Below are 114,806 nucleotides of genomic sequence, written 5' to 3' on the forward strand. Positions count from 1 at the left end.
GAAACTCTGGAATGTGATTTGGCTGCCGAGAATGATGCGCGTGCCCTGTACGTTGAGGCCCGTGAATATTGTCGAGAGGCGGGTGACTACGTGACTATGTCTCTGTTCGAGAACCTGATCAGTGACGAAGAAGGCCATATCGACTTCCTCGAAACACAGCTTGATTTGTACGAAAGGATTGGCGAAGCCAATTATGCGCAACTTAACGCATCGAAAATGGACGAAGGCGAGTAAGCTCTCGCTTGTAGCGGTGGCTGCGATTGCAGCCACCCCGATCCTGTCCGCTGAACTGCAGGATCTGCATCTCAACTTCCAACCCAGAACCGAAGATGAAAAGGCCCGGATCGCGGATGTGATCGCCGCGCCCACGGATTTCGACGCCGCGCAACGGTTCGAGGACCTGCCCGCCGGTGCTGCAACCGTAAGGGCACGTCAGGACGCAGATGCATTTTCGCAACCTTCGGGCAATCTGAAATTCGAACAGGAACTGGATTTCAAGGTCGGCAACGGGCTGTTCAAGAAAATCTGGGTGTCTTCGCCTTCCTCGACCCTGGCCTCGGACGGTTTGGGGCCATTGTACAACGCGCGCTCTTGCCAACGATGTCACATTAAGGACGGGCGCGGCCACACACCAAATGGGCCCGATGACGGGGCCGTTTCGATGTTCCTTCGGGTCTCAATCCCCGGTGGCGGCGCAATCGATGAAATCGCGGACTACATCGCCACTCAGCCCGAACCCAATTACGGCGGGCAGATGCAGGATCTGGCCCTCGCGGGCCACCCCGCCGAGTACCGGCTGGACATCACCTATGAAGACCTTCCTGTCGCGCTATCAGACGGCGAAACGGTCATTCTCCGCAGCCCGACCTATACCGCGGCGGATCTTGGATATGGCCCGCTGCACCCCGAGGCGATGCTGAGCCCGCGCGTGGCTCCGCAGATGATCGGCCTGGGATTGCTTGAGGCAATTCCCGTGCAGGACCTGCTGGCCCAGGCCGACGCGGATGACGCGGATGGCGATGGTATTTCCGGCCGCCCCAACATCGTTTGGTCAACCGAATATGGTGAACCGATGATGGGCCGGTTCGGACACAAAGCCGGGATGCCCACGATAATGGAGCAGTCTGCTGCAGCTTTTGCAGGGGATATCGGCATCTCAAGCCCGCTTTACCCTGCTGGCTATGGGGAGTGTACGGAATTGCAGGTGGATTGCGTTGGCGCCCCCCATGGGGACAACGATGACCGTGTGTTTGAAATCGACCAACTGGGCATGGACCTCGTTGCGTTTTACAGCCGCAATCTGGGCGTACCCGCGCGGCGCGATATCGGTGACCCGCAGGTCCTGCACGGCAAGCAGGTATTCTTCGATACCGGCTGCGCCTCGTGCCACACGCCATCCTATGTCACCCACCGGATGGACGACCGGCCCGAGCACAGTTTTCAGCTGATCTGGCCCTATACGGATCTTCTGCTGCATGACATGGGCGATGGTCTGGCCGACAACCGACCCGAAGCACGCGCAACAGGCCGGGAATGGCGCACACCCCCGCTTTGGGGGATCGGCCTGACCGGGCAGGTCTCTGGCCACACACAATTTCTGCATGACGGGCGGGCGCAGTCGCTGTTGGAAGCTATTTTGTGGCACGGCGGAGAGGCACAATCGGCGCGCGACACCGTTGTGTCTATGCCAAAACCTGACCGCGACGCTTTGATCCGCTTTCTGGAGAGCCTCTGATGCGTGCCCTCGGCCTGGCCATTGCCCTTATTCTGCCCCTGTCAGCCTTGGCGCAAAATCCCAGCCAGATCCTGACAGATGTTGTTGAAGGGCACATTCTTCCCGGATACGCACAGCTATCTGACGCAACAGCTGCGCTGGATGCGGCCGCGCAGGCGGATTGCACAGCCGCTTCACTGAACCTTCGTGCAGCCTATCACCTGGCATTCGACCGCTGGGTCACGGTAAGCCACTTGCGCTTTGGCCCCTCCGAGGTCGATGACCGCGCATTTGCGATGGCATTCTGGCCAGACACAAAAGGGTTTACACCCAAAACCCTATCCGGCCTGATTGCCACCCAAGACGCGGTGGTTGAAACCCCCGAGGCTTATGCCGAGGCTTCGATCGCGGGACGCGGGTTTCTTGCACTTGAAATGATGCTATTCGACCCAGCCCTCGCGGATCAGGGCGACAGGGCCTATCGATGCGCTTTGATCCGGGCGATTGCTGCAGATATAAACCGCAATGCCAAGGCGATGGATCACGACTGGCGACCTTTCTCTGCCAACCTGACCATGCCTGGCGGAGACAGTCCTTACCGGTCTGCTGATGAGGCCATGCAGGAACTTTACAAAGCTCTGATCACCGGATTGGAATTCACTGCCGAAACACGCCTTGGACGCCCCATGGGCACCCTAGAGCGCCCCCGTCCCAATCGGGCCGAAACGCGCAGGTCTGAACGGTCACTACGCCAGGTCGAACTGTCATTGATCACGCTGCGCGATCTGGCCACCGGGCTGTCCGCAGATCATCCGCAGATTGCCGCTGATTTGGATAATGCGTTCGACAAGGCTATCATCCGCACGCGTGAGTTAGACGACCCTACACTGGCCGGTGTCTCGACACCTTCGGGTCGGATACGGGTCGAAGCCTTGCAGCAGATGATTAACGACATCCGCACGATTGCAGCAACCGAGCTGGGCCCGACCTTGGGTATCAGTGCCGGATTCAATTCGCTGGACGGGGACTAAGCCATGACAAGCCGTCGACAATTCCTTGCGGGCCTGGCTGCAGCCAGCCTTGCCCCGACACAAGGTTGGTCGACTGTCGGCGCGCCGGATTTCCTGGCGGCGGCGCTGTTTCCGGACGGCACCTATCGGCTGGCGGGCCTGAGTTCTGAAGGCGGTATCTTATTCTCTCTCCCCCTGCCGGCGCGCGGCCATGCCGCTGTGGCGCATCCCTTGCGCGCGCAAGCCGTGGCTTTCGCCCGCCGCCCTGGCACCTTTGGCGTGGTGATCGATTGCAAGAGCGGAACCCAAACCGCACGGATGGATGCTCCCAAAGGCCGCCATTTCTATGGCCATGGCGTGTTTTCCCGGGATGGAACCCATCTGTTCACCACCGAAAACGACTATGAGGCCGGTGAGGGTGTGATTGGCGTCTGGGACTCGGAGGACTACACGCGGTTGGGCGAGTTTTCTTCGGGCGGAGTCGGGCCGCATGATATGCGGATCATGCCGGATGGGGAAACTCTGATCATCGCAAATGGCGGCATTGAAACACATCCTGAAATGGGCCGAACCAAGCTGAATCTGCCCATCATGCAACCGCGCCTAAGTTATCTGAGTCTGTCAGGCTCGGTCCTGGAACAGATAGAGCTGCCCCGGACACTGCATAAAAATTCGATCCGGCACCTTGCCGTTCGATCCGACGGTCTGGTTGGGTTTGCAATGCAATGGCAGGGCAACAGGTTAACCCAACCGCCTTTGCTGGGACTGCACAAAAGAGGCGAGGCTCCGCGCCTGCTTGCAGCCCCGGAATCGGTGCAAAGTGCCTTGCAGGGTTACGCTGGCAGCATTGCTTTTGCCGGGGACGGCAAAACCATCGCCATCACCTGCCCTCGCGGCAACAATTTGCTCCGGTTCGACAGCTTGACCGGTCGACTTAACGACACGACCCCGCTTGAGGATGTCTGCGGCCTGGGTGCCGGGCCTTCCGGTTTTGTCTTCACCACAGGCACCGGGCTGGTCGGAGCGCTTACTGCCAAGGCCCGCATTTCCGCCCGGCCGGATTGTCAGTGGGATAACCATCTGGTTCCCGTTGGTCTGCCTGTATAAATTCGGAAATACCCGTCACATAGATTACACTTGGACGAATCGAATTGCTGCCGTATTGGCGGGCGCGAAGCAGGCACTCTAGGTTAAGGACAGACTTGATTGAAACAGACGCCCGACGCACCGCATTCCATCTACGGGGTTGAGAAATGGGGCAAAGACCTCATCGAGGTGACGGAAGACGGCGAAATCGGTCTGCGCAATCCCCTTGCACCAGAGACTGCTGCTATCAGCCTGCCCGGTATTCTGCGTGATCTGGACGATCGCGGCATCAAGGCTCCGATGATCCTGCGCGTCAGCTCCTATCTGGAGCACGAGATTGTCCATATTAACGAAAGCTTTGCAGAGGCGATTGCCCGGGTTGGGTACAAAAGCAGCTATCGCGGTGTCTTTCCGATCAAGGTCAACCAACAGGCTCAGGTGGTCGACCGGATCGTCGAGTTTGGGAAGAAGTACAATTATGGCCTTGAGGCTGGCTCGAAACCGGAACTTGTGGTCGCGCTTGCCCATCGTCTGGCCAATGAGGCGCTGATCGTCTGCAACGGCGTCAAGGATGCCGAGTTTATCCAGCTGGCCATCCTCAGCCGCAAAATCGGGTTCAATACGGTGATCGTGCTGGAAAGCCCGAAAGAGGCCGACACGGTGATCGAAGTCTATAACCAACTGGGCATCGAACCGCTGATCGGCGTGCGGGTTAAACTGACCAACCAGATCAGCGGAAAATGGGAAGAAAGCTCGGGCGACCGTTCCGCCTTTGGCATGAACACCGATCAACTGGTCGCCACGGTGGACAAGCTGAAGGCCGCCGGATTGCTGCACTGCCTGAAGCTGCAGCACTCGCATCTTGGATCGCAGGTGCAGGACGTCAATGACGTGCGCCGCGCCGTGGGTGAGGCCTGCCGATACTATACCGAACTGACCCGCGAAGGCGTACCGCTGACCCATCTGGACCTGGGTGGCGGCATGGGCGTAGATTACACGGGCGAAAAGAAAGCCGCCGAAAACTCGATCAACTACACGGTAGAAGAATACTGCGCCAACGTGGTCGAAACCGTGGCCTATGCCATGGATGAAGCCGAGGTCAAGCACCCCACATTGGTCACCGAAAGCGGGCGCGCTATCGTTGCGACCTCATCCATGCTGGTGTTCAACGTGCTGGAAAGCACGCTTTATGACGCGCCAGACGGCCCTGAGGTCGAGGCGGATGATCATCACTTAGTCTCGGACCTTGCCGCCGTGCACGGATACCTCTCCAGCGACCGCCTTCAGGAATGCTGGAACGACGCCACTTTTTATCGCAACGAGCTGCGCGCCCTGTTCCGCCGCGGATATATCGACCTGCGCCAGATGGCGCGTGCCGAACGCATTTATCTGTCATTGATGGCCCGCCTCAAGGCGTTGGCTGCCAGTGATGAGCTCGACACGGATGTCGACGAACAGTTGGAAAAAGTGGCTGATATCTATCACTGCAACTTCTCACTGTTCCAATCGCTGCCCGACGTCTGGGCCATTGACCAGCTACACCCGATCGTGCCGCTGCAGGGTCTGAACGAAACGCCCGACCGCCGCGCGGTGCTGTCCGATATCACTTGCGACAGCGACGGCAAGATCGACCGGTTTATTCTGGCCGACGGTGTCTCGCCCAGCCTGCCAGTGCATTCCCTGCCCGAGAATGACGAATACTTCATGGGCGTCTTCTTTGTTGGTGCTTATCAGGAAACGCTGGGCGATCTGCACAACCTGTTCGGCGACACCAACGTGGTTACCATCGACCTGCGCTCCGATGGCGGTTTCGATCTGCTGCACGAGCAAGAGGGCGACACCATTGGTCAGGTCCTGTCCTATGTCGAGTTTGATCCGGCCGACTGTGTCGCCGCCTTCCGCAAAATGGTGGACGAGGCGATCTCGACCGGTACTCTGCTGGCCAAAGACCGCAAAACCCTGATGAGCGCATATCGCGACTCGATCAATGGCTACACCTATTACGAATAACCCCCGAGAGGAGATGACCCCATGGGAACTTTGAGTGGCAAAACGCTGGTTGTCGGCGCGGGCGGCGTCTCTCACGCTGCGGTGCACAAGATGGCGATGAATTCGGACATCTTCACTGAAATCACGCTGGCCAGCCGCACCAAGTCGAAATGCGACGCCATTGCCAAGGCCGTGAAAGAGCGTGTGGGCGTTGATATCGCTACTGCGGAGCTGGACGCTTATAAGGTCGCGGACACGGTCAAACTGATCAAGGACACCGGTGCCGAGGTCCTCGTGAACCTGGCCCTGCCCTATCAGGACCTCGTGCTGATGGACGCGTGCCTTGCGGCGGGCATCCACTACATCGACACCGCGAATTACGAGCCCGAGGACGAAGCCAAGTTCGAGTATCACTGGCAATGGGCCTATCAGGATCGGTTCAAACAGGCAGGACTGACCGCCATCCTCGGTTCGGGCTTTGATCCGGGCGTGACGTCTGTCTTTGCGACGTGGTTAAAGAAACACAAGTTGGATACGATCCGCCAGATCGACGTGCTGGACGCCAATGGTGGCAGCAACGATCAGGAATTCGCCACCAACTTCAACCCCGAGATCAACCTGCGCGAAGTGTTGGCCGAAGTGCGCCATTGGGAAGCTGGCGAATGGAAACACTCCCCCGCCATGACCCATAAGGTCGAGTTCGATTTCCCCGCCATCGGCCCCAAAAACATGTACCTGATGTATCACGAGGAACTGGAATCCCTTTCCACCCACTTCCCCGAAATTGAGCGCGCCCGCTTCTGGATGACCTTCGGCGACGCCTATATCACCCATGCCAAAGTGCTGGAAAATGTTGGCATGACCCGCATCGACCCGGTAATGCATGACGGCAAGGAAATCATCCCGATCCAGTTCCTGAAAACCCTGCTGCCTGATCCCGGCGATCTGGGTGCGGAAACCAAGGGCAAGGCCTGCATCGGCGACATCGCTACAGGTCAGGCCAAGGATGGTTCGGGTGAGAAAACATATTACATCTACAACATCTGTGACCACGAGGAATGCTACGCCGAGGTCGGCAGCCAGGCCGTCAGCTACACCACCGGTGTCCCCGCCATGATCGGTGCCGCGCAGGTGCTCAAAGGCAACTGGACGCAGCCAGGTGTGTGGAACATGGAACAGCTCGACCCGGATGATTTCATGGACATGCTAAACGCCCATGGCTTGCCATGGCAGATCCACGAACTGGATGGCCCGGTCGAGTTCTGATCCGCCAAGCTTCATCTGGCCCTAAATACCTCGGGGGGTCCGGGGGGGCAGCGCCCCCCGCCCTCTCCAAATTCGGAGACGCCTGATATGTCCGACATGATGACCACCCAAGCAGGCGATGCCGGTGCCTTCCGCAATTTCGACCTAAACCGCGTGCCAACGCCTTGCTTTGTGGTTGACCAAAAGGCGGTTGAGCGCAATCTGGTGATCTTGTCCGACGTCGGTAGCAGGTCCGGCGCCCATGTCCTCGGTGCCCTCAAAGCGTTCTCAATGTTCTCGCTTGCTCCGCTGGTCCGCCAACATCTTGACGGTACCTGCGCCAGCGGTATCTATGAGGCGCGTTTAGGCCGCGAAGAATATGGCGGCGAAGTCGCCACTTACTGCGCCGGGTACAAAGACGCTGACATCGATGAAATCCTGTCGCTGTCCAACCATGTGATCTTCAACTCGCCCGCGCAAAAGAACCGGTTCCTAGCCAAGGCACATGCAGCCAAAGTACAGGTCGGCCTGCGCATCAATCCGGAACATTCCGAAGGCGAGATACCCAAATATGACCCCTGCGCGCCCTGTTCGCGTCTGGGCACACCGGTCAGCCAACTAAGCCATGAAATCATGGTTGGTGTTGACGGCCTTCATATGCATACACTTTGCGAACAAGGGTTCGAGCCCTTGATGCGCACATGGGAAGCCGTTGCACCAAAACTCGCCCCGTTCCTGGGTCATCTCAAATGGCTGAACTTCGGCGGTGGCCACCATATCACCCGTGACGACTATGATCGTGATGGGTTGATCGCGTTCATCAAGGAGATCCGCGAAACCCATGACGTCGACGTCTATCTTGAACCCGGCGAGGCTGTGGCACTGGATGCGGGGATTCTGGTCGGTGAAATCCTTGACCTGCCGACCAATGGCATGGCCCTTGCGATCACCGACATCTCGGCCACATGCCACATGCCCGATGTGATCGAAGCCCCCTATCGCCCTGCCCTGATGGACGAGGCCGAGGCAGGGCATACCTACCGTCTGGGCGGCCCCTCCTGTCTGGCCGGGGATGTGATCGGCGACTATGCGTGGGACAAACCGCTGCAGATCGGCCAGCGTTTTGCCTTCCTCGATCAGGCGCATTATTCGATGGTCAAGACCAACACCTTCAACGGTGTCCCCCTGCCCACAATCGCCCTGTGGAACAGCGAAACCGGCGCGTTGAAAATTATCAAACAGTTCGGCTATGACGACTTTAAAGAGAGGCTCTCATGAGCGTTTTCCTCGACAGTGAACTGACCACATTGGAACGGACCGAAAACGCCCGGTTTCGTGTAATCCCAGTACCGCTGGAGCGCACGGTATCCTACGGCTCGGGTACAGCCGGTGGCCCGGCGGCGATCATAGAGGCCAGCAACGAGCTGGAGCGCATCACCGGCCTTGCCGAGCCCTGCACAGCGGGTATTTTCACCGAGGAACCTTTGAGCTGTGACGGCCCTATGCCTGCAGTGATGGAACGCCTTGCCCTGCGCACCGAAGCCGCCATTCGCGCTGGTAAAGTGCCGGTCACTCTGGGCGGTGAGCATTCGCTGAGCTACGGTGCGGTGATGGGTGTGGCCCGCGCGTTGAACCAACCGATCGGGATCGTCCAGATTGATGCGCATGCGGACCTGCGCGACACGTATCAGGGTGAAAAGCACAGCCATGCCTCGGTCATGCATCTACTGGCCGAAGAAGGCGTCCGACTGGCCCAATTCGGCGTCCGGGCCTTTTCGACCGAAGAGGCGCAGAGCCGGGTGAAGAACAACGTGTTCCACATTGATGCCGAGGAGCTGGTCACCGGCAACATCCACGCGGTCGATCTGCCCAAGGATTTCCCCGAACTGGTCTATGTCAGCTTTGATGTCGACGGGCTGGACCCTTCGCAAATGCCGGCCACAGGAACACCCGTGCCCGGCGGCTTGGGCTATTATCAGGCGCTACAACTGGTCGAGCATGCCCTTCGGGGGCGCAAATGCGTGGGGTTCGACGTGGTCGAACTCGCCCCGGACGGCAATGCCGCCTGGGACTTTACCGCCGCACAGATCGTTTACCGTCTGATGGCCGCCTGCTAACCTTCGGCGGTTTCGTTCAACTCCATATGCCCCTCGCCGCGGCTTAGGACACGGCGCAGCATCGGCTCGAAGAACTCCAACGGTTTGGTCGGGTAATCCGGATCGAACGCCTTTTGGTCGTATTCATGGCAGAAATAGCGGCAGGCCTCCCAATAAGGACTGTCGCGGTACTTGTCGCGGGCGTTGCGGTCTCCGCCCAGGTGGTGATTGTAGTAATAGCCCTGGAACACGCAGTGATGTTTGAGGATCCAATGGGTTTTCTCGCTGACATAGGGCTTCATCATCGCCGCTGACAGCTCTCCATGGTTATAGGGAGACAGGATATCGCCGGTGTCGTGGATCAGCGCTGCGACGACCAGCTCTTCTTCCGCCCCATCCTCATAGGCGCGCGTCGCGGCCTGCAGGCTGTGCTGATAGCGGTTCACGGGATAGGGCGTCCAATCCTCGTCCAGCGAACGGATCGCATCCAGTATCCTGTCCGGCAACGCGGCGTTATAGGCCTCTTCGTATTCCATGACGGCGTCCCAATCGGCCTTGGTCGCCTCTTCAAAGCTGGTCCAGGTGGGTTTGTGGGTTTTGTCCAGCATGGTCCGGTCCTTTTGACTGATCATCCAACCGCAGCCTAACGCAGAAAACCTGAGCGAAAAAACGAATTAGCTTGGCCGAAGAACATTGCGCCGAAATGCGCCGTAACTTCAGGCTTGGGACAATGCCCGCGAGTGTTTTCTTGCGCGCACGCGCAGAAGCGGACGACCTGCAATCAAAAGAAACAGGCACGAGATCAATATGCCCATGACAGCAGGCAAATAGAGCAATAGCCACAATTTCGGGTCTTCGATCACCAACGGGGACACAAAGCCGCGCATACCTTCCAAAAGGACCAGAATTATGAATGCTCCAAAAATCTGTGGCCACAGGCCAAATCTGGAAAAGCTGCCCAACATAAGGGTTGCATAGCCCGCCATCGCGACCGCGATACAAATGGTGATCCACGAAAATCGCTGATGCAGCTCGTCGATCAACGCGCCCTCAGTGAACCCTTCTGCTGCCGCAATCGCAGCCCGGTCGCGCAACAGCTCTGCGGTGGGAATGGCCTCGAGGCTTCGCTCGGCCGCGTTGTCAGTACTCGTCAATTCTGAGATGTCATAGGACGCGTCCTGAAACAGTGTAGACGACAGGGTACGTCCCTGCCGGTCCTGACGCAGGGCAACTCCGTCAACCATCACCAGATGAATGCCCGAGCCGTTATTGACCAGATAAGCTGTTTGGCTGGAATAGCTGACCGGGCTGGTTTTATCCCGCCGGTCCGAAACAAAAACTTCGCGCAAAGTCCCGTCCAGATCAATTCCCCCAATATAGACGGTCACGTCACTTGCAGGATGCAGGAATTCGCCTTCATTCAATAACTGCGCTGTGACGTCACCCGCCACTTCGGCCTGCCGTTTTTCCAGTAGATCGACCGAGGCCGGGCGCAGGAAAACACTGATCGAGGCCATCATCAGACCAGCAACAAGACCGAACAGAACCACAGCGCGAGCCAGCCGCCACGGGCTGGAGCCTGTGGCCAGCATCACCGTTAGCTCGCTTTCACGGCTCAGGCGGTTGGTGGCATAGACGGCCGCTGCGAACACGGCCATGGGCATCACCGTACGGATCAGCGTCGGCAAAGTAAGAGCGGTAAATTCAAGAAACACCATGGCCGATTGACCACCGCTGATGACACGGTCAAACAGGCTGACCGAGCGGGTGATCCAGAAAACCCCCACCAGAATCAGAGTGAAAAAGCCGAACAGAATCAGCAGTTGCCGCAGGAAATATCCATCGAAGCGCGACATGTATCCTCATCCGGCTACCTGAAATTCGTTTGGACAATATGCCAATCCCCTGACCGAGGAAACCGCATAGCCCAAGAATTATAGAATTTGAGCCGTGCGCACTAAAACGGCTTATGCCACATCGGAATTGGCACCCCGATCCAGAATGCTTACCTGCCCGGATCAGTCCAGCGTTTCAGACAACGATCTGAGCAGGTGATTGAGTTGATCGCGCTGTTGCAGGGACAAACCCTGAACCAGGCGCTGCTGAGTCTCTACATGATCCGAAACGGCGGCCTCAATCGCTTTGAATCCGTTTTGGGTAAGACGGATCAGGAAGCCCCGGCCATCCTCAGGGTTTTGCACTCTTTCGACCATCCCCGCCTTAACCAGTTGATCGACGCGATTCGTCATTGTGCCGGACGTCACCATTGTAAGCTCCAAAAGCTCGCCAGGTGAAAGACCCTCTGGCTTGCCAGACCTTCGCAACGTGGCAAGGACATCAAAGCTGGCAGCGTTCATGTCATGAAGAGCCCAAGTATGCTCCATCGCCCTTCGCAACTGAACCGCCAACCGCGTCAGTCGACCAACGGTTTCCATTGGCCCCACATCCAGGTCGGGCCGGGCACTGTTCCACTGCGCGATAATTTGCTCCACATGATCCATGAATTCTGGCTAGCCCAACTTTATCTTGACGTCAAGATTTTACAATATATCTTGACGTCAAGATAAAGGGATTCGCCATGAGACACCAAACCGACATCGCCCTAACTGCTGTTGCCCCTTTGATCTGGGGTAGCACTTATTATGTTACGACCGAATTTTTGCCCGTCGGATATCCGATCACGATGGCCGCGCTGCGTGCGCTGCCTGCCGGGCTGCTGCTTCTAGTTTTGTCCCGTCAACTTCCAAGGGGTCATTGGTGGGGCCGCATATTCATTCTAGGCGCGCTCAATTTCACCGTGTTCTGGACCCTGCTTTTCGTCGCGGCTTACAGGCTCCCCGGTGGGGTCGCAGCCACTGTCGGCGCGGTACAACCTCTTATTGTAGTCTTCCTGTCGGCATTTCTGCTGAACACCCCGGTTGGGCTGAGATCGGTCGGCGCAGCGCTGTTGGGGGTGATCGGCGTCGGGTGCCTTGTCCTCGGTACAGCTATCAATCTTGATACGGTTGGCCTGATCGCTGGACTGGGTGGCGCCCTTTCGATGGGAGCAGGAACTGTCCTGACGCGCAAATGGCAACCGCCAGTGCCGCTGCTGACATTTACCGCTTGGCAACTAACCGCCGGCGGGCTGATGCTGGTGCCGCCTGCACTGATGTTTGAGCCCGCCTTACCAGCGCTTGAAAAAAACAACCTTCTCGGAATTGGTTATCTGAGCGTCATCGGGGCTGCCCTGACCTATATCCTGTGGTTCCGAGGCCTCGCCCGGATCGAACCCTCTGCGGTCTCGGCACTTGGCTTTCTCAGCCCGCTATCCGCCGTAATGATTGGTTGGGTCATGCTTGGGCAAAACCTGACCTTTGTGCAGATCGCCGGTGTCTGTATTGTACTTCTGGCGGTCTGGCTGGGGCAAATGGGCAAACGTACCGGCCGTTCGATTGTCACCATCAGAAAGCCCGCCTGAAACTCCAGGCATCGATGTACGAGTTTTGTGCTAAACTGTGTGCTGTGCAACGCCTGGGCTAGAAAGGTATCACGTGTCAAAAAGCCGAGTAAAACCGCGCTATTTTGCCATCGCCCTGCTGCCGGTATGTGTTTTCGCAATCCATAAACTGATCCAGAACCAAATGATCGCCAATGAACTGGACGTTCCAGTAAACTTTGTGTTGAGCGGTAGCTCTTGGCAGGAAGCCGTTGGTCGATTTCGGTTTCTTGCCGCGTCCTGGTTCTTTTTATCGCTGGCCTTGTTGCCCGTGGCAGTCTTGTTCCGGACCCTGTCACGCCCGATCGAAAAAAACACCCGGATCGCGGCAATCGCGATTGTAGTCGCCATCGTGTTTCTGGCTCTCGTGCCGACCATTCAAAAGCATATGACCGACCAAAGCCCGCAGATTTACCACCAGATCGGCAAAGCCGTTTTTGAAACAGCATTGTCGCAAGGCACCTTGCCGGCATGTTCCGGTTCGGAAGATAGCTGGATGTTTGGGAAATGCGGGCAGGCCCCTGTTCTTTCGCTGTTCAACCGTATTCTGGACCTGGTGAATGCAATGGCCGGCCTTGCGATCGGGTCGTTGATTGTCGGAATGATATTGTGTCTTGGTCGGCATGAATCTCAGGACATCGAAGCAACCGCAGCTGAGCTGGCGCAAAACTTGCGGCAGATGCGGCAGCAGCTCTACCTGTCCAGTCTGGTGCTGACCTTCGGCATGTTCTTTGCCGCAAGCTGGATGTACTGGCCTTTGCCCATGATCGCTGAATCAGAAAGGGCCGCCTATAGCGCATTGCTCAACGCATCGGCCTTGTTCACCGGCACATATTTTTGCTTGCTAATGCTCAGCTACTTTCTTCCCGTGGCAGTCCTTCTGGACGGAAGAATTTCTAACCTCGCTTTGGCTGCCCGAAATCAGGGCGGCACAGACCAGACATTCGACATTGATGACTGGAGATCGTCGCATAAGCTGACAGAAGGAACAGGTGACATCATCCGCGCCGGCTTCGCCCTGACGGCCCCAATCTTGGCCGCTTTTGCCGGTGGCATATCACCGATTTTGGGTTAGACCGTGATTTGTTGAGCAACCAGAACGCGGTTTATCGCATCGGTCGAATGCTCTGCTGGTCCAAGTTGTAACAGCTAGGCTGCGCAAAGGGTCACGCGTGTCCCATTCCGCCCAAGCTGGCACAAACTTCTGGCAATGGAGAGAATGGCAGGGGCAGCAGGGTTCGAACCCGCGACCTACGGTTTTGGAGACCGTCGCTCTACCAACTGAGCTATACCCCTAAGGTGCGCCTCAAATATGCTAGCCGCGCGGCGGACTCAAGAGGCTTTTTCAGATTCCTCCTCAGTTATGCGCACGACAAACAAGTTGCGTATGGCGTTGAGTTCTATAAGACACGGTTTGATCAATATGAGGGTCACCATTAGTGAGTATCCGCAAGAAAATCGCCGATAGCGAGGCCGTCCTGAATTGGACCGCCCGCCGCATCGCGAGCTATATTCGGATGGTTAACCGCAACACCCAATGGCAACGCATCGGCTATGAAGAGCTGGACCAACTGGCCGATCAGGGCGAGCCGGTCATCGTTGTCCTTTGGCATCAGCGACTGGCACAATCGCCCTATTTCTTTCCGTTGGATAAGGGGCGTATCTGCTCGATCACATCCTCGGCACGCGCTGGCAGCATGGTTGGTCGGGTGCAGAAACTGTTCGGCATGGACACCATCGCCATGACCAGCAAAAACGCCAACAACATCGCGGTGTCACGCGAAGTGATCGGCAAGATCAAGCGCGGCATTTCCATCGGGATCGCTGCTGACGGCCCGCGCGGCCCGGAACGGGTGCTGTCGACCGTGCCTCTGGTCTGGGCCCGCACCTCGGGCAAGCGGGTCTTCGGGATCACCTTTTCCGCTCGCCACGGCAGCGAGGCCGGAACCTGGGACCGCCTGCTGATGCCACGCCCTTGGCGCAATCAGGGCGTCTTTTTGTGCCGGGAATGGACCGAAAACGTTCCCCGCAAGGCCAGTGAAGAAGAACTCGAGGCCCTTCGCCTCAGCCTTGAGGCGCATATGAACGACATCACCGCCGAAGCAGACAGGATGGTCGGGCGCGAACCTTGGTCTCCCCAAGGCTAACCGCCGCGCAGCCTTTGCATCAGATAGACTTCGCTGCCCTCGGGGATCGGTTCAGTCAGCCCGCTGGCGATCACGCGCCCGTTGATTGAGATAGATACACCGGCATCAATCGGTGCCTGAAGCTGCGGATGAACCCGCGCAAGTTCCCGCAGCAGCTCGCCGGTGGTTTTGGCCTCGACCTCGACCACCTGTTGACCCCCGGTCAGAGACCGGAGGCCGGACCAAAGGTGGACCTCAACCATTGTCCTTGAGCGCCGCCAAAATGCGCGGCGGTGACATTGGCAGTTGCTTCATCCGCACTCCTGCAGCGTTCGAAACCGCGTTGGCGATGGCTGCCAGCGGCGGCACAATGCCGGTTTCACCCACACCACGCACCCCAAACGGGTGGCCGGGGTTGGGAACTTCGACGATCACCGTATCGATCATCGGCAAGTCGCTGGCGACCGGGATACGATAATCGAGGAAGATCGAGTTCTGCAGACGACCATCCTCGCCATAGACATATTCCTCGTTCAGCGCCCAACCGATGCCCTGCGCCGCGCCACCCTGATACTGGCCTTCCACATAGGTCGGGTGGATCGCCTTTCCGGCGTCTTGAATGACCGTATAGCGGGTGATGCTGGTCTTGCCGGTTTCCGGGTCGACCTCGGCATCGACGATATGTGTGCCGAATGACACGCCTGCGCCTTCCGGGGTCGCTTCGAAATGGCCCGAGATCGGACCACCGGTCGCACCCATATCGGCGGTGATATCGGCCAGCGGCATCGGATCGAAATCGCCCGCATTGGGGCCCGAGGGCACCGCGCAGCCATTTTCCCATTTCACCGCATCTACCGAGATGCCCCACTTGGCCGCCGCGCGTTCGCTCAGCTTTTCAACCGCATGCCGGGCCGCCTTGATCGTGGCCAGCCCTGAGGCATAAGTCACGCGCGAGCCGTGCGAAACGTCGTTATAGCCGAGTGTTGCCGTGTCCGCGATGGTTACGCGAATATTCTCGTAGGGAATGCCCAACACCTCGGCTGCCATCAGCGCCATCGACGCGCGCGAACCGCCGATATCGGGCGTGCCGACCATCAGCTGGGCCGAACCATCCTCGGACAGGGCCAGCGACACGGATGTCTCGCCCCCGTGATTGAACCAGAATCCACAGGATATCCCACGCCCCTGCCCTGGTTTCAGTGGCGCAGAATAGTGCGGATGCGCCTTGGCGGCCTCAAGCGTTTCGACCAGACCGATGCGTTCGTAGCGCGGGCCATAGCTGGCCTTGGTACCTTCGTAGGCGGCGTTTTTCAGGCGCACATCCACGGGGTCCAGCCCCAGCTTCTTGCACAGCTCGTCAATCACCGATTCAACCGCAAACGCCCCCATCGGCGCGCCGGGCGCGCGATAGGCGGCCTGTTTCGGGCGGTTGGCCATGACATCATAGCCCACCTGCTTGACGTTAGTCAGGTTATAAGGAGCAAAGGCACACATGGCCGTCATATCACCCGGCGCGCCGGGGAAGGCCCCACCCTGCAGGCGGAACACGCCTTGCGCTGCGGTGATCGTGCCGTCATTCTTCATCCCGATCTTGATATCCATCGACGCGGAGGCCGTCGGACCGGTGGCCCGGAATACCTCGGATCGGGTCATCACCAGCTTGACCGGGCGGTTGGCCTTGCGGCTCAGCGCCAGCGCGACCGGCTCGATGAATACGGTTGTCTTGCCACCAAAGCCGCCGCCAATCTCGGACGCCGTCACCCGCAGTTGCGATGTTTCGATCCCCAGCAAAGCCGCACAGGTTTTCTGCGCGATCCAGTGCCCTTGGGTGGTGCACCACAGCTCACCCTTGCCGTCATTTCCCAGCGTCGCCAAACAGGCATGAGGTTCGATATAGCCCTGATGGGTTGCCTCGGTGACGAAGCTGTCTTCAACAACCAGATCCGCTTCGGCAAAACCGACCTCGACATCGCCATGCCCGCTTTCGTGATAGCGCACGACGTTCGGGCGCATCCCTTCGGGCACGGAATAATCCGCCGCCCCCTCGCGTATAACCGGAGCGTCCGGGGCCATCGCTTTGTCGACATCGGTCACATGGGGCAGCACCTCATATTCGACCTCAATCAGTTTGAGTGCGTCACGAGCCGACAGCGCCGAAGTTGCCGCAATAGCTGCCACCGCGTGGCCGTCATACAGGGCCTTCTCGCCTGCCATAACGTTTTCCAGCACGTTCCAGAACTCACCTTCAAGACCGGGCTTAAACGGCACCTCAGCGAAATCGTCACGGGTCACAACGGCTTTGACGTCTTTATGCGCTTGGGCCTTGGAGGTGTCGATCTTTACGATCCGCGCATGGGCATGGGGCGAGCGCAGAATAGCCCCGTGCAACATGCCCGGTGCGGTGGCGTCAGCACCAAATTTCGCGCGCCCCGTGACCTTGTCCAGCCCGTCAGGGCGGTTCGGTCGGGTGCCAACGAAAGTGAATTCAGATTTGCGATCGTCGAGTGCCATTACGAAGCCTCCCGCAGTTCAGCCGCTGTATCCATCACGGCGCGAATGATCTTGTCATACCCGGTGCAGCGGCAGAGATTACCAGCCAACCAATACCGTGTCTCTTCCTCGGTCGGGTTCGGGTTCTTTTCCAGCAACGATTTGGCCGCGACCAGAATACCGGGGGTGCAGATACCGCATTGAAGAGCAGCATATTCAATCATCTTCTTCTGCAGCGGATGCAGAACGTCCCCGTCTGCAATACCTTCGACCGTCTCGATCTGTTTACCCTCTGCTTCGATCCCAAGCATCAGGCAGGAACAAACCAAACGGCCATCGACAGTTACCGAGCAGGCACCGCAATCGCCGGTGCCGCAGCCTTCTTTCGCACCGGTAAGGTTCAGCTTGTCGCGCAGACAGTCCAGCAGGGTCTCGCGTGGGTCACATAGGTATTCGACCGTGTCACCATTGACGGTGGTGGATACGTGGAACTTGCTCATGCTTGCTCTCCCTTGGCGCGGGCATAGGCGATTTTCGCGGCGCGTTTGGCCAGAACCCCGGCCACTTCTGTACGGAATGCGATCGTGCCGCGCTTGTCGTCGATCGGGTTACAGGCAGTAGATGCGGCAGCGGCAAGCGCGTCCAATGCAGCATCGTCAAGGGTGCTGCCCATGATCGCCTTGGCGCAGTCTTCGACAAGTAGAACAGTCGGAGCCACAGCGCCCAGCGACACGCGGACCTCGGTGATGGTATCCCCGTCCAGACGGAGATTTACACCTACGCCAACCACCGCAATATCCATCTCGGTCCTTGGGATGAACCGCAGATAGGCATCACCTCCGTTTTCGCCGCGTGCAGGAATATTGACCGCCGAGATCAGTTCACCCTTGGCCAAGGACGTTCTGCCCGGGCCGGTCGGAATATCTTCGACGGCAACCTCACGTGTGCCACTTGGTCCGGTGACTGTCACGGTCACGCCCGCTGCCACCATGGCTGGCACCGAATCCGCCGCAGGCGAGCCATTGCACAGGTTGCCAGTCAGCGTCGCCCGCCCCTGCACCTGAGTCGATCCGATCAAATCCATCGCTTCGACCACGCCGGGCCAGTCGAGGCCCAACCCAGGATGTTCGCTCATTTCCGCACCTGTCGCCGCCACGCCCAGCGTCCAGCTGCCGTCAGCATTGCGGGTGATATCGCTTACGCCATTGATTTTCTTGATGTCTATCAATGTATCAGGCGTCACCAATTCCGAGCGCAACTGCACCAGTACATCGGTGCCACCGGCAAGAAACCGTGTAACGCCTTTTGCATTTTCTGCCAGAGCCGACGCCTCGGCAAAGCTGGCAGGGCTGTGATAATCCATGATTTTACCTCGCGCCTGTTGGTCAGGATCCACTGGGGTTCGCAGGGACGTTAGTGCAGCAACACACTGGCGTCCATGGCAAGAACGACCTATTTTTCGATCCCGAAATGTCGTTTCCAGACCTCGGATCAGAGGTCGATCTCGACCACCCCGTCCGGGTCCGCAGCACGGCTTTGGCACAGGATGATTGCGCCTTCGCGCTGCTTGTTCGACAGCACGAAATCCCTGTGCTCGATTTCACCCGAAATCACACCGCATTTACAGACGCCGCAAATTCCGTCCGAACATTTCACGTCGACCTGAATTCCGGCTTCGTTCAGCACCTGCGCCGCGTGTTTGTCGGCGGGAACCTGCAGCTCTCGCCCCGATTTGGCCAGTTTCAGCGTGAAAGAATGGTTCTCATATTCGGGCTGCTCGGGAACGGAGAAATACTCCAGATGCCGCGCCTCGTCTGGGAACCCCTGACGTTCCGCTGCCTGTATCACGCCTTCCATGTACCGATCCGGGCCGCAGGTATAGACGTGCCAACCTGCCTGATATCCCGACAGGATTGACTGTAAATCAGCGCGCGTACCTTCGTCCGAGAAATGATAGTGCACGTGATCGACCCAGGGCATTGCGGCCAGATCGTCCAGATACCCCGCCCCGGCGCGGGTACTGGCCGAGTAATGCAGGTCAAAGGGTTTGCCCAGACTGTGCAGGCGGTGGGCAAAGGCGATCATCGGCGTGATGCCGATCCCGCCGCCCATCAGGAATGTCCTGGTGGCGGTCTCATCCAGTTCGAAATGGTTGATGGGTTTCGAGATGAAAACCTTGCGCCCTTCGGTAAAAATCCGGTGCAACAGGGCCGAGCCGCCCCGCCCCTCATCCTCGCGCAAGACACCGATCTGATAGGTCGCTGGGTTCGCCGGATTGCCGGACATTGAATATTGCCGCAGGAACTCTGGCGCGACCAGCACGTCCAGATGGGCGCCTGCGGTCCACTGAGGCAGCGGCGCGCCATCCAGCGTCGCGAACTCATATTTGGTCACATCATCCGTCATCCGGTCGACCATGCTCAGCTCGACCCGCATGACAGGGGCATCACCTGCGATGGAATAGTTGTGAACAACAGACATGTCCCCGGCGGCCTTGCGTGCCTTGTACTCCTCTGCCGTGACCATCGCTTCATAAGCTGCAATCCCGGCTTCGCGGTCCATGGCAAAAGGATAGGGCCAGGGATGCGGGGCCAGATAGGCGGGATAGACCGCCAGCGTCTGATCCTCATATTTCAGGGCAAGGTCCGTCTGCAGGTTGCGCCGGTTCAGCGGATGCTGGGTCGGGCGATACGCGCCGTCGGGCTGCAATTCGATATCCCACCACCATTTCTTGGTGTCGTTCAAGCCACCATTGCCCACTGCATCGTCCAGTTTCGCCAGCGCTGGCGCGGCTTGGGGGAAGTTCATCGCGGCCCAGCGGAAGGGACGTTCCTTGAAGATGCCTTCCAGATTCCATGGGCAGGTTTTCATGCACCGCCCGCACATCGCACCACCCGATGTTGTCACCCGATAAGTGGCGCATTTCTGGCTGTCGGATTTCCAGATTTCATAGCCATTGAACATCAGTTTTGGCCCAGCGGTGATCGCCCCCGAGGGGCATTCTCGCGCGCATTTGTTGCAGCTTTCACAAAAACTCTGCAGTCCAAAATCTATCGGCTTGTCATGAGCCAGAGGCATGTCCGTTGTCACCGCGCCGGATTTCAGACGCGGACCCAGATAGGGGTTCAGGATGACCTCGCCAATCCGGCTGACCTCTCCCAGTCCCGACAAGAGCAAAAGCGGAGGCTGCAGCACCTCGCCATCCATCACCGTATGGGCCTTTGCCTTGTACCCAAGGTTGCGGATCTGCTGTGCAACGACCCCACCCATAAGCGAGAACCGCAGATAGGCGCGCATGGATTGGGCCACTGCAATCCAGTCGTCACCACTGGACCCTTCCATGGTCTCGTAACCCTGATCAATGATCATGCTGATGGCTTGATCATGCGGCGGCGTGATCTCTTCTCCGGCAGCATCATGTGAATACCACGCCCATACGGGGCAGCAGCTGAGGCCCACCGCATCCGCACCAAGGAAATAGCTCGCCGCTTTGATATTAGCGGCATTCCGGGCGGCATCTGTCGGCGGCGCTGTCTCGGCGCTGTCGCCATCCTGCAGCAGAACAAACGCGCCCAGCGCGCGCCGCTGCGCGAAACTGGGGGCCGCCTTGCGCACGTAATGCCCGCCCTTGGCCGCGTCCTGCATGGGTTTTCCCATGTCGCCGAATTGCGCCCGTGCAAACATGTCGGCCCGTTTGGGGACGCGGGCGACGTTTTCTTCATCAATGTAGGTGGTCGGCGTTTCGACGCGCTTGAGCTTTTCGAACGGATGCGCCCCATCCACATAACGGCGCTTAGCATAGGGGTCGCGGTTCAGCGCATTCTTGGCAAAACCCGACCCCAACCACCATGCCGGACCTTGCGTACGAAACCACGGTTGTTGAGCCATCGGACACAGCGGCTTGTCATGCGTGATCTGCAGCTCGGTCGTTACCACGGCCAACCCGAACCGGGTCCCAAGCCACGGGGCAACAAGTTGTCCACCTTCGGCCGAGGCCAATCCCGCGGCGACCGCCAGTTTGCCCAGATCAACATCCGACGACATCGCCGTATGCGCCCGTGCATCAAAGCCAAGCAATCGGATGTAGTTGGCAATCACCACCGCATTCTCGGTTGCCAACAAACAAGCGCGATGATCCTGCGCATCCACGATCCAATCGGTTCCGGGCTCGGACAGGTCCGGGTCTCGGTTGTGTTCGTACAGAAACACGATTGCATGGCGGTGGCTGTCGATTGGCTTTGGCGCAGCCTCGATACTGTCCTTCAAATCCGCCATGATGACATCAATGCCCGAGGCCAGCGTCTTGGTTTGCCGTGTCCTCAGGGCATCAGCCAGCCGGTCTATATCAGGGTTGCGGCGCGGCTCGGGCAACAGTGCTTCGGGCGGCAGTGGTCCGCACCCAATCATCGACGCATCGTTGAAATAACCAAAGGCTTTCAGATGGTTGGCGCGCGCATTCGGATCTGACGGGATATCGCCCATTGCCGGGTTCACCAACCCGTCGCGGATCGCATCCATCATCGTCTGAAACTCACCCATCGCATTGACGATGCTGTGGGGCTGATCGGGGCGGCGAAAACTAAGATCGCCCATAGGCGGCACCTGTGACAGGTCCGGCATTGTGTCTTGCCGCGCCAACCGCTCTAGCGGGTAGCCGCCCATATGAACTGGCCTGTTCCGGTCTGAAAAGAAACGGATTCCCATAGCGTGCCTCCCCTAGCCCGTCTGACCCTTAATGCCCGGTAGACAGCAAAACCATTCATACTTAATCATAAATAATATGAATAAAAATGATTTTACTGATTTGGACGGCAAAGTCCTGCGGGTCTTTCTGACAATACTCGAGGAAAGCTCGGTCTCGAAAGCAGCGGATCGGCTGGGGGTCACGCAATCGGCAATCAGCCACACGCTGTCCAAACTGCGGCAGGTGCTGGGCGATCCGTTGTTTGTACGTTCAGGTCAGGGCCTGACCCCGACCGAACGTGCCTTGTCCCTGAAGGACCCTATTCAAACGGTGCTGGACGGGATGCGTGCCTTGACTGACGGTCGCCCCTTTGACCCGTTATCCGAACAGATCGACATTCGCATCGCCACAAATGACATGCCACGCGAAGTGATATTCCCAAGGCTGTTGCGCGACACACGCGCCGAGGGTGCACGGCTACGGTTGGAGTTCATCCCATCGGGCGTTCCCGATCCGGACCTGTTGCGCAGCGACCGGTGTCAGTTGATGGTCACCCCTCTGCCACCGGATGGGCCGGACATTTACCAGAAACGGCTGCTCGAAAGCCCGCTGATGATGTTTTATGATGCCGGCCATTGCACCCCGCCAAACAGTTGGCAGACCTACTGCGAGAGCGACCATATCGAGGTTCGCTTTTCCGATGGCCGCAACACCCGTGCCGTCATGCGGGGCGTTGATCAAAGCCAGATCAGGGCACCGGTTGTGACTCTGCCCCATTTCAACGCGATACCGGCCTTTGTGCGGGGCAGCTCGTTGATCTCGACCGATACCGCCTTGATGAGACAAGGTCCTCTGGCCGGGTTGGACTGTGCGCATTTGCCCTTCGAATGCACCCCGGTTCCGCTTTACATGGTCTGGCACCAAAGGTCGGCCAATGACCCGGCGCATCGTTGGCTGCGCAGAAGGATCGAAGCCATAGCAGCTGACATCAGCGCGCCTTGATCAAATGGGTCAGTGCAGCACCGGTTTCAAAGTAGGCGTGACGCAGGCGGGTCCAGCGTTCAGTATGTTCCGCCACAGCGGGAACTGGCAGCAACGCCGGATCCCCTGCCAAAAGGCTCTCAGCCGCCATACGGCCAAACACCGTGCCCGGCCCGATACCCCGGCCTGAATAGCCATGGATCGAAACCGCATCCGGTCCGATCCGGGTGATCTTGGGAATGTGGTCCGAGGTCATCGCAATGCGGCCATGCCATCCCTGCTGCAAGGGTTGATCCGCAAGCTGAGGATAAAGCTCTGACAGTTTGCGCTTGATCCATCCGGTGTGCGCGGCGCTGCCCGCATGTTCTAGATTGCCCATTGCGCCGAGGATAAAGCGCCCGTCGTGATCCATTCGGAAAGAGGTCATGATCAGGCCGGTATCCCAACATCCTTCGGCTCCGGGAAGAATACTCGCGCGCAGATTGTCGGACAACGGCGCAGTAGTGAATTGAAAATACGAGACAGGAACATAGGCCGGTGCCGTATCGGGCAGGTTCCGATGATACGCGTTGGTGGCCTGGATCACTGATTTGGCGCGCACCGTGGCCTGCGGGGTTTCCAACAGCCACTGGCCATCGACATGGCGCATCGTCATCACTGGGCTGTGCGTGTGAACGCGTGCCCCGGTTGCGGCAGCCGCGCGGGCCAGACCACGCACATATGCCATCGGCTGGATCGTTCCGGCGCGCGGGTCGAACAGAGCTCCACGAAAGGTGGCGCTGCCCGTGCGCTGGTACGTCTTGTCCGACGACAGCAACTCGACCGGAGCGCCTGCCTGACGCAACTGTGCATGGCGTATTTTCAAATCAGCAAGACCAGAGCCAGAATGCGCACAATGCAACGTGCCCTTGCGCATCGGCTCGCACTCGATCCCATGTGTCTGGATCACGCTGAATACTTCACTTGGGGCCGCCGCAAGGATTTCGATCAGACGCGTTCCGTCCGCATCCCCCAGATGGGCGCAAATGTCAGCAGGGCGCACCCAGAGTCCGGCATTGACCAGCCCCACATTGCGCCCGGATCCCCCATGCCCGATCTCCTGTGCCTCCAAGACACAGACCGAGGCTCCGGCCCGTGCGGCCGTCAAAGCCGCGGAACAGCCAGTATAACCGCCGCCGATCACCGCAAGGTCCACAGACAAATCGCTGGTCAGCGGGGCGCTCTCCACATGCTCGCGGCAGGTGTTTAGCCAAAGGGATTGATCGTAGTCGCTCAATGCGGGCTCCTTGCGGTGTCAAAAACCATTAGGACGCGGGATCAGGTCGTCGCAAGAGCCCTTTGATCCTCACGCCCCATCGCGATCAGGAAAGGCCGCGCCTTTTGCTGCGACTGAAACGCTGCCCGATCGCACATCCCCTGCCACCCGGCCAGAACCAGCGATTGCGCAACGGCACCGCCCAAAGTCGCTCCGGGGCCTGTCACGATGAACAGGTCAGGCGCGAATTCGCGCGCGGCGGTCTGGATTGCGCGGGTGAAGTCATAGGCAGCGGTCACCTGATGTCCCAGGGTGTAATCCCACAGTGCCTGCGTGTCCGTCGCACCCGGCCACCAGATTTTGCCACGCCCGTCGATCAGAGGCCGGTCAGGCTGTTTGAACAGCTCCGCACCAAGTTGCGTGCGCCCTTCCGCAGCCACCGGAGCTTGAAGGTGGGTGTGAAATGCGGCGTGATTTGCCAACCTCATGGGGAACCTGTCTTGCACACTCGGCCACGATGCCTCGAACGCTCGCAAGCCCTCTTCGTTGCCCGCCAGAACCAGCATTCCACCCAGATCAATCGACAATGCCAGAACCTGACCGTCCTGCGCGTTGATCCGCGCCACATCGGCCAGCAATTCAGCCTTACGCTGTGGGTCATCCGCCCAGCTATTGTCTGTGAATGGGTATACGAGCTGCCCACCAATTAGGTGGTCCTGCATCAACGTCCCCATTGTATTCACCACACGAAAGCCATCCTCAGGCGACACCGCGCCTCCGGCGGCGAGGGCGATGTACCAGCCCATCGAGTTGCCGGTGACAGCCACCACTTCAATGTCATCGGCCAGCACCTGAGCATCAGCCAAAGAGGCCGCATAAATCAGGGGTGAGGCCACATCACCGCGCGAGTACTTACTGACCGTGAACCGATCAGCACCGTCCAGCGCCGTGACTGCCGCTTGCCCCGCATTGGCGCGGATGGCGTCAAACCCGCCAATCATCTGCATCCGGTTTGCGTGATGACGGTGCAAATACCCCAGCTCGGCCTTGTTATAGGTGCCCCGACCCGGGCAGATCACAACGGCGGTACGGGTCATGAGCGGTTTCCAGTCAGATTGAGCGCAGCGGCGACAATATTATCCTTTGACGGCAATGGCGCAGCATATGCAGGCCCGGTCGCGATAAAGCTGTCTTCTGCCACTACCCGGGCGATTGGGGTGTCGGGGCTTTCTTCGACGAAGAAAGTTGTCAGCGCCTCTGACTGGCTTCCGGTCCGGCGGCATTCGTCAACGACCAGAATATGCGCACAGGTTTTGCTGGCCTCGCGCAACGCTTCTGCAGGTAATGGAGCCAACCATCGCATGTCGATAATCCGGGTTCGGATCTCTGCGGCCTCAAGTTCGGGCAAGGCTTGCCGCGACAGGTAGTGGCCGTTGCCATAGGTCACAATCGCCAGATCGGTGCCGTCCCCCTGTACCCCGACCTCGCCCAGGCGGATGCTGCGATCCGGCGAAGGATAGGTCGTCATCCATCCGGCATCCTGCGCCTGATGAAGGTCGCGCATCGGATAAAGCGCAATGGGTTCCAAGAATGCCACGACGCGTTGTTCTTCGCGCGCCAGCCTTACGCATTCGCGCAGCATCTGCACCGCGTCCGAACCGGTCGAGGGGCAGGCAATGATCACACCGGGAATATCGCGCAGAACGGCCAGAGAGTTGTCGTTGTGGAAATGCCCTCCAAACCCCTTCTGATATCCCAGCCCCGCGATCCGCAGGACCATCGGGTTGGTGAATTGCCCGTTCGAGAAAAACGGCAAGGTCGCGGCCTCGCCCCTGATCTGGTCCTCGGCATTGTGCAAATAGGCAAGAAACTGAATTTCAGGGATCGGGACAAAGCCGTTATGCCCCATACCGATGGCCAGCCCCAGAATGGACTGTTCGTCCAACAGCGTGTCGATCACCCGATCCGGGCCGAACCGCTGTTGCAGCTTTTGGGTCACGCCATAGACGCCACCCTTGCGTCCCACATCTTCGCCCATACACACGATCTCGGCGTGTTCCAGCATCAGATCGGTCAGTGCCCAGTTGATCAGACGACTCATCGGCTGGGGATCGTCCATCGCGCGCATGTCGCCGCCAAAAGCGGCTGCACGGGCCTCGGCCCCCGGACCATTGGTGGGTTTGCAGGTGCGTTTTGGTGGGATCAAGCTGGCCATGACTTCGGACGCGGTGGTCAGATGCGGGCGGGTCACGGCCTCTGCCGCGATCCTGTCGGTGCGGGCGCAGGTATCCTGATATATCTTCAGCGCCTGATCCGACGATAGCGCCCCGGCCTGTTCCAACAGCCGCACCGAATGCAGCAGCGGATCATTTGCCTCATCAGCTTCGACTTCGGATTTCGCCATATAGGTCGTCGGGACGTCCGCCCCCGCATGGCCATAAAGCCGAACGGTTCTTAGATGCAGGAAAACCGGTTTGCGCCGAGTGCGCACGTATTCCGCTGCCTCTTTCGCAACCGCATAGGTTTCGAAAATATCCAAACCGTTGGCCTGAAAATATTTGATCCCCGGCCGGTGCTGCATCGACGCTTGAACCCATCCCTTTGGCGTTCTGACCGAGATACCGATCCCATTATCCTCACAGACGAACAACAGGGGCAAAGGGGTCGACTGTACGCTGGTCCACCCCGCCGTATTGATCGCCCCCTGCGCAGTCGAGTGGTTGGCCGATGCGTCCCCGAAGGAACACATGGCGATCCCGTCGGCAGGCAGTTCGCGATGGTCGGGCGGGTGCCGCCGTGCCGCGCCAAGCGAATAGGCCGCACCCACAGCTTTGGGCAGATGACTGGCGATGGTCGAGGTCTGCGGCGGGATCATCAGCGCCTTTGAGCCCAGTACCTTGTGCCGACCACCCGAGATCGGGTCCTCTTTCGAGCAGGCGAAACTCAGCAACATATCCCAGGCGATTTGCTGGCCCGGCACTTGTTCGGAACGTGCGATCTGAAAGGCGGCATCCCGGTAGTGCAGAAACGCGATATCCGTGGGCCGCAGCGCGTGGGCGACAGCCGCCATGCCTTCGTGGCCGGACGAGCCGATCGTGTAGAACCCCTGCCCCGCCTTCTGCATCGCGCGGCTGGTCCGGTCCAACGCCCGGCTGAGAACCTGCGACCGGTACAGCGACACCGCCTCGGTATTGCTAAGTCCGGGGCGCGGGGCTGCGCCGTCAGGCAGGTGGCCTTGCGCCACACGTGTCAGGAAATTCTCATGAACGATCTGAGCGCGATCCATGGCGGCCCCTCTACTTCAATCTGGCGGTCGCAACAGAAATGCGCCGCAACCCTTCTTGCAGGCTTTCGGTGGCGTAAGCAAAAGAAAGCCGCAGATGGCCCGGCAAACCAAAGGCACGCCCCGGCACCAGTGCCACCCCGACTTCGTCCAGCAGATACCGGCAGAATTCGTGATCGACCGGCATTTCAGCCGGTGTTTTGGGAAAGACATAGAACGCGCCATCCGGAACGGCACACTCCAGACCCGCGGCATTCAACCTAGCAACCACAAGATCACGGCGTGCTCGCATCGCCTGCAGGCGTTCGCCCAAAAGCGTTTGCGGCCCGGTAATCGCAGCCAATGCTGCCGCCTGCGCGATGGAACATGCGCCTGATGTAATCTGCCCCTGAACAGCGGTCATCGCCTTGATCAAGGGTGATGGCCCGATTCCCCAACCGATCCGCCACCCGGTCATCGAATAGGCCTTGGAAACTCCATTTACGGTCAGCACTCTATCCGCCAGATGCGGCACGGCCTGAACAAATGGCGTGAAGGGAACATAGGTCAGGTGTTGGTAGATCTCATCCGAGATCACCCAAACATTGGGATGCCTGTCCAAAACGCGACCCAGGGCCTGCATTTCCGATTCAGTATAGACCGCGCCGGTCGGGTTTGAGGGCGTGTTCAGCAAAAGCCAGCGAGTGCGCGGCGTAATTGCGACCTCAAGCTGTGCTGGGGTCAGCTTGAACCCCTGAGAAACCGGACAGTCCAGGACAACCGGAATACCGCCGGACAACCTGACCATATCCGCATAGCTGGTCCAGAACGGCGCCGCGGTAATAACTTCATCCCCGGGATCGAGCGTGGCCATCAGCGCCCCGGACAAAACCTGTTTAGCACCGGTCGAGACGATTACGTTTTCCGGCTGGACACTGGCCCCGACGGCGATAGCCGTCCGAAGGTCCGGCGCCCCTGCCGTCGCCGGGTACCGTGTTTGCCCGGCCAGCGCCGCTTTATGGGCCGCTTCGACCACATGTTCAGGGGTCGGAAAATCAGGTTCGCCAGTACTGAGCGCGACCACATCGACACCCTGCGCCTTAAGGCGCGCAGCCTGCTCAGAGATCTGAACAATCTCTGACAACTCAATCCCGCGCAGCCTGTCTGCACGCCTAAAACTATCTGCTGCGATATCCCTGGACACTGCCAACGTCTCTCTTGACCAAAATATTCATTTGGTATCGGGCTGGCGGGCCCTAAAAGCCAGTGATATTCCATCCGAAAGGTATGAGGAATTATCATATGATCGCCCCCCGTCGTTTTCTGCCGTCTATCCCCTCTCTGCTGGCACTCGAGGCCGTTGACCGCCTTGGCAGTGCTTCGGCGGCAGCGGAAGAGCTTTCGCTGACCCAAAGCGCCATCAGCCGACAGCTCAAGTCGATGGAGGAACAGCTGGGCATCGAACTGATCCAGCGAACCCAGATGCGGCTGCAGCTTACCCCGGCGGCAAAAGAATACGTTCAGGTCGCGCGCAAAAGCTTGCACCAACTGGCGCAGGCCTCCCTAAAACTCAGAGCCAATCCGACCGGAGGATCGCTGAACCTGTCGATCCTGCCAGCGTTTGGGATGCATTGGCTGGCGCCGCGTCTTCAGGACTTTGCCCGCCGACATCCCGAGGTGACCGTCAATCTGAACACCCGGCTTCGCCCCTTCGATTTCGAAACGGAACATTTCGACGCCGCGATTCATTTCGGGCGTCGAGATTGGCACGGCGTCAACTACCTGCCGATCATGCGTGAAAACGTTGTACCGGTTTGCGCTCCGGAAATTCTGCCAAAAAAACCCGAACAGATTGACTGGCTAATGAATGCCCCGCTGCTGCACCTGGAAACGCGCCCTGACGCCTGGGAGCAATGGTTTGCCGCACAAGGGCTTGTGGCATCCGGGCTTGGCGGCATGTTGTTCGACCAATTCTCGACTATGGGACAAGCCACAATTCATGGGCTTGGGGTGGCGCTACTGCCCAGCTATCTGGTCGAAGACGACCTGAAAACCGGGCGCCTCGTTCCCGCCTGGAAAGGCCCGGGCGTCAGTCTGGGCGATTTCTTTCTGGTCTGGCCGCAATCCCGGGTGGCATCCGAGCCGCTGAAGTCGTTCTGTTCTTGGCTGCAAGGCCAGGTCGACCAAATCTCGTGACCGAGTCATTCCGACCACCCTAGAAAACTGCGCGGCCTTCGACCTTGCGTCCTGTGGGCGACAGGGATCGGGGCGGGAGCGTTCCAAACAGGATTACGTGTCCAACGACCGAGCGATGAGTTCCTTCATGATCTCATTTGTCCCGCCATAGATCATCTGAACCCGCGCATCCGCATAAAGCCGAGCAATCGGATATTCCATCATGAACCCATAGCCACCAAACAGCTGCAGACATTCATGCATGATCTCATTCTGCACCTCAGACCCCCAGTATTTGGCCATCGACGCGGTCGATGCATCCAAAGTTCCAGCCTCAAGCCGAGCAATACAGTCGTTGACAAAACTGCGCAGCACTTCGGCCTTGGTTTTACACTCGGCAAGCTTGAAGCGGGTATTTTGGAAATCCATCACGCGCTGACCGAAGGCTTTGCGCTCCTGCGTGTATTTCACTGTTTCGGCAATCGCGAAATCAATCGCACCCAGGGCACCGATTGCAATCGTCAGGCGTTCCCAGGGAAGTTGCCGCATCATCTGGTAAAAACCCTGCCCCTCTTCCGCACCAATCAGGTTTGTCATCGGGACCTTGACGTCCTCAAAGAACAGCTCGGCCGTGTCATTGGACTTCATGCCCAGTTTCTTGAGGTTCCGCCCCTTGCGGAACCCATCTGCGCCCTGCGTTTCGACCGCGACCAACGATACCCCTTTCGACCCTTGGGTCTTGTCGGTCTTTGCGGCCACAAGGATCAAGTCCGCAGATTGCCCATTGGTGATAAAGATCTTGGATCCGTTCAGACAGTAGGAGTTACCGTTCTTTTCTGCAGTTGTGCGGATCGACTGCACATCCGAACCGGTTCCGGGCTCTGTCATGGCCAGCGCGCCGACCATCTCGCCCGAGGCGAGTTTCGGCAGCCATTTCAATTTTTGATCTTCGCTGCCATAAGCGGTGATATAGTGGATGACAATCGACTGGATCGCATAGCCCCAACCGGAATCTCCGTGCGAGGTCTGGGCGTACATGGTCAGAGCATCAAATCCCATGCCACCACCGACACCGCCGTGTTCTTCGGTGATCGCGCCAGCCATCAGTCCCATGTCACCGGCCTTGCGCCAGAACGCACGATCAACAACCCCGTTTTCGGTCCAGCGCTCGATATTGGGCACCAGTTCGTCCTGCATGAAACGGTCCGCCATTTCGGCAAACATCTGGTGCTCTTCTGACACCCAGCTGGATGTAGGGGTAATAAGAGACATTGCGCATCCTCCAAGATCAACTTGCTGCCAGCGTAATTTGGACCGCCAAGTAATCCAATGCGTTGGATGAAACGCTACGCAACGTCTTTTGGAAGATTTCGCCGGGTCACGGGATCGGTGCGGCCAACGCGTTTTCCAGCAAGACCCGCGCTGCAGCTTTGGCATCTTGCGCGGGATCACAGCTTTTCAACAGAACCGCCGTCACGATTGCCCCTTCTTTCAGCAGAAGAATCTGACATCCCAGGCTTTCAGGGTCGAAGGCACCGGCTTTGCGGGCCAGATCCGTGAAATATTCCAACAACAACCGCTTGTGCTCCGCCGCCTGCACGTGGATCGGGTGCTCTTTCTCCTGGAACTCGGCGCCAGCCTTGATGAACATGCAGCCGCGAAACCCGTCTTCGGCGAACCACTCGCCCAGTGCATCAAAGCTTGAAATCAACTGGTCTGCAGGGGTGTCGGCCAATTCCTCGACACGACGCATGAACCAGTTGCGGAAATTCTCGTCCCGCAAGCGCAAAGCCGCCAGTATCAGATCTTCCTTGGTGCGGAAATGTTTGTACATCGAAGTCTTCGACACACCCGTCTCAGCCACCAGCTTGTCCATGCCGGTCGCATGAAAACCGTCACGATAAAAGACCTTTAGGGCCTTGCGGACCAGCTCATCCCTTTTGTTTGGGCGCATGATTCGCCTCCTATACGTACCGATCTGTACATAATTGTACCCTCCATAATCCGCAAGGGCCACCAATGTTCAGGAAATTCTCTTTATTTTCCACCTGGATAGAGAAAAATTTTAGATATTTTACAGGCGCCCCTTGCAAATAGGTACCGATCAGTACACCTTAACAACATGATGTACCGATCAGTTAACCATGGAGCCGTCATGAAACGCCGTACCAGCCCCTTCAACCGCCAGTACATCCCAATTCTGTTGACCCTTGCGCTGCTCGCTGCATCGCTGACCTGAAGGATCATGACATGAGCCGCCCCCCTCTGCCGCCATTCACTGCTGAGACCGCTACACAAAAGGTCCGCATGGCTGAAAATGCTTGGAACAGCCGCGATCCGGATATCGTGACGCCCGCCTATACCGAGGACAGCCAATGGCGGAATCGGGCCGAGTTTGTCGCGGGCCATGCTGAAATTCACGCGCTTTTGACCCGCAAGTGGAGAAATGAGCAGGAGTACCGGCTGATCAAAGAACTCTGGGCCTATTCGGAAAACCGTATTGCCGTGCGCTATGCCTATGAATGGCGAAACGACAGCGGCCAGTGGTTCCGCTCATATGGTAACGAGAACTGGGAATTCGATAGGGATGGTCGGATGGCCAAACGTCATGCCTCGCTGAACGACCTTCCGATCAGGCAACAGGATCGGGTTTTCCTTTGGCCTCTTGGTCCGCGCCCTGACGACCATCCCGGCCTGTCTGATCTGGGCCTGTAGAAAGGACCTATTATGCCACGTGCTTTTTCCAAACTAACCTTCACGCCTGCCGTTCTCACCCATCAAGAAAGGATGGGATCGGCAAAAACCTATGCGAAATTCCTGGAAAGCGGCTCTGTGCAGGGTCACGAAATCAGAGCCGCCGAAAAAGAGTTCATCGAGGCCCGCGACGGGTTCTACCAATCAACCGTGTCCGAGACCGGCTGGCCATATGTGCAGTATCGTGGCGGACCCGCGGGGTTTTTACGAGTACTTGATGCGCAGACCATTGGGTATGCTGATCTTTCGGGCAACAAACAGTATATCTCGCGCGGGAATTTGGATGGCAATGACCGGGTTGCGCTGATCCTGATGGATTATGCCAACCAGCGACGCCTGAAAATACTTGGGCGTGTCGAAATTGCCGAAGGCGCTGCGGCGGCTGCCAGCCTCTCCCCCGAAGGCACCCAGACCCCGGCCGAACGCGCCGTCATTATCAAGGTCGAAGGTCTGGACTGGAATTGCCCAAGTCACATTACCCCACGATTTACCGAGGCCGAGCTGCGCCCCCACCTGAACGAATTGGGCCAGCAGCTGGCCCAACTTCAGGCGGAAAATGACCGGCTGAAACGGGAACTGGAAAATAAGAAATAAGCCCCAGTGCCAAGCATTCCCCAACTTGTGATTCAAGGACTGACACCATGATAACGTTAACGCTTCACCGAGCCTTCATAGTCCTGTTTGGTTTCGCTCTGTCGATTGCCTTTCTTATGCTGGGGTTTTTCGCATCTCCCGAAGCTGTTCGGACATCCCCGCCCGCGCTTTATAATTCGCTGCTGCTGGAAAAACTGGCCCAAGACTAAGAACCGTACGGCCCTCGAAACAAGAGATTGTGCCTGAATCATGATCTCTGCCCTTGACCTTCCTGTGACTGGAACCCCCATCTAGGGTTGGAAACAGGACAGGATGAGTCGATTGGCCAACTCACATACTATCAGACTGAAGGTCACCGGAATGAGCTGCGCATCCTGCGTAGGCCGCGTGGAATCTGCGTTGCGCAATGTTCCCGGGGTTACCGAGGCTTCGGTCAACTTCCCAACCGAGACTGCACAGGTCACTTATGACGGGCCGATCAGCGACCTGACCGGCGCGCTGGACAAAGCTGGTTATCCGGTGTCAGTGGCAGAAGCCGTTCTGCAGATTGACGGTATGAGTTGTGCTTCTTGCGTCGCAAGGATTGAACGAGCACTCTGCGCAGACCCGGCCGTCATAAGTGCTCGGGTCAACCTGGCCACTGAAACCGCGACCATTCGTTTTGCCGACGGGGCAACTGATCCTGTGAAGCTGGCGCAGCTAAGCACCAAAGCGGGCTATCCGGCGCACCCTTCCAGGATGGCCGAAAGCAACGATGAGAAACCGGGCGAAGCCTCTGCGCTGATCCGCACCACCCTGATCGCTGCGGCGCTGGCTTTGCCCGTGTTTATACTCGAGATGGGCGGGCACATGATCCCAGCCTTTCATCACTGGGTTCAGGCAACAATCGGGATTCAGACCAGCCATATCATCCAGTTTGTCCTGACGTCGGTTCTGCTGATCGGCCCCGGAAGGGTGTTCTATGCCAAGGGTATCCCGGCCTTGCTGCGCGGGACACCTGATATGAATGCGCTGGTCGCGATGGGAACCGGTGCCGCCTATCTGTATTCCGTCCTGGCCACCTTTGCGCCTCAGGTTCTGCCACAAGGCAGTGCAAATGTGTATTACGAGGCCGCCTCGGTCATCGTGGTCCTTATCCTGCTGGGTCGCGCGATGGAGGCGCGGGCAAAAGGCCGGACCGGGGCCGCTATTCGCAAACTGGTCGGGCTTCAACCGAAAACAGCCCGGCTAGAACAGGACGGGGGCACGGTCGATCGACCCATATCCGAAATACTGGTTGGCGATGTGCTGCAGATCCGACCCGGAGAGCGCGTCCCAGTCGATGCTCAGGTGTTGGACGGCACCTCATACGTGGATGAAAGCATGATTACCGGCGAACCCGTTCCTATAGGGAAATCGGCCGAAGATCAGGTGATAGGGGGCACGGTCAACGGCACGGGCGCGCTGCGCGTGCGCGCCACGCGTGTTGGGTCCGAAACGGTGCTGGCGCAGGTCATCCAGATGGTTCAGCAAGCTCAGGGTGCCAAGTTGCCGATACAGGGGCTAGTCGACCGGATCACGGCGTGGTTTGTTCCCGTTGTGATTGGCGTTGCCCTACTGACCATTGCGATCTGGCTGATCTTTGGCCCTGCGCCTGCCTTGCCGATGGCGCTGGTCGCAGGGGTTTCGGTTTTGATCATTGCCTGCCCCTGCGCCATGGGGCTGGCGACTCCGACGTCGATCATGGTGGGCACGGGGCGCGCGGCTGAACTGGGCGTGCTGTTCCGCAAAGGCGATGCTTTGCAGCAGTTGCAACAGGCCAAGATCATCGCTTTGGACAAGACCGGGACTCTGACACTGGGGCGCCCTGAACTGGCGAATGTCACGACCATAAATGGGTTTGACCGCGATACCGTTTTACGGCTGGCCGCTGCGGTCGAGGCGCGATCCGAGCATCCGATTGCCACGGCCATCACGCGGGCCGGACCGGCGGACCTGCCCCCTATCGCCGGCTTTGAATCGTTGACTGGGCTGGGCGCCCGCGCGTCTGTCGATGGGCACGATCTGCTGATCGGCTCACCCAGATTAATGGCGCAGAACGGCATTGATCTATCCGCGCTGAGCCAACAGGCCGACCAGCATGCCGCCGAAGGGGCAACCCCCGTATTCGTCGCGATCAACGCTCAGGCTGCGGCACTTCTTACGGTCTCGGATCCGGTCAAACCGGGCACGATCGAAGCTTTGCACAGGCTGCACACTATGGGCCTAACGCTGGCGATGGTCACCGGGGACAACGCCCTGACTGCGCAGGCTTTGGCAGACAAGCTGGGCATCGATCATGTCACAGCTGAGGTCCTGCCGGACGGAAAGCTCGCTACAATCAACGCCCTGCGCGACCAGTTCGGAGAGCTGGCCTTTGTCGGTGACGGGATTAACGACGCCCCGGCATTGGCTGCGGCGGATGTCGGCATCGCTATCGGCACGGGTACAGATGTGGCGATTGAAACGGCGGATGTGGTGCTGATGTCGGGCGATCTGCGCGCGGTTGCCAATGCAGTCGAAATCAGTCGCCGGACCATGAGCAATATCCAACAGAATCTGGGCTGGGCGTTTGGATATAATGTTTTGCTGATCCCTGTCGCCGCCGGGATTCTGTATCCTTTTGGCGGCCCGCTTCTTTCCCCGGTTCTGGCGGCTGGAGCCATGGCTTTGTCCAGCGTCTTTGTCGTCACCAACGCGTTGCGACTTCGCAGGGTTCGCGCCAGCCTGCCCGAGGGATCACATCCGGCGGCTCCACAAATGGTGACGTCATGAATATCGGCGACGTTTCCAACCAAACCGGTCTCCCGGCCAAGACCATCCGCTATTACGAAGATATCGGACTGATCAAACCGCTGCGCGATGATAATGGCTATCGCCGGTTCCGCAGTCAGGATGTGCACAAACTGAACTTTTTGGGCCGGGCCCGCGCATTGGGATTTACGATCGAAGATTGCCGGACCCTGATGGCCTTGTATGAGGATGAAACCCGCGCAAGTGCAGATGTGAAGAAGGTTGCCCGCGCGCATATGGTCCAGATCGAAGCGAAGATTGCCGACCTTAATGCGATGCGCGATACGTTGGGTCATTTAATTGACGCCTGCGCCGGCGACGACAGGCCTGATTGTCCGATCCTGAAGGATTTGGGCGGACAACCCTGACACGGGGTTGCCCTTTGTCTTCAGCTTTGCTTTGTCTCTGCCAAACAATCCGGCTTGCGGCATCTGACCGGGCCCGGACAGCAGAGAGGTTCACCAAATGGCAAAAGTTGCGTTCCTTGGTTTGGGTGTCATGGGATATCCAATGGCCGGGCACCTGCAGGCTGCAGGTCATGAGGTCACGGTTTTCAACCGAACCACCGCTAAGGCCGAGGCTTGGGTCGCCCAATATGGCGGCTCAATGGCCGCTACCCCGCGCGAGGCGGCTGAGCGAGCCGAGTTTGTCATGGCTTGTGTGGGCAATGACGATGATCTGCGCATGGTCTGCACCGGCGACGATGGTGCCTTCGGCGCAATGTCAAGCGGCGCGGTTTTCGTCGACCATACGACCGTCTCGGCAAAGGTAACCCGAGAGCTTTATGGCGCGGGCAAAGCCGCAGGGATTGCCTTTGTGGACGCGCCGATTTCGGGCGGTCAGGCCGGGGCTGAAAACGGCGTTCTGTCGATCATGTGCGGGGGGGATCAGGCTGCCTATGACGCGGCCGAGCCCATTATGCAGGTCTATTCCAAAATCTGTCGCCGCATTGGGGACAGTGGCGCCGGTCAGATGACCAAGATGTGCAACCAGATCGCCATTGCCGGACTGGTTCAGGGCCTCAGCGAGGCGCTGCATTTTGCCGAAAAAGCCGGGCTGGATGGCCGGGCGGTTGTGGAAGTGATCAGTCAGGGGGCCGCAGGCAGTTGGCAGATGGCGAACCGCTATGAAACCATGTTGGACGATCATTTCGAGCACGGTTTCGCGGTGGACTGGATGCGCAAGGATCTGGGAATTTGCTTGGATACCGCAGATGAAACAGGGGCATCCCTGCCGGTGACGGCTTTGGTTGATCAGTTCTATAAGGATGTGCAGAAAATGGGCGGGAATCGGTGGGATACTTCCTCGCTTATTAAACGGTTGCGCGCATTGGGGTAACGGGAAAAGGGGGCTGTCTGCCCCCTCTTGGCCCGCAGGGCCAATTCACTCCCGAAGATATTTTTAGCCAGATGAAAAGGACCCCGGTTTACTGGGACAGGGTTTCAAATGAACGACATCATCGCATTTTGGGCTAATGCTTTGCGGCAAAACTGGGGGCTGGACGCGCGGCTGAACCGATTGGACGGCGAATACGATCTTAATTTTCTGGTCCAGGCAACCAACGGACAGGATTATGTTCTGAAAGTCATGCGCCCCGGATGCGAAGCAGAGCTTGTGGACCTCCAGGTCAAAGCCTTGGAACATATCGCCTCAGAAGCACCGGGGCTGCCATTTCCTACAGTGTTTCCCGATTTGCAGGGGGATTATCTGCCCCGGATCGAAGATCACGAGGGGGTACCGCGCCTTGTTTGGTTGCTGGAATGCCTGCCTGGGCAATGCTATGCGAAATCGGCACCCAAATCCGAAGAGTTGATCCTAAAGCTGGGTCGCGTTCTGGGTGCTACAGACCGTGCATTAGAGCGGTTCACTCATGAGGGTTTGGCCCGGGGCGATTTCAAATGGAATCTGACGCAGGCAGGGTGGATCGAACAGCATCTGGACACCGTTAGTAGCCCCGCACGGCAGGCAGTGCTGGCCGAGATATGTTCCGAATTCAATGCGATATCAGACAAGTTGGCAGGCTTGCCCAGTCAGGCGATTCATAATGACGCCAATGATTATAACGTTCTGGTCGAAGCAGAGCCTGGCCAGCGCCCGGGGGTGTCGGGCTTGATTGACCTTGGCGATATGTGTGCCGCGCCACGCGTTTGCGATCTGGCGATTGCCGGGGCCTATATCGTATTGGATCATCCGCAACCCGATCGCGCATTGGCGGCACTGGTGCGCGGCTATCAGGCGGCAAACCCCCTGCGCGCGGACGAAGTCGAACTGATCTGGCCTCTCTTGCGGATGCGACTGGCTGTGTCGGTTGTGAACTCGACCCTGATGGCCCTTGAAAACCCGGATGATCCTTATGTCACTATCAGTCAGGCGCCGGCCTGGCGGTTTCTTGAGGACCAAAGCGTCAACGGCGGATTGATGCCAGCGCGCCTGCGCGTCGCCTGTAGTCTGCCGGTCACCGATGGGGCCGAACGCATCCATGCCTATCTGTCCGCGCATCGTGGTCAATTCGCCGAGATGTTTGGACAGGGTCTAAAAGATGTGCCCATGGGCTCGCTATCGGTCGAAGACTCTGTGTGGCCGCAAAACCCATTCCACATGCCCCTGGCTGAGGCGGCACGTGTTGGCGAGGAAAATGGCACAGACTTCTGGTTGGGGTATTACAATGAACCCCGCCTGATTTACGCAGAGCCGGGGTTCCGCAAAGGGCCATGGAAAGCTTCGGACCGACGCACCGTGCATCTGGCGGTGGATGTGTTCGCGCCTGCCGGCACTGTCCTGAATGCCCCGATCAGTGGCCGGGTCGAGGCGGTCGAGAATCGCGACAGTCACCTTGACTATGGCGGGGTGGTGATCCTGCATCACGAAACACCCCAAGGCGATCCGTTCTATACACTCTACGGACATTTGGACCCCGAGGTCTGCGACAGGCTGAACCCGGGCGATCCAGTCGCACAGGGAGCGGCGTTTGCACGGCTTGGGGATGTCACACAGAACGGGGGCTGGGCCCCACATGTACATTTCCAGCTGGCCCTGACTACGAACGGGATGCGGGCCAACTGGCCGGGTGTTGGCGACCCTGACGAGCTTGAACTGTGGCACGCCGTCTGCCCGAATCCGGCGGCTCTGCTGAACCTTCCCGATGACAAGGTGTTCTATCGGCCGACCGATAAACGGGCGATCCTGCAGGGACGGCAGGACCACTTCGGAGGCAACCTGTCCCTGACCTATGACGATCCAGTCATGCTGGTACGCGGTTGGAAGCATCACCTGTTTGACGAATGGGGTCGCCCTTATCTGGATGCGTATAACAATGTACCCCATGTGGGCCACGCCCACCCGCGCATTCAGGCTGTCGCAGCAGATCAGCTCAAGCGGATGAATTCCAACACCCGGTATCTGCATCCGGCCCAGACGGCTTTTGCCGATAAGGTTCTGTCCAAGCTGCCCGATCACCTCGAGGTCTGCTTCTTTGTGAATTCCGGCACCGAAGCCAATGAGCTCGCCCTGCGGCTGGCCCGCGCCCATACCGGCGCCAAAGGGATCGTGACGCCCGATCACGGGTATCACGGCAATACCACCGCCGCCGTGGCAATTTCGGCCTATAAGTTCAACAAACCGGGCGGAGTTGGTCAGGCGGATTGGGTGGAACTGGTTGAGGTCGCGGATGACTACCGAGGGTCTTTCCGGCGCGACGACCCCGATCGCGCCGAGAAGTTTGCAGATCTAGTGGACCCAGCGATTGCAGCCCTACAGGACAAAGGTCAGGGCGTTGCCGGTTTCATTGCCGAGACCTTCCCTTCAGTTGGCGGGCAGATCATACCACCCAAAGGCTATCTGCCCGCGGTTTATGAGAAAATCCGCGCCGCTGGTGGTGTCTGCATCGCCGACGAGGTGCAGACAGGTCTGGGGCGTCTGGGCGAATATTATTTCGGCTTTGAGCATCAAGGCGCGCTGCCGGATATCGTGGTCATGGGCAAACCCATTGGCAACGGTCATCCATTGGGCGTTCTGGTTACTACCAAAGAGATCGCCCGCAGCTTTGATAACGGGATCGAGTTCTTTTCGACCTTTGGCGGATCGACCCTGTCCTGCCGCATCGGCAAAGAAGTTCTGGATATCGTCGATGATGAAGGCTTGCAGGACAATGCCCGCCTGATGGGCGACAGGTTGATGACAGGCCTGCGTCAGATCGAGACCGATTTCGGATCTGTCGGTGATGTGCGCGGCATGGGCCTGTTCGTTGGAGTCGAACTGATCAACCCCGATGGCTCTGAAGGCCGTGAGATCTGCCAATATGTCAAAAACCGGATGCGCGACCACCGGATTCTTATTGGCAGCGAAGGCCCAAAGGACAGCATCCTGAAAATTCGCCCGCCGCTGACGATCGAGGCGGAAGATGTGGACATGATCCTGTGGGCATTACGGGATGTGCTGGCAGAAGTTGGTGATTACAGCCCGCCACCCTCATGCGATCATGACCATCACCACGCAGGGTGCGGCTGCTGCTGAGGGCACGGAACCCCGGCGCGCATTCGCCGGGGTTCTGCACCTGCCCTGCTGCTTAGTGCAGCGTGGCAGTGGGGTTCTGATGTCTTGGGGTTGGCATCGGGATCGAGACCGTCATGCGTCGCAAAGCCAGCCCTAATTCCTCAGACAAAGCGGCCAATGCGGGGGCAAAATCGGGACGGACGATCAGGGACGCCATCATCATAGCGTCTTCGCGCGCGCCTTCTGATGCCGCCGCAATCATCTGGGCGAAACAGTTTTCATCCGCGCCAAGGCAGACACAGCCCAACCCATGCCGGATCAGCGGGCGCCGCCCGTGATGGGCACAAAGCGAGCACAGCCGGTCCAGCGTCAACATCGCTGCCCGGCCCTGATCCGTACCCAGGGCGATCTGAAAGTCCTGCGCCGCATCCATACGCGTTTGCATTCCGTCCCCCCAGAGGCGCAGATACATGACCGCACCGGCCTCGACAGGGCTTAGGTCGGACAGACGGCCAACGGTCGCGCCACCCCGGGCTGCAGGCGCGCTCATTTCGTCAAGATCAGTTTGCCCGCGCGCGTGATGCGCAGGGTGTACAGCTGATCGCCCAGCTCGATATGGGCCAGATTGCCCCCTTTGGTCAGATCTTCAGCCTTATGTGCAGGCAGCATTGATACGGCAAAAGACTGGCTGGGATTCGGGTTCTGAACATTCATCAGGATCACTCCGGAAGGTTTCGGGCAATGCGCCTTATCGGTTTACTTTTCAGGTATCTGGCTGGCCCGATTCTGGGGTTGCTGACGGCTTGAAATATAATCTGATTATTTTAGTCAGGTATGTCAAGCCTCAATATCTCACTCTCGCAACCGGGTTGAATTGCACTGCCTGAACACACCAGTTAGGACTTGCGGTGCAGCTTCAGAGGCAAGGATTTCAATGAGCGCTACAATTATGTTCGATTTGGACGGAACACTGGTCGACAGCCTTCCGGACATCACCGCCGCTGCGAATGCAATGCTGCGGGACACTGGTGTCTCGCCCCTGCCCCAGGACACGATCAAACAATTCGTCGGCAATGGCCTCCCGAAATTGGTAGAACGCATGATGTTTCATTGCGACCTGCCTATGGATCGCCATGCCGAGCTATCGGAACTGACGCTGACCCACTACAACGCAGCCTCCAGCGACAAAACCGTCGTCTACCCCGGCGTGGCCGAAGCGCTTGAACAGCTGCGCCAGATGGGATGTGTTCTGGGTGTTTGTACAAACAAACCCAAAGCACCGGCTGACCATGTTCTGAAGTCGATGGGCCTGACCCATCATTTCGATGCCACCCTGGGTGGTGACAGCCTGGCCACGCGCAAACCAGACCCAGCCCATCTTGAGGCAAGTTTTAACGCAGTGGCCGCTATAGGTCCGCGCCTGTTCGTGGGTGACAGTGAGGTCGATGCAGAAACCGCTGAACGGGCCCAGGTTCCCTTTTTGCTATTCACGGAAGGTTATCGGAAAAGCCCGGTTTCTGAACTGTATCATACCCGTAACTTCGCCGACTGGTACGAAGTGCCTGCGCTTGTAAGTGAGCTTTTGGGGGAATTGGGTTGATGTCCCCCAACTAGTGAGGGGCCGGCCGAGGGGGTAAGTAGCCAGCCCCTCAAGGGGGAAAAGTGGTAGGTCCTTGGAAACTCCTTGGATGATTTGAAGTTAACGAATCGCTCCAATCAAAGATATAGGGGATTTCCCGTAGCCCTAGATAGGGTATTGAAATTACATAATAAATTATCCGTAAATTCTAGAAATTCGTTGAATATTGTCATTTTCCGTTGGTGACCCGGCCCCAGGACACCGCCAATCGAAAATTGAACAACGAAAAAGGGCGGGGATGAACACCCCGCCCGACGGTTCAGAAAAATTGCTGAATCCGCATGTTCAGATTGCCAGATATTCCTCGCGCAGCTGTGGATTCTCTAACACCTCGCTGGCGGCTCCATCAAACACGATGCTGCCCGTATCCAGAATGATCGCACGGTCCGCCAATTCCAGGGCGCGCACCGCGTTCTGCTCGACAATGATCGTGGTCATACCCTGCTGTTTGACGTGAAGCAGAGTCTTTTCGATCTCATCCACAATCACCGGGGCAAGCCCCTCATAGGGTTCATCCAGAAGCAACACCTTGATGTCCCGTGCCAAAGCCCGCGCAATCGACAGCATCTGCTGCTCTCCGCCAGACAGGGTAATTCCTTCTTGCTTGCGGCGCTCACCCAGCCTTGGGAACAGCTCATAAAGCCGTTCCAGCGACCAGCCGACAGGTGGAGCGATCTGGGCGAGTTGCAGGTTCTCTTCGACCGTCAGACCGGGGATGATACGGCGATCCTCGGGCACAAGGCCAAGGCCTGCGGCGGCGGCCTCATAGCTGGTCATTTTGTGCAGCGGCTTGTGATCCAGCCAGATTTCACCATGACGCACCTCGGGGTCACTGACCCGCGCGATGGATCTGAGCGTCGAAGTTTTGCCAGCACCATTCCGGCCCAGCAGGGCCAGAATTTCACCTTCGTGCACGTTAAAGCTGACGCCCTGCACGATATAGCTTTCGCCATAGTATGAATGCATGTCCCATACGGACAAAAACGCAGGGGCGGTGCTGGCCATATTGGCGTTTTTCGAAAAGTCAGGTTTCTCGTTCATTGCTTTTCCTTACGCGGCCTCACCCAGATAAGCTTCGCGAACCTTGGGATGCCCGCGGATGTTTTCTGGCGTATCTTCGACCAGAGGTGTTCCCTGCGCCAGAACGGTGATGCGCTCGGCCAGGCTGAACACCACATGCATGTCATGTTCAATGATGGCGATGGTAATGTCACGCTCGTCCTTGATCTGTTTGAGCAGGTCGATCGTGTTGTTGGTATCTGCCCGGGCCATCCCGGCGGTGGGTTCGTCCAGCAAAAGCAGGCGCGGGTTCTGGCTGAGGCACATGCCGATCTCAAGTCGTCGCTTGTCCCCACGTGACAGCGATGCCGCGTGCATCTCGCGTTTGTCAGCCATGTTCATCTCTAACAGCATCGCCTCGGCCTGCTCGACAATCGCCTTTTCACTGGAGATGGTTTCATAGGCGTGCATCCGAAACGCGCCGTCCCGCATCGCAAAGATCGGGATCAACATGTTCTCCATCACAGTCAAATCGCCGAAAATCTCGGGCGTCTGGAACACACGGCTGATACCCATCTGGTTGATCTGATAGGGTTCCAACCCCAGAACAGAATTGTTGTCGAACAAAACAGAACCGGTATCCGGCATCAGCTTTCCCACCAAACAGTTCAGCAAGGTTGACTTGCCCGCACCGTTCGGGCCGATGATCGCGTGGACCGAGTTTTCTTCGACGTTGAGGTTCACATCCGACAGCGCCTTGAGGCCACCGAAGCGTTTGCTGACGTCTTTGACTCGTAGAATTGCCATGGTGCCCCCTTATTCCGCTGGCTCGGTTTTGCCCTTCGGGGCATCATCGGCGCCCGGTTTCTTACGCTTGAACCAGCCCATCAGCCGCTGACCACCTTCAACCAGCCCACCCGGCAGATAGATCACCACCAGCATGAACAGGATACCCAGCGTCAGATGCCAACCCTTGCCGATGAACGGATGGATCAGGAACACAACCGCGTCCTCAAGCCCATCGGGCAGGAAAGCGAACCAGCTGTGCAGAACATTGTCGTTGATCTTCGAGAAGATGTTTTCGAAATACTTGATAAAGCCTGCTCCCAGTACCGGCCCGATCAGGGTCCCTGTACCGCCCAGAATTGTCATCAGCACCACCTCGCCCGAGGCAGTCCACTGCATCCGTTCGGCCCCGGCCAGCGGGTCCATGGCGGCCATCAGCCCCCCCGCCAGACCGGCATACATGCCCGAAATCACAAAGGCTGCCAGTGTGTAGGGTTTCGAATTTAGACCGGTATAATTCATCCGCTGCTGGTTGGATTTCACCGCCCGCAGCATCATGCCAAAGGGCGAGCGGAATATGCGGATAGAGAGATAGAACACCGCCATCATGATCACCGCACACAGGTAATAGCCCGCGTTAAAGTCAAAGCTCCAGGCACCCACATCCAACGTATAGGTCGCGCGCATGGGAATGCCGAACAGATGCGGTAGGTTCGGCGCGCTGGCCGATTGCAGGATCTGCGGATCGTCCGCATAGACCTGCAAGCCGGTCTCACCATTTGTCAGGTTGAATTTTGGGTTCGAAAGCACCGAATAGGCCAGAGCAAAGCTCATCTGTGCAAAAGCCAGCGTCAGGATCGAGAAATAGATGCCCGACCGACGCAGGCTGACAAATCCGATCAGCAGCGAAAACACCCCGGCGACAAGAACGCTGAGCGCGATGGCCGGAACGACGTTATAGCTGAGCAGTTTGAACATCCACACTGCGGAATACGACCCCACCCCAAGAAAGGCCGCATGGCCAAAGGACAGGTATCCGGTCAATCCAAACAGAATGTTGAAGCCGATCGCAAAAATCCCAAAGATCACGAACCGCTGCATCAAATCGGGATAGCCCGCGTTGAACTGCGCCATGGCGCTGCCTTCGGGGAACGGGTTCAGGATAAAGGGCGCCAACAGGGTCAGTATGGCGACGATGATCAGCAGGCTGGTATCTCTCTTGTTCAGTCCCAACATGGCTTATTCCTCCATCACGCCTTTGCGCCCCATCAACCCGCGTGGACGGGTCAAAAGCACGATGATGGCGACAAGGTAGATGATGATCTGGTTGATGCCAGGGATCGTGGTCGTGGCCCAGGTGGTCGACGCAAAGCTTTCGAGCACGCCCAGCAGGAACCCGGCCAGAACCGCGCCCGGCAATGAGCCCATCCCCCCCACAACCACAACCACAAAGCTGAGAACCAGAAAGTCCATGCCCATGTGATAATTTGGGGGGTTGAGCGGCCCGTACATCACCCCGGCAAGACCCGCGACCGCGGCCGCAATCCCGAACATGATGGTAAACCGCCTGTCGATATTTATCCCCAGCAGGCCCACCGTTTCACGATCTGCCATGCCAGCCCGCACGACCATGCCAAAGGTTGTGAATTGCAGGAACGAGAACACCGCTCCGATAATGCCAACGGCAAACCCAAAATAGACCAGCCGCCAGATCGGATAGATGATGGCGTTGGGATCGAATCCAACCATGATGCCAAGATCAACAGACCCACTCAGCATATCGGGGGGCGGGGTCTGGATCGGATTGGCACCGAAGAAATATTTGATGATCTCCTGCAGCACGATCGCCAGGCCAAAAGTCACAAGGATCTGATCCGCATGAGGGCGCTTGTAAAAATGTTTGATCAGCCCGCGCTCCATCACGTAGCCGACAAACAACATGATCGGGATCGCGAACAGGACAGCCAGAGGAACGGACCAATCTATGATTGACGCGCCAATCTCGGGGCCGAACCAGGCCTCTATATACGGGGTTTCAACCTTCAGCGGGTTGCCCAGAAAATCTTTCTGACTTTCATCAAGGGTCACGTAGCTCAAGTTAAAGAGTTTTTGCAAAGACACGGCGCAGAACGCACCAATCATGAACAGCGCCCCATGGGCAAAGTTCACAACTCCAAGCGTTCCGAAGATCAGCGTCAGGCCAAGCGCGATCAGCGCATAAGCCGACCCCTTGTCCAACCCGTTCAGAATTTGCAGAAGAATGGCGTCCATAGTCCCCACCTTTGGCCTGTCCAGTGGACTCCCCCATAGGCGGGAGAGCCCGTTTTCTAGGTCAGAGAATTTTCGTCGAAAATTCTCGCGCTTGTGTTACGCGCCCGGATTGCATTTACCCAGTTCGCCACCGGCAAACATCGGGTGCTCGGGATCGTATTCGACCTGCGCGCGTGGGGTGATCTCGACGATCTCCAGCGTGTCATAGGCGTTGGTCGGGTTCTCGTTGCCCCGCACCACCAGCACATCCTTAAAGCACTGATGATCTGCACCACGATACCAGGTCGGCCCGTTGCCCAGACCGTCGAACTCGAAATCTTCCAGCGCTTCGGCGACACCACAGGGGTTGAAGGTACCCGCTCGTTCGCACGCATCTGCATAGAGCAGAACCTGTGCATAGCAGGTCTGAGCCGAATTGGACGGCGGCTTGCCGTATTTCTCACCAAAGGATTTCACAAATGCCTTGGTGCCTTCGTCTTGCAGCTGCCAGTTCCAGTTCATCGAACCCAGCACGCCCTTGATGTTCTCGCCAGCACCGGCAGCCATCAGTTCGGAATACAGCGGCACGACAATCTTAAAGTCCTTGCCGTTGGCCACCTTGTCGAGCAGGCCGAACTGAATCGCATTAGTCAGCGAGTTCACCATGTTACCGCCATAGTGGTTCAGAACCAGCACATCCGCGCCCGAGTTCAGAACCGGCGCGATATAGGACGAGAAGTCCGTCGACGCGAGCGGTGTTTTGACCGTGTTGACCGTTTCCCATCCCAGGGCTTCGGTCGAGGCCACAATCGACTCTTCCTGAGTCCAGCCCCAGTTGTAGTCAGCGGTCAGATGATAGGCCCGGCGTTCACTGCCCATTTCGGCAGCTAGAACCGGCGCCAGAGCAGCGCCCGACATGTAAGCATTGAAGAAATGGCGGAAACCGTTCGCCTTCTTGTCCTTACCGGTCGTGTCGTTGGCATGGGTCAGGCCAGCCATGAAGATCACGCCCGCTTCCTGACACAGACCCTGAACTGCGACAGCCACGCCCGAGGACGAGCCGCCGTTGATCATGATCGCACCGTCTTTTTCGATCATCGACTTGGCCGATGCGCGTGCGGCGTCCGATTTGGTTTGGGTGTCGCCGGTTACGAACCCGACCTTTTTACCAAGAATCCCGTTCCCTTTCAGGGCCTTGGACGTAAAGGTGTTCAGGCAACCGCCATCTCCCTCACCGTTCAGATGCTCGACTGCAAGCTGCTGTGCCAGCAGTTCATCATTACCCTCTTCTGCATAAGGCCCGGTCTGCGGAACATTGAAACCCAATGTGACAGACGACCCAGAAGGTTCGTTAGTATATGCAGCAGCCGACGATGCAGTAAAAATCGTAGGTAGGGCCAGACCGGTACCGGCAACAGCACCAGACTTCAGCACGCCGCGGCGTGTGACAGATTTATTAGTCATTCATTCCTCCCAGTTCCCTGTTTTACGTCTGTTGGCTCCTCTTCCAGCAAACGATTGCGCAGGTTTACGCACCGCGAGTATGGCGGGGGTTCTGAAAATTTCTCAATAACCTATTCAAAAAGCAGCTATGTTATGTAAACAAATGAACACCTGGGTACGGATTTTTGTAAAATTTCAAGCATCCCTTCCTTCTTAATGATTGTAATTAAAATGTATTGTCTGAAAAGATACTGGTGATCGCCATGCAGGCAGTGCCGCTCTGCTCGGCAAGCAAGAAGTCGTTGCTAAATCTAAAGGAGAGCCCAGGCCGTATGATACAGCTCAGATGGTCACCGGGACGAGCCGACATCCCTTGCAAATCAAGCCGTTTGAACCTGGGTCTCAAACCCGAAGCGTCGTGCAAATCAAGAATTGTGACAAATTGAAAAACGGTTAATCCCTCCACGGCTGCATCGGTGAATACAGGCAACCGCCCGACCAGCCGACGACCAAACAAGCGCAATAACCTTACAAAAAAGGCATAAACCACTACGCTTCGTCCCGTATTCCGCGAATAGGTCAAAGAAATAGTCCGCGGATTTTGTGCAGTTTGTTTACTGAAACGCGACGAATTGATCGTACATAATTAGGTTAATGATTTTTTAGATGAGTTTTAGACGATTATATAGAACTATAGGAATGTAAAGAATCGGTAGGAGGTTGCGCACTCTTATATTGCAAATGCGCGTTTATGTTTGTTCGAGTACAGGTTGTTATCTATGGTCCGGGGGAATGCTCAGAGCGCTGCGTGGTTACCAAACGCGCTTCATGCCAGAGCCATCATTAATTTCATTCATTGGAGCCAGGCAGGCGTCGTTCTTGATGCCGCGCTTGAAGGTATCGTCAAAGCATTTGGCGCCGATTGTGCTGTCATCAGCCGTGTGTGGCTGAACAAAGGGGCCCATCGTGTTGCCGCACGGGCTGACACACGGGATCCAAAATTCCAAAGACCATTGTTTCATTCTTTCGCCAACGACGCCCTCGGCCCGTTTCGGAACAAACCAAAACGCGCCTCGGTGTTTAGTCTGCGAGATGACGGGGCAGACCCCAGTGATATCTCCGCAGTTTTGTTAGATTGGATGTCGCACCGCAAGCTGGATGACATTCTGTTCATATGCCTGGACCATAACGGCGGCGAAATCGACTTTCTGGAACTTCATTTCGGGCAGAGTTCCGAACCCGGTTACCGCGAAGCTATTGAACAGGTGGCTCCGCAACTATCCGAGACCTATCAGGCCCGCCGAGCCGGACTGATCACTGAATCATTGTCTCGGCAATCAGTCACCGCACTCAGAAAATCATACAGTGAAGCACCTATTCTCAGCACCGAGAACCCAACGGGCCTGACCCGTGCCGAATGGCGTGTTTGCGTTCTTGTTTCACGCGGGTTGTCGCCTCAGTCCATTGGTGCCGAACTTGAGATCGGACCAGCGACAGTTCGCACGCATCTCAAGCATATCTATTCAAAAACGGCGCTGGACACCTTCCACATGCTGGCCCGGCGCTTGGTATCGGTAGAAGAGCGCGAGGCCCTTTTTGGGAAACCTGGCCAGGCACGTGCCTGATGCCTGAACTGGACTGGCAGTCCTGGCTGACATTGTGGGTATTCACACCGCTGTTCGTAATGATCGCCTGGACGGATTTCACCCAAATGCGCATCCCTAACCTGTACTGCCTGCTGGGCGGTGCAGTCGTGCTTGTGACCGCGCCGTTTCCGGATTGGAACCAACTGCTGCTGCGCCTTCTTGTGGCCGCAGCGTGTTTTGCGATTTGTTTCGGCCTGTTTGCAGCGGGTTGGCTGGGCGGTGGCGACGCCAAGATATTGCCAATCGTATTTGCCGCAATTCCGGTCCCGGTCGTATCGACCTATCTGCTAATACTGGCAGGCTGCATGGCAGCGGGGCTGATCGGAATGTCGCTGTTTCGGCGTCTCGCCCGACAAACTTCCCCGCATATCAAGTCGACCGCCCAGTCGCGCGAATTTCCTCTTGGAATTGCTATCGGATCATCCGGGGTGATCCTTGCAATCTGGTCGGCTACTGCGCTTTGGTTCTGACCATGTCAGCGTCTTAGGGGCCAAACGCATCCATATAACGGATCACGATCGGGGCCAGGATCAGCCCAGCGATTGCAGGCAGCATAAAACTGGCCATAACCGCCGACATTTGGACAGGCAACTTGTTGGCCTTTTCCTGTGCCCGCACCTCGCGCAGTTCACGCATTTCTTCGGCATAGGTGTTCAAAGCCGCAGCCAGGGGAACGCCAAACCGGGTCGATTGCAGCACAACGCTTACGAATGAGCTCATTTCCTCGATACCTGTTCGACGCGCCATACGCATCAGCGCGGTATCTCGGTCACGCCCTGCCTGAATCTCGGAAAGCGCAATCAGCATCTCTTCGGACATTTCTGGCGCGACAAGTTGCATTTCGACCGCCACTTTCAGCAAGGCCTGATCAAAACCGAGGCCAGCCTCGATACCGATCTGAAGCAGATCCAGCATGTTCGGAAACGCATTTTCCATCAGACGCTTGCGCTCTTTGATCCGGGCGCCCATCCATAACTGCGGTATGAGATACCCGATCCCGCACAATACGCCGACGTTCCGGATAATCTCGAACGCGTTCAGGCTGGACGTATATTCCGCGATCCGCGCACCCAAGTTGTTTGCCGGTTGCCAGGACATCAGGAAGAGGAAGGCCAGCGGCAGGAACGTCGCCAGCCCCAAACGGATAAGATAGAAATTCACGATTGCGTTTTTGCTGCGAAATCCGGAACGCGCCAACACCTGCCCAACTTCGAAACGTACACTGGCATCGCTGGGTATCAGGGCCGCACTCAACCCTGTCGGCGCTTCGCCCTCGACTTTTTCAGGAACTGCCCGTGACAAAGCCTGACGTGGTCGGCTTGACACCATGCGCTCTGCGGCTGTGGACCGTTCGCTAAGCGAGGACGAGATACCAAGAAACGCTACGACCGCACCTATCAGCACACAACCCAGAACCAGGATCTGCGTTGATAATTCGCTATCAAAAATCGAACTCAAATACTCCATCGAATACGCCTCTTCAAATCCGGAAATTCACAAGCTTGAACATCACAATCGCGTTCAGGACGATGGTCACTGCGATAACGCTCATGACTGGCACAAAGGCCGGAGAGTCCGCGACATCGCCATAATATGTCGGCGTCATGATGGTCATGAACACGGCAATGCCAACGGGAATGGATGACAGGATATAAGCCGTCATGCGGCCTTCGGCCGAGATGGCCTTGACCTTGCGACGCAATGACATTCGCGCTCGGATCACGCGGGCCAGCGTGCGCAAGATGCCGGCCAGGTCACCACCTGTGCCGTGCTGCATCATCAGCGCAACAGCTAGATACTGGATATCTTCTTCATCGATGCGGTCAGCCATGCTTTTGATCGCAGTCGTCAGTTCTTCGCCATAAGAGACCTGATCAACGACCAGCCCAAACTCAGTTCCAATTGGGTCAGGCATTTCTTCGGCGACACTTTGTAAGGTTGTGTTCAGTGGGTGCCCCACCTTCAATCCACGGGACATCAGGTCCAGCGCATCGGGCAACTGCTTGATCAACGCCGCCTTGCGCTTGCGCAACGTCACCCCCAACGCAACCAGTGGCGCGATCAGGAAAACAAGGGCGCAGGTGGGGACCACTTTCAACGGATCAGCCACCATAGACCCACCAATGGCCGAGATCAGAAAGGCTGCGCCACAACCGGCCAGAAACATTTCGGGAACCATGTTCAGGCCCGAAACCTTCAACGCCAGAGGCAAATCCCCCACCAGCGGGAAACTCCGCAACAGTGGCTTGGCTTCCTGCGGTTTCAACAGGCTGAGGACATCCTCACCCGACTTCCCCTCGGACAGCATCTGAATTCGGCGGTTGATCGCCTCTTCGCGGTTTTCGCCACGCCGCATAAACTGACGCAGCCCTTCAAAAGCAATCAGCGCACCCAGGAAAACCGCAAGCGCCAGAACAAACCTGACATCGAACCCGGCAACTTCCATTTCCGGGCCGATCAGGTTGTTGATGTTCAGGTTGGCCAGATATGACCTGATTTTCTCGAACATCCCGGACCTCCTTAGTTGAACTTGACCGTGGACAGGTCGACCCCGGCAGCCGCCAGTGCATCACTGGATTTTGGCCGAATTCCCGTGGGCATGAACCGGCCCAGAACCTTGCCGTCTTCATCCTTGCCTTCGCGCTTGAAGACAAAGATGTCCTGCATGGTGATGATGTCGCCTTCCATTCCAGTCACTTCCGAGATCGAAGTAACCCGGCGCGTCCCGTCTGACAGTCGGTTCAACTGAAGCACAAAGTGGATGGCCGAAGCGATGGTGGCCCGGATCGCCGAATGCGGCAGCTCCATCCCGCCCATCTGTACCATCTGCTCGACCCGAGACAGCGCATCGCGGGGACTGTTGGCATGAACGGTCGTCATCGAACCGTCATGGCCGGTATTCATCGCCTGCAGCATGTCGAAGGCCTCTGATCCGCGCACCTCGCCGACCACAATACGGTCAGGGCGCATCCGCAGCGCGTTGCGGACAAGATCACGCTGCGCCACAGCACCGGTCCCGTCCAAACCGGCTGGGCGGGTCTCCATGCGGAGAACATGTTCCTGCTGCAGTTGCAGTTCAGCTGCGTCTTCGATGGTCACGACCCGTTCGTTGCCACCGATATAGGAAGACAAGGCATTCAGCATCGTCGTTTTACCTGATCCGGTTCCTCCAGAAATCAGGACATTCATCTTTGCCTCGACCAGACCGCGCAACAACGCCGCGGCACTGTCATTCAATGCATCGTTCTTAACCAACCGCTCCATCGTCAGCGGTACGCGCGCGAATTTACGGATCGACAAGGCCGGCCCGTCCAGCGCGCAGGGCCGAATGATCGCGTTTACACGGCTGCCATCCTCAAGCCGCGCATCCACCCAGGGTTGGCGTTCATCAATACGACGGCCGACACGACTGACAATCTTGTCGATGATCCGAAGCAAATGACGTTCATCCCGAAAACGCGCCGAGGTTTTTTCCAGAATACCTGAACGTTCGACGAAAATCTGCTTGTGACCGTTCACCAGAATATCGTTGATCGAAGGGTCGGCCAGCAAAGGCTCCAGTGGCCCAAGCCCAAGCACCTCGTGCATCAGTTCTTCGACCAAAAGCTTGATTTCCTCAGACCGCATGGCCCGGCCCTCGGACCGCAACAGATCAGTTGCGTGTTTGCCGATTTCGCCCCGCAATGTGTCTTCTTCGACCTTGTCGATCACAGCCAGATTCAGCTTATCAAGCAGCGAGTTGTGCATCCGGGCCTTGAGGTCGATACGGTCCATCTCGCGCTCGCGCTCCATGGCACGGCGTTCGGCGTTCTTGACCTCGATATCAGCAACATTTCCGTTCGGCTGTTTCGTGTCCAACGGCACAACTTTTGGGGATTGGGATGTTGTGCGACCCGTTCTGTCAAATTCACGAAACATTCTGCTTTACCTTTTACTTAACTGATCTTCACATCTTCGGACTTCGATTTACTGTTTGCCCACGCGTGGCGGCAGAGAAACTGTGGTTTCCTGCGCGATGCGGCGGATGGCCCGTGTCAGAGGCGCCCGGTTTGAGACCTCTTGCAGAGGTACGCCCCGATCCACGCATTCACGAACGGTTCGCTCATCCTTGGGGATCCAGTGGGCGAAATCCTGTTCCAACAGCTTTGCCGCTGCGCGGTGGTGCGCGGCCGGGATCAGGGGTTTCTTTTCCAGGCTCGCAACCAGCTGGATTTCCAAGGCCGGGTTTTCGGCGTGATAGAAATCCATCAATTTCCGCGCTGACCGGATCGAAGGCACTGCGACATCCGTTACCAAAAGCAGCCGGTCGGCTTGCGACAACACCGGCGTAATCCACTCGACCAGAGCTCGCGGCAGATCAATAATCACATAATCATGGCTGCGCTTAAGGCTGTCCAAAATGGCCGAGATCTGTTCTTCATTAATGGCACTGAGAGGACCAAAGCGCGACGGTGCAGCCAGAACATCAACCCCACAGGGGGATTTGGTCATGGCCTGTTCCAGAAAGGCGCCATCGGGAATGCTCTCATCCATCGCCATCCGCCACATGGCGTCACTTTCCTCAACATCCATCAGGGCGGCAATAGATCCGAACTGAAAATCCAAATCGACAACCGCGACTTCGTTGGCGGCTTTCTTCTTGAAGAACCCTTCCTTGGCCTGTAGCTCGTTGGCCAGATTGGCAGCGACGATAGACGATCCAACCCCACCACGGGATTTGGCCACGGCGATCACTTTGCCCAGGGTTGCTTGACCGCCCCACACGGCCGGCAACTGCGCTTGACGGCGGGCCCGGATTGCGTCCACCTGCGGCACAATTTCCTCGTCGATCCACTTTCTCGGAAGAACGTCGTCGACACCAAGCTTTTTCAACTGGCGCGCCTTTTCCAAGGGCAGATCCTCGTGGGCCAACGCAATGATGATCGCATTTGGCATACGGGCATCACAGATTTTCCGTGCGGTTTGCAGTAGGTCCCCGGAATTCTCATCCACATCGAACAGAACAACATCATGCTCTGCAGTCAGCGAGATCGCAGAGCCGTTTACCCCCGCAACGGTGTCCTGACGACCGGTGAACCGGCAGTTCGCCTGCCCCCGTAACGAGCCTTCTATGGCCGAGTAAATCTGCTCGTCCGGTGAAATCAACAATACTGAAATCTGCTTGGCACTCATTATGTTTCTCCTTACTCACTCGCCCCGGCCGCCAGATCTTCGGCGGGAACCGATGTGCTCATCGCGGGAAGAGAAATACTGTTGGGGGTATTTGACGCAGGTGTTGTGCCGTTCGACGCAAGAGCGGCCAGACCGGCGATTGGCATCATGAAGTTAAAGTCTACGTTAACAAGTTCGGCGGTAACGACCGGCGTATATGGCCCCCCTAAAAATCCAAGGCGCGCGTCATGCGAATATCCGATCTGCACGTTGGCGGCAGTCGTTCCCGGTGGCAGCAACATGCGGATATCATTCCAGACACGTGCGCCGTAATCCGTCGCGGTATTCAACGGGCAAGGCGCAGGCAGGGCAGGCACGGCACAGACATTGCCACTGCGGCAGAGCACCCCAAATTTCGTACTTGTAGGAGCGCCGCTTGCCAGCGTGTGCTCGGTCGGCAACGCACCGCAAAGCGGAGGCCCAAGAGTTGCCAGCCGGGATGCTTTTTGCATCGCCTTCTGCGCCATGGTTGTCGACCAGAACAACCGGCCATAATCCACTATGCCGAACATCAGCAACAGGAACAGTGGAATGACCATCCCCAATTCGACCAGGGCGGCGCCACGCTCCTGACGCCGGAAGGTCCGCAGGATATGCGACACCCGGGTCATACGCCGAACACCCGGCTCTGATCCGAAATCACCGTGTCAAGCGTGCTAACAGCCCCGCCGAACAGGCCCAGAACATTGCCCAGGATAAAATCAATCTGGATTTTCGCGGTCACTTCGACCACTGAGGTCGGGTCAATACGATAGCTGCCAGACCGCGATATGCAGGTCGGGGTTACATCTACCAGCGTTGTTCCGACCGGCAAATGCGCCCCACCGCCCAGTCGGTTGGCGACAATATCTGTGGCCATTGCATCATAGCTTGCGACGCCGCCCGCGCTGCATAGATCCAGCGGTGCGATGCGAGCGATCATGCGTGACGCATCCCGTACGCCGGCAGATGTCGCCTGATGTATCCAGGTGATCCGGCTGCCCTCGATGATCACAACAAAGAACAGCAAGATAACCGGCAGAACCATGGCGAACTCGACCATCGGCGCGCCAGACTCGCAGCGCTGAAAGCGTGAGAGGAAGCGACCCAGCGGCTTCATCGGTACAGCCTCACGACATCGCGGAAAATGCCATCAACGGCACTGCCACCAACTCCGCCGCCAACCTGTTTGACCACCTCGACGAAGATGTCGAAATCCGAACCTGTGGATTCTTCAAGCGGCTGAAACAGAAAGACTTTTACGAATTCCTTCACCGGCACATCGGTGGCCCGCCCGGAAACCGGATTCGCGGTGCAGTCAATCGCTGCGGCGATAAATGTCCGGCGGTCGGGGTCGGTGCTGGGCTGGCTTGAACATTGGGCGCGGCCGGTCTCGTCCCGTCCGGTGACGATATCGCCTGACCCGGCCCGGCTGACCTCATCCAGATATACCTGATACCGGGTGTTTCCTGTCGGTGCACCCTGCGCGTGCGGTGTCAGCGTACCGTCCGGTCCAACGCCATAATTCATAAGGTTGTAAGCTGCTTGCCCTGACGTCCAGTTGCCATCGCCAAAACGGCTGCCATTGCAAAGACCACTCACAGGGTCAAAGCAATCATCCGGCGGCATTGGAATAGTATTGGTCGACAGCGTCGGATTGTTGTTCAAACATCCCCCACCAGTATGGTCCCAGCCTGAAATCACATTTGGACCCGGCGCATAATCTGGATCGTTCTTCAGTTGGTTCATGGTCGCCTGGAACATATCGAACCGCGAATTGTAGATCGCGCTGCCAATCCCGTTCCGCTGACCGGGTTCGGTGTCGACACCGCGCTGGGACACACATTTGGTCAGGTTCCCATTCGCAGCAATGAGGCAGATATACAGCTTTGAGCCAGTCAGACCGGCGCATGGCCCGTTTGGATTGATCCCGATATCCGTTGGATCCAGAAATCCGAAATTCCCCGGCCCCCAGGCCGAGTTGTTGCCGCCAGTACGCAATTTGATGGAAGCGCCGATATTGGCGCTGGAGGTCCAGCCCGACGGGATGCAGAACATCAACGGCGTTACGTCACAGGCATATGCTGAATACCCAGCGATCGAGACTGAATTCACCTCTCCGGACGGATTGGCGACGCCCAACAAGCTGGCCAGCGATCGGCCAAAAGGCAGGAAAACAGTCCGTGGTGTCGCGGTCACCTCGACCAAGACGGCACGCGCCGGGTCTGTCGTCACAAAGGGCGTAACCGAGTCGTTATCGTCTGGGTCTGCCGCCGAAGCAGGCAATCCAGTCAGAAAGCGAAGCGAAAAATCCGCAGAAGTTCCAAGGCTTTGGCTGCCATCCGCGAAAAACTGTTCGTCGTCGATCATGCCGGATGCCGCAGCTGTTGCACGGGTGATGGCGTCAGCATTGCCATCCAGCTCTCCTGCGGCGGCAAGCGCCACGTGGTCGGTATAGGCTTGCAGGTCAGTTTGGGTAGAGGCGATACGCCCCAGATCAAAAGTCAGTGCAGCCATTCCGATCATGACGACCATGAACATGCCGACAAATACCAGAATTGTGCCGTCTTCTTTGTTCCTGATTTTGCGTAGCGAAGTCATATCAACCTCCCTCGAAAGACCAACCTGACCTCAGTTCACCGGCTCAGTTGTTGCACTGGTGTTACCAAAGACCTGAATTTCCTGAACGTCGGTTGCCCCACGGCGAACTTTCACAATCGGCCTGGGCGTGCCCTCTTCTAGCGGTGATTTTTCAAGGAGGATGTCGCTGAGGCGAACCGCTTCCAGCGGCTTATCCTCTTCTGTTTGCAGAGACCGCAGAGACAGGCTGAGCTGCCCGGCCTTCTGCGCCAGAGCCAACTTCTGACCTTCATCCGGGGTGACCTCAATCGTAACCGTGCGGGCAATGCCGGGTTGGTCAAGTTCTTCATCCGCGGTTTGGTCCACGCCGATGACCCGGATATTCTGCAGGATCGTCACTGCTCGCAGTGTATCATTGGTACCGCGGGTCAGAACAATGTCGACAAAGTCGCCAGGCGTTACAAATCCGCCTACCCCTGTCTGCGCGTCGACATTGATCGCCATCGCGCGGTTATTCTCGCCAATCGTCTGAACGATTGTCACTTTTTCACCAAAATCGGAAACTTTTGAGGTCAAAAGAATTTCACCCTGCGCCAAAGCGCGCTTGGCCCGGCGAGGTTCTATGCCGGCGGCAGGCAGGACATCATCAAAGCTTGTAAAAACACCTGCAGGCACAGATGCAGTAGGCCAATCAATGGTCGTCAGCTTGTGCCCTTCGATCGGCGTTCCGAACGCGATATCTTCGGCCACGGCCACAACACGAACTATGGTTGGTTCACCCGCTGACTGATTCCGTCGGATTTGATCCTGTGCCAGAATGACTGCGCCACCCGCCAAACCTATTCCCAGGAAAGTCATCAAAAATGATTTAATACGCATGGTATCCTCCAATTCCCGGGAAAACTCAGGATAATTACTTAATTGGGCCTGAATGGCCAAACAGACCGCTTATGCAAATCAAAGGTGGTCTGGTAGGAAACTGACGCCCCACTCTTGCGAATGGGAAGTCAGGTTTTTTCACTTAGGAAATTGGCGCGCAGCTTAAGGCGTTGTCCGCTGGGCTGCCGAGTTTGCATCACTAAAGTTGCTGCTGGTCGTGCCAGCCAAATTAGTCAGAATTGTCCCGCCGACGACAATCGCAACAAACAGCGCGATGCCATATTCAACCAGGGTGGCGCCACGCTCGTCTTTGCGCAGCTTCAGAAATACTTTGCGAATTCCATTCAACATTACTTGAACTCCAGACTGTTTTACCAAAGTGCGAAATCCCGCACTGACACGAGGAACACACCCCCGTTAACTAAATCGTTACCTATGAGGAGGTGCCGAAACCTCCCCACAAACGAAAAGAAATTCCCGCTTAGGGCGAATTTTCGATCATTTTGGGCGGAAATGCGTCAAATCGCGGACCGATTTACGGTGCGCGGCGGCAGATTTACCTGATCTCCCGTCAGAAAGAATCGACTGGTGAGAAGCTGCTCGGGGTCAATAAACCGGGCCCCGCGTCAAACGAGCAATCATTTGCAACCGATTGCAGCCGCCAGACTAACTGGCTTAGTATCACGACATGAAAATGTCTGTCATCCCAACTTTCTTCTGCAGGTACGAAACATGAGCGTCACCCTAAAAGACGTCGCAGCTCTGGCCGGGGTGTCGCGCTCTGCCGTGTCGCGCACCTTTACCGAGGGCGCCTCGGTTTCGGCAAAAACCCGAAGCAAGGTGGAAAAGGCCGCGGCGGAACTGGGTTACAGCCCAAACGCCCTGGCCTCGTCCCTGACCACGGGGCGGACAAAACTGATTGGGTTGATCTCGAACAACTTTCACAACCCGATTTTCCTTGAAGTGTTCGATCAGTTCACACGTGCCTTGCAAGAACGTGGATTACGCCCGTTGATCGTGAATCTGACGGATGAGACCGAGCCTGCCAATTCCGTTCGGATGCTGCGCCAGTATTCTGTTGACGCTGCCATCGTGGCCTCTTCGACCCTGCCGCCTAGTTTCGCCAAGGCGTTTCACGATGCCGGTGTTCCGGTTGTGCATACGTTCGGGCGCTCGGCGACCTCACCAGAGGTACATGTCGTCGGGATCGACAATGTCGAATGTGGTCGCATGGCAGCCCGCGAGCTAAAGGCGCGGGGTTATCGGCGCGTTGGATATTTAGGCGGGCCAAAAGATGCGACCTCGGCCATGGATCGCTATCAGGGCTTTATGGAAGAGGTCGAAAAGCACCCCGATCTTGAGGTGACATACTCTTTCGCCGGGGCCTATTCATTTGAGGCGGGGCGCGCTGAAATGCTGGATCTGCTAAAGGGTCAACCAGCCGAAAGCTATTTCTGCGGCGATGACATTCTGTCCGTCGGTGCGCTGTCCGCTCTGTCGGATCACGGGCTGAAACCGGGCAAGGATATCGGGATCATCGGCCTGAATGACATGGAGATGTCGCGTTGGGAAAGCGTGAATCTGACGACCATCCACCAACCGATCAAGCAAATCATCACCTCGTCTGTGGATCTGGTGGAAGAGATGCTGAAAGACCCCGAGCGTTATCCCGAGGCCCGCATTTTCCCCTGCCGCGTAGTCGAAAGGGGCACGCTGCGCCCCCGCACCTAGTCAGCGGAACATAGGGGGGCGCGCATCCTTCCAGGCTCCGTCTTCATTGCCCGACGCAACGGCAGCATGGACCGCTGCGATAGACCGCACCCCATCCGCTGCGCCTGGCAACCCGTCGCGGGTTTCGCCACGAATGGCATCGGCCAGATCGCAATAGATGTTGGCCACAGCCAAGGGAAACCCTTCAGGATGTGCGATGGCCACCCGCGACAGGCGCTGGGCGTCCTCGTACAAGCCACCTTCGCCCTTTTCAATGATCTGTGTGCGGCCGCCGACCGGTGTATAGAGCAACTGGTTGGGCTGTTCCGAGGTCCAGCGCAGACCGCCGGTTTCACCGAAGACCTGAATGTCGAACCCATGTTGGCGCCCGATCGCAACGGACGAAGTCCACAAGCGCCCGACGGTGCCACGCTCTGTCCGGAAGTTGACCATGGCATCATCCTCCAGCACGCGGCTTGATATGGTCGAGGCCATGTCGGCGGACAGCGACGTGACCTCATCATCGCAAATGAAGCTGGCCATATGCAGCGCGTGTATACCGCAATCCGCGAACTGCCCCGAGACACCGGCCATCGCCGGATCATACCGCCAGCGCACGCGCGGATTGTCGGCGTCAGTGGCATCCCCGTGGTGGCCGTGGCTGAAATTCGTCACGACCAGACGCACCTTGCCGATATCCCCGACCCTCACCATTGCACGTGCCTGGCGCACCATCGGATAAGCCGAATAGCAATAATTCACGGCGCATAGCTTGCCCGATGCTTCGGCGATGCGCACGATCTCTTCGCCTTCTTCCACGGTCATCGTCATCGGCTTTTCGCACAGAACGTTAAAACCCGCCTCGAGATAGGCCTTGGCAATTTCAAAATGGGTCGAGTTCGGTGTCGCGATTGTAACCAGATCGATGCGGTCGCTACGGTCTTTTTCACCGGCTAGCATCTCTTGCCAGTCGCCATAGGCGCGATCAGTTGCAACGCCCAGACGCTGTGCATATTCACGTCCCACGTCGGGGCGGTGGTCCAACGCTCCGGCAGCGAACTCAAACAGCCCATCGGCCTGTGCGCCAAGGCGGTGCGCAGGGCCAATCTGGCTGCCTTCACCGCCACCGATCATGCCCCATCTCAGCTTTGTCATGGTCTTAGTCTCTCTTTGGAAATTGGGTGGTGTGCTTTCAGAAATCGCTGATATCTGTCCATTGCCGCCCGTCTGACGATGCCAATGCAGCCGCCAGAACGCGGTTCACCTCGTGCCCATCGTGGAAGGTGGGCCAGATATTCTGCCCGGAATGGATGGCCTGCAGGAAATCCTTGGCCTCGATAATGATCTGATCCTGATATCCTGTCCCGTGGCCAGGGCCCTGGCAAAAGGGCTCGTAATCCGGATGCGCGGGGCCGGTCAGGATCTTGGTGAACCCGCGCGTGGCCTCGGGGCCTTCGCGGCGATACAGCCACAGGGCGTTCTGATCCTCTTGATCGAACCGGATCGCACCTTTGGTACCCGAGATCTCATAGGCGTAACCCATCTTGCGACCCGTTGCGACGCGGCTGAAATAAAGGTTTCCCATGACCCCGTTTTCAAAACGGCACATCATCTGCGCGTGATCATCATTGGTAACTTCGCCGCCGGGGCGATGCCGGTGCACCGTCTCCACATCGGCCATAACCTGAGTGATCGGCCCGATCAGCGCCAACGCACCATTCACCATATGCGGAGCAAGATCGCCGATGGTTCCATTGGCCATTCCCGTTGTGCGCCAGGTTGCCGGGGCCTCGGGGTCGGCATAGAAATCCTCAGTATGTTCGCCACGGAACCATGTGACCTGACCGATTTCCCCTTCAACAATAAGCTGACGCGCATATTGGCTGGCGGGCGTACGGATATAGTTGAACCCGACCATGTTGATTGCACCTGTGGCCTCGGCTGCCGCCACCATCGCGCGGCTGTCGTCCAAGGACGCCCCCAAGGGTTTTTCGCACAGCACCGGTTTACCAAGGGCAAACGCCGCCTCAGCGATTTGACGGTGTGTCGACTGAGGTGAGGCGATCACAATGGCCTCGACCTTTGGATCCTCGACCAACATGCGCCAGTCATCGGTGGCGCGCTGGAACCCGTAGGCGGCACGATAGACTTCCGCGCTTGCAGATGTCGAGGCACAGATCACCTCAAGTCGCGGGCGCAGCACGGTGTCGAACACCGCACCTACCGCTGACATCGCGACCGAGTGGGCCTTGCCCATATAGCCGCCGCCAACAATTCCAATTCCAATTTCAGGCATCTGCCGCGGCCTCGCACATATCATTTGCAACCGGTTGCAAAATCAGTATCGTGTGAATCGATTCAACGCAAGGATCAACACACCTTGCCGACCCTTTTCGCCGGAGGAAATGACTTGACCGCTTTGATGGACGGTATCAAAGGAAACCGCTTTGGCGTCTTGGGTCGTGCGGGCATGGACCTGTTTGCCGATCCCATCGGCGAGAAAAGTGAGGATGCCGACGCGTTCCGGGCCGATCTGGGCGGTTCATCGGCAAATATATGTGTGGGTCTGGTCAAGCTGGGCAGTCAAGCGTCGCTGATCACCTCGGTATCTGACGACGCGGTCGCGCGGTTCTGCCTGAACCGGCTGGCGCATTACGGCGTCGATACGTCCAACATACGGGTTGTAAGGGGCGAATACCGCATGTCGCTGGCAATCTACGAAAGCCGGACAGAAGATTTCCAGAATGTCATCTACCGCAATGGCGCAGTCGATTTCCAAGTCACCGAAGAGGATATGGACCAGGTCGATTTCAGCTCCTTCTCGGCTGTGATCTCGGCCGGAACCGTCTTTGCGGCCGAGCCTTCGCGCAGCGCCACATTCCGGGCCATCGACACGGCCCGTAAGGCCGGTGTGCCCGTAATATTTGACATAGACTATCGCCCTTACAGTTGGCCCTCACCCGAAGTCGCGTCCGAGGTCCTGTCCCGCGCCGGTGACGCCAGTGATCTGATCGTAGGCAATGACGAAGAATTCGGTTTCATGGCGGGCGGGATAAACAAAGGGTTTGCCAAGGCGCAGGAACTGGCGGCCAAACCAGGCCGCGTGGTGATCTATAAAATGGGTGAAAAAGGCGCCATCACGCTGATGGGCGGGCAGGAATTTCAGACAGGCATCTATCCGGTGACTGCCGTCAAGCCGAATGGCGCAGGTGACAGTTTCATGGCCGGGTTACTGGCCTCGGTTGCAGCGGGGTACTCGCTGAAGGACGCGGTGATGCGCGGTTCGGCCTGCGCCTCGATCGTCGTGTCTCAACCCGGCTGCGCGCCCGCGATGCCGACCACCGAACAGCTGGACGCGTTTCTGGCCACCCATCCCGGCCCCACGGCATAGGAGATCCCAATGCATATCGCCCCCTATGACAACCAGAACAAACCCATCGTGGATGTCGATGACCCAATGGTGCCCCTGAACTATTTCAACATCGTCAAACTGAAACAGGGCGAGGCGTTCGAATATCAAGTGCCGGGGTATGAGACCTGCATCGTCCCGGCCACAGGTACGGTCGATGTGGATGTCGAAGGCGTGCAATTTGCCATGCTGGGCAACCGAGGAGAGGATGTCTGGGATGGAGAGCCAGAGGGCGTTTATGCACCTGTTGGCGCGAAGGTGCAGATCGTCTGCATCTCGGATCATTCCGAAGTCTTCATCGCAGGCGCCAGATACGACAAGGTTTTGGACCCGTTCGATGTCCGCCAGCACGATCTGGTGCAATACGGCAGCGACGACACCAAAACCCACCGCAAGATCAAGCACATCCTGGGCCAGAAACAGCATGACAAGGTGGGCCGTCTGCTGGTGAGTGAGCTGTTCACCGTGGGTCAGGGCGGCTGGTCGGGATTTCCCAGCCACAAACACGATACCAACCGCCTGCCGGATGAGACCCGCCATGACGAGACCTATAATTTCCGTTTCAAACCCAACTGGGGCTCTGGCCTGCAGATGCTGCAGCGCGAGGATAACGAACCGGGCGACGCCTATCATATCATGGACGGATCGACCGTCTGTATCGACAAGGGTTATCACCCCTGCTGCGTCCTGCCGGGGTATGAGATGTATTATTTCACGATCCTCGGCGGCCTGACCCAACGCTCGCTAGTCCAGTATTTCCAACCCACCCATGCCTATCAGATCGAAACCATACCGGGCATCAAAGACATGATTGCAAAATTCAAATGACCCTCGCCACACTGAAAGACGTTCTGCAACCGGCTTATGAACAAGGCTATGCCGTGGGCGGCCTGGTCACGTTAGGATGGGAGGATATGCGCGCCTATGTGGCCGGAGCCGAGGCCGAAAACGCGCCTCTGATCCTGCAGGCCGGACCCAGTTGCCGCGAGCACACACCCCTGCCCATTCTGGGCAAGATGTTCCGCTATCTGGCCGAAAACGCCTCTATCCCCGTCGTCGCCCACCTGGACCATGGGTACACGTTCGAGGACTGCAAAATCGCGTTGGACAGCGGCTTTACCTCGCTGATGTTCGACGGGTCGCGTAAGCCATTGCAGCAAAACATCGATGAGACGGCGGCCATTGCCGAAATGGCCCATGCGGCAGGGATTTCATGCGAGGGAGAGATCGGCTTTGTGGGGTATTCCGGTGGCGAAGGCTCAAATGGTACCGACCCCGAGGAAGCCGCGAAGTTTGCACGCGAAAGCGGCGTCGACGCGATGGCGATTTCGGTTGGCAATGTTCACTTGCAGCAAAACAAAGAAGGTGGCCTGGATGAGGCGCGTATCGCCGAAATCGATGCCGTGACCGAAGTGCCTTTGGTCATTCATGGCGGGTCCGGTGTGCCGGTAGAGCAGCGTATGAAGCTGGCGCGCGAGACCTCGATCTGCAAGTTCAATATCGGGACCGAGCTGCGTATGGCATTCGGAAATGCCATGCGTGAAGCCGTCAATCGTGATCCTGAACGGTTTGACCGCGTCACGATCCTGAAGGAAACGCACGACCCAGTTGAGGCTGCTGCCCGCACCGTGATCCGTGCCTTTGGCGCCCCGCCGCAGCATTAGGGCGTCAAGTTACCAGTCGGTCGGGAGCGCACCGTCAAGCGGCATCACCTCAGATCGAGCCGCCTTCGACCATGAAATTCCCCGCGCTGCACATGGCCGCGTCGTCCGAGGCCAGAAACAGGACCATGCGCGCCACATAGATCGGCTCAATCGGGTCCGGGAGACATTGACGATCCACCTGCTTGGCCAGCGCCTCGGGTGTCACCCATAACTCTTTTTGCCTCTCCGTCATGATCCAGCCCGGAACTACCGTGTTCACCCTGATGCGATGGTCGCCCAGCTCGCGCGCCATGGTGCGGGTCAGGCCGTGAACGGCAGATTTGGCGGTGGCATAGGCCGGGAACCCCGCCCCGCATTCCCACCAGGAATTCGAGCCTAGGTTGACGATGGCCCCCTTGCCCTTAGCGATCATGCCCGGGGCCACCGACTGGATGGCAAAGAACATATGGCGGATATTGGTTGCCATTCGGTCATCCCAATACTCCGGCGTTACCTCGCGCCAGTCGTGGCGTTCGTCATGGGCAGCGTTGTTGACCAGAACATCCGCCTCGCCCAGCGCGGCGACCAGCCGCTCGAAGGCGGCCTGCAATGCCTCAATGTCGCGCAAATCGCATTGGGCAAAGGCATGCTGCCCATCCAGTTCTGCCAGCAGCGCTTGGCCCGCATCTGCGTTCAGATCAACAAACCCGACCCTGGCCCCCTGGGCGGCAAAGGCGCGAACCGTTTCGGCGCCGATCCCCCCGGCCCCGCCGGTGATAAAAACTGTTTTTCCCGCAAGACCGGGGTAATTCGCAAAATTCGCGCTCATGCGTCACGCTCCATGATCCATTCAACTTCGGGGGCGGCAACAAAGCGCCATTTCCGCAATGGGCCGGCCATGACGTTCAGATAGTACATCTCAAACCCATAGGGCGCACCGCAGGGATGATGCCCGCGCGGGACGATCACGACATCGCCATCAGATACAGCCATAGCCTCGTCCAGATCGCCATCATCGGTATAGACCCGCTGAATGCCGAACCCGTTCGAGGGGTTCAAACGGTGGTAATAGGTCTCTTCCAGATAGGTTATGCGAGGAAAGTCATCCTCATCATGGCGATGGCTGGGGTAGGAGGACCAGTGGCCATTGGGCGTGAAGACCTCAGTCACCAGCAGGCTGTCAGCGACGTCTTCGGCCTCCATCGCGATATTGTTGATATAGCGGGTATTCACACCCTTCCCGCGTTCGGTCAGTGTGATGCCACCCGGCCCGATCCGTCGCGCCGGGTGGCCACCTGTGCCGGGAGCCGAACACACGGCCACAACACAATCGGTTTCCGCCACGGCCTGCCAATCGGTTCCGTTGGGCAGGTACAGACAATGCGGCGGCGTCTTTTCAAAGACATCCATGCGGTCACCCAGCACACCCCAATCCTGCCCGGCCCCGGTGATATGCGCCTTGCCCTCGACCATGACCAGTATGACCTCATTGTCACCGGTTTCTTCGGTCGCCCTGTCGCCTGCGCGTAGGTGGTAAAGACCGAACCCGACATAGCGCCATCCCGCAGAGGCAGGGGTGATGTCATGCACCTTGCCATAGGGGCCGCGTGGTTTCCTGAGCAGGTTGGCCATGGGGCCTCCTTTCTGGGCGCGCTGGCCCGGTTCGTAACGTCAGGCGGATTGTCGGGTTTTCAACGCCGAAAGTGCCGAGGTCAGTTGCTCTGACGTCCATTCTTCGGCGACCGCACGCCGCAAGATATCCGCCTGGCTTTCCGGAGCATTACCGCCAATCGGGGGATCTGTGTCCAGATTTGTCGGAAACGGATAGCCTTCGGCAGTCGCCGCGATGGCCGCGTCCAGCTCGGACCCAGTCAGCTCGCCGCTTCGCTTCAAGGCCACCAGTGACGGCAGTACGGCCTGCGCCATGGACCGGCGGTCGATGGCCTCCATCGCACGACCAAAAGCGGATGAGATCTGCAACAAGTTCGCCATACGGTCGATATCCGTGCTGCGGTTCTCGCCGGCCGAGTGGAACAGTGCGGGGTTGAAGAACACCGCGTCGCCTTTGTTCAACGGCACCTGAACATAGCTCTTCTCAAAGTGGTCCCTGTGCGCGGGGTCGTGAAAGCCAATATATCCGGCTGGATATAGCTGTGAAAACGGCAACAGTTTGGTGGGCCCGCTTTCCACCGGCATGTCACAATGTGCCACTGCCCCCTGCAAGGTCAGCGCCGCCGTCAGCAGATGTGCATGCACCGGGTACCGGGCAGCGCTTTCAGCGGTCTGAAAGCCCAGATGGTAGTCCCTATGCGCCTGCTGTGCCTTACCGCCGGGGCGGACCTGATTGACCTGAGCCGTGACCTGATAGTTCGGCCCCAGCCATGCCTCGCCGGCGGTGGCAACAGCAGCGTTGCCGAAGTATTTTGAGAAACCTTCCGGATCGCGCAGGCAGTGCTTTTGCAGCGCATTCCAGATCCGGTCATTCGCACCCGAGGCGGCAAAATGATCACCCTCGCCTTCGCCGCTTTGGCGTTCCTCGTCGATGATCTGCCGAAAAACCTCGGTCGCCCGGTCGATCACCGACAGATCCTGATAGGCCCCTTTCAGCGCGATCACCCCGGCGGATTGGTTCAGCACATGGCCCCATTCCGCCATCAAAGCGCGCCGTTGCCCTGTATCTTCCAGCGCGAGACGCAGGGCATTCATGTCATAGACGGGGACGTTCTTTTCGATCATCGCGGCCTGCGGAACCATGTCCGAGGTCAGTTTCCGAGAGGTCAACACCTTGAATTCGTCCAGATCACAGGATTCCCGGTCAAAATACCCGACATATCCAATTCTTTGACTTACCATGATTTTCTCCTTCTTCATGGCCTTGGTGTTGCCCCTTGGGGCGGTTTGTTAGTTGGTGATCTCCAATCTTGCCTGAGCGCAGACATCGACAATGTGGTCGTAACCCATCTCGGAATACTCTTGGGGTGGGGCCTTGGCGGGGTCCTGTTCGGCCTCGACCACGATCCAGCCGCTATAACCCATAGATTTCAACGCATTCGCCACGGCTTGAAAATCAATGCAACCATCACCAGGCACGGTGAACGCGCCCGCGACGACAGCATCCAGGAAACTGCGGTTATTCTCGCGCACATCCTGGACAACGGCCGGGCGGATGTCCTTGAAATGCACATGGCGCACCCGGTCGCCCCACCGATTGAGCGTCGCCATTACATTGCCCCCACCAAACAGCAAGTGGCCGGTATCAAAGCACAAGCCAACCTCGGGGCCCGACCCTTCCATCAACCAGTTCACATCCTCTTCGCTTTCGATAATCGTGCCCATGTGGTGGTGATAGGCCATCGGCATGCCCTGATCAGCCATCCATTTGGCCAGCTCGGTGATTTTGGCGGCATAGGCCAACACCTCATCCCGGGATAGTTTCACCCGGTCATTAACCGCGACCCCGATCTGCCCCTGCACGGTGTTCGAACATTCGGCATAGACGATGCACGGGCTGTCGAGCGCTACGAATTGTTCGACCTGCGCGCGCACGGCCTCGCGCTCGGTGGCAAAATCGTTAACCAGAGAAGCCCCAGAACACCAACCGCCACACAGGACGATATCATTGGTGTCGAGATAGGCGCGCAGACCTTCGGTATCGCCGGGCATCCGCTGACCGCGTTCGACGCCGGTATAGCCGATCTCGCGCGCCTCTTTCAGGGCCTGTTCCATCGTGTAAGCCGCGGTCAGGTCCGGCAGATCATCGTTCTGCCAGGCAATCGGAGAGATGCCGATCTTCACGCTCATTTCGTGTTTCTTTCCTTGATGGCAACCTCATAGGCTGCGCGCTTTTCATTCACTTCCGGGCGGATGCTGACCTCGGGCACGGCCACTTCCCACCAGGTGCCGCCATATTCGGTCGACGGGTACGGATCGGTGTCTATGACGACCACATAGGGGCCGGTGACCTCGCCACGTTTGGCCAATGCCTGCTCCAGCTCAACGATCGAGCCCACCTTGACCGAGGTCGCCCCCATCGCCGCCGCATGCGCAGCGAAGTCTATGGCCGAGGGCGTTTCGTGCACCGCATGATCCAGCAGATTGTTAAACTCGGCTCCGCCAGTGCCCATTTGCAGACGGTTGATGCAGCCAAAGCCCCGATTGTCGGTGATCACCACGGTGAAAGAGACCCCCATCATCGCCGCCGTCGCCATTTCCGAGTTTGCCATCATATAGGTGCCGTCACCGGTAAAGCAGATCACGTCGCGATCGGGCTGGGCCATCTTGATCCCCATTGCACCGGCGATCTCGTAGCCCATGCAACTGAACCCGTATTCCATGTGATAGGCACCGGGGCGGGGCGCTTTCCACAGTTTGTGCAGCTCACCCGGCATGGTGCCCGCGGCGCACATGACCACAGTGTTATTGTCCGAGGCGCGTTGTACCGCACCCACCACCTGCATATCCGTAGGCAACGCGTTTCCATCACCGGGCGCGTCGGTCAGTGCATCCACCTTGCCAAACCAATCTGCCTTCAGCGTGTCCGCCACCGGGTCGGCCCGGTAGCCGTGCAAGGCTTCGCCAAGTTCCTCTAACCCGACACGCGCATCGCTTTGCAGCGGCATTGCGCCGTGTTTTTCGGCGTCATAGGCGGCTGTGTTCAGGCAGATCATCTCGCGGTTCGGATTGGAAAACAGCCCCCAGGACCCGGTGGTAAAGTCCTGCAACCGCGTCCCAACAGCAAGCACCAGATCGGCCTCGGCGCAGGTGGCGTTGGCCGGTTCACCACCGGTTACACCAACCGGGCCAAGGTTCAACGGATGATCCCAGGCCAGCGCCGATTTCCCGGCCTGCGTCTCGGTGATCGGGATATTGTGGGATTCCACAAAGCTCTGCAGCACATCCGTCGCTCCGGAGTAATGCACGCCACCTCCGGAAACGATAACGGGACGTTTGGCTGATCTGATCGCAGCCACCGCACGGGCCAACTCCGCCTCATCCGGGCGAATGCGGCGCTGATACCAGACCCTCGGCTCGAAGAAACTCTCGGGATAGTCATAGGCTTCGGCCTGAACATCCTGGCAAAAGGCCAACGTCACAGGCCCGCAATCGGCCGGATCGGTCATGGTGCGAAAGGCACGAGGCAAGGCCGTCAACAGATGTTCAGGCCGCGAGATGCGATCATAGTACCGGCTGACCGGGCGAAAACAGTCATTGGCACTAACCGTACCATCACCAAAGCTTTCGATCTGTTGCAACACAGGGTCAGGCCCGCGGGTGGCAAACACATCGCCGGGGATAATCAGAACCGGCAACCTATTCACATGCGCCAACGCCGCCGCGGTGACCATATTGGTCGCCCCCGGTCCAATGGATGAGGTCACCGCCATCGCCCGCATCCGCCGCGTCTGCTTGGCATAGGCAATCGCGCAATGTGCCATTGTCTGTTCATTTTGCCCGCGATAGGTTGGCAGGCTGTCTTTCGCGCCGTGCAGCGCTTCGCCCAGCCCGGCCACATTGCCATGGCCAAAAATGGCCCAGACACCGGCGATAAAGGGCTCGCCCGCTTCGTTCATCTGCGCGCCCAGATAGCGCACCAAAGCTTGCGCTGCGGTCAGTCGGACTGTGTTGCCCATAGTGATACCTTTCAACACAAGGCCATCTCGGCCATTCCTGCAATTTCGAAATTAGCGGGCCTGTGGCCCAGACGGGGGAACGGTTAAACCGTTCCGCCCAAAGAGCCTTCCAGCTGGGCCATTTCCTGACCTCCGGCCATCAGGTCCTGCAATTCCTCGGGTGTGATCTCTCCACGTGTGGCCGTGCCCAGCGTCTTGCCACGATTGAGCACGGTAAAGCGATCACCCACTGCCAGCGCATGGCGCACGTTATGGCTGATAAACACCACACCCACGCCCTGATTACGCACCTTGTCGATGGTTGCCAAAACATTCGATGTCTGACGTACCCCAAGTGCCGAGGTCGGCTCATCAAGGATCAAAACCTTGGCCCCGAAGTAAACCGCCCGGGCAATGGCAACCGTCTGACGCTCGCCCCCTGACAGGGTTCCAACGGCCTGATCCGGCCCGCGCAGATTGATACCCATCTTGCGCATCTCGGCCATACAGACCTCATTGGCCTGGTCGATATCGAACCGTTTCAGCAATCCCTTGCCCTTGGTCGGTTCGCGACCCATGAAGAAATTCCGCGTCACACTCATCAGCGGGATCATCGCCAGATCCTGAAACACGGTCGCAATGCCCGCCTCCATCGCATCGCGTGGCGTGTCAAACTGCAGCGGTTTGCCTTCGAAAAAGATCTCGCCCTTGGTGGGTTTGTGAACTCCGGACATGGTCTTGATGAAGGTCGACTTTCCGGCACCGTTGTCGCCCAGCAGGCAGTGGCATTCGCCAGGCCTGACGTCAAAGCTGACGCCTGCCAGGGCAATAATGTTACCAAAGTGCTTTTCGATATTCTTCATTTGCACGATCGGCGCGACATCCTTTACCGCATCCCCGTGATGGAACTTGCTGTCTTCAGTCATATCAGCGCTCCCCGGTTACGCGTTTGCGGATGGCGTTGTTGAACAATACCGCGATCAGAAGCATTGCGCCCAAGAACACCTGGAACCAGTCCTGATCGAAATCCGTGTAAGTCAGCCCGATGACCACCATGCCAAAGATGATCGCGCCAAAGAACGCCCCGATGGCCGATCCATAGCCGCCGGTCAGCAGACAGCCCCCGATCACCGCCGCAATGATGGCCTCAAACTCTTTCTGGAAGCCACGGCGCGCATCGGTCGATCCCGCGTCGATCACGGTGATGATTGCAACCAGCGCCGCGCAACAGGCGGTTAGCATGAACAAAGAAACTTTGATACGGCTCACCGGCACACCAGAATTCGACGCCGCATTACTGTCGCCACCGGCGGCAAAAATCCAGTTTCCAGCTGGGGTCCGCAGCAAAACATAGGTCGCCGCTAGGGCCAGAACGATAAACCACAAAATCTCGACCGGAATGCCCGGTACTTTCGGCGCCCCGTTTTTGAATGTGTCGATCAATCCGTTTGCAGCCAGCCAGGCAAACAAACCGGCAAAAGCTTCGCCCGAGAAGAACGGGGCCAGCCAGTCGTTTTCGACTACGTCGCGCACGCCACGCAGCTGGGTTGACCCCCCAGTGGCTGCTTTGAGACCCACCAGTGAGAGACCGCGCAGAATGAAAAGGAAAGCCAGAGTTACAATAAAAGAAGGCAAACCCGACCGTATGACGATATTGCCGTTCACCGCCCCAACAAAGGCCGCAAAAACAAATGTCATTGGGATCGCAATGATCAGAGGTAACTGCCAAGTCACCACGCAGACACCAAAGAACAGGCCTGCAAAGGCAACCATCGAACCGATCGACAGGTCAAACTCACCCCCGATCATCAGCAGCGCCGCTCCGATAGCCAGGATACCCAGCTGTGCCGCGGGCGTCATGAAGTTCATAACTCCAGCCAGCGTGAACATGGAATCGTCTGCCGTGAGCGCGAAGAAAATGACCACCAGTACCACACCGGCCATGGCACCAAGCTCTGGACGTTTCATCAGCTTGGCCAGAAACGGTTCTTTCTTTACGCGTTCGTCCGTAGTGACGGGCGCTGACTCACTCATGTTTCCCTCCCAATTCGGTTGAAACGGCGCACCTGGCGCCGTTTCTGTTTTTCACTGTCCCAAACGGATCAGCGGATACCCTGTGCCGACAGGTCGATAACCTGGGCTGCCTTGTCCTGTGTGATCAGGTTCGGACCCGATGGCACGTTGCCACCTGGCATCAGACCGTATTTGGCATGCAGGCCCATGAAGTTCACAGACAGATAGCCCTGCAGATACTGCTGCTGGTCGATGGCAAATGCCGCATCTCCATCGGCGATGGACTGCAGGAAGTTCGCAGACAGGTCGAACGAGGCCACGTTCACATCACGGCCCGATGCTTTCACAGCCGCTACCGTGGGTTCACCAGCCGAACTTGCACCCAGCGCCATGACTGTGTCGACAGCGTCATTCGCGGCCAGAGCGGCCGAGACCTTCGCTTCGATTTCTGAAGGATCGTTCGAGGTCGGCAGAACTTCGACGCTGCCACCAAAGCCTTCGGCAAAACCGGCGCAACGCAGGTCAAGCGCCACATTTCCGACTTCGTGGTTCACACAGATCGCATTTGCGCCACCCATCGAAGCCAGCTTTTCGCCTGCGGCCTTGCCCGCATCAAACTCGTCCTGACCGACATGCAGCAATGCGCCCAGCTGTTTGGACACGTCCGAACCCGAGTTGATCGAGATCACCGGAATTCCGGCAGCAACAGCACGTTCGATTGACGGGCCAAGTGCATCGGCATCCGGGATCGAGACAATCAACCCGTCCGGTTCTTGGTTCACGGCGGCGTCGATCAGCTGTGACATCGCAACCATGTCAAAGGTCTCGGGTGCGCGGTATTCCACGTTCACGCCGACATCCTTGCCCGCTTGCTCAACGCCGTTTTTCACGACGTTCCAGAAGGCGTCATTGGCCTGACCATGAGACACAACGACGATCTCCTGCGCGAATGCAGGCGTGGCCATCGCCAGTGCACCAGCTGCCAGTGCGCCTTTAAAGAAATTATTCATATGGTTTCTCCTCCCGTTTGAACAGTGTGTTGGGGTCTTGGCCCCAATCTTCCGATTAAACCGAATCTTCTTCGCCCCGATCCGGGGCGAAGCTGCCCCAAGTTTCCGCATATCCGATCATTTTGCAACCGGTTTCAAAACTTTGGCCAAAACCATCGACTGTCCGGACTGCGCAGAACGGGTTGCGGCCTCGGCCATAGCAAGCGCGGCGACACCGTCGTCCAGAGTTACAGGCACCCCTGATCCAGAATTTACTGACCTAACGAATGCATCCCATTCGGCGCGATAGGCAGACATGTAGCGTTCAAGGAAAAAGTAAGTCGGCTTGGCACCGGTCACGCCATTCGAAGTTGACTTAACCACTGAGTTTTCAAGGATATTTTGCGCCTGAAGCATCCCTTCTGATCCCAGCAGTTCAACCCTCTGATCATACCCATAAGCCGCACGCCGAGAGTTTTTGATCACAGCGATCCGGCCATCTGCATAAGTCATTGTCACGACCGCCGTGTCCACATCACCTACGGCACCGATTTCGGGGTCAACAACCGATGTGCCCACTGCCGAGATTACTTCCGGCAGGTCACCCATCAGGAAGTTCGCCATGTCGAAATCATGAATCATCATGTCCCGAAACAGCCCTCCTGATACTTTGACATAGCTCACCGGTGGCGGCGCTGGGTCGAAAGATGTAATGGACAACAACTCGGCCTTGCCGACCTCACCAGCCTCAAACGCAGCCTTCAAAGCAGCAAAATTCGGGTCGAATCGACGATTGAAACCGACCATGACAGGTTGGCCGGTGGCTTTTGCAACGGAAAGACAGGCAAAAGCCCTCTCAAGGCTCAAATCAACCGGCTTCTCGCACAATACCGCTTTCCCGGCTTGGGTGGCCGCTTCGATCAGGTCGGAATGCGTATCCGTCGGCGTGGCGATCAGCACTGCATTTATCGAAGGATCGGAAATAATCTCTTGTGACTGTCGTGCATTGGCCCCGAATTCCTCAGCCAAACGCGCCGAAGCTTCGGGCAGTGCATCAGACACTGCGCTCAGTTCGCTGTAAGGATGCGCCGCAATAGCCTGCGCGTGAACACGCCCAATGCGCCCAGCCCCCAGCAATCCTACTTTTAGCATCCCGCGCCCCCGAATCCCTTTTTTCGACACCACAATGATTCTCTTTGCAACCGGTTGCAAGAATTATTTCACAGCTACGCGAATTCACCCTTGTTTTCGGGTACTCGGCAAGTGTGCCCACTGCAGCTGCGGCCGTCCAATTCACAAATAAACAGTAACTGGCGCCTCTGACTTAGAATGCAAGCGAAAGGCCGCGCGTCACTCTGAAATCACCTTATCTGGGAAACGCACATCGGCACTGTCAACACCTGTCCAGGCCTACCCTGCTATGGCTTGGATTCATTTTGGTTAACATAAAACCACGCAAGTGTTACACTCGGCGCATTATTAGATTCCAAGATTTATTTGCAGTTTGAGGTATTGTTATGGCCACAAGAATCCGCAAAAACGTTTGGACCCTGCCAGCCAACGACGAAACTCTGATCTGGTATGAGCGTGCTGTCGAAGTTCTCTGGGACCGAGATCTGGAAAACCCGACATCGTGGTTTTTCATGGGCGCAGTTCATGGGCAGCCGCAGAATTTTCCGGACATTCCCGGTTCCGGACAATTCTGGAACCAATGCCAGCACCAAAGCTGGTTCTTCCTGCCCTGGCACCGCGGATATATCACCGCATTTGAGGCCGTCGTCGGCAAAGCCGTCGCCGATCTGGGCGGGCCGCAGGATTGGGCGCTGCCTTATTGGGACTATTCCCAACCCCTGTCAGAAAACCCGAATGCGCGCCGCCTTCCTGTGGCGTTCCGTGAGCCGACCAAGTCAGACGGCACGCGCAACTTCCTGTTTTCCCGCCGACGTGTAGTGGTGAATGGAGATTTCGGATTTCCGGACGACGTGGTGTCGCTGGATGCGTTGGATCATGAAGATTTCACCAATGATACGCCCGGCTTCTCATCAGGGTTTGGTGGCCCGCAAACCGGGTTTCACCCCGGCGGTGGGGACAATGGCGCATTGGAAAGCACGCCCCATAACGATATACACGTTTGGATTGGGGGCTCTGGCGGTTTTATGGCAAATCCGGCCACTGCGGCCTTTGATCCGATTTTCTGGCTGCACCATTGCAACATTGATCGGCTATGGGAAGTCTGGCGCAACGCCGACCCGAGCCATGTCGCCCCACCCTCGCCACTGTGGCGCACGGGCCAGACATTCTCGATGCATGATGGCGATGGCGCGGCATTCACCTTCAACAGCGAAGAAATGCTGGACAGCACAAGCGTCCTGCACGGGTTTCAATATGACGGCGTTCCACCAGCAGTAGAACCCGCCATTCCAGCAGAGGAGTTCGTCATGGCAGGCAAGGAACCCGAGCTTGCCGGCGCAAGCGAAGCTCCGGTCAAGTTGCGTGGTGCAATGACCACTGCCGGCGTAAAGCTCGACACTTCAGTCGCGTTGATTTCCGGCGCCGAGGCCCCCGGCACCACCCGGCGCGTTCACCTGCATCTTGAGGGGATCAAGGGCCGTGGCATGCCCGGATCTTACCGCGTCATGCTGGATCTTCCGGATGACGCTTTGCCGCCAGCGATTATCGGCACCTTGTCGCCGTTTGGCCTTGAACAGGCAAGCAACCCGGACGGCCCACATGGCGGCAACGGCCTTGCGGTGACTTACGAGATCACAAAGCTGGCCTTTGCACTGGGGCTGAGCCAAGGCGACGCCAACAGGTTGCAAATCCGGTTTCAACGGATGTTTGATGACAGCGAGGCCTTTGGCCAAGTACCAGGGTTGGAACAGATCGCCCCAACAGAACAGCAGCCAGACATTGAGATCGGCCGCATAAACCTTTATTTCGACTGATCGCCCATGGCGTCGGCTACCGGAATAGATCGCCCTCGCCTGTTTGGACGGGCCGATATCGAAATACGCACGACACTTGGCGTGGCCGCGCTTGCATGGCTTTGGCTTGCTTTGGTGCCCGCGCCCTCATTGCATTGGCCGGCGATGGTTCTGGCGATGATGCTTCCAACGCTTGTTCCGCAGATCGCACATGTCCGCGCGCGCAGCTTCGCAGATCGAAGATCACGCGCGGCACTTCTGTTTGTTCTGCCATATCTGTTGGCCTGGCTGGTCGCAGGCGCGCTTGCTGCGTTTCTTCTGGCGCCGGTTCTGCACCAAACCGTGTTTGCACCGTTGGCTTGCCTGTGCGCCGCAGCATGGCAGTTCAGCCCGCAAAAACGCAGCGCATTAAGGAAATGCCACAGCCGTCCGGTCCTGGCCGCCTTTGGTCCTAGTGCCGACCGCGATGTGCTGATCTTTGGGCTGACCTATGCGCGCGATTGCATCACCTCTTGCTTGCCGATGATGCTTGTCATGCTAGGGACCCATGACTTTGCCGTCATGATCTTTTTGACTGTGATCATCCTGTCGGAGCGCGCCGTTCTTCGCCCCGACCCCCGCGCCAGCGCATTCGCCCTGTTGCTGACCGCGCTGGCGCTTACGGCGTTGGCCCATGCGCCCCACCATCTTTTGCTTTTGTATAAGGATATTTGCCATGCAGGAATATGACGCCCTAACAAGGTCCGATGTCTCGCTCGACGGCGATCCGCTAGTCATTGAAGTGGTCTCGGATACACCGCAATCGTTGTCGGCTATTCAAGAACGTGTGGGTAGTGCACTTCCTGATGTTGCCACCAGTACCCAAGCGGTCTTCGACGCAGATGCGGATCGATTTTTCTTTGTTGAATTCCCCGAGATCGATCCAAAAGGCCAAGAGCGTGAGGTTTTTGCATTTGGCCGTGCCCTCCGTATGGCGCTGGACGTAGCCGAGGCCAACCCGGTCTTGCCAGACAGCCTGTACGGGGCTGCACATGTGGGTACGGAAAGCTTTCTCAGTTTCTGCGAAACCAAGCGCGACAACTCTCGGCCCTATGGCTGGCACCACAAACGGATCAAGACACCGCTGGCCTGGCAGCACACCCGGGGTCAGGGCAGCAAGGTCGCGGTGATCGACACGGGCTATTCCGACCATAGCGAACTGGCGGGCGTGATTGAAACCAACGGCATGTGGAATTTTGTCGAAGGGAACGGGGATGCGCGTGACCGGTTTTCAGGCGGCGTCCTTAAACATCCTGGTCATGGCACGCTTGTCACCTCGGTCGTCGGATCGCGGGGCGGGGCCGATATGAATGGCGATACCACCTCGCCGGGGGCGATAACCGGTACGGCCCCTGCGGCCAAGGTTCTGCCAATCCGGGCGATCAAATCGGTGATCGACATGACACAGCTGCGTATTCCTGCGGCAATCTCTCATGCGGTCAACCAAAACGCCGATGTCATCGTGATGGCGCTTGGCGGGCCGGTGCGGGTCTCTTCAACCGAACAGGCGCTGCGCAATGCGGTACAGGCCGGACTGGTCATCGTCTGCGCCGCGGGCAACTGTTATCCGAACGTGGTCTTTCCCGCCGCCTATGCATCACTGGAAATCTGCACAGCGGTCGCTGCACTGCAGCCCGACAGACGCCCCTGGCGCAAAACTGGGCGTGGCCCCGAGGTCAGCTTTTCGGCCTATGGCGAAAACGTTTGGGGCGCGGCCAAGAACAAGGCGACCGACCCAAACTCGGGTATCCGCGCCAGCCAGGGCACCACGCTTGCCACCTCGATGACAGGCGGTGTCGCTGCACTTTGGGTCGCGCATCACGGCGGTCGGGCGGCGCTGTTGCAAAAGGCCCAGAATGCAGGAACAACCGTTCAGGCGATGTGGTTGCACTGTGCCAAACACGGGATGAACAAGCCAGCCGTCTGGAACGGGGCCACCGATCTTGGCGCGGGCATCATCAACGCTCAGGCGGTCCTGGACGCGCCGCTACCCACAGGCGCCGAAAGCCCGGCGGCACCCGATCCGAATGCGACCCCAACATTGAACATTCTGGTCTCGCATCTTGCGGGAACAGACAGCACCGCCGCCGGAGAGGTTACCCCTGACATGGCCGATTACGCCAATGAGATCATCTGGCTCAGCTATCGCCGTGGGGCCCGCAAACGCATCGCCGAAAGCGATGGTGGGGCCGAGGCCATGGTTGGCGAAGACGCCCCGACCTCGGGTCTGTACACCGCATTGTCGGACAAACCGGCCCTCAGCGCCTATTTGGGCATCGGATAAGCCACGGATGGTGAACGCAGCGCATATCCGGATTGCGATCCGAAAGCATGAGCCGATTGTGCGTCATGCATTGACCGCGCTGTTTCCCGACCCTGATGACCCGGTGAACTATGAGGCCGTCGAAGAAAGTGTAGACGAAGATATCGGAGAAACGCTTGCTGATGTCTTGCTGGAAATTCTGGTCGACGCTGCGAAGGTCAAGCAGTTCCTCAATTTTCTGCGCGCGCGCGGCGCCGACCCTGTGCCGCGCGACCGTAACCTGATTTTTGCCGAAAACATCGCTCGGTTTGACGGCACCCTGATCGGCACACCGGCAAATAATTCGTTCGACTTTGCCGCATTGGGCGATTTTGCCCCGCGCGCGGAAAGCTTTCGCTGTCAGATCTGGATCAACAACACATTCGAAGGATCCGGCGCGTTTGTGGCCCCAAACCTAGTGCTGACCGCAGCCCATGTTCTGGACCCGCTAAACGCCGTGCCCGCCGGGGTCGACCCTCGGCTTGAAATACTGGCCTCGGACGAAAAGCGGTACCGGGCAAAATGCGTAAAGCTCTGGCCCTATCACGACAGTGAAAAGGCCGGGAACCTGCCGCCGGGCGATGAGGTGGATATCGCGCTGCTGCGGATATTCCTGCCGCTGGGGCATACCTATGGCAGTGTCGATGTGACCGGCGATCCCCCCGATTTTGAGGGTGCAGACCTGTTCACATTGGTCCACTACCCCGAAGGTGTCACCAAGGGGTTCATGCCCGGCAAAGTGCACCGAGAACCTGGCGCCAAGCGGTTCCCTCATGACATCGACACATCCGGCGGGTCATCGGGTGGCCCCGGTTTTGACAGCCAGTTCAGGTTTCTGGGCATCCACCAGGGCAAATGGGAGACGACCAAACGGCTTGTCCCTTTCGAGCAGTTCCACGATGACCCCGACTTCCAAGATCTGATCAACAAGAACTCGAACCAGCGGGACATGTGGTCGCTGAGCCGCGACATTGACGGAACCATCATCATCGGCCGCAACCAATTCGTAACCGGCCTTGCCCATATGCTGGATCATCCCAAATCCAAACTGCGTGGGATCTGGATCAGGCGCGAGGATACGACGTCTATTCGCGGTCTCGGATTCAGCTATGACATGCTGGAATCCTATCTGCTGATGCAAGAAGCACCTAACGCCGCGCCGCAACATCGTTGCATTCGTTTGGGGCCGACCCTGAATACGGACGATTTACTTGCTGATCTAGCCGAGAAGGTCAACGGGACCGTCGCCTCGCCAGACGCTGCTGCTGGAACAACCGCCGCCCAGACCACCGATGTTGCATTCGAGGGCAGCCGCGCGGAGACCCTGATTGCGGACATGGACCTGGCCGCCCAAACCGCAGGGCAAACATGGTGGATCTATTTCGACAACCCGCCCGAAGGGCTCTCACCACGTGCCCAGGTACAGTTCGAGCACATCGCCAAATGCTTGCCCACATCCGAGAACCTGCGCCTGATCCTCGCAGGCTATGAGACCTATCGCCTGTCGCCCCTGCGTTTTGCCAATGTCGGCGCTGTCGACGGCGCGCAGCGCAGCGGCCTATTGGTGGAAGAGCTGGGACCATTCACACGTAGCGATGTTGAGGCTACAATTCACAGCATGATCACTTCGCTTGACCCGGCAAAAGAGCTGACACCGGCTGCTCGACGGGCAATGGTGGACTCTGCTCTGGCCGGGTTGAGCCCTGACAACACAGGTGAATTCGATGGCGAACATCTGGAAACCGTTGTCACCCGTGTTCGCCAAGAGGCCAAACGCTTTCTGGAGATAGAAGGATGAACGAGGCGCAGGAAGAACTCCGTTCGCGCCTGTTGCGCGCCGCCGCCCTTCGCGGGGCATTTGAACCACGGCAGCTTATGCGCGAGGTGCTGAGCGAAGATGAGTACCGCAACCGGGTGCTACGGGCCCGGCTGATGTCATCCCTGCGCGAGTTGAGCCATGTTGATAAGTCGGGCAGCTCTACGAAATGGATACTGCGCCTGACTGCACGACATCGCGAATTATCCGGGATCGAAGAGTTCGACTCGGCGGCAACGCAGACCGAGATCGTGCAGGCTCTGTCGGGACGAGAAGGTTTCGCACCGAGCGCTTTGGATCACCTTATCGAGGCGGAAACAGATGAACAAAACCTGTCGCAGCACCTTGTCACGTTAGAGCGTGCAGGCCAAAAAGCGCCGGGATATGACCGCCTGTTCAGGCTGCGCAGCCGATTGAACCTGCTCAGACGCGAGCGCCGATCAAAAGAGCGCCTAGGTGAGAAATTCGTGGGGCGAGTCAGCGAAATCGACATGATTCAACGCTGGATCGACCATCCGTTGCGCCATGCCCCTTTGAAAACCCTGCATATCGAAGGTCAGTACGGAATCGGCAAATCCTACCTTCTGGAACGCATCATCCAGATCACCGGCGAACGCGACGACGTCATCCTGATCCGGCTGGATTTCGATCAGCCCTCATTGCAGACCGGTCCGATCTTTGAAGAGGTCTCGCGCCAGATCGGCACCGCGATACCACAGGCGGCGCCCGATTTGCGCAGATTGCGGCTGCGCTATTCCGAACAGGTCACCCGAGAGATCTACGAAAGCTCGGACCTTACACCGCGTCAGTTGATCCGGGCGATGATCAATGCGGTGGCTGATGCCGGTCTGCGCCTGGTTATCCTGCTGGATACGCTTGAAGTTCTGGATGGTCAGGGCGCTACTTTCGTGAACAACCTGATGAGCGATCTGGACCGTTTTGTGGAAAAGGAACAGATCGAAGTATCGATCATCTCTGCCGGTCGCGGGCCGATTTTCGGCGATGATCACCCAAGACGGGGCGAATACATCAAGCTCGACCAGATCGAAGACGAGTTGGTCAATCAAACGCTGGATGAGGCCGGAATCCCCGAGGAATTCCGCGATCAGATCATTTTGCGCTGTCAGGGCAACCCGTTGAAATTGCGGCTGTTGATTGACGAGGTGCAGACCGAGGGCCGATTGGCCGAAGTCTCCGAAGACGAGAATGACCCGATTGCTGCAGGCATCGTAAACCGGGCCGTCACATCGCGCCTGCCCGTGCATCTGCGCGGCATTGCCAATTACGGCATGGTTCTTAGCGAGATAAACGCCGACAATCTGAACGGCATCGTCGCACCGGCGCTTGGGCTGGGCGACCTCAGCGACGAAGCAGGCACAATCGTCGCGGATCTTGGTCTGCAATCCTGGCTGATGGACGCCGCCACCGAAGGTCAACTGACCCATAAGGCCGATATGCGGCGGGACCTGTTGGAACCGACCTACAGCCAAAGCCCCATCGAAACCGCGCAGGTCAACCGCGCGGCCTGTGCGTATTACGCCGACCGCGATCCGCTGCTGTTCCTGTACCATTCGCTTCAGCTTATGCGCGTCGGAGAAGCCGCGCCAAGCATCGACCCCTCATTGGCCGAACGCTTCCCCGAACATCTTCTGACCGAGCTGCCAATCGACGCGCAGGACCTGATCCGTCAGGCACGCGGCCAGCGTTCGGCCCCGGTGCAAAAGACCGAGCAGCGGGAATACAGCGCAGCCGGGCTGGACAGCGGTTCCGATCTGCCCCCATCGAAACTGGTACAAATTTCCCCAAAAGCGGCCACTGCACGGGCGCAGATTATCAAAAGCCGCGGATATGTCGCCTCACCGGATGAGCGCGCTGTCAATGACCTGCGCGCGATGTTGGAACAGGGCCAGCGTCGCGAAGCGACCCATATCATCCGCGAGGGGCTGCGGGGCGCCTATGATCCGGCAAGCGAGGTTGGTATCCTGATCCTGTGCCACAACTGGCAAAGCGGTCATTGGTCCATGGCACGTGATCTGTTCAACCTTCTGCCCGAAGACACAGTGCTAAGGCAAATGCACGAGCGGCCCGAGCTGGAAGGCCGCATCCTGCTGGAGGTATTGGGGGAGTTCCGGTTCAGACAGTTGATCGAGAACCTGCACGACAAGGAATTCCACGAAGTCGCGTTGCGCGTTGTGAACCGATCATCCCGGATTGGAATGCAGTCCGCAGCGCTGGAATTCGCACTTATCGCAATGGGCATGAGCTTTGAGGGGGATCATGAGGTTCTGGGCCTGATCGCCCCCTATCTGGATCACGGCCCGCGTGAACTAACCTATGAAAGACTGCGCTTCGCGGGGGGTATCCGTCAGGAATTCGGGTTGGAGTATTCGGAACCAGACATGCCCAACCCAGACTTACCGACGGATGATTACGGGCTCGCCCTGGCCCCGTTGAACCCCTATTTCGACCGGATGCTGGCACTTGTCGACGAGTTTCAGGTGAGCGGCCGGGGTCGTGTTCTGAGCGATTTGTCCAACCTTGCCACCGGCCTGTATGAGGCGGCTGACATCTTTGCCCCGGGCCTGCAGGGGATCGATGACGCAATGGCCCAGATGTCCGACCGGCCCACCGACGTGCTGTCATTGCTGCGCGCCATGGGCCTGACCTCGGACTGGGCCGAAGGATACAGCTTTTACCACCCGATTCCCGATCTCCCAACGCTTGCGCGTGCGGCCAGACGTTGGCAGCAGGTCATCGGCGGCTATTGGGCCTTCCCGTCGCCCCCGCCTCCGGAATGGAATTCCTCTCGGAAATGGAGCGACCTGACGTCCAGCCGAACCCTCGAGCTTTTGGAACGTGGCAGTCATGGCCTGGCAGACCGTGTTCTTAGCTTTTGGGCGGACCCATTGAACGAAGGGCGCAAGAAAACCACTCAGACCCTGCAACGCCGTCTGGCGAGTGTTGCCAAAGGGCTTACCCAGGGGTCAGGACCCGAGGCCATCCTGGGTCGGCTGACCAAAAGCCGGGCGCCGGTGGTGTTTCACCCGGCGCTGGCCATGCTTGTCGAAACCGGGATGCGGCCAGATTACCTCGATCCCAAAGGTCAGACCGATTGACTTAGAAGACTTCATATTAGCTGAGGAACCAATGTCATGAGCGATTTCGAAAAGGAAACCTTCAACCGGCTGGAAGGCCTTGGAAATGCCGGCGCGATCGACAAGGCGCGCGAGGTTCTGGATGCCAGTCCCGGCATTCTTGGCGAAATGGGCCTGACGCCGGATCGTGCCCGTGAACTGATGGGCGCGCAGCTGAACAAGCTAGAGAGCTTTGGCTCCACGCCCTCGCAACTTGAAGCCATCGTGCGCGCCGTGGGACGCCCTCCCCTGATTGTGCGTGGCGGCAAGGTTGAAGGCAAACAATCGCTGTCATCCGACTTTCCGCCGGATATCGACATTCGTATCGGCAAGGCCGAAGACAATATCGCCTCGGTCGGGCGGATCGAGTTTATCAATCATGACTTTAGCTGGGGTGGCACTGGCTGGGTGATCGAAAAGAAGGACGACCATCTGCTGATCATCACCAATCGCCATGTTGCCAAGCTGGTCGCGCGGCGCAGTTTCCTGGGCGATGGTGTCTTCATGTTTGCCCCCGGCAATGCCCGCTATGGCGCCCGGATAGATTTCCTGGAAGAGGTCGGCTCGACACCCGACCCCGACCGGCTTTTCGACATTCGCAAGTTCACCTATATCGCCGAAGATGCGGCCGCAGATATCGCGCTTGGAAAGATCGACCTGCCCGCAGATACGGCCAATTTCACGCCTACGCCGATCCCGCGCGCCGATACGGATGCCCAGCACGGCGAATGCGTCGCGGTGATCGGGTATCCCGCCAAGGATTCCCTGCGCAATGACCCCACGCAGATGTCCAACTATTTCAACGACCTGTATGACGTGAAACGCTTTTCGCCCGGATTTCTCATCGAAGATGGCGGCGTGACGATCCTGCGCCATGACTGCACGACTTTGGGCGGCAACTCGGGCTCGCCTGTGATCTCGTTGGACAGCGGCAAAGCGGTTGGTCTGCATTATGCAGGTACCTTCGGCGTCGGAAACTCGGCGGTCAGGATCAGCACGGTCAACGCATTGTTGGACGGGGCGGTGCCGACCTCGATCCCCGGAACTGAAATCGTCCGGCCAGAACGACCTGACGGAAACCATGACGCAGACCATTTTGAACCGCGCGACGGGTACAACCCGGACTTCCTTCAAGTGGCAGAGGTCCCTCTGCCGATAGTACCGAATGCGTTTGGACTTGCCACTCCGTCGGATGCGACCCCGGAACGCCCCAACGAATTGCGCTATCAGAATTTCGGCATTCTCTATTCTGCGACTTTCAAAACACCGATCATTGCCGCGCTGAATATCGATGGTGCCAAAACCCGACCGCAAAAACGAGGTAGCGACAAGTGGTTCGCTGACCTGCGCATCCCGGCAAATGTCCAACTCGGCAAAGAGGATTATGATCACGCGGATATTGACCGGGGCCACCTGGTTCGCCGTGCGGCGACAAATTGGGGTGTCGATGATGCACAGGCCAAACAGGCCAATGATGACAGCTTTCACTATACCGCTGCTGCCCCACAGCACCGGGCCTTTAACCGGAGCCACGCGCAATGGTTGGGTCTTGAGAACTTTATCATGACAAATGTGCGCACACATGGATTCAAGGCCTGTGTGTTCACCGGACCAATCCTGACCGGTGACGAGCCGATGTTGAAAGATACCGGATCGCCGGTACCCCTGAAGTTCTTCAAGCTTGTGACCATGCTGGCCGAAGAGGATGGCAGCGAAGGCATTCTTCGCCTTCATTCCACCGCCTATGTACTCAGCCAGGTTGAGGTCATCCAACAGATGCTCTCGAACCAGGGGAGCGTGGAATCTGTCGGTGGATTTGAGTTTGGTGCCTATAAGACATTCCAGATCCGCGTCCGGGATCTGGAAAAATTAACCGGGCTGAACTTTGGCCCCCTTAGCGATGCCGACCCATTGGCGCAGCGTCTGACCGATGCAGAAAGCCTGGCGGGACAACCACGTCCGATCGTCACAGTCGAGAGCTTTGCCAACGTCGTAATCTGAGGGTGGCGGATGTATACTCAACTAGGAATTGTGCATTTGGCGAGCCGTGGAGGACTCGAACCCCCGACCTGAGAATTAGAAGTTCCCTGCTCTAATCCAGCTGAGCTAACGGCCCGCTCATATTCTGGCTGTATCAGTCAAATCCCTCGCCTTGTCAACTTGATGGAGAGATGAGGTTTTGGGGCAAAAAACCTCTCTGATTTCAGCATTATCTCTGACCGGAGCAAGCTTATACAGGTACCTTGATTGCTGGGTGAACTGCACCTCGAAGCCATGCCTCAAAAGGCCCTAACCGAGTCGAACTTACCAGACTAATTCAGGTCGCATTTGCAGCCTGTCACGATGACAGAATACATCGGCAAACTGGGATGCCGTCACCTGCATCACTGCAATTTGATATTGCACCGCGCAGTGGCAAACCTGTTTGATCAGATCTTCCGCAGATCCCAGCTGATTGCGGTGGCCGGAATTGTTAATAGCACCGCACACATGCCCAGACCCGTCATGGGGGGGTACGGTGATCCAGTTCCGTTTCGCTCAGATCCGCCAGCATCACGCGCGCCATTGATGTGACAAGGTACGGAAGGCGCGAACCAACTGGAATGTTCGAAACCAATGGGCTGGGTGACAGAAAATTCCTCGGCGATCTCGGACAATGATTTCAGCCTGACCAGCACCAAGTGCCCCAAGGTTCTTAAGCTCGCGCAGTAATGAGTTCCGTTGGTTCTATTCACCCTTCATCATAGTTTTTGCGCCAACCGACGCATGGTGGAAATATATCCGGCGTCGATGGACTCGTGATCGGGGTGCTGACCATCTTCAATGACCTTTTGACCAGCAACATAGACGGCAATGATTTCTGCCTGCTGACCCGAGAACATGTGGAAATCCAGCACGGCTCCGGGCGACACCGCCGCCATCAGACCATTCCTATCGTAAGACAGTTCTACAAAATCGGCACGGCACCCTTCTGCGATACGGCCGATATTGCGCCCGGCTGCACGCGCTCCACCTTGGGCGGCTGCTTGCCAGAGATAACCGCCGACATTGGGCATGTCCTTGGAGCACATAACATTGCGCTGCCGGTGCAGCAGGCGCTGACTATATTCCAGTGTGCGCAGCTCCTGAACTGCCTGGGTACAGTTGTTGCTGTCCGAGCCGATACCAAAATGGCCACTTGCTGCCACGAAATCGACCGCCCGGAAAATCCCGTCTCCAAGATTTGATTCCGTCAGCGGGCACAGACCCACGGTCGCGCCCGAAGCGGCAATGGCCGCAACCTCGGCGTCATCCAGATGGGTGGCATGGATCAGGCACCACGCGGCGTCAATCTGGACCTGGTCCATCAGCGCCGAAACAGAGCGTTTGCCACTATGGGCGATACTGTCTTCCACCTCTTTGGTCTGTTCGGCCACATGGATGTGAACTGGACACCCCGGCAACTGGTCTTGCCGAAGCTCCATAAGCCATGACATTTCATCCTCGGTTACGGCGCGCAGGGAATGCGGCGCGATTCCGAGGTTAAGCTTTTCATGCTGCTGCTTCAGGGTTTCGATCAGCAAAGCGTATTGATCACGTGTGTTGGTGAATCGCCTCTGAGCATCTTGCGGAGACACGCCGCCGAAATTTGCGTGTGCATAAAACACCGGAAGAAGCGTCAGGCTGAGGCTCGTTCGATCTGCAGCAGAGACAATTGCAGAAGACAGCTCCTCAGATTGGGCATAGTGCGCTCCATCTTCTTCATTGTGCAGATAATGAAACTCGACAATCTCGGTATAACCGCCTTTGAGCAATTCCATATACAGCTTGGCAGTGATTGCCTGCAGGTCCTCGGGCGATACATTATGAGCGAAATAATACATCATTTCGCGCCAGGACCAGAAGCTGTCGACCGGATTCCGGCGCACTTCTGATAACCCCGCCATCGCGTATTGAAAGGAATGACTGTGAAGGTTGGGCATGCCCGGCACAACCGGGCTTTCAATCACCGGATAGGCGTTGGGATTGTCGTCCGCGACCAGTGCTCCGAACTCACCAGATTCCGTAACGGTTACGGAGATATTGCTAAGCCAGCCCTGGTCCGTCAGTGCCTGTTTGAAATGAAATCCAGTTGTCATCCACTTTCCTTTACTTGGCTGCCGTATCGGCGAGTCTGTTTGGGTCATCCACGGGTGGTGTTAACTTCATCCAGCAACGCGGTAACAAGGTTCTTGATCGCGGCGCCAAGCACCTCTGCCTTAGGGGGCACAAGGTCCCAAGGGGCGTGCTCGATCATATAGGCGGACTGTGCAATTTCGAGTTGCAGCGCATGAATGTTCTGGTCGGGTTGGCCATAGTGCCGGGTAATATAGCCTCCCTTAAAGCGGCCGTTTTTGACAAAGCTGTATTGGCCGGACCCCAGCGATCTTTCGGCGCAGGCCTCAAAGCGCGCGGCTGTGCTGGCCCCGCTATTTGTGCCCAGATTCAAATCCGGCAGCACCCCATCAAACAGCCTTGGCACCTCGGAACGGATGGAATGCAGATCCAACAGTATGCAGGTGCCAAACTGCGCCCTGATCCGCAGAATCTCAGCCTTGAGCGCCTGATGATACGGTGCCCAATAGGATTGGATGCGCGCCTTTGTCTCTTGCCCATCTGGCTCTTGCCCTTCCAGATAAAGCAGCTGACCGTCAAAATCGATTTGCGATATCAGGCCGGTTGTCGGACCGGAATAAAGCGGCGCGTCATCAGCTGAACGGTTCAGGTCCACCACATAGCGCGAATACTGCGCCGCCATGACACCCACACCCAATTCGGCACAAGGCAGCGCCAGCTTGTCCATGTGCCAATCCGTATCCTTCAGCTCCAGCGCGGCGGGTCGCAAACGGCGTTCTACCTCCGGATGCAGCAAGGTTCCGGCATGTGGGACATTCAGCAAAATCGGCGTTGAACCCGCCTTAAACGTCATCAGATTCTGAACAGCCATCGCGTTCCCTTTGTTTGATGTTCTGTCAGCCCATAATTCGGCGGACCGACGAAAACCGACATTTTTTACCGCCCCAAAAGCTGGACTCCGGTCAGATCAGAGATGCGTCGTCATCCGGTATCCCGGCGCAAAGTAAAGCTTGGCATATGTCACCGGCGCGCGACGCAGCCAGGTAATGCGTTCGGCAGTAAAGATCGGGTCGCCAGGTGGCGTGTCCAGGAACTTGGAGATTTCACCATCAGCCTTGGTCGCCATGAAACTAAGCTCCAGATTGCTGAATGGCACCCTGTTAACCAACCAGTCATTCGGCCCCGATTGATCGAAACTTTCCTCCAACACTTCAGGTACAACGTCGGCAACTATCCATCGCACCTCAAGCTGAAACGCTACGTTGTCGGCATAATGCATACATCGCAGGTGCAAGACGTCCTGCTCTTTTTTCAGGTCGAGGCGTGATGCCAGCCAGGACGGTGCGGGTTGCACCTCTCGGTCCACCAAAGAGTACCGATAGGCCGCACCGGTGGCCGTTATCTCGTCACGCACCAAAGGGATCGCAAATTGCGCCTTTCTGATGGGAGAATTCAGAACCCGCGTGCCGGCCTTGCGTTTTCTTTCCAGGTATCCTTCTTCGGCAAGCTCTCTCAACGCCCGGTTGACCGTTGTTCGTGTACTTGAGAATTCAGCGGCCAAATCCACCTCGCTTGGCAAAATGGAATCCGGGCTCCAGATACCGGTTTGGATTCGATCCAAAACCACCTGCTTGATGTCCCGAAAGCTCATGTTCCCCTGAGGTCTTGCCATAAAATTCCCCAACTCAAAAACCGGCCTTAATTGGCTTATACATACACATAAGACATCTGCAATGAAGCATGTAACGCTGCCCCGCACCTATGACCTCTACCTAATTTGACTCCAAGAAGGCGGCTTCGGCGCGATGCCTTTCATTATTTTGTGTACACATTATTCAGTAATCAGTATACCTATTTCAGAAGCATTGCAACTTGGGATCAGATTCTCATGACTGGTAAAACAACCCTTCGTGGCGCAAAAATTGCAACACAAGCCAGCCAGCAGGGCCCTTATGGGCTAATCGAGGATGGCATCATCGTAATATCAGGTGAATTCATCGAATGGGTCGGACCCAGACGCGATCTGCCCGATGAATATACCGAGCTTGAGGCCGAGGATCTGAACGGACGCCTTGTGACGCCCGGTTTGATCGACTGCCACACCCATGTTGTATTTGGCGGCGACCGCGCCCAAGAGTTTGAAATGCGCCTGAATGGTGCAAGCTATGAACAGGTTGCGCGCGCCGGAGGCGGTATTAACGCAACCGTTCAAGCGACACGGGCCGCCAGCCTGGAAGAGCTGATAGAAAGTGCATTGCCCCGCGTCGACGCGATGACCCAAGAGGGCATGACCACTATCGAAATCAAGTCCGGCTATGGGCTAGAACAACAGACAGAGCTGAACATGCTGCGCGCCGCGCGCGAAATTGGAAAACGTCGCCCGGTTTCTGTTCAAACCACATATCTGGGCGCCCACGCGACTCCGCCAGAGTACAAGGGGCGCGATGACGCCTATATCGACGAGGTCGTCATTCCGACCTTGCGGGCCGCCCATGTAGAAGGGCTGGTCGATGCGGTTGACGGATTCTGCGAAGGGATCGCCTTTCAGCCCAAACAGATCGCCCGTGTCTTTGACGCCGCCGCAGCGCTTGGCCTTCCGGTTAAACTGCATGCCGAGCAGCTTTCTAATCTGGGCGGGGCGCAGCTTGCCGCCTCCTATGGCGCATTGTCTGCGGATCATATCGAGTATCTTGACGAAGACGGCGTGATCACCATGGCCCAGGCGGGAACAGCGGGCGTAATCCTGCCCGGTGCGTTCTATACTCTGCGTGAAACGCGTCAGCCTCCGATTGAGCTGCTGCGCAAACACGATGTCCCAATAGCACTGGCAACCGATTGCAATCCGGGATCATCCCCCCTGACATCTCTTCTTCTGACCATGAATATGGGCTGCACCCTGTTCCGCATGATGCCAGAGGAAACACTTGCGGGCGTAACCTGTAACGCAGCTCGTGCCCTTGGTTTGAGTGATCGCGGTATGATCGCCGCGGGTCAGCGGGCCGATCTGGCGGTCTGGAATGTGGGCCGTCCGGCCGAGCTTTCTTATCGTATCGGGTTCAACCCGCTTCACAAACGCATCTTTGGAGGTCAAGCGTGACAACTCTCACTCTGGCGCCCGGGCAGGCTACTCTGCCTCAGCTTGAAACCATCTATCGGGATGAAGCCTCGGTCATACTTGATCCGACGTGTCGTCCTGCGGTCGAGGCGGCCGCGAAACGGATCGCTATCGCCGCTGCGGGTGATGTACCGGTTTATGGCGTCAACACGGGTTTTGGCAAATTGGCCAGCCTCAAGATCAAATCTGAAGACACCGCCACTTTGCAGCGAAACCTGATCCTCAGCCATTGCTGCGGCGTAGGAAACGCGATGCCCCGCCGGATGGTTCGGCTTATGATGTCTCTTAAGCTATTGAGTTTTGGCCGTGGCGCATCTGGCGTCCGCTGGCAACTGATCGAGCTTATGCAAGACATGCTGGAAAAAGGCGTCACCCCTGTTGTTCCAAATCAAGGATCGGTTGGCGCGTCAGGCGATCTGGCACCTCTTTCACATATGACCGCAGTGGTGATCGGTGAGGGAGAGGCGGAATATAAAGGCGAAATTCTTCCGGGTGCCGAGGCGCTTGCAAAGGCTGGCCTGTCCCCGATCGAGCTTGGCCCCAAGGAAGGTTTGGCCTTTATCAATGGCACACAGTTTTCAACGGCCTATGCGCTTGCCGGTCTGTTCGAAGTCTGGCGTACTGTGCGCAATGCGCTGGTCATCTCGGCCATGTCCACCGATGCCATCATGGGATCAACCGCTCCGCTGCAGCCCGAAATCCATGCGTTGCGAGGACATCGTGGCCAGATCGAAGCGGCAGGTTCGATGCGTGAGATACTGGCGCAATCCGAAATTCGAGAAAGTCACCGGGATGATGATACACGTGTTCAGGATCCCTATTGCATCCGCTGTCAGCCGCAGGTGACTGGTGCGGCGATGGATGTCCTGCGACAGGCCGCACAAACCCTTTTGATCGAAGCGAATGCTGCAACAGACAATCCACTTGTGCTGACCGAAGCGGATATGATCGTGTCCGGTGGTAATTTTCACGCGGAACCCGTTGGGTTCGCTGCTGACATGATTGCGCTGGCATTGTCCGAGATTGGCGCGATCAGTCAACGCCGTATTGCTCTGATGGTCGATCCAACGCTCAGCTTCGATCTTCCGCCCTTCCTGACACCTGAACCCGGATTGAATTCCGGCCTGATGATCGCCGAGGTGACGACAGCCGCTTTGATGAGCGAGAACAAGCATCTGGCCAACCCTTGTGTCACCGATTCAACACCCACCTCCGCCAATCAGGAAGATCACGTCTCGATGGCAGCGCATGGTGCGCGGCGGCTGTCCCGCATGGTCGAAAACCTCAACCATATCCTTGGGGTCGAGCTGCTCTGCGCCGCGCGTGGCATCGAATTCCGCGCCCCCCTCCAGACGAGCCCGTTGCTGCAACAGGCCATCGCACGGCTGCGCGAGGATGTTTCGAGCCTGCAAGAGGATCGCTATATGGCGCCCGATCTGAAAGCGGCAATGGAATTGGTCGCGTCGGGTGCGTTGCTGAACGCGCTGAACGCCTCTTTGCCGGGCCTTACCTGATGGCGGCCTTTGCCATGATGGCGCGCGACCGCAGCCGAGACACATGATTGAAAACTTCAATGCCCTTGCCCTGTCGGGCTCTATCCAATCTGAAGGGAATGACCGATGAGCGATCCTCGTAAGAACAGCCGGGACATCTATCCGCCAACCGGGACCGAACTGAATGCCAAAAGCTGGCTGACCGAAGCACCACTGCGGATGCTGATGAACAACCTGCATCCTGACGTGGCAGAAAACCCGCACGAGCTGGTAGTATATGGCGGCATTGGCCGGGCCGCGCGAACCTGGAAGGATTTCGACCTGATCGTCGACAGCCTGAAAGACCTGGAAGCGGACGAAACCCTGGTCGTGCAGTCGGGAAAGCCCGTCGCCATCGTCAAAACCCACAAGGACGCACCGCGCGTGCTGATTGCCAACTCGAACCTGGTGCCGCATTGGGCGAATTGGGATCACTTCAACGAGTTGGATAAGAAAGGTCTGGCGATGTATGGCCAGATGACTGCGGGTTCCTGGATTTACATCGGGTCGCAGGGCATCGTCCAAGGCACCTATGAGACCTTCATGGAAGCAGGACGTCAGCACTATGGTGGCAGTCTGAAAGGCCGTTGGATCCTGACCGGGGGTCTGGGTGGTATGGGCGGTGCTCAGCCACTGGCTGCTGTGATGGCGGGTGCCTGCTGTCTGGCCGTGGAGTGCGACGAGAAATCCGCCGATTTCCGGCTGCGCACGCGCTATGTCGACGAAAAAACCCACAGTCTGGACGAGGCGCTGGACATGATCGACCGCTGGACCAAAGCGGGCGAAGCCAAATCCGTGGCGCTGATCGGAAACGCCGCCGATATCTTCCCCGAAATACACAAGCGCGGCGTCAAGCCCGACATCGTCACCGATCAGACTAGCGCGCATGACCCGATCAACGGATACCTGCCGCAGGGCTGGACCGTGGCCGAGTGGCGCGCCAAGGCTGAAACCGCTCCGAAGGAAGTGGAAAAGGCAGCCCGCGCCTCGATGAAGGTGCAGGTCGCGGCGATGGTCGCCTTTCACAATGACGGTGTTCCAACCGTCGACTATGGCAACAACATCCGGCAAATGGCGCTTGAGGAAGGTCTGGAAGACGCCTTTGCCTTCCCCGGCTTTGTGCCTGCCTATATCCGCCCGCTGTTTTGCCGTGGCATCGGCCCGTTCCGCTGGGCGGCCCTGTCGGGCGACCCCGAGGACATCTATAAGACCGATCAAAAGGTCAAGGAACTGCTGCCCGACAACACACATCTGCACAACTGGCTGGATATGGCGCGCGAACGGATCGCATTCCAAGGCCTTCCTGCGCGTATCTGTTGGGTTGGTCTGGGTGACCGACATCGCCTGGGTCTGGCGTTTAACGAGATGGTTAGAACGGGCGAGCTAAGCGCGCCGGTGGTCATTGGTCGTGACCATCTGGATTCCGGTTCAGTCGCCTCGCCCAACCGCGAGACCGAAGCGATGAAGGACGGGTCTGACGCGGTCTCGGACTGGCCTCTGCTAAATGCACTGGTCAACACCGCCTCGGGCGCGACTTGGGTATCTCTGCACCATGGCGGCGGCGTTGGCATGGGCTTTTCCCAGCATGCGGGTGTGGTGATCTGCGCCGACGGCACCGATGATGCTGCCAAACGCCTGGAGCGCGTTTTGTGGAACGACCCTGCCTCGGGCGTGTGGCGTCACGCCGATGCTGGTTATGACCTAGCCAAGGATTGCGCTCGTGAACACGGGCTGCGCCTGCCTGGAATTCTGGGAAACTAAGCCCGGATCAACCGGAACAGATCCCGGCCATTCATTTGTGAAGGCCGGGTTTGAACGATCACAAAACACCGTGCGCGCCGGTTGCTTTCAGAAACGGTGATCTAATGGACAAAGCAGAGCGTGTTGAACGCGCGTCTCCAGGCTGAAACCTCGGAGGCAATCGGCGCGCCTTGCAGACCTTGTTTGATCAAGCCCGCCAGACGACCCGCATCGCCTGCGGTCATCCCCCAACGGATAAGCTCGGGCGTGCCAATCCGCAAACCGTTCATATCACCCTCAACCGCCGCCACGGGCAGACCGATGCCGCAGGCAAGGAACCCAGCTTGGCGTAAGGTTTTTGAGGCCGCCTGCCCGCCCCCGAATGGCTCGGCCAGCACAGCGAACTGGTGAGAGTTGGTAAAGCCCTCGGCCCCAGCGAACACAGGCACATTTTGTGCATCCAAAGCCGCAGCCAATGCCTGCGCCATAGCGATCATCTCTTTCGCATAGGCCGCGCCAAAGTCTTTCCAGTCCAGCATCGTGACCGCAAGCGCGGCAGTTTTCGCCGCATCAAAATTGGCCGTCATGCCGGGAAAGGCGATAGCGTCCAGCGTTTTGGCGATTTCTGCATCATTCGAAACGATCAGCCCACCTGCAGGGCCACCAAGGCTTTTATAGGTGCTCATCGTCATGAAATGCGCGCCCTCGGCCAGCGGGTTGGACCAGGCGCGCCCGGCAATAATGCCGCATTGATGGGCCGCATCGAACATGACCTTGGCCCCGACCTCATCGGCGATGGACCGCACTTCGGACACGGGATGCTCGAACAGGTTCAGGCTGCCACCAATCGTAATCAGCTTGGGCCGCTCGGCTCGTGCCAGCGCCCGCAGTTGGTCCAGATCAACGGTATAGCCATCGGCATTCACCGGGGCCTCTATGGTGCGCAAGTCGTATAAGCCGGCGCAGCCATCGACATGATGAGTCACATGCCCGCCAATGGATGCGGGCGGCGCAATGATTGTGTCGCCCGGTTTGCATGTGGCCATAAAGCCATAGAAGTTGGCAATCGCACCAGAAGGCACACGAACCTCGGCGAATTTGGCATCGAACACATCCGCGCAAAGCTGGGCCGCGATCACTTCGATTTCCTCGATCGCTTCCAGTCCCATTTCGTATTTGTCGCCGGGATACCCCAAAGAGGGGCGCGACCCGATGCCAGAGGATAATAGCGCTTCGGCTTTCGGGTTCATCACATTGGTCGCAGGGTTGAGGTTAAAGCACTCTTCCTCATGGATCACTCGGTTCTGCTCGGCCAGCTGCTCGATACGGGCCAGCAGATCGGCAGACGTTGCGGACGCCGTCGTGGCCGCTATGTCCTGAATCAGGGTTTCACTGGTGCTCGGCACCCAATCTCGTTGTGCAAGCGTCATTGGACGTCCTCCGTTTTGCAGCATGGTGGCAGCCATTCCGTGACAGCGCAAAGCAGATTTGCTATTTCTTGGCGTAGAAAAACTAAGGCTTGAAATGAGTGTCATGCCCAAACGCCCGAAAGGGCCCCCGCTGAATGCAATGCGCGCCTTTGAAGCTGCCGCACGTCATGTCAGCTTTGTCGCCGCCGCTGAGGAATTGAGCGTCACGCCCGGAGCGATTTCGCAGCACATCAAGACACTGGAGGGCTGGGCAGGTACCGCGTTGTTTCGGCGCAACGCGCAGGGGGTGGAACTGACCAAGGCCGGGGCTTCGCTGGTGGCTGAATTCTCTGCGGCGTTCGACGGGTTGGCCGAGGCGGCGCGTGCCCTCCGCAACCTCAAACCCAACGCCGATTTTCATATCGCCGCCTTGCCATCTGTTGCGCAGCTTTGGCTACCAAAACGGCTAAGCCGGGTCAGGGCGCAGTTTCCGCATATCAATTTTTCGGTGACCGCGATGGAAAATCCACCCAGTCTTGATCGGGAATTGTTCGATCTGGCCATATTCATTGGCGAACCCGATGCTGAGCCCGAGCAGATTTGCATCTGCCCCGATCTCATCTCTCCGGTCGGCGCGCCTAGCCAGATTGAACGTATGAACCACTTTGGCGACGCCGTCCTTCTGCATGACCAGACCTGGAACGACGATTGGACAATCTGGTCACAGAACACGGGAATTGAACTGCAGGATGCGCAGACCGGGCCGCAGTTCTCTCTGTACAGCCTGGCCGTGGAAGAAGCGAAGGCAGGTGCGGGTATTCTGATGGGGCATCTATGTTTGCTTGAGGATGCCTTGGCAAGCGGCGCTCTTAAGTCTGCAAGCGAATACACCTGCCCAACGGGCCGCTTTCTGTTCGTCCACATACCTGGCGCAACGCGGCAAAGGCCCGAAACGCAACAGGTCGTGGCATTGCTGAACGAAGGTAGTGCCTAACAACCGGCCTATTCTGCGGGCTTTAGATCCAATCGCATGAAGGCGCTGTTGGGGTCGGCCTCATAGCCGTAGATCGGGCCGCAATAGGAATAGCCCAGCGCTTCATACAGCCTGCGCGCGGCGTCGTAGTAGGACAGATGATCGGCGCCCGTCTCAAGAACCAGCGCCGAGGTCCCTTCGACCCGTGCGTGATCAGCAAGATGGGTCATCATCACTCGCGCCAGACCGCGACCACGTGCGGTGGCAAGGATATGCACGGATTTGACTTCGGCGGTCCCATCCGGCAGCGCCTTGAGCGCGCCGCAGCCCAGCACCTTGTTACCCTCATACAAAGCCCAGAACCGCATTCCGGGCCCGGCCAAGGCACTGGCATCCATCGTGTGATTGCTCTCGGCTGGCCCGGCGGTTTCGCTATGGGCAAAATGCGCCTCGACCACCGGGCGCAATGCGTCGGAGGTTGGGTCAGCCTCGCGAATGTCGATCATTTAATGCGTCCAGGGTGCGCGCCGATCGGTGGCAAAATTCTCGCCATAACCGCGCGCGCGCAGGTTCGGCTTGCGTTTATGCGGTTCACTGACCTGTGCGTCGATACCGTTGTCCCTGGCGTAATCCAGCGCCTCTTCCTTGGTGTCGAAATTCAGACGCACCTGGGTCTGGGTGTCACTGGAAGACGTCCAGCCCATCAACGGATCAACCTCGCGCGTGGATTCTGGGGCATATTCCAACACCCAATGCCGGGTCTTGGCCGTACCCGATGTCATCGCATTCCGCGAAGGCTGGTAGATCCGTGCGCGCATGTCGCCTCTCCGTACTCACTTGGCTGAAGTTGTTTATGCGTCAGAGCGAGGCCTGGGACAAGGTGGCAAATGTCGCGGAGGACACGGATGTTCTGATGACGAAAACTGTCATTAGGGGAATGGTATAATCATTCAAACGCCACAACAAGGACAGCAAGATGATCCACCACGAACGCAGCCTCGACATTGATACCCGACCCGAAGATATCTGGGCCATTTTGAGCCGGTTCATGCATATCGACGATTTCGCCCCGCAGGTGACATCAGTAGATGCGCTAACACAAGGTGCGGATGGGGTGGGATCGAAACGACGATGCCATTTTGAAAATGGGACGTCTCTGGTAGAAGAAGTCACGGATTGGCAAATCAACCGGGGCTACCGTGTCCGCTTGTCTGAGATGTCTGCAATGCCTCTGACCCAAGCACATGCAGCAATCGCCGTTGAACCCCTTGCCAACAACCAATCCAGAGTAGTCTGGAGCATGGATTATCAAATGAAGTTTGGTCCATTGGGATGGCTGATGGGGCAGACTGTGCTGAAAGCGATGATGGGGCGTGTCCTGGGTGACAACCTGAAAGCGCTTGAAGAAAAGGTGCGTTCGGATCAAATACCGGATCATCGGTTTGCGTATTACTGAAACTGCCGTTTCTAGATCGGATCAGGTCTTGCAGTTGGACAAAATAAGAACAAATGTAGGGGCCTGACCCGGAGCCTGCCCATGCCTTACGCCCATTCCGACAAGACTCAGCTGACTGCTGATGACGTCCGCGCCCGCCTGAAACTGGAAGGCGGTAAAGAATTCGTCATGCATACCGAGTTCTCACCGGCAGGCGACCAGCCCACCGCGATCAAAGAGCTGACCAACGGTATCTTCGACGGCGAAAGAGAACAGGTCCTGCTGGGCGCGACCGGGACGGGCAAGACCTTCACCATGGCCAAGGTGATCGAAGAAACCCAGCGACCCGCCATCATCCTTGCGCCCAACAAGACACTGGCGGCGCAGCTCTATGGTGAGTTCAAAGGTTTCTTCCCGGAAAACTCGGTCGAGTATTTCGTGTCTTACTACGACTACTACCAACCCGAGGCCTATGTCGCGCGCAGCGACACCTATATCGAGAAAGAATCCCAGATCAACGAACAGATCGACCGGATGCGCCACTCGGCCACGCGGGCGCTATTGGAACGCGATGACGTGATCATCGTCGCCTCAGTGTCGTGCATCTACGGTATCGGCTCGGTCGAAACCTATGGGGCGATGACGCAGGACCTGAAGGTTGGCGGCGAATACAACCAGCGCCAGATCATGGCCGATCTGGTCGCCCAGCAATACCGCCGAAATGATCAGGCATTCCAACGGGGCTCGTTCCGGGTGCGGGGTGACAGCCTGGAAATCTGGCCCGCCCACCTTGAAGATCGCGCTTGGAAATTCTCGTTCTTCGGTGAGGAATTGGAAACCATCACCGAGTTCGACCCGCTGACCGGTGAACGCGCCGCGAATATGGAACAGGTGCGGGTTTACGCCAACTCGCACTACGTGACGCCGAAGCCAACGATGAACCAGGCGATCATCGGCATCAAGAAGGAACTCCGCATCCGACTGGATCAACTGGTCGGAGAGGGCAAACTGCTGGAAGCGCAACGTCTGGAACAACGCACGAATTTCGATCTGGAGATGTTGGAGGCCACCGGCGTCTGTAACGGAATCGAAAACTACTCGCGCTATCTGACAGGCCGCGCACCGGGCGAGCCGCCCCCGACGCTGTTCGAATTCATCCCCGACAACGCCATCGTCTTTGCCGACGAATCCCACGTCAGCGTGCCGCAGATCGGTGGCATGTACCGGGGCGACTATCGGCGCAAATTCACCCTGGCCGAACACGGGTTCCGCCTGCCGTCCTGCATGGATAACCGCCCCCTCAAGTTCGAGGAATGGGACGCCATGCGCCCGCAATCCGTGTTCGTCTCGGCCACGCCTGCCAAGTGGGAGATCGAACAGACCGGCGGCGTTTTCACCGAACAGGTGATCCGCCCCACAGGCCTGCTGGACCCCGAAGTCGAAATCCGCCCTGTCGGCATGCAGGTCGACGATCTGCTGGACGAGGTGCGCAAGGTCGCCGCCGACGGTTATCGCACGCTGGTCACAACGTTGACCAAACGCATGGCCGAGGACCTGACTGAATACATGCACGAACAGGGCATCAGGGTCCGTTACATGCACTCGGACATCGACACGCTGGAACGCATCGAGATTCTGCGTGACCTGCGTCTGGGCGCGTTTGACGTGCTGATCGGCATCAACCTGCTGCGCGAGGGGCTCGACATCCCCGAATGCGGGCTGGTCGCCATTCTGGACGCCGACAAAGAAGGCTTCCTGCGCTCGGAAACCTCACTGGTTCAGACCATTGGCCGCGCCGCGCGCAACGCCGACGGGCGGGTGATCATGTATGCCGACAAGATCACCGGTTCCATGGAGCGCGCGCTGAACGAAACCGATCGCCGCCGCGCCAAGCAGATCGCCTATAACGAGGAACACGGCATCACCCCAGCAACGGTGAAGAAAAACGTCGAGGATGTTCTGGCCGGTCTCTACAAGGGCGACGTCGACATGAACCGCGTCACCGCCACCATCGACAAACCGATGCACGGCGCGAACCTCGAGGCCCATCTGGACGGGCTGCGCGACAAGATGCGCAAAGCCGCCGAAAATCTGGAATTCGAAGAGGCCGCCAACATCAGGGATGAGGTCAAACGCCTGGAAGCGGTCGACCTCGCCATCGCCGACGACCCCATGGCACGCCAATGGGCGGTCGAGAAGGCCTCGGAAGACGCAGTGAAATCGCGCGGACGGTCAACGGCTGGCAGGCCGGGGCAACGGGGTGGGAATGTGAAGCGGAAGAAGAGGTAGCTTAATAGTTACCGGTATTGAATAACGAATACTAGTACTTAGATTTTATGCTGTGGAGAGGAAACTTGACAGACACAATCGTTCTAGACTGGATTCGGATATTCGAACTCATGGTACTCGTTGCTGCGGTATTCGTTGCTCTGGCGACTTCGTACTACGCTTACAAGACCGCAAAAGCGCAAAAAGACGTTTTTGAAGCCGGATTTGTTCGAGACACCAGAAGTATCTATTTCGACGACGAGATGAAGGAGCACCTTCGAACTCTCAATCAGTTTCTGATCGACAGTGGCGGTGACTTAAAAGGGAAGTACGAAAAGCTTCGACAAGAATTCCTCCAACAAGGCCGGAATCCAGAGTTTGAAGCACTAGATGAGGCTCGACGTAAAGTTAAAAACTTCTTCGAGACGATTGCAGTTTTGCATCAGGGAAAACTGATTTCCGATACTGCGTTTCATTTGCTTACGGGCTTTGCTGGACGGCAATTGTATCAAGATGTTGTGCATCCGCTGGGTGTTGCCTTGGATCCTCGTTGGTCGACTGAAAACTACGAATACCTTTCAGCAAAGTGCAGACCAATCGATACATCAGTAGCATTTGTACCTGCGGTTCAAGTGAAGCCTTGACGTTTTGTTAGCAAGTGTAGGATGGGGTTTCGTCCCATCACTCCGAAGCCACCCAAACTCATGATAGGGTAAAACCCCATCCTACACTTCGCGCAACAAAAAATGGGCGGTAACGTCCCGCCCGATACCCTACCCCTTATCCCAATGGGCAATCACATCATACCCAACCGGCGTTGGCGGGCTTTCCATGAACTCGGCGAAATGGCCCCACAGCTCGGCCACTTTGGGCGCGTTCGCGTTCGAGGTCGCCTCGCTCTCGACAACCGAGATCACATAGCCCGACCCGTCCTCGTTCATCACATTGGTAAAGCTGTGCATGCCGGGCATGCCCATGATTTCTGATTTCAATGCGTTCATTTTCGCCGTCGCCGCCTCACGCGTGCCGGGCTTCATCTTGAATTGAGTAATACGTGCAAACATGATCTTCCTCCCTCGTCCGGCGATATCGCCATGTGACGCGGTCGGAACGACCCCGCCGCACGCAACCTAGCACGGCAGCCCGAAATCTCACATTGATACGCGTGATTTGCGGCCATTTTCAACCATACGCCTCACTGTATTTGGGCCACTGACACGCCAGAGTTGCTGCCCAGCGCGGAAGGCGCGACATCTGAATTCACATATTGTGATTCCACTGCCGCAGCCAGATCGGACTCGAACAACCAAAGCGCCGTTCACCGTGTTTGCGGCCTGTGCTAATTGCCGGCCTGAGACAAGCCGGCTTTCAGCTTCTCCAGCGTATTCAAAAGGCGGTCTAGGTCAGGTTCGTCCAGCCCGGTATCGGCGATCATGCAGGCGGTGATCTCATGCGCCACAGACCGTAATGCCGATCCCGCCCCTGTCAGAGAAACAACAACCTGGCGTTCGTCCTCTTTGCTACGGGTTCGGTCGACAAGCCCGTCGGCCTCAAGGCGTTTCAGCAGCGGGGTCAGCGTGCTGGTTTCCATCGACAACGCGTTGGCCAACTCACTGACATTTCGCCGGTCTCTCTGCCACAGCAGGGTCAGGGTGATGTATTGCGGATAGGTCAGCCCTAGCGGGCCGAGGTGTCTCTTATAAGCGCGGTTGATCACATGCCATGACGTATAGACCGCATGGCAAAACATCTCGTCGGTCTTCGGTTGGGTCGGAGAATCTGTCACGGCAGCACCTTCGCTCGCTTATATCGTGCACGATATAATTCATTGACCCACGCCCACAAGGCAGTTTATATCGTGCTCGATATTATTGCGCACGATATAGGAGGCAACACATGTCCTGGCTACCAACGCTCATCACCGAGACACCCGAGGAGGGATTTGACCTGGCAATCAAACTATCACGGATGGCGGTTAAGAAGACGCAGCCCAATGACGAGATTCGTCAGCGCCTGAGGCCGATCTACGAAAACGATGCGGACAGCCTGACTATGGTGTCGCATGTCGTGGCGACAAATTACCAGACTGTGGCGGCAGCGAACAACTATTGGCGCAAGTGAGTAAAAGTGAAATGGGCTGGGTGGCGGATGGGATGACCTATTCCTATACGCCCAGTTCCGCCCGCATCTTCTTGGTCAGCTTGGCCACGATCAGATCATAGGACGTCACGATATGCTCGCGCAGCGACGTGTCGCTCATCCCGCGGTCCTCATAGACCTGCAGCCATTTCATCCCGCGCGAGGCCAGATATGGCGCAGGGCGAATTCCGGGTTCGTCGCTCAGCACCTCAAAGGCCAGTTCAGTGGCTTTGAAGGTGAAGGCGTCTTGACCGTCGTTCCAGCCGCAGATCGCAAACACCTTGCCCCCCACTTTCCACACGTCTGCATTGCCCCATTGAACCACATGAGAGCTGGCCTTCAGGCCCGCGCAGAAACTGTTGAACTCTGCTCGCGTCATCGGCTCAGCCTCTTTGTTCCGAAGTCCTTACCCATCTGTCAGGGCCTCACGAATTTGGCATTGCCAACGCGTTTTTGAGGGGCAGCGCTTTGTTCTGCATTCGGGGCAATCACTCCACAGGCCACACCATCCTGATCGGGATCGTTTTGCCGGTGATAGCCCGGCTCGCCCTCCAGAAACGGACCAGGAAGAACCGAGAGCGCAGCACCACATCCGGCAAGGGCAACAAGATGTAAAACCGCCTCATCACGCTCGAATTCTGAAGTGCGCAACCAGACGCTCAGGGCAATGATGCCTGTCGTCAGCGGCAACATGAGGACCATCAGCAGAATCCGCACCGGTGACAATGCGCGCCGGCGCAGAGCTTCGGCGCGTTGAACACGTTTGGCCGATTTCGGATCCGTGAACAGCGCCTTGGGAGTGGTCTTTTCTGGCTGCATTCCCGATCAATACACCAGTATCCGTGGGATGCCGATACCTAAGGGACAAACATATCTGTGAAACTCTGTCACGATGCAGGACGCTCTACGAACCTGGGCCAAGCAAACAAGACAGACCGTCCAATTTCTTGGCTGCTCGCTTGTGATCTGGCAGAGACCTAACGCACCACGTGCACTGAGCATGCAGCGTGGCGGACAACATGGGTAGCGGTGGAGCCCAAAAGCAAATCCTGCATACCTGGTCGATGAGACGCGATGATGATCAGATCCGGCTTATTCACGTCGGCCCAGTCAAGGATCGTCCGACCGGAATGCCCCTCGACAACGACTCCGCGGGCGCCCGAAATATTTTCCGCCAGCGCATCCAACTCGGCCTGAACGGCCTTGCGCGCATCGTCCAGATACCCGACCGGCATATAAGCGCTGGCATAGGCCGGTATATGTTCGACCACGTGCAGCAGCGTGACCTGTGACTCGGGTGCCGCCAACAGTTGCGCCAGTTTCAATGCGGACGGCATATCACGCGCGTCGTCGAATGATATTGGTACAAGAATATTGTGATACATGGCACGCGCCTCCTTGGTTGCTCAAGTATACTGGTCGATTACCAGACGCGTGACCTTGATCCAGGTCAGGATCAGTTGAAGGTTTCCGCAACATCGTACATGACGGGCTCAAAACTCTTGCACAACTCGTTGATTTTACGGTTTCTATCACGCATTTCTGACGTACGCAGCATGGCCAGAAAATCCTCGCGACGCTCCCATTGCGAATAATTGGCAATCCGGGTCTGGGCGTCGTTCACGTGCAATCCCGCTGCAACAAATCCAGGTTGCTTTGAGATGAAGCTGGCATAGGCATCCGTCAACGCCTCAAGCAGATCCTGGCAGGTGCCAGGCGTCATTTCAAATGTTGTGATTACGGTCTGCACAGTAGCGTTTTTGGAAATCTTTGGCATCTTGAAACTCCCTTGTCTGTCTCAAACCTAACACAGGATTCTGAAAGGTCTTGTGTTTCCTTTTGGCCTAGGCGCGCTCTTTTCAATTCGAAAAATAAACAAAACACTAACACTCCGTTAACCATGCTGACGGAAGCTGCAAGCATGTATCGCATTGCCCTGATATTGCACCTGTTGCTGATGGCCTCTCCTGCCTGGTCAGGTGCATGGCTGCGAGAAAAGGATGCAGCATTCACAGCCGCCTCACTGACAGCTTTTCGGCTCCCTGAGGATGGGTACGACTATAAAACCTCTCTCTATGCGGAATGGGGATACAGCCAGAACCTGACGGTCGGCTTTGATTTCGAACAAAACCAAGACCTCTATGGCCATGCACTCATCTTTGCCCGTGTCCCAGTAGCGGATTTGGGCCAATGGGGTCGGTTCGCTGCTGAATTTGGTGCCGGTGCATATCACAAACATGAACGGGCCTGGGCACAGTACAAAGTGACGCTGTCTTACGGCAAAGGATTCCAGAGCGCCTTGGGAAGCGGTTGGATCGCGATTGATGCCGCCATCGAAAACCGAACACATGATGACATCTATCGAAAGCTCGACCTGACAACAGGGCTTTCATCGGACAGGTTGATCAATCCCCTAATCCAAATCGAAACGGCCTACAGGTCTGGGCACTCGATATATTGGAAGGCACGCCCCTCGGTCATGATCCGAACCAAAGACAGTTCTACTACCTGGGTTCTGGGGGTGGAAAGAAATGATGCCCGCAAAAACACGGGCATCAAACTGGCTTTGTGGAACGAATTCTAAGTCCAATCCGTTCCTACATTAATTCCGGCAGACGCCCGCACCGTCAGCGCTCCATCCTCAGGATTGCTGAAACCTCGCCCTTCAGACCCTCAGGCCAGCGTAACTGGATATCAGATCCATCCACCCCGTGCTCCAGCAGGACATAGGGGTGCGAATATTTGGTTGACCCAAGCGCTGTCTTCAAAGGTCCCAGAACGGTAACCGAGTCACAACTGCGCGCCTTGCCACCAAAGGGCAACCGGTCCTCAGAAGATACCGTCCACGCCGTTGCAGCTGTGTTCTGTGCGTGCCGTACCCTCAGTGGATTTGCGGTTTTAGCAGTCACACCATGGAACGTATTGTTTTCAAACGTCACGTTCAAATGGGCTGTGTTGTTCAGATCAGCGAATGTCGTGTCCACGCGTTCGGCCCGGTCGATCCCTCCGTTGATGGACCGGAATTTGTTTCCCGTCACGACGACGCCGTTCAGGAAATGCCCGGCGCCATAGGGACGAATGACAATGCTGCTGAACCAGGGCGCGACCTCGTTCGAGTAGAAGATATTGTCGGTAATGCTCATGGCGCTGAATGAGAAGCCAGCGGTGTAAACAGGGTCTGAATCCCGCTCATTTGTCCATTCGACAAAACAGTTATCGACATAGTTCTCGGCGATGGTCGAGCTGTTGTAAGTTCCGATCATGACCAAACCGGCCGAGCGCACCCCCTGAGTGATGCTGTCTCCCTGGAAAAAATGGTTGCCTAGGACCATGTTGTTGGTCCCTGCCAGCACCGCAAAATGCAGGAAACGAACCGCGCGATTGTGGCGCAACTTGATGTCATTGGCCGTTGAGTTCAACGCAATCGACTTGCGATCCGAGACGTCAAAGGACTCTTCAGAAGACAGGAACTGACAATTATCGACCAACATGCCCTGACACCCTGTACCGATCGAGGTGATACCGCGATCCAAAGGTCGGCTGATAAAACAGTTCGTTATGGCAAATGTGCTGCCTGACGGCGCAAGGCGGATTGCGCTACAGCGGCCATTGCATTGAAACTCGATCTCTTCCATTCCGAACTTGCGCAACGTGCTGAAACCGCTGAAATCAAGCAGATATTTGAAAGACAAAAAGGTAAATGTCTGCGTCCCGGATGCGTTATAGATCGGCGCGTTCAAAGTGATCTCTCCCGCCCCCTCATCCTTGGACCGGACATAGATCTCGCGGCCAACGCCGCTGCCCTGCACCAGCGCGCCGACAGGAATGTTGGCAACATTCGCAACATTGGTCAAACGCGTTGGGTCCGACGGGCTGTAGGTTGCCAGAGATGTGAATGTCTCGGTGCCCCAGGCCGAACTGCTTTGAACATCGAACTGGCCATTGCGGATGATCCGGCGTGTCGAAAACCCTGTTTGTTTGTTCGGAACCGCCGCTGCCATGTCAATCGGCTCACTCACCGAAATCTTGCGCCCGCCCAGATCCAGCGATTCATGATCCGAGTTGTTCAGCAAAGCCTGAAAGGCCTTTTTGAATGCCAGGTCCTCGGCGCCGAAGGCCGTGATATAGGCCGGCAGGTTAAAGTTCTTCGTCAGCAAGAGCATCTTGTCATCGGGCATTGTGACCATGCCCTCAAATTCAATCTCAGACGAGATCGTCGTGTTTTCCGTCAACAGGTAGGTGCCATCCGAGACAAAGACACGTCGTCCATTCGCTGCCTGATCAGCGGCGACAAACGCTGCTGTGTCATCCGCTACACCATCACCGACCGCCCCGAAATCACGGATATCGACCAGAGAGATCATGTCGCGCAGGAACACATTGGTGACATCCGTAATCTCGATATCGTCGATCCGGACCACAGCGCCGTTGGTGCCTTCAATATCCAGCCCGAAATGCCCGTACAGGGTGGAAACACCCCAAGGCATATCCACACCCGTCCGTTGCCCCGCGCCCACAATCGCAGTGATTTCATGCACGGTGCCGTACCCGGACAGCTGTGTTGCCGGGCCCTGTTTGACCACGCCCGGCACCTGAACATCACCTGCCCCGCCCGCCCAGGCGGCGATACGAACCTCGGGCAAGGGGCCGCTAATCGCTTTTATCCGGGCTTTGATCTGTAAGTAGCACCCGGGCAGCAGCGGTGTCTGACCCATATAGCGCAGCTGTTGTGTTGCGTTCACCTTCAGAATTTCCAGACATCCGCCAAAATCCGCATCTGCCGGAACAAATATACCATTCCCCGATCCATGATAGGTTGGCGAACCCGGTGTTCCGTCACCACTTGACCATACGTTCAGACCGTTTGCGAAAGCAGGCGGCATGAACACGATGCCGTCGGTGATTGCCTTGTTCATAGAAATCCCTTTCCCATTCGCGCAGCGGCCAATCACCACGCGCATAAACCCAGTGTTCGGGGTCGGCCCCGAACGCAAAAGCCTGAGTATCGAAAAGGAATTAACCGCCGCTCATATCACCGTGACGGTGGTGTTGCGCTAGGCCGCCGGATCCGAATTTCCCAAAAGCTGCACGCCGTTGATTTTCCAGCCCCGTCCCTGAGGGATCATCTCGTAGTCCAGAATGTGAACCTGCCCGTCGCCATCCGTGATCATCACCTTCTGCCACAACGCCCCTGAAATTTCGCGAAGTTCCAGAAACCGCACGTCCGCAGGCCGCCAGACCATCGGATAGCCACGCCGGACCATCACCCCGAAATTCTCAGGCGTTCCGAAAAGGCGCTGGATAGTGGGGCTGGCAAATGTAAAGGCGGTTGCGAAATCATCCGCCTTGAACGCCTGTATCTGCCCCGCGATATTCGCCTCGATCTCGGCGTTTTGGGCAATGGCTCCGGATGCCAGTCCGGCACTCAAAGATACAGCAAGCAATAAACGACGCATGGGGCCACCTCCTGATCGAAGGATAGCCCCACGCGCGATCAGGTCAAATCAGACCAGCTCTCCGGCCAGCGCCTTGTCGATCAGCGCAATGGTTTCCGGCACGCCATAAAGCGCGATGAACCCGCCAAATCGCGGCCCCTGGGATGCGCCCAACAGCACTTCATACAGCGCGGTGAACCAACCCCGCATAGGGTCAAACCGCTCGCGCCCGACAGAGTAAACCACCGATTGCAACGCCTCATCCTCGATCGGTCCGTCATATGCCGCCAGCTCTGCTTTCAACGCCTCCAGCGCTTCGCGCTCTTGATCCGTCGGCGCCCGGTGCTGGCGGGTGGGCTTGACGAAATCGTTAAAGTAGCGGACCGCAAAGCCCGCCGCCTGATCCAGATCAGGATGCGTCTCAGCCGTGGCCTCAGGCGCATAGCGGCGGATGAACCCCCACAGCGCCTCTTTGTCTTCAGCCCCCGAAACCGACGCCAGATTCAACAGCATCGCAAACGGCACCATCAGGGTCGATTCAGGAACCTCCCCGCCGTGGATATGCCACACCGGATTGTTCAACTGCGCCTTCAGCTCCTGCCCCGGATAGGCCCGCAGTTGCTGATGATATTCATCATAGGCCTTGGGGATCACATCAAAATGCATCCGCTTGGCGGTCTTGGGCTTTTGATACATAAAATACGCAAGACTCTCAGTCGGTGCATAGGTCAGCCATTCGTCGATCGAGACGCCATTGCCCGAAGATTTCGAAATCTTCTGACCGTTCTCATCCAAAAACAGCTCATAACTGAAATGCTCTGGCGCACGGCCACCCAACGCCCGGCAGATCGCGTCATAGATCTTTTCGTTGGTTGCATGTTCCTTGCCATACATTTCAAAATCAACGCCCAGCGCGGCCCAGCGCGCACCGAAATCCGGCTTCCACTGCAGCTTTACGTTGCCACCCGTGACCGGCAGCGTCCATTCCTTGCCGTCGTCGTCATCAAAGGTGACGGTATAGGTCTCGGCGCAGACCTTTTTCATCGGCACGTACAGAACCCGACCCGTTTCGGGGTGGATCGGCAGGAAGATCGAATAGGTCTGCTGCCGCTCTTCTCGCAGGCTTTTCAACATGATGGCCATTACGGCATCATAGTTGTCGACCGCCCGCTTCAGAATCTCGTCAAACTGACCCGAGCGATAAAAGTCGCGCGCCGAATAGAAATCATACTCGAACCCAAAAGTGTCGAGGAACCGGCGTAACATTGCGTTGTTGTATTCGCCAAAGCTTGGGTATTCGCCGAACGGATCAGGGACCGAAGTCAGAGGACGCTGCAAATGCTCTTCAAGCGCTTCGGGATTCGGCACGTTGCCGGGAACTTTGCGCATACCGTCCAGATCGTCCGAGAAACAGATCAGCTTGGTCGGAATATCCGACAGCGCCTCAAACGCACGCTTGACCATGGTGGTCCGCGCCACCTCGCCAAATGTCCCGATATGCGGCAAGCCGGACGGGCCATAGCCCGTCTCGAACAACACATACCCCTTGTCCGGAGCCCCTTTCTGATAGCGTTTGAGCAACCGGCGCGCCTCTTCAAAAGGCCAAGCCTTGGACGACATCGCGGTTTCACGCAGTTCAGACATTTTCTTCAAGCTCCATCGGGAAAACAGCGTCGGCTTTCGTTTGCCGCCGACCGACCCCTCCTATTGTGCCGGTGCAGCATGAGTCAATAAAGCAAGCTGTTTTTCCTGTCTGGAAACTGGCCTCAGACGACTAACTGATCCAACTTGGCCGCCCAGATGAAATCATTCTCACTAAGGCCGTCAATTTCGTGGGTCATCAGCTGAACATCCACATATCCCCATCCAAATCTAATGTCGGGATGATGCCCTTGCTGATCGGCCAGCCAGGCGCAAAGGTTTGCCAGATAGGTCGCCTTGGCAAAGCCTTTGAATTTGAAATGACGGCTGAGAGTTTTTGCATCCGCATCCAGCGACCAATCGGAGGTCAACTGGGCCAGATGCGCGCTTGCCGCATCACGGTTCAAAGCTGGAATGCCGCCGGAACAAGGGGCACAGGTCCGATCCGATAGGGTGCAAGTTTGTTCTGATGTGGTCATGTCCAGCTTACTCCGCCGCTGTTGCCTTTTCGGGAAACTTATTCGGCAACAGGCCCAGTGATTGCGCCTTATGCACATCCGCCAGCAAATCCCGATCGGCGGCAGCAAACAGTTCCTCGGGGTCGTCCAGCACGAAATAGCCCATCTGGTGCATATCAATCCGGTAGGGCGTGCGCAGGATCGTCAGAACGTCAAAGGGATCGCGGTCGGGTATTTCGCTTTCCACCGCGTAGACAAGTTCGGTCGGGGATGAGGCAAGCCCCGATCCCAGCGCCTTGATCACCCCATCCTGACGCCGCAGACCAAATTCGATCGAAAACCAATACAATCGGATCAGCCAAGCATAGTCCTTTTCACCGGCCCGCACCCCAGCCATTCCGATAGCATGACTGAACGCAGCAAATCGCGGATCGCTCAACAACGGAGTATGGCCGAAAATTTCATGAAAGATGTCCGGTTCCTCGATATAATCGAAATCCTCGCGGGACCGGATAAACGAGGCGGCCGGGAAAACCCGGTCGGCCAACATGCCAAAGAAGGTCTTGAACCCGATCAGCGCGGGTACAGGCTGCACTTTCCAGCCTGTCATATCCAGAAGCCTCTCAGAAATATCAGCGCATGATGGAACACGGGTTTTCGGAAGCTCCAGCCGGTCCAGCCCCGCGAGATAATCACGCGCCATATAGCGCTGTATGTTCTCTTGCTGAGCGGCATAAAGATCAGCCCAGACAGCATCCTCTTCGTCGGTATATGTGATGTGACCATCGGCATTGGCCACCTTGGCGACGTATTTTGTCGACTTTGGCATGGAAGCTCCTCCTGAAAAGAGCATAGCCAGCCATCGTGAAAAATTTCATTTGAATATTTTTCAGGATCATACAATATGAACGAAACATTTCACAAACTCAAAAGATATGACGCAAATGCTTCAAAACGCGGATATCGCCATCCTGCAAGAGCTTCAGACCGATGGCCGTCTGTCTATGCAAGAGCTCGCGGATCGTACCGGCCTGTCTGCCTCGCAATGTTGGCGGCGGGTTCGCGATCTCGAAGCTGCTGGGGTTGTGGCAGGCTATACCGCTCGTGTGCCCGCCAAATCCGTCGGCCTGAACGCAATAGCCTATGTTCATGTTGCGCTGCGCGATCATCAGGAAGACAGCATCACTTCGTTTTTGCGGCTGGTTGAGACCGAGGCTCAGATTGTCGAGTGCGCCTCAATCACCGGGGATCATGACTTCATTCTGAAAGTCTATTCGAAAACACCCGAAGATCTTGAGGCGTTCATCATGCAAAGGCTGTTGAAATCGGGGTTAGTCCGCGACACTCGCAGCAATTTTGTACTGCGGCAGACGAAAACACGTGGCCCTTTGCCCATTCTTTGATCTATCGCTCCAAAATCCGTTGAACCTATTCCCTGCCCCACCTATCGTGCGGGATCAGAACAGTTCAATCAGGACACCCCTATGACCAACCAAGTGCCACACCCGATGTCTCCTCAAGATTGCCTCGTGGCGATTATGGTTGCGATCTCTGCATCAGATGAGACCATCCGCACCGCCGAGCTGGTCAAAATCGAGGGCGCGGTCAACATGCTGCCTGTCTTTGCAGAATATGACATCGACCGGATGTATCGCGTTTCCCAGATCGTCTTCGATCTGTTTGAACAAGAAGATGGTCTGGATGCCCTGTTTGGACTGATTCGCGACAACCTGCCCGAACGCCTGAACGAAACCTCCTATGCGCTTGCATGTGATGTTGCGGCTGCAGATGGTACGCTGGCAGAATCCGAATTGCGGCTGCTCGAGGAAATCCGTTACGAGTTGGACATCGACCGTTTGCATGCCGCTGCCATCGAGCGCGGCGCGCGGGCACGGCACACGACCTGACATCAGCTGCTGCCGGCCAGCTTCCCCCACCTTTCGATCAGTGCGCGCTGCAATTTGCGCGACCTGTTATTCCAGCTCCGCCCGCCTTCGGGCCGTTCACGATACGCTCGGGGGATCGTTGCGCGATGTTCTATGTCGGCCGTGAATATCGCAAAGGCCAGCTCTGCCCCATCTGGTGAGGTTATGAACCCACCCAGGCCCGAGACAAAGTTCAGGGTTCCGGTTTTCGCATTCACTCTGATCGGATGATCCTTGACCGGCCGCCCCTGACTGTCGGCAAGGGTAAATTTCTTCAGCAAAGGCCGGAGGTCTCCGGCTTTCTGCGCCGCCAGCAGCGCGACCACCAAATCCTCGGGCGCTACGCGTGAATCGCCCCCAAGCCCTGAATGATCGACCATCGCAACCCCGGTCACACCATAGGTCTCTGTGGCCCATCTGTTCATCTCGGCGGCTGACTCCGCCAAAGTCTGCGGTCGCGTACCGCGCGCCCTCGAGGCAGCGAGCCCTACCATCTCGGCAGTGAGGTTGGTCGAGTATTTCAGCATGCCCTGCAATATGCTCTCGAGCGGGTCGCTTTGATGAATGACCAAAGGGGTTCCATTCGGCATCTGCCGCGTGACCTGCGTCCGCCCCAGCACAATTCCGTTGGATCGGGCCAATGTTCTGAAAACGTCACCTGCATAAAGCGCGGGCTTGCGGACAGGCAGCCACCGCGCCCCATCGCTACCTAACGCGCCTTTGGCAACAGTCCACCGGTCCTGACGGGCGCTGGGTTCGTAGGTATAGATCGGCAGGTTGCGGCCCTCGACCTTCATGGACGCCACTTCCACTGCAGGGGTATAGCGCGTGCTTCGGGCATCCATGGTCACGTCATAGCTGGCGCCCTGCTTTTTCCACTCGAAATGCACGCGATTGAAATTCAGAGAAATGCCGCTGATCGCAGGGCTGTACCCCAAATGATCTGGCTGCCCCGGATCAATGCTGAACACGTAAGGCAACGCGCCATCATAAACTTTGAACGCGCCGCGGACCTCGGTGATTCCGGCCTCGCGCAAGTTTGCCGCCATCGCGGCCAGCGCATCCGTATCCAGCAAAGGATCACCACCGCCAACAAGAACAAGATCGCCGTTCAAAATGCCGTTTTCTATGGGCCCCTCAGCGACCAACGCAGTTTCGAACCTGTAGTCAGCACCCAACACATTCAGCGCGTAAAGCGCGGTCAGGGCCTTGCCAACACTTGCCGGTGGCAAACCCCGGTCGCCACCATAGGCTTCAAGCACCGTGCCTGTATCAGCGTCGGCTACAGCAAAGGCGACTTCGCCGCGCAGGTTCGCGGCTTCGACCAAGCGCACAACACCTACGATCGGCTCATCACGAATCTGAGGCCTCAATGATGTAAGCGGTGCCTCACCCATAACGGCCACAGGCATCAGGGCCGCGCCCAGCCCAGCAATAAATCCTCGTCGCGAATAACGATCATTCATGGGTTAATTAAAATCCCAGAGATCACAGGCAAACAACCTGAGATCCGAATTATGGGCCCACAGGGGCTATTCAGGCAACACCTTGTTGCCCCAAACCCCCTGAATGCGCAACTGGGTCGAACTGACATCCAGCATCGGCACATTCACAAAACACCACGCCGGGGCCTGTGCCCGGCCCAGTAAATGCCGCGCCTGCCCGTCGATGCGGTATTTGGCATAGCGACGCGCCGCAGGGGACATACGTGCAGAGATGCGGTCTCCGGGACGGGCAACAACGCCAACCGGTACGGTTTCAATAATCGACTGCCAATCCTTCCACTTATGGAATTGCGCCAGGTTATCTGCACCCATCAGCCAGACAAACCTGACCTGCGGATAAAGCTTCTGCAGGGCGGCGACAGTATCCGCCGTGGCGCGCGTGCCGATCTGGGCCTCGATATCCGTCACCTCGACACGTGAATGCTGCATCACAGCTTGCGCTGCCTTCACCCGCCGCGCCAATGGCGCAGGCCCGCGCTCTTTCAACGGATTGCCCGGAGAGACCAGCCACCACACCCGATCCAGCCCAAAGGCCTTCATTGCCTCGAGTGTCACATGCACATGGCCCTTATGCGGCGGATCAAATGACCCCCCGAACAACCCCACGACCTGCCCGGGCCGCGCATATGGGATAGAGCTACGCTGCATCTCTAGCTGATGTTCAGAACTCGGCGGGGTTGTCAATCAACAGGTTGCACAGCGCCGCCCAAACGAACCCGCCCGGGCCGCACGACCTCGGCGCACCAACCGCCATGACCCCGCACGGCGGAATAGCCACCCTCGTCCAGCGCCTCCTCCATCCGGCTGCACGGCGCGCAGATCACAGTGAAACGCAGGATGGCCTCGTCCACCTGCACTTCACGCCCTTTGAGCGCGGATAGATTGATCCCCGAAACAACCAGATTGCGCCGCAGGATTTCAGGCGCGGCCGGGCCCTACCCGAGATAAGAGCCTATCGCCGACAGATGTTCCTGCTGGATCAATGTAACTGCCCGCTTTCCCGGACGGCTATGATCGCCCTTGAACCCCTCGCCCAAAATCATGGCTTCGTCGACCGAGACCATGTCCACCCTCCGCGCCGACCGGAGGCCAATCCACGCAATCCTCCCCGACTGCGCCCAGCCCGCTATGAGATTTTTCAGGGACATGGAGGGGCTTTCTTATTTGAATTGCTTCACAATAAGACACTTAATTCGGCGGCCCTCCTGGGTTCAATAGATCGGTTACGTTAGGCTCAATCTGCAGATTGACCGCGTATCGACAGGTGATTTCACGTAGCTTGTGTTAGAACCCCCAATCAAAGCGACGAGAAAGCGACATATGAGTGCTTGTAGCTCAAGCGTTAGATTCTGATTGGAATTGATACCATGCAAACCGAACCCGAGCGGCTGATCCATATATAGGGCTTCGTGCACCGCATCATTTCGGATTGCGGCAATCTCTGCGCCCCCCGAGTTACTCGAATCTGCCCATTCCGGAACATTCATGTCAAATAACTGACATAGCCACTCAGCACGTTTCGCATGAGCTATTCTGGCATTCGGTGGCTGTATTTCGGTGGCGAGTGCATAACAAGCGTCAAGAGCGGCATATAGATACAGAAACCGTTCAAATTGCAGCGCGGGTGGATACTGTGCCAAGAAAAGGGCGTGAACGGCGGCTTCAAAGCGATGAGACTGGCGAGGGTTTCTCCGGTTGTCAGTCCAGAAACGTTCGGTGAGATCAATACTCTGTGACAAATCATCGGAGAATGGAGTGAAGTCTACTAATTTCCCGGGCTTAACCGGAGTCGCATCTAGGAATCCAGCCTCTGTAGCAGTCAGACGCAGGCCTGTAAAAAGGGACAGGCTCCAAAGATGAAATACAAGATGATCCTCGTCGTCTGCCCTACGATG

General features: G+C 57.5%; 108 protein-coding genes and 2 tRNA genes (2 of these 110 cut by a window edge). 44 read left to right on the forward strand and 66 right to left on the reverse strand.

The features are described from left to right. The 8 genes from bfr to speB all read left to right on the forward strand — a co-directional run. A protein-coding gene (gene bfr / locus AC2FJV_RS00300; protein WP_142635826.1) for a bacterioferritin crosses the window boundary here: on the forward strand, positions 1–234 show its final stretch. The gene continues 252 nt to the left of window position 1, outside the view; the window shows 234 of its 486 coding nt (coding positions 253–486); the start codon falls outside the window, past its left edge; it ends in the stop codon at positions 232–234. After that, on the forward strand, positions 194–1,735 hold the full coding sequence (locus AC2FJV_RS00305) for a di-heme oxidoreductase family protein (RefSeq protein WP_281995321.1): 1,542 nt from the start codon (positions 194–196) through the stop codon (positions 1,733–1,735). Before bfr ends, AC2FJV_RS00305 begins: the two co-directional genes overlap by 41 nt. Then, on the forward strand, positions 1,735–2,745 hold the full coding sequence (locus AC2FJV_RS00310) for an imelysin family protein (RefSeq protein ID WP_496712017.1): 1,011 nt from the start codon (positions 1,735–1,737) through the stop codon (positions 2,743–2,745). The genes AC2FJV_RS00305 and AC2FJV_RS00310 overlap by 1 nt, the downstream gene beginning before the upstream one ends. A gap of 3 nt (positions 2,746–2,748) precedes the next feature. Continuing rightward, positions 2,749–3,831, forward strand: a complete 1,083-nt coding sequence (locus AC2FJV_RS00315; protein WP_496712019.1) for a DUF1513 domain-containing protein — start codon at positions 2,749–2,751, stop codon at positions 3,829–3,831. Between the two features lie 99 nt (positions 3,832–3,930). Continuing rightward, positions 3,931–5,820 (forward strand): biosynthetic arginine decarboxylase, encoded by a 1,890-nt coding sequence (speA, locus tag AC2FJV_RS00320; protein ID WP_281972444.1) that lies wholly within the window; start codon positions 3,931–3,933, stop codon positions 5,818–5,820. Positions 5,821–5,841: 21 nt separating this feature from the next. Further along, positions 5,842–7,065, forward strand: coding sequence for a saccharopine dehydrogenase family protein (locus AC2FJV_RS00325; protein ID WP_496712023.1), 1,224 nt, complete (start codon positions 5,842–5,844; stop codon positions 7,063–7,065). 87 nt (positions 7,066–7,152) lie between these two features. Next, positions 7,153–8,322 carry a carboxynorspermidine decarboxylase gene (gene nspC, locus AC2FJV_RS00330; protein WP_496712026.1) on the forward strand — a complete coding sequence of 390 codons (1,170 nt, stop codon included), beginning with the start codon at positions 7,153–7,155 and terminating at the stop codon, positions 8,320–8,322. Then, positions 8,319–9,161 (forward strand): agmatinase, encoded by an 843-nt coding sequence (gene speB, locus AC2FJV_RS00335; protein WP_496693650.1) that lies wholly within the window; start codon positions 8,319–8,321, stop codon positions 9,159–9,161. The genes nspC and speB overlap by 4 nt, the downstream gene beginning before the upstream one ends. On the opposite strand, the gene AC2FJV_RS00340 is transcribed toward speB, so the two are convergent. The 3 genes from AC2FJV_RS00340 to AC2FJV_RS00350 form a co-directional block, all read right to left on the reverse strand. Then, positions 9,158–9,748 (reverse strand): HD domain-containing protein, encoded by a 591-nt coding sequence (locus AC2FJV_RS00340; protein ID WP_281995381.1) that lies wholly within the window; start codon positions 9,746–9,748, stop codon positions 9,158–9,160. The two genes, speB and AC2FJV_RS00340, sit on opposite strands and share 4 nt — an antisense overlap. A 108-nt stretch (positions 9,749–9,856) precedes the next feature. After that, positions 9,857–10,996, reverse strand: coding sequence for an LPS export ABC transporter permease LptF (gene lptF / locus AC2FJV_RS00345; RefSeq protein WP_142635808.1), 1,140 nt, complete (start codon positions 10,994–10,996; stop codon positions 9,857–9,859). A 162-nt stretch (positions 10,997–11,158) separates the two neighbouring features. Next, positions 11,159–11,641 carry a MarR family winged helix-turn-helix transcriptional regulator gene (locus tag AC2FJV_RS00350; protein ID WP_281995324.1) on the reverse strand — a complete coding sequence of 161 codons (483 nt, stop codon included), beginning with the start codon at positions 11,639–11,641 and terminating at the stop codon, positions 11,159–11,161. Positions 11,642–11,718: 77 nt separating this feature from the next. Between AC2FJV_RS00350 and AC2FJV_RS00355 the strand changes: the two genes are divergently transcribed. After that, positions 11,719–12,600, forward strand: coding sequence for an EamA family transporter (locus AC2FJV_RS00355; RefSeq protein ID WP_496712030.1), 882 nt, complete (start codon positions 11,719–11,721; stop codon positions 12,598–12,600). Between the two features lie 73 nt (positions 12,601–12,673). Further along, the gene (locus AC2FJV_RS00360) at positions 12,674–13,693 is read left to right on the forward strand and encodes a hypothetical protein (protein ID WP_281995326.1); all 1,020 of its coding nucleotides are present in this window, start codon (positions 12,674–12,676) and stop codon (positions 13,691–13,693) included. Between the two features lie 145 nt (positions 13,694–13,838). On the opposite strand, the gene AC2FJV_RS00365 is transcribed toward AC2FJV_RS00360, so the two are convergent. Continuing rightward, positions 13,839–13,914 (reverse strand) — tRNA-Trp (locus AC2FJV_RS00365). 143 nt (positions 13,915–14,057) lie between these two features. Here AC2FJV_RS00365 and AC2FJV_RS00370 point away from each other — a divergent pair. Then, positions 14,058–14,765, forward strand: coding sequence for a lysophospholipid acyltransferase family protein (locus AC2FJV_RS00370; protein ID WP_496688816.1), 708 nt, complete (start codon positions 14,058–14,060; stop codon positions 14,763–14,765). Here the strand turns inward: AC2FJV_RS00370 and AC2FJV_RS00375 are convergent. From AC2FJV_RS00375 to AC2FJV_RS00395, 5 genes are all read right to left on the reverse strand, one after another. Further along, on the reverse strand, positions 14,762–15,007 hold the full coding sequence (locus AC2FJV_RS00375) for a MoaD/ThiS family protein (protein WP_142635798.1): 246 nt from the start codon (positions 15,005–15,007) through the stop codon (positions 14,762–14,764). The genes AC2FJV_RS00370 and AC2FJV_RS00375 overlap by 4 nt on opposite strands. Beyond that, positions 15,000–17,255 carry a xanthine dehydrogenase family protein molybdopterin-binding subunit gene (locus AC2FJV_RS00380; RefSeq protein WP_496712032.1) on the reverse strand — a complete coding sequence of 752 codons (2,256 nt, stop codon included), beginning with the start codon at positions 17,253–17,255 and terminating at the stop codon, positions 15,000–15,002. The genes AC2FJV_RS00375 and AC2FJV_RS00380 overlap by 8 nt, the downstream gene beginning before the upstream one ends. After that, complete coding sequence (locus AC2FJV_RS00385) at positions 17,255–17,734, reverse strand: (2Fe-2S)-binding protein (RefSeq protein WP_142635794.1); 480 nt, start codon at positions 17,732–17,734, stop codon at positions 17,255–17,257. Before AC2FJV_RS00385 ends, AC2FJV_RS00380 begins: the two co-directional genes overlap by 1 nt. Further along, a complete protein-coding gene (locus AC2FJV_RS00390) occupies positions 17,731–18,597 on the reverse strand; it encodes an FAD binding domain-containing protein (protein WP_142635792.1) in 867 nt (288 codons plus the stop codon). Before AC2FJV_RS00390 ends, AC2FJV_RS00385 begins: the two co-directional genes overlap by 4 nt. A 128-nt stretch (positions 18,598–18,725) precedes the next feature. Next, positions 18,726–21,938 carry a reductive dehalogenase gene (locus AC2FJV_RS00395; protein WP_496712036.1) on the reverse strand — a complete coding sequence of 1,071 codons (3,213 nt, stop codon included), beginning with the start codon at positions 21,936–21,938 and terminating at the stop codon, positions 18,726–18,728. Positions 21,939–22,014: 76 nt separating this feature from the next. Between AC2FJV_RS00395 and AC2FJV_RS00400 the strand changes: the two genes are divergently transcribed. Continuing rightward, on the forward strand, positions 22,015–22,920 hold the full coding sequence (locus tag AC2FJV_RS00400; RefSeq protein ID WP_496688822.1) for a LysR family transcriptional regulator: 906 nt from the start codon (positions 22,015–22,017) through the stop codon (positions 22,918–22,920). Here AC2FJV_RS00400 and AC2FJV_RS00405 read toward each other — a convergent pair. From AC2FJV_RS00405 to AC2FJV_RS00420, 4 genes are read right to left on the reverse strand one after another with little or no spacing between them, the layout of a single operon-like run. Further along, on the reverse strand, positions 22,907–24,175 hold the full coding sequence (locus AC2FJV_RS00405; RefSeq protein WP_496688824.1) for an NAD(P)/FAD-dependent oxidoreductase: 1,269 nt from the start codon (positions 24,173–24,175) through the stop codon (positions 22,907–22,909). The two genes, AC2FJV_RS00400 and AC2FJV_RS00405, sit on opposite strands and share 14 nt — an antisense overlap. 41 nt (positions 24,176–24,216) lie before the next feature. Continuing rightward, entirely contained in the window at positions 24,217–25,251 is a 1,035-nt protein-coding gene (locus tag AC2FJV_RS00410; protein ID WP_282021580.1) for an ACP S-malonyltransferase, read from the reverse strand. Then, entirely contained in the window at positions 25,248–27,440 is a 2,193-nt protein-coding gene (locus AC2FJV_RS00415; RefSeq protein WP_496712038.1) for a dehydrogenase E1 component subunit alpha/beta, read from the reverse strand. Before AC2FJV_RS00415 ends, AC2FJV_RS00410 begins: the two co-directional genes overlap by 4 nt. A gap of 10 nt (positions 27,441–27,450) precedes the next feature. Beyond that, the gene (locus tag AC2FJV_RS00420) at positions 27,451–28,620 is read right to left on the reverse strand and encodes a pyridoxal phosphate-dependent aminotransferase (protein ID WP_496712375.1); all 1,170 of its coding nucleotides are present in this window, start codon (positions 28,618–28,620) and stop codon (positions 27,451–27,453) included. A 98-nt stretch (positions 28,621–28,718) separates the two neighbouring features. On the opposite strand from AC2FJV_RS00420, the gene AC2FJV_RS00425 reads away from it, so the two are divergent. Further along, positions 28,719–29,612 carry a LysR substrate-binding domain-containing protein gene (locus AC2FJV_RS00425; protein WP_496712041.1) on the forward strand — a complete coding sequence of 298 codons (894 nt, stop codon included), beginning with the start codon at positions 28,719–28,721 and terminating at the stop codon, positions 29,610–29,612. A gap of 93 nt (positions 29,613–29,705) precedes the next feature. On the opposite strand, the gene AC2FJV_RS00430 is transcribed toward AC2FJV_RS00425, so the two are convergent. Both AC2FJV_RS00430 and AC2FJV_RS00435 read right to left on the reverse strand, forming a co-directional pair. Continuing rightward, on the reverse strand, positions 29,706–30,863 hold the full coding sequence (locus AC2FJV_RS00430; protein ID WP_496712043.1) for an acyl-CoA dehydrogenase family protein: 1,158 nt from the start codon (positions 30,861–30,863) through the stop codon (positions 29,706–29,708). Positions 30,864–30,969: 106 nt separating this feature from the next. After that, entirely contained in the window at positions 30,970–31,545 is a 576-nt protein-coding gene (locus AC2FJV_RS00435; RefSeq protein WP_496712046.1) for a TetR/AcrR family transcriptional regulator, read from the reverse strand. Between the two features lie 296 nt (positions 31,546–31,841). On the opposite strand from AC2FJV_RS00435, the gene AC2FJV_RS00440 reads away from it, so the two are divergent. The 7 genes from AC2FJV_RS00440 (at position 31,842) to AC2FJV_RS00470 (ending at position 40,262) form a co-directional block, all read left to right on the forward strand. Beyond that, complete coding sequence (locus AC2FJV_RS00440) at positions 31,842–32,306, forward strand: nuclear transport factor 2 family protein (protein WP_142635774.1); 465 nt, start codon at positions 31,842–31,844, stop codon at positions 32,304–32,306. A gap of 72 nt (positions 32,307–32,378) precedes the next feature. Beyond that, complete coding sequence (locus AC2FJV_RS00445) at positions 32,379–32,939, forward strand: pyridoxamine 5'-phosphate oxidase family protein (protein ID WP_496712049.1); 561 nt, start codon at positions 32,379–32,381, stop codon at positions 32,937–32,939. Positions 32,940–32,986: 47 nt separating this feature from the next. Continuing rightward, on the forward strand, positions 32,987–33,148 hold the full coding sequence (locus AC2FJV_RS00450) for a hypothetical protein (RefSeq protein ID WP_185956647.1): 162 nt from the start codon (positions 32,987–32,989) through the stop codon (positions 33,146–33,148). A gap of 103 nt (positions 33,149–33,251) precedes the next feature. Next, entirely contained in the window at positions 33,252–35,732 is a 2,481-nt protein-coding gene (locus tag AC2FJV_RS00455; RefSeq protein WP_496712051.1) for a heavy metal translocating P-type ATPase, read from the forward strand. After that, the gene (gene cueR, locus AC2FJV_RS00460) at positions 35,729–36,118 is read left to right on the forward strand and encodes a Cu(I)-responsive transcriptional regulator (RefSeq protein ID WP_142635768.1); all 390 of its coding nucleotides are present in this window, start codon (positions 35,729–35,731) and stop codon (positions 36,116–36,118) included. Before AC2FJV_RS00455 ends, cueR begins: the two co-directional genes overlap by 4 nt. 97 nt (positions 36,119–36,215) lie before the next feature. After that, a complete protein-coding gene (locus AC2FJV_RS00465; protein ID WP_281972465.1) occupies positions 36,216–37,088 on the forward strand; it encodes an NAD(P)-dependent oxidoreductase in 873 nt (290 codons plus the stop codon). Positions 37,089–37,196: 108 nt separating this feature from the next. Next, positions 37,197–40,262 (forward strand): aminotransferase class III-fold pyridoxal phosphate-dependent enzyme, encoded by a 3,066-nt coding sequence (locus AC2FJV_RS00470; protein ID WP_496712055.1) that lies wholly within the window; start codon positions 37,197–37,199, stop codon positions 40,260–40,262. A gap of 52 nt (positions 40,263–40,314) precedes the next feature. Here the strand turns inward: AC2FJV_RS00470 and AC2FJV_RS00475 are convergent, their stop codons facing one another. Together AC2FJV_RS00475 and hemP are read right to left on the reverse strand one after the other, a co-directional pair. Further along, complete coding sequence (locus tag AC2FJV_RS00475) at positions 40,315–40,791, reverse strand: hypothetical protein (protein WP_142635764.1); 477 nt, start codon at positions 40,789–40,791, stop codon at positions 40,315–40,317. Then, positions 40,788–40,955 (reverse strand): hemin uptake protein HemP, encoded by a 168-nt coding sequence (hemP, locus tag AC2FJV_RS00480; RefSeq protein ID WP_142635762.1) that lies wholly within the window; start codon positions 40,953–40,955, stop codon positions 40,788–40,790. The genes AC2FJV_RS00475 and hemP overlap by 4 nt, the downstream gene beginning before the upstream one ends. A 220-nt stretch (positions 40,956–41,175) precedes the next feature. Between hemP and gph the strand changes: the two genes are divergently transcribed. Beyond that, positions 41,176–41,841: a phosphoglycolate phosphatase gene (gene gph / locus AC2FJV_RS00485; protein ID WP_496688840.1), complete on the forward strand. Its 666-nt coding sequence runs from the start codon at positions 41,176–41,178 to the stop codon at positions 41,839–41,841. A 324-nt stretch (positions 41,842–42,165) separates the two neighbouring features. On the opposite strand, the gene AC2FJV_RS00490 is transcribed toward gph, so the two are convergent. From AC2FJV_RS00490 to AC2FJV_RS00515, 6 genes are all read right to left on the reverse strand, one after another. Next, a complete protein-coding gene (locus AC2FJV_RS00490; protein ID WP_142635758.1) occupies positions 42,166–42,921 on the reverse strand; it encodes an ABC transporter ATP-binding protein in 756 nt (251 codons plus the stop codon). Between the two features lie 9 nt (positions 42,922–42,930). Beyond that, entirely contained in the window at positions 42,931–43,686 is a 756-nt protein-coding gene (locus AC2FJV_RS00495) for an ABC transporter ATP-binding protein (RefSeq protein ID WP_142635756.1), read from the reverse strand. Between the two features lie 9 nt (positions 43,687–43,695). Continuing rightward, positions 43,696–44,901 (reverse strand): branched-chain amino acid ABC transporter permease, encoded by a 1,206-nt coding sequence (locus AC2FJV_RS00500; protein WP_142635754.1) that lies wholly within the window; start codon positions 44,899–44,901, stop codon positions 43,696–43,698. Between the two features lie 3 nt (positions 44,902–44,904). Further along, the gene (locus tag AC2FJV_RS00505) at positions 44,905–45,936 is read right to left on the reverse strand and encodes a branched-chain amino acid ABC transporter permease (protein ID WP_142635752.1); all 1,032 of its coding nucleotides are present in this window, start codon (positions 45,934–45,936) and stop codon (positions 44,905–44,907) included. Between the two features lie 96 nt (positions 45,937–46,032). Further along, complete coding sequence (locus tag AC2FJV_RS00510) at positions 46,033–47,379, reverse strand: substrate-binding protein (protein WP_142635750.1); 1,347 nt, start codon at positions 47,377–47,379, stop codon at positions 46,033–46,035. A gap of 791 nt (positions 47,380–48,170) precedes the next feature. Further along, positions 48,171–48,380, reverse strand: coding sequence for a hypothetical protein (locus AC2FJV_RS00515; protein WP_496712057.1), 210 nt, complete (start codon positions 48,378–48,380; stop codon positions 48,171–48,173). A 117-nt stretch (positions 48,381–48,497) separates the two neighbouring features. Here AC2FJV_RS00515 and AC2FJV_RS00520 point away from each other — a divergent pair, with 117 nt between their 5' ends. Both AC2FJV_RS00520 and AC2FJV_RS00525 read left to right on the forward strand, forming a co-directional pair. Next, on the forward strand, positions 48,498–48,983 hold the full coding sequence (locus tag AC2FJV_RS00520; protein ID WP_496691716.1) for a helix-turn-helix transcriptional regulator: 486 nt from the start codon (positions 48,498–48,500) through the stop codon (positions 48,981–48,983). Beyond that, a complete protein-coding gene (locus tag AC2FJV_RS00525; protein WP_142635747.1) occupies positions 48,983–49,474 on the forward strand; it encodes an A24 family peptidase in 492 nt (163 codons plus the stop codon). Before AC2FJV_RS00520 ends, AC2FJV_RS00525 begins: the two co-directional genes overlap by 1 nt. Positions 49,475–49,487: 13 nt before the next feature. On the opposite strand, the gene AC2FJV_RS00530 is transcribed toward AC2FJV_RS00525, so the two are convergent. The 9 genes from AC2FJV_RS00530 to AC2FJV_RS00570 all read right to left on the reverse strand — a co-directional run bounded on the left by AC2FJV_RS00530 (position 49,488) and on the right by AC2FJV_RS00570 (position 58,004). After that, complete coding sequence (locus AC2FJV_RS00530; protein WP_142635745.1) at positions 49,488–50,471, reverse strand: type II secretion system F family protein; 984 nt, start codon at positions 50,469–50,471, stop codon at positions 49,488–49,490. 13 nt (positions 50,472–50,484) lie between these two features. Continuing rightward, the gene (locus AC2FJV_RS00535; protein WP_142635743.1) at positions 50,485–51,513 is read right to left on the reverse strand and encodes a type II secretion system F family protein; all 1,029 of its coding nucleotides are present in this window, start codon (positions 51,511–51,513) and stop codon (positions 50,485–50,487) included. An 11-nt stretch (positions 51,514–51,524) separates the two neighbouring features. Further along, positions 51,525–52,922: a TadA family conjugal transfer-associated ATPase gene (locus AC2FJV_RS00540; RefSeq protein ID WP_142635741.1), complete on the reverse strand. Its 1,398-nt coding sequence runs from the start codon at positions 52,920–52,922 to the stop codon at positions 51,525–51,527. 48 nt (positions 52,923–52,970) lie between these two features. Further along, positions 52,971–54,176, reverse strand: a complete 1,206-nt coding sequence (locus AC2FJV_RS00545; protein ID WP_142635739.1) for a CpaE/TadZ family protein — start codon at positions 54,174–54,176, stop codon at positions 52,971–52,973. A gap of 11 nt (positions 54,177–54,187) precedes the next feature. After that, positions 54,188–54,826, reverse strand: a complete 639-nt coding sequence (locus AC2FJV_RS00550) for a TadE/TadG family type IV pilus assembly protein (protein WP_496693637.1) — start codon at positions 54,824–54,826, stop codon at positions 54,188–54,190. Then, positions 54,823–55,314, reverse strand: coding sequence for a TadE/TadG family type IV pilus assembly protein (locus tag AC2FJV_RS00555; protein WP_271948250.1), 492 nt, complete (start codon positions 55,312–55,314; stop codon positions 54,823–54,825). Before AC2FJV_RS00555 ends, AC2FJV_RS00550 begins: the two co-directional genes overlap by 4 nt. Then, positions 55,311–56,795, reverse strand: coding sequence for a pilus assembly protein TadG-related protein (locus AC2FJV_RS00560; RefSeq protein WP_496712060.1), 1,485 nt, complete (start codon positions 56,793–56,795; stop codon positions 55,311–55,313). The genes AC2FJV_RS00555 and AC2FJV_RS00560 overlap by 4 nt, the downstream gene beginning before the upstream one ends. A 30-nt stretch (positions 56,796–56,825) precedes the next feature. Beyond that, on the reverse strand, positions 56,826–57,653 hold the full coding sequence (gene cpaB, locus AC2FJV_RS00565; RefSeq protein WP_142635731.1) for a Flp pilus assembly protein CpaB: 828 nt from the start codon (positions 57,651–57,653) through the stop codon (positions 56,826–56,828). A 162-nt stretch (positions 57,654–57,815) separates the two neighbouring features. Next, the gene (locus tag AC2FJV_RS00570; RefSeq protein ID WP_271948255.1) at positions 57,816–58,004 is read right to left on the reverse strand and encodes a Flp family type IVb pilin; all 189 of its coding nucleotides are present in this window, start codon (positions 58,002–58,004) and stop codon (positions 57,816–57,818) included. A 381-nt stretch (positions 58,005–58,385) separates the two neighbouring features. On the opposite strand from AC2FJV_RS00570, the gene AC2FJV_RS00575 reads away from it, so the two are divergent. Then, on the forward strand, positions 58,386–59,384 hold the full coding sequence (locus AC2FJV_RS00575) for a LacI family DNA-binding transcriptional regulator (RefSeq protein WP_496693635.1): 999 nt from the start codon (positions 58,386–58,388) through the stop codon (positions 59,382–59,384). Here AC2FJV_RS00575 and AC2FJV_RS00580 read toward each other — a convergent pair whose 3' ends face one another. Beyond that, complete coding sequence (locus AC2FJV_RS00580; RefSeq protein WP_496693634.1) at positions 59,385–60,518, reverse strand: Gfo/Idh/MocA family protein; 1,134 nt, start codon at positions 60,516–60,518, stop codon at positions 59,385–59,387. Between the two features lie 37 nt (positions 60,519–60,555). Beyond that, entirely contained in the window at positions 60,556–61,659 is a 1,104-nt protein-coding gene (locus AC2FJV_RS00585; RefSeq protein ID WP_496693633.1) for a Gfo/Idh/MocA family protein, read from the reverse strand. Between the two features lie 126 nt (positions 61,660–61,785). On the opposite strand from AC2FJV_RS00585, the gene iolC reads away from it, so the two are divergent. The 3 genes from iolC to AC2FJV_RS00600 are packed head-to-tail and all read left to right on the forward strand — an operon-like array spanning position 61,786 to position 64,436. Beyond that, positions 61,786–62,754, forward strand: coding sequence for a 5-dehydro-2-deoxygluconokinase (gene iolC, locus AC2FJV_RS00590; RefSeq protein ID WP_496689155.1), 969 nt, complete (start codon positions 61,786–61,788; stop codon positions 62,752–62,754). A 9-nt stretch (positions 62,755–62,763) separates the two neighbouring features. Then, complete coding sequence (locus AC2FJV_RS00595) at positions 62,764–63,600, forward strand: 5-deoxy-glucuronate isomerase (protein ID WP_496712062.1); 837 nt, start codon at positions 62,764–62,766, stop codon at positions 63,598–63,600. Further along, the gene (locus AC2FJV_RS00600) at positions 63,597–64,436 is read left to right on the forward strand and encodes a class II fructose-bisphosphate aldolase (protein WP_496688856.1); all 840 of its coding nucleotides are present in this window, start codon (positions 63,597–63,599) and stop codon (positions 64,434–64,436) included. Before AC2FJV_RS00595 ends, AC2FJV_RS00600 begins: the two co-directional genes overlap by 4 nt. A gap of 49 nt (positions 64,437–64,485) precedes the next feature. Here the strand turns inward: AC2FJV_RS00600 and AC2FJV_RS00605 are convergent, their stop codons facing one another. The 9 genes from AC2FJV_RS00605 to iolG form a co-directional block, all read right to left on the reverse strand. Continuing rightward, complete coding sequence (locus tag AC2FJV_RS00605; RefSeq protein WP_496688858.1) at positions 64,486–65,244, reverse strand: SDR family NAD(P)-dependent oxidoreductase; 759 nt, start codon at positions 65,242–65,244, stop codon at positions 64,486–64,488. After that, the gene (iolB, locus tag AC2FJV_RS00610; RefSeq protein WP_281972475.1) at positions 65,241–66,047 is read right to left on the reverse strand and encodes a 5-deoxy-glucuronate isomerase; all 807 of its coding nucleotides are present in this window, start codon (positions 66,045–66,047) and stop codon (positions 65,241–65,243) included. The genes AC2FJV_RS00605 and iolB overlap by 4 nt, the downstream gene beginning before the upstream one ends. A gap of 39 nt (positions 66,048–66,086) precedes the next feature. Beyond that, positions 66,087–67,268, reverse strand: a complete 1,182-nt coding sequence (locus AC2FJV_RS00615) for a phytanoyl-CoA dioxygenase family protein (RefSeq protein ID WP_496712064.1) — start codon at positions 67,266–67,268, stop codon at positions 66,087–66,089. A 48-nt stretch (positions 67,269–67,316) separates the two neighbouring features. Next, positions 67,317–68,216 (reverse strand): myo-inosose-2 dehydratase, encoded by a 900-nt coding sequence (iolE, locus tag AC2FJV_RS00620; RefSeq protein WP_496712066.1) that lies wholly within the window; start codon positions 68,214–68,216, stop codon positions 67,317–67,319. Further along, positions 68,213–70,045: a 3D-(3,5/4)-trihydroxycyclohexane-1,2-dione acylhydrolase (decyclizing) gene (gene iolD, locus AC2FJV_RS00625; RefSeq protein ID WP_496693679.1), complete on the reverse strand. Its 1,833-nt coding sequence runs from the start codon at positions 70,043–70,045 to the stop codon at positions 68,213–68,215. Before iolD ends, iolE begins: the two co-directional genes overlap by 4 nt. A gap of 83 nt (positions 70,046–70,128) precedes the next feature. After that, positions 70,129–70,950 (reverse strand): ATP-binding cassette domain-containing protein, encoded by an 822-nt coding sequence (locus AC2FJV_RS00630; protein WP_142635708.1) that lies wholly within the window; start codon positions 70,948–70,950, stop codon positions 70,129–70,131. A 1-nt stretch (position 70,951) separates the two neighbouring features. Further along, positions 70,952–72,058: an ABC transporter permease gene (locus AC2FJV_RS00635; protein WP_496712068.1), complete on the reverse strand. Its 1,107-nt coding sequence runs from the start codon at positions 72,056–72,058 to the stop codon at positions 70,952–70,954. Positions 72,059–72,126: 68 nt separating this feature from the next. Further along, positions 72,127–73,047 (reverse strand): sugar ABC transporter substrate-binding protein, encoded by a 921-nt coding sequence (locus AC2FJV_RS00640; protein ID WP_142635704.1) that lies wholly within the window; start codon positions 73,045–73,047, stop codon positions 72,127–72,129. Positions 73,048–73,164: 117 nt separating this feature from the next. Next, positions 73,165–74,178 carry an inositol 2-dehydrogenase gene (gene iolG, locus AC2FJV_RS00645; protein ID WP_496712070.1) on the reverse strand — a complete coding sequence of 338 codons (1,014 nt, stop codon included), beginning with the start codon at positions 74,176–74,178 and terminating at the stop codon, positions 73,165–73,167. 365 nt (positions 74,179–74,543) lie between these two features. Between iolG and AC2FJV_RS00650 the strand changes: the two genes are divergently transcribed. The 6 genes from AC2FJV_RS00650 to AC2FJV_RS00675 are packed head-to-tail and all read left to right on the forward strand — an operon-like array spanning position 74,544 to position 85,242. Then, entirely contained in the window at positions 74,544–75,971 is a 1,428-nt protein-coding gene (locus tag AC2FJV_RS00650) for a tyrosinase family protein (RefSeq protein WP_496712072.1), read from the forward strand. A 6-nt stretch (positions 75,972–75,977) separates the two neighbouring features. After that, complete coding sequence (locus AC2FJV_RS00655) at positions 75,978–76,679, forward strand: copper chaperone (RefSeq protein ID WP_496712074.1); 702 nt, start codon at positions 75,978–75,980, stop codon at positions 76,677–76,679. Next, positions 76,666–78,273 (forward strand): S8 family peptidase, encoded by a 1,608-nt coding sequence (locus AC2FJV_RS00660; protein WP_496712077.1) that lies wholly within the window; start codon positions 76,666–76,668, stop codon positions 78,271–78,273. Before AC2FJV_RS00655 ends, AC2FJV_RS00660 begins: the two co-directional genes overlap by 14 nt. A gap of 7 nt (positions 78,274–78,280) precedes the next feature. Next, positions 78,281–80,089: a S1 family peptidase gene (locus AC2FJV_RS00665; RefSeq protein ID WP_496693630.1), complete on the forward strand. Its 1,809-nt coding sequence runs from the start codon at positions 78,281–78,283 to the stop codon at positions 80,087–80,089. Continuing rightward, complete coding sequence (locus AC2FJV_RS00670) at positions 80,086–83,223, forward strand: ATP-binding protein (protein WP_496693629.1); 3,138 nt, start codon at positions 80,086–80,088, stop codon at positions 83,221–83,223. Before AC2FJV_RS00665 ends, AC2FJV_RS00670 begins: the two co-directional genes overlap by 4 nt. Before the next feature lie 36 nt (positions 83,224–83,259). Continuing rightward, a complete protein-coding gene (locus AC2FJV_RS00675) occupies positions 83,260–85,242 on the forward strand; it encodes a DNA/RNA non-specific endonuclease (protein WP_496693628.1) in 1,983 nt (660 codons plus the stop codon). Between the two features lie 37 nt (positions 85,243–85,279). Here AC2FJV_RS00675 and AC2FJV_RS00680 read toward each other — a convergent pair. The 4 genes from AC2FJV_RS00680 to hutC all read right to left on the reverse strand — a co-directional run bounded on the left by AC2FJV_RS00680 (position 85,280) and on the right by hutC (position 89,008). Next, positions 85,280–85,357, reverse strand: a tRNA-Arg gene (locus AC2FJV_RS00680). Between the two features lie 625 nt (positions 85,358–85,982). Next, positions 85,983–87,359, reverse strand: a complete 1,377-nt coding sequence (locus AC2FJV_RS00685) for a formimidoylglutamate deiminase (protein WP_496712080.1) — start codon at positions 87,357–87,359, stop codon at positions 85,983–85,985. A 44-nt stretch (positions 87,360–87,403) separates the two neighbouring features. Then, the gene (gene hutG / locus AC2FJV_RS00690) at positions 87,404–88,207 is read right to left on the reverse strand and encodes an N-formylglutamate deformylase (protein WP_496712082.1); all 804 of its coding nucleotides are present in this window, start codon (positions 88,205–88,207) and stop codon (positions 87,404–87,406) included. A gap of 96 nt (positions 88,208–88,303) precedes the next feature. Then, a complete protein-coding gene (hutC, locus tag AC2FJV_RS00695) occupies positions 88,304–89,008 on the reverse strand; it encodes a histidine utilization transcriptional repressor HutC (protein ID WP_496712084.1) in 705 nt (234 codons plus the stop codon). 216 nt (positions 89,009–89,224) lie between these two features. On the opposite strand from hutC, the gene hutI reads away from it, so the two are divergent. From hutI to hutU, 3 genes are all read left to right on the forward strand, one after another. Next, positions 89,225–90,433: an imidazolonepropionase gene (hutI, locus tag AC2FJV_RS00700; RefSeq protein WP_496712086.1), complete on the forward strand. Its 1,209-nt coding sequence runs from the start codon at positions 89,225–89,227 to the stop codon at positions 90,431–90,433. Then, positions 90,430–91,965, forward strand: coding sequence for a histidine ammonia-lyase (gene hutH / locus AC2FJV_RS00705; RefSeq protein WP_496712088.1), 1,536 nt, complete (start codon positions 90,430–90,432; stop codon positions 91,963–91,965). Before hutI ends, hutH begins: the two co-directional genes overlap by 4 nt. A 105-nt stretch (positions 91,966–92,070) precedes the next feature. Then, positions 92,071–93,744: a urocanate hydratase gene (gene hutU, locus AC2FJV_RS00710; RefSeq protein ID WP_496688883.1), complete on the forward strand. Its 1,674-nt coding sequence runs from the start codon at positions 92,071–92,073 to the stop codon at positions 93,742–93,744. 101 nt (positions 93,745–93,845) lie between these two features. On the opposite strand, the gene glyA is transcribed toward hutU, so the two are convergent. Then, positions 93,846–95,153 (reverse strand): serine hydroxymethyltransferase, encoded by a 1,308-nt coding sequence (glyA, locus tag AC2FJV_RS00715; RefSeq protein WP_496712090.1) that lies wholly within the window; start codon positions 95,151–95,153, stop codon positions 93,846–93,848. Positions 95,154–95,256: 103 nt separating this feature from the next. Between glyA and AC2FJV_RS00720 the strand changes: the two genes are divergently transcribed. Continuing rightward, positions 95,257–96,126, forward strand: coding sequence for a LysR family transcriptional regulator (locus tag AC2FJV_RS00720; protein ID WP_496712092.1), 870 nt, complete (start codon positions 95,257–95,259; stop codon positions 96,124–96,126). An 8-nt stretch (positions 96,127–96,134) separates the two neighbouring features. Here the strand turns inward: AC2FJV_RS00720 and AC2FJV_RS00725 are convergent, their stop codons facing one another. Together AC2FJV_RS00725 and AC2FJV_RS00730 are read right to left on the reverse strand one after the other, a co-directional pair. Further along, positions 96,135–96,611, reverse strand: a complete 477-nt coding sequence (locus AC2FJV_RS00725; protein WP_142635670.1) for a GNAT family N-acetyltransferase — start codon at positions 96,609–96,611, stop codon at positions 96,135–96,137. Continuing rightward, entirely contained in the window at positions 96,612–96,923 is a 312-nt protein-coding gene (locus tag AC2FJV_RS00730) for an ETC complex I subunit (RefSeq protein WP_496712094.1), read from the reverse strand. Between the two features lie 158 nt (positions 96,924–97,081). Here AC2FJV_RS00730 and AC2FJV_RS00735 point away from each other — a divergent pair, with 158 nt between their 5' ends. The 3 genes from AC2FJV_RS00735 (at position 97,082) to AC2FJV_RS00745 (ending at position 100,452) form a co-directional block, all read left to right on the forward strand. After that, positions 97,082–97,561, forward strand: a complete 480-nt coding sequence (locus AC2FJV_RS00735; protein WP_271948305.1) for an SRPBCC family protein — start codon at positions 97,082–97,084, stop codon at positions 97,559–97,561. A gap of 81 nt (positions 97,562–97,642) precedes the next feature. Further along, positions 97,643–99,829, forward strand: a complete 2,187-nt coding sequence (gene uvrB / locus AC2FJV_RS00740) for an excinuclease ABC subunit UvrB (protein ID WP_496712096.1) — start codon at positions 97,643–97,645, stop codon at positions 99,827–99,829. Between the two features lie 65 nt (positions 99,830–99,894). After that, positions 99,895–100,452 carry a hypothetical protein gene (locus tag AC2FJV_RS00745; RefSeq protein ID WP_496712098.1) on the forward strand — a complete coding sequence of 186 codons (558 nt, stop codon included), beginning with the start codon at positions 99,895–99,897 and terminating at the stop codon, positions 100,450–100,452. Positions 100,453–100,581: 129 nt separating this feature from the next. On the opposite strand, the gene AC2FJV_RS00750 is transcribed toward AC2FJV_RS00745, so the two are convergent. Beyond that, positions 100,582–100,872, reverse strand: a complete 291-nt coding sequence (locus AC2FJV_RS00750) for an antibiotic biosynthesis monooxygenase family protein (protein WP_142635662.1) — start codon at positions 100,870–100,872, stop codon at positions 100,582–100,584. 275 nt (positions 100,873–101,147) lie between these two features. Continuing rightward, positions 101,148–101,594 carry a MarR family winged helix-turn-helix transcriptional regulator gene (locus AC2FJV_RS00755; protein WP_271948315.1) on the reverse strand — a complete coding sequence of 149 codons (447 nt, stop codon included), beginning with the start codon at positions 101,592–101,594 and terminating at the stop codon, positions 101,148–101,150. A gap of 110 nt (positions 101,595–101,704) precedes the next feature. On the opposite strand from AC2FJV_RS00755, the gene AC2FJV_RS00760 reads away from it, so the two are divergent. After that, positions 101,705–101,929 carry a hexameric tyrosine-coordinated heme protein gene (locus AC2FJV_RS00760; RefSeq protein ID WP_142635660.1) on the forward strand — a complete coding sequence of 75 codons (225 nt, stop codon included), beginning with the start codon at positions 101,705–101,707 and terminating at the stop codon, positions 101,927–101,929. A 43-nt stretch (positions 101,930–101,972) separates the two neighbouring features. Here AC2FJV_RS00760 and AC2FJV_RS00765 read toward each other — a convergent pair whose 3' ends face one another. The 4 genes from AC2FJV_RS00765 to AC2FJV_RS00780 all read right to left on the reverse strand — a co-directional run bounded on the left by AC2FJV_RS00765 (position 101,973) and on the right by AC2FJV_RS00780 (position 103,724). Further along, positions 101,973–102,326 carry an MmcQ/YjbR family DNA-binding protein gene (locus AC2FJV_RS00765; protein WP_496712100.1) on the reverse strand — a complete coding sequence of 118 codons (354 nt, stop codon included), beginning with the start codon at positions 102,324–102,326 and terminating at the stop codon, positions 101,973–101,975. Positions 102,327–102,364: 38 nt separating this feature from the next. Continuing rightward, positions 102,365–102,766: an excalibur calcium-binding domain-containing protein gene (locus AC2FJV_RS00770; protein ID WP_496712102.1), complete on the reverse strand. Its 402-nt coding sequence runs from the start codon at positions 102,764–102,766 to the stop codon at positions 102,365–102,367. 158 nt (positions 102,767–102,924) lie between these two features. After that, a complete protein-coding gene (locus AC2FJV_RS00775; protein ID WP_281972496.1) occupies positions 102,925–103,332 on the reverse strand; it encodes a universal stress protein in 408 nt (135 codons plus the stop codon). Between the two features lie 71 nt (positions 103,333–103,403). After that, positions 103,404–103,724: an antibiotic biosynthesis monooxygenase family protein gene (locus AC2FJV_RS00780; protein ID WP_142635654.1), complete on the reverse strand. Its 321-nt coding sequence runs from the start codon at positions 103,722–103,724 to the stop codon at positions 103,404–103,406. A gap of 144 nt (positions 103,725–103,868) precedes the next feature. Here AC2FJV_RS00780 and AC2FJV_RS00785 point away from each other — a divergent pair, with 144 nt between their 5' ends. Next, a complete protein-coding gene (locus AC2FJV_RS00785; RefSeq protein ID WP_142635960.1) occupies positions 103,869–104,531 on the forward strand; it encodes a hypothetical protein in 663 nt (220 codons plus the stop codon). Between the two features lie 43 nt (positions 104,532–104,574). On the opposite strand, the gene AC2FJV_RS00790 is transcribed toward AC2FJV_RS00785, so the two are convergent. From AC2FJV_RS00790 to phhA, 5 genes are all read right to left on the reverse strand, one after another. Then, positions 104,575–106,863 carry a glycosyl hydrolase family 28-related protein gene (locus AC2FJV_RS00790; protein ID WP_496693615.1) on the reverse strand — a complete coding sequence of 763 codons (2,289 nt, stop codon included), beginning with the start codon at positions 106,861–106,863 and terminating at the stop codon, positions 104,575–104,577. Positions 106,864–107,001: 138 nt separating this feature from the next. Continuing rightward, positions 107,002–107,403: a DUF4864 domain-containing protein gene (locus AC2FJV_RS00795; protein ID WP_496693613.1), complete on the reverse strand. Its 402-nt coding sequence runs from the start codon at positions 107,401–107,403 to the stop codon at positions 107,002–107,004. 48 nt (positions 107,404–107,451) lie between these two features. Continuing rightward, entirely contained in the window at positions 107,452–109,026 is a 1,575-nt protein-coding gene (locus AC2FJV_RS00800) for a lysine--tRNA ligase (RefSeq protein ID WP_281972498.1), read from the reverse strand. Between the two features lie 122 nt (positions 109,027–109,148). After that, complete coding sequence (locus AC2FJV_RS00805; RefSeq protein ID WP_496693612.1) at positions 109,149–109,502, reverse strand: 4a-hydroxytetrahydrobiopterin dehydratase; 354 nt, start codon at positions 109,500–109,502, stop codon at positions 109,149–109,151. A 7-nt stretch (positions 109,503–109,509) separates the two neighbouring features. Beyond that, entirely contained in the window at positions 109,510–110,310 is an 801-nt protein-coding gene (gene phhA / locus AC2FJV_RS00810) for a phenylalanine 4-monooxygenase (protein ID WP_496693611.1), read from the reverse strand. A 106-nt stretch (positions 110,311–110,416) separates the two neighbouring features. On the opposite strand from phhA, the gene AC2FJV_RS00815 reads away from it, so the two are divergent. Continuing rightward, positions 110,417–110,884: an Lrp/AsnC family transcriptional regulator gene (locus tag AC2FJV_RS00815; protein WP_246097185.1), complete on the forward strand. Its 468-nt coding sequence runs from the start codon at positions 110,417–110,419 to the stop codon at positions 110,882–110,884. A gap of 81 nt (positions 110,885–110,965) precedes the next feature. Beyond that, entirely contained in the window at positions 110,966–111,388 is a 423-nt protein-coding gene (locus tag AC2FJV_RS00820) for a tellurite resistance TerB family protein (protein ID WP_142635642.1), read from the forward strand. A 2-nt stretch (positions 111,389–111,390) separates the two neighbouring features. Here AC2FJV_RS00820 and dacB read toward each other — a convergent pair whose 3' ends face one another. The 5 genes from dacB to AC2FJV_RS00845 form a co-directional block, all read right to left on the reverse strand. Beyond that, a complete protein-coding gene (gene dacB / locus AC2FJV_RS00825; protein WP_496693610.1) occupies positions 111,391–112,872 on the reverse strand; it encodes a D-alanyl-D-alanine carboxypeptidase/D-alanyl-D-alanine endopeptidase in 1,482 nt (493 codons plus the stop codon). 66 nt (positions 112,873–112,938) lie between these two features. Beyond that, positions 112,939–113,559 (reverse strand): nicotinate-nucleotide adenylyltransferase, encoded by a 621-nt coding sequence (locus AC2FJV_RS00830; RefSeq protein WP_496712104.1) that lies wholly within the window; start codon positions 113,557–113,559, stop codon positions 112,939–112,941. Positions 113,560–113,591: 32 nt separating this feature from the next. Then, the gene (locus AC2FJV_RS00835; RefSeq protein ID WP_496712377.1) at positions 113,592–113,828 is read right to left on the reverse strand and encodes an MOSC domain-containing protein; all 237 of its coding nucleotides are present in this window, start codon (positions 113,826–113,828) and stop codon (positions 113,592–113,594) included. Positions 113,829–113,846: 18 nt separating this feature from the next. After that, complete coding sequence (locus AC2FJV_RS00840; protein WP_496712106.1) at positions 113,847–114,059, reverse strand: hypothetical protein; 213 nt, start codon at positions 114,057–114,059, stop codon at positions 113,847–113,849. 75 nt (positions 114,060–114,134) lie between these two features. Continuing rightward, positions 114,135–114,806, reverse strand: partial view of a hypothetical protein gene (locus AC2FJV_RS00845; RefSeq protein ID WP_496712108.1) — the 3' portion only. It continues 246 nt past the right edge of the window; the window shows 672 of its 918 coding nt (coding positions 247–918); the start codon falls outside the window, past its right edge; its stop codon occupies positions 114,135–114,137.

Source organism: Ruegeria sp. CDSA241, from assembly GCF_059611265.1.

Coding starts and splice junctions, on each gene's coding strand:
- AC2FJV_RS00510 (WP_142635750.1), bottom strand. CDS start 47,379: ATGACTAATAAATCTGTCACACGCCGCGGCGTGCTGAAGTCTGGTGCT.
- AC2FJV_RS00470 (WP_496712055.1), top strand. CDS start 37,197: ATGAACGACATCATCGCATTTTGGGCTAATGCTTTGCGGCAAAACTGG.
- AC2FJV_RS00535 (WP_142635743.1), bottom strand. CDS start 51,513: ATGTTCGAGAAAATCAGGTCATATCTGGCCAACCTGAACATCAACAAC.
- AC2FJV_RS00410 (WP_282021580.1), bottom strand. CDS start 25,251: ATGACCCGTACCGCCGTTGTGATCTGCCCGGGTCGGGGCACCTATAAC.
- uvrB (WP_496712096.1), top strand. CDS start 97,643: ATGCCTTACGCCCATTCCGACAAGACTCAGCTGACTGCTGATGACGTC.
- cpaB (WP_142635731.1), bottom strand. CDS start 57,653: ATGCGTATTAAATCATTTTTGATGACTTTCCTGGGAATAGGTTTGGCG.
- AC2FJV_RS00525 (WP_142635747.1), top strand. CDS start 48,983: ATGCCTGAACTGGACTGGCAGTCCTGGCTGACATTGTGGGTATTCACA.
- AC2FJV_RS00815 (WP_246097185.1), top strand. CDS start 110,417: ATGACGCAAATGCTTCAAAACGCGGATATCGCCATCCTGCAAGAGCTT.
- AC2FJV_RS00765 (WP_496712100.1), bottom strand. CDS start 102,326: ATGACGCGAGCAGAGTTCAACAGTTTCTGCGCGGGCCTGAAGGCCAGC.
- AC2FJV_RS00395 (WP_496712036.1), bottom strand. CDS start 21,938: ATGGGAATCCGTTTCTTTTCAGACCGGAACAGGCCAGTTCATATGGGC.
- AC2FJV_RS00440 (WP_142635774.1), top strand. CDS start 31,842: ATGAGCCGCCCCCCTCTGCCGCCATTCACTGCTGAGACCGCTACACAA.
- AC2FJV_RS00655 (WP_496712074.1), top strand. CDS start 75,978: ATGGCGTCGGCTACCGGAATAGATCGCCCTCGCCTGTTTGGACGGGCC.
- AC2FJV_RS00630 (WP_142635708.1), bottom strand. CDS start 70,950: ATGACTGAAGACAGCAAGTTCCATCACGGGGATGCGGTAAAGGATGTC.
- AC2FJV_RS00580 (WP_496693634.1), bottom strand. CDS start 60,518: ATGACAAAGCTGAGATGGGGCATGATCGGTGGCGGTGAAGGCAGCCAG.
- AC2FJV_RS00660 (WP_496712077.1), top strand. CDS start 76,666: ATGCAGGAATATGACGCCCTAACAAGGTCCGATGTCTCGCTCGACGGC.
- AC2FJV_RS00780 (WP_142635654.1), bottom strand. CDS start 103,724: ATGCCAAAGATTTCCAAAAACGCTACTGTGCAGACCGTAATCACAACA.
- AC2FJV_RS00840 (WP_496712106.1), bottom strand. CDS start 114,059: ATGTCCCTGAAAAATCTCATAGCGGGCTGGGCGCAGTCGGGGAGGATT.
- dacB (WP_496693610.1), bottom strand. CDS start 112,872: ATGAATGATCGTTATTCGCGACGAGGATTTATTGCTGGGCTGGGCGCG.
- AC2FJV_RS00795 (WP_496693613.1), bottom strand. CDS start 107,403: ATGCGTCGTTTATTGCTTGCTGTATCTTTGAGTGCCGGACTGGCATCC.
- AC2FJV_RS00675 (WP_496693628.1), top strand. CDS start 83,260: ATGAGCGATTTCGAAAAGGAAACCTTCAACCGGCTGGAAGGCCTTGGA.
- hutC (WP_496712084.1), bottom strand. CDS start 89,008: ATGGCAAGACCTCAGGGGAACATGAGCTTTCGGGACATCAAGCAGGTG.
- AC2FJV_RS00505 (WP_142635752.1), bottom strand. CDS start 45,936: ATGGACGCCATTCTTCTGCAAATTCTGAACGGGTTGGACAAGGGGTCG.
- AC2FJV_RS00635 (WP_496712068.1), bottom strand. CDS start 72,058: ATGAGTGAGTCAGCGCCCGTCACTACGGACGAACGCGTAAAGAAAGAA.
- lptF (WP_142635808.1), bottom strand. CDS start 10,996: ATGTCGCGCTTCGATGGATATTTCCTGCGGCAACTGCTGATTCTGTTC.
- AC2FJV_RS00315 (WP_496712019.1), top strand. CDS start 2,749: ATGACAAGCCGTCGACAATTCCTTGCGGGCCTGGCTGCAGCCAGCCTT.
- AC2FJV_RS00595 (WP_496712062.1), top strand. CDS start 62,764: ATGCATATCGCCCCCTATGACAACCAGAACAAACCCATCGTGGATGTC.
- AC2FJV_RS00455 (WP_496712051.1), top strand. CDS start 33,252: ATGAGTCGATTGGCCAACTCACATACTATCAGACTGAAGGTCACCGGA.
- AC2FJV_RS00555 (WP_271948250.1), bottom strand. CDS start 55,314: ATGAAGCCGCTGGGTCGCTTCCTCTCACGCTTTCAGCGCTGCGAGTCT.
- AC2FJV_RS00820 (WP_142635642.1), top strand. CDS start 110,966: ATGACCAACCAAGTGCCACACCCGATGTCTCCTCAAGATTGCCTCGTG.
- AC2FJV_RS00435 (WP_496712046.1), bottom strand. CDS start 31,545: ATGCGCCCAAACAAAAGGGATGAGCTGGTCCGCAAGGCCCTAAAGGTC.
- AC2FJV_RS00605 (WP_496688858.1), bottom strand. CDS start 65,244: ATGAGCGCGAATTTTGCGAATTACCCCGGTCTTGCGGGAAAAACAGTT.
- AC2FJV_RS00450 (WP_185956647.1), top strand. CDS start 32,987: ATGATAACGTTAACGCTTCACCGAGCCTTCATAGTCCTGTTTGGTTTC.
- speB (WP_496693650.1), top strand. CDS start 8,319: ATGAGCGTTTTCCTCGACAGTGAACTGACCACATTGGAACGGACCGAA.
- gph (WP_496688840.1), top strand. CDS start 41,176: ATGAGCGCTACAATTATGTTCGATTTGGACGGAACACTGGTCGACAGC.
- hemP (WP_142635762.1), bottom strand. CDS start 40,955: ATGAATGTTCAGAACCCGAATCCCAGCCAGTCTTTTGCCGTATCAATG.
- AC2FJV_RS00600 (WP_496688856.1), top strand. CDS start 63,597: ATGACCCTCGCCACACTGAAAGACGTTCTGCAACCGGCTTATGAACAA.
- AC2FJV_RS00750 (WP_142635662.1), bottom strand. CDS start 100,872: ATGTTTGCACGTATTACTCAATTCAAGATGAAGCCCGGCACGCGTGAG.
- AC2FJV_RS00800 (WP_281972498.1), bottom strand. CDS start 109,026: ATGTCTGAACTGCGTGAAACCGCGATGTCGTCCAAGGCTTGGCCTTTT.
- AC2FJV_RS00530 (WP_142635745.1), bottom strand. CDS start 50,471: ATGGAGTATTTGAGTTCGATTTTTGATAGCGAATTATCAACGCAGATC.
- AC2FJV_RS00570 (WP_271948255.1), bottom strand. CDS start 58,004: ATGTTGAATGGAATTCGCAAAGTATTTCTGAAGCTGCGCAAAGACGAG.
- AC2FJV_RS00540 (WP_142635741.1), bottom strand. CDS start 52,922: ATGTTTCGTGAATTTGACAGAACGGGTCGCACAACATCCCAATCCCCA.
- iolG (WP_496712070.1), bottom strand. CDS start 74,178: ATGCTAAAAGTAGGATTGCTGGGGGCTGGGCGCATTGGGCGTGTTCAC.
- hutU (WP_496688883.1), top strand. CDS start 92,071: ATGAGCGATCCTCGTAAGAACAGCCGGGACATCTATCCGCCAACCGGG.
- AC2FJV_RS00670 (WP_496693629.1), top strand. CDS start 80,086: ATGAACGAGGCGCAGGAAGAACTCCGTTCGCGCCTGTTGCGCGCCGCC.
- AC2FJV_RS00560 (WP_496712060.1), bottom strand. CDS start 56,795: ATGACTTCGCTACGCAAAATCAGGAACAAAGAAGACGGCACAATTCTG.
- AC2FJV_RS00640 (WP_142635704.1), bottom strand. CDS start 73,047: ATGAATAATTTCTTTAAAGGCGCACTGGCAGCTGGTGCACTGGCGATG.
- AC2FJV_RS00475 (WP_142635764.1), bottom strand. CDS start 40,791: ATGAGCGCGCCTGCAGCCCGGGGTGGCGCGACCGTTGGCCGTCTGTCC.
- AC2FJV_RS00350 (WP_281995324.1), bottom strand. CDS start 11,641: ATGGATCATGTGGAGCAAATTATCGCGCAGTGGAACAGTGCCCGGCCC.
- iolD (WP_496693679.1), bottom strand. CDS start 70,045: ATGGGCAACACAGTCCGACTGACCGCAGCGCAAGCTTTGGTGCGCTAT.
- phhA (WP_496693611.1), bottom strand. CDS start 110,310: ATGCCAAAGTCGACAAAATACGTCGCCAAGGTGGCCAATGCCGATGGT.
- AC2FJV_RS00735 (WP_271948305.1), top strand. CDS start 97,082: ATGATCCACCACGAACGCAGCCTCGACATTGATACCCGACCCGAAGAT.
- AC2FJV_RS00725 (WP_142635670.1), bottom strand. CDS start 96,611: ATGATCGACATTCGCGAGGCTGACCCAACCTCCGACGCATTGCGCCCG.
- iolB (WP_281972475.1), bottom strand. CDS start 66,047: ATGGCCAACCTGCTCAGGAAACCACGCGGCCCCTATGGCAAGGTGCAT.
- AC2FJV_RS00775 (WP_281972496.1), bottom strand. CDS start 103,332: ATGTATCACAATATTCTTGTACCAATATCATTCGACGACGCGCGTGAT.
- AC2FJV_RS00465 (WP_281972465.1), top strand. CDS start 36,216: ATGGCAAAAGTTGCGTTCCTTGGTTTGGGTGTCATGGGATATCCAATG.
- hutG (WP_496712082.1), bottom strand. CDS start 88,207: ATGGCTGTTCAGAATCTGATGACGTTTAAGGCGGGTTCAACGCCGATT.
- AC2FJV_RS00520 (WP_496691716.1), top strand. CDS start 48,498: ATGTCGCACCGCAAGCTGGATGACATTCTGTTCATATGCCTGGACCAT.
- hutI (WP_496712086.1), top strand. CDS start 89,225: ATGACTGGTAAAACAACCCTTCGTGGCGCAAAAATTGCAACACAAGCC.
- AC2FJV_RS00500 (WP_142635754.1), bottom strand. CDS start 44,901: ATGTTGGGACTGAACAAGAGAGATACCAGCCTGCTGATCATCGTCGCC.
- AC2FJV_RS00490 (WP_142635758.1), bottom strand. CDS start 42,921: ATGAACGAGAAACCTGACTTTTCGAAAAACGCCAATATGGCCAGCACC.
- AC2FJV_RS00665 (WP_496693630.1), top strand. CDS start 78,281: ATGGTGAACGCAGCGCATATCCGGATTGCGATCCGAAAGCATGAGCCG.
- glyA (WP_496712090.1), bottom strand. CDS start 95,153: ATGACGCTTGCACAACGAGATTGGGTGCCGAGCACCAGTGAAACCCTG.
- AC2FJV_RS00400 (WP_496688822.1), top strand. CDS start 22,015: ATGAATAAAAATGATTTTACTGATTTGGACGGCAAAGTCCTGCGGGTC.
- AC2FJV_RS00310 (WP_496712017.1), top strand. CDS start 1,735: ATGCGTGCCCTCGGCCTGGCCATTGCCCTTATTCTGCCCCTGTCAGCC.
- AC2FJV_RS00390 (WP_142635792.1), bottom strand. CDS start 18,597: ATGGATTATCACAGCCCTGCCAGCTTTGCCGAGGCGTCGGCTCTGGCA.
- AC2FJV_RS00650 (WP_496712072.1), top strand. CDS start 74,544: ATGGCCACAAGAATCCGCAAAAACGTTTGGACCCTGCCAGCCAACGAC.
- AC2FJV_RS00380 (WP_496712032.1), bottom strand. CDS start 17,255: ATGGCACTCGACGATCGCAAATCTGAATTCACTTTCGTTGGCACCCGA.
- AC2FJV_RS00425 (WP_496712041.1), top strand. CDS start 28,719: ATGATCGCCCCCCGTCGTTTTCTGCCGTCTATCCCCTCTCTGCTGGCA.
- AC2FJV_RS00545 (WP_142635739.1), bottom strand. CDS start 54,176: ATGAGTGCCAAGCAGATTTCAGTATTGTTGATTTCACCGGACGAGCAG.
- nspC (WP_496712026.1), top strand. CDS start 7,153: ATGTCCGACATGATGACCACCCAAGCAGGCGATGCCGGTGCCTTCCGC.
- AC2FJV_RS00575 (WP_496693635.1), top strand. CDS start 58,386: ATGAGCGTCACCCTAAAAGACGTCGCAGCTCTGGCCGGGGTGTCGCGC.
- AC2FJV_RS00415 (WP_496712038.1), bottom strand. CDS start 27,440: ATGGATCGCGCTCAGATCGTTCATGAGAATTTCCTGACACGTGTGGCG.
- AC2FJV_RS00730 (WP_496712094.1), bottom strand. CDS start 96,923: ATGCGCGCACGGATCTACCAGCCTTCGCGGAATGCGATGACATCGGGT.
- AC2FJV_RS00515 (WP_496712057.1), bottom strand. CDS start 48,380: ATGAAACAATGGTCTTTGGAATTTTGGATCCCGTGTGTCAGCCCGTGC.
- AC2FJV_RS00585 (WP_496693633.1), bottom strand. CDS start 61,659: ATGCCTGAAATTGGAATTGGAATTGTTGGCGGCGGCTATATGGGCAAG.
- AC2FJV_RS00805 (WP_496693612.1), bottom strand. CDS start 109,502: ATGACCACATCAGAACAAACTTGCACCCTATCGGATCGGACCTGTGCC.
- AC2FJV_RS00830 (WP_496712104.1), bottom strand. CDS start 113,559: ATGCAGCGTAGCTCTATCCCATATGCGCGGCCCGGGCAGGTCGTGGGG.
- AC2FJV_RS00685 (WP_496712080.1), bottom strand. CDS start 87,359: ATGACAACTGGATTTCATTTCAAACAGGCACTGACGGACCAGGGCTGG.
- AC2FJV_RS00785 (WP_142635960.1), top strand. CDS start 103,869: ATGTATCGCATTGCCCTGATATTGCACCTGTTGCTGATGGCCTCTCCT.
- AC2FJV_RS00430 (WP_496712043.1), bottom strand. CDS start 30,863: ATGTCTCTTATTACCCCTACATCCAGCTGGGTGTCAGAAGAGCACCAG.
- AC2FJV_RS00770 (WP_496712102.1), bottom strand. CDS start 102,766: ATGCAGCCAGAAAAGACCACTCCCAAGGCGCTGTTCACGGATCCGAAA.
- AC2FJV_RS00720 (WP_496712092.1), top strand. CDS start 95,257: ATGCCCAAACGCCCGAAAGGGCCCCCGCTGAATGCAATGCGCGCCTTT.
- AC2FJV_RS00615 (WP_496712064.1), bottom strand. CDS start 67,268: ATGGTAAGTCAAAGAATTGGATATGTCGGGTATTTTGACCGGGAATCC.
- AC2FJV_RS00355 (WP_496712030.1), top strand. CDS start 11,719: ATGAGACACCAAACCGACATCGCCCTAACTGCTGTTGCCCCTTTGATC.
- AC2FJV_RS00325 (WP_496712023.1), top strand. CDS start 5,842: ATGGGAACTTTGAGTGGCAAAACGCTGGTTGTCGGCGCGGGCGGCGTC.
- iolE (WP_496712066.1), bottom strand. CDS start 68,216: ATGAGCGTGAAGATCGGCATCTCTCCGATTGCCTGGCAGAACGATGAT.
- cueR (WP_142635768.1), top strand. CDS start 35,729: ATGAATATCGGCGACGTTTCCAACCAAACCGGTCTCCCGGCCAAGACC.
- AC2FJV_RS00445 (WP_496712049.1), top strand. CDS start 32,379: ATGGGATCGGCAAAAACCTATGCGAAATTCCTGGAAAGCGGCTCTGTG.
- AC2FJV_RS00495 (WP_142635756.1), bottom strand. CDS start 43,686: ATGGCAATTCTACGAGTCAAAGACGTCAGCAAACGCTTCGGTGGCCTC.
- AC2FJV_RS00550 (WP_496693637.1), bottom strand. CDS start 54,826: ATGACCCGGGTGTCGCATATCCTGCGGACCTTCCGGCGTCAGGAGCGT.
- AC2FJV_RS00760 (WP_142635660.1), top strand. CDS start 101,705: ATGTCCTGGCTACCAACGCTCATCACCGAGACACCCGAGGAGGGATTT.
- AC2FJV_RS00305 (WP_281995321.1), top strand. CDS start 194: ATGCGCAACTTAACGCATCGAAAATGGACGAAGGCGAGTAAGCTCTCG.
- AC2FJV_RS00340 (WP_281995381.1), bottom strand. CDS start 9,748: ATGCTGGACAAAACCCACAAACCCACCTGGACCAGCTTTGAAGAGGCG.
- iolC (WP_496689155.1), top strand. CDS start 61,786: ATGGACGGTATCAAAGGAAACCGCTTTGGCGTCTTGGGTCGTGCGGGC.
- AC2FJV_RS00385 (WP_142635794.1), bottom strand. CDS start 17,734: ATGAGCAAGTTCCACGTATCCACCACCGTCAATGGTGACACGGTCGAA.
- AC2FJV_RS00790 (WP_496693615.1), bottom strand. CDS start 106,863: ATGAACAAGGCAATCACCGACGGCATCGTGTTCATGCCGCCTGCTTTC.
- AC2FJV_RS00375 (WP_142635798.1), bottom strand. CDS start 15,007: ATGGTTGAGGTCCACCTTTGGTCCGGCCTCCGGTCTCTGACCGGGGGT.